We start from the raw sequence: 113310 nt of genomic DNA, 5'->3' as shown, positions 1-113310 counted from the left end.
ATCCGCCACTGTGCGGTGCGGGGACGGTGGTACCCGGTTGTTCTGACGCGCGAACCCCGGTGGCTGGTTCGCACAAATCACAGATTTCCTCGCAAAATGTGCGGCCGAGGGGGTGGCCGTTCGCGGCCGCGGGCGCCGGATCGGCGCAGAGTACGGGCGATCCGGTCACAGCTGCGGCTCCGTGGACTCCTCGGCGCTCTCCGTTCCCTGCCCCAGCCCGTTAGAGCAGGGGTTGGAGGTCGCGTCGCGGCCCTTGATGGGCTCGGACCCGGCGTCCGCGGGGCCGGGGGACGCGCTTTCCCCGGTGCCGGGCCGCGCCGACGCGGTGCCCGCGTCCTGCGGGGCCTGGGAGCCGCCCGATCCGTTGGCGTCCTCGGCGCCGGCGTCCTCCGCGCTCTGCTCGCCGGTGACGAGCCGGCGGTCCTCCACCGGGCGGTCGTGCCGGATGGCGGAGAACAGCCGCGCGGCGGCGTCCTCGTCCCAGACCACGCGGTTGGGATCGTAGGGGGCGCGCGACCACGGCACCGTGTAGAAGGCGATGTCGGACAGGCTGGTCCCGGCGAGCGTGGAGGCGATGGAGACCATCGTCGGCAGCGTGAAGTCGTCGTCGGTGCCGGTGTGCTCCGACAGCGCCTGGAGCATGCCGGTGGCCTGGCTCGGCTGGGTGAGCAGGTGGGTGCCGTCGACCTCGTCCGCCAGGGCGCCGAGGAACATCTGCTGGCGGTCGATGCGCCCGATGTCGCCCCCGTTGCCGATCTCGTAGCGGGCGCGGACGAAGGACAGCGCCTCCTCGCCGTCCAGCAGCTGCTGCCCGGCGTCCAGGTCGAGCTGGGCGCGCTTGTCGTGCATCGGCCGGGGGATGCACATGTGCACGCCGCCGATCGAGTCGATCATCTCGCGGAACCCGACGAAGGTGACGTGCGCGAAGTGGTCGATGCGGATGCCGCTGAGGGACTCGATCGTCTTGACGACGCACGGCGGACCGCCGTGGAAGAGCGCCGCGTTGATCATGCCGTGGTAGCCGGGGGTGCCGTCGGTCTCGCCGTAGGCGTCGCACTCGGGAAGCCGGACCAGGGAGTCGCGCGGGAAGTTGACCACGGTGACCCGGCCGTCGGCGGAGATGTGGGCGAGCATCAGCGCGTCGGAGCGCTCGCCGACGAAGTCCCGCCCGCCGTAGGCGGCGTTGCCGCCCTCGCGGCCGTCGGAGCCGATGAACAGGATGTTCAGGTCGTCGCCGATCTTCTCCGGGCGGTCCTCCTCGTCCAGCGCCGTGTCGAGGTCGTGGCGGACGATGTTGCCCTGCAGCGACCGGAAGTACCCGTAGGCGGTGCCGGCGCCGCCCACCAGCACGATCACGACGGCCGCCGCTATCAGGGCAGCGACGCGCGAGGGCTTGCGGCGCCGCGGGGCGGGGGAGACGGGGGCGCTCTCAGCGGGCGCGGCGGCGGCCCCGGGTCCTTGCGCGCCGTCCGCGGTGCCGCCGGGGGTGGGCGCGCCGCCGGGTTCCGCGGCCGCATGGTCTCCTTCTTCCCCGGCGGCCTCCGTCGCCGCGGGGGGTTCGCCGGCCTCACCGGCGGCACCCGTGCCGAGCGGCTCTCCGGCCGTCCCGGCCTCCGCGGAGCTTTCGGGCCCCGCGTTCTCGCCGGACTCCTCGGAGGGGCGGTGCCGCTCCGCGTCACCGGGTGCGCCGGGCGCCGGGGAGGGGCCCTCGTCTTCGGGATCGCGCGGGCCGGAGCCCTCGGTGCGTTCGGATCCGGCGCCGGAATCGGCGTCAGGGGCGTCGTCGGGCATGCGAATCTCTTCGTGGGCAGGGGGTGGTGGTGCGCCGGGGGACCGGGCACGCAGTTTCGGACCCGCTGGGCCGGAGACCGACGAGGGCGGTAAGAGAGGGGGGTCCGGCCGCGGTGCACAGGACGGCCGCAGCAGTGTAAGGAGATCCTACGAGATGCCTTGCGCGCCCGCGTCGGCGGATTGCGGGTGTTCGTCACCTATGCCGGGATCGCGGCGATAATTTCCGCCACACCTATTACCGCGAGAGTCGAGTCCGAATCCCGGCCGGGAGGCGCGCGGCGGCACACGGGTCTCCGCTCGGTCGGCCCTTCTCCGGCTCGGCCGCACCGGCCCCGACCGCCCGCGGCGGTCGGGACGCTCGGACGGCGCGCATGCGGACGTGCGCGCGTGGACGGCAGCGGCGACCGGGGCCGAGGAGCGCGCCCCCGGCTCGTCTCGCCCCCTGCGTCCGCGGGAGCCCCGGTGTCCCCGGAGCCCCGCGGGCGCCGAAGGTCAGCTGCCCTTGCGGGTGCGCATGCTCGAAACGGCGCCCACGCCGACGACCGCCAGGACCAGCTGGGTGATCAGCTCCCACCAGTCGATGCCGGGGGTGTCCGCGTATCCGGCGAAGGCGGCGATGGCCGTGCCGATCAGGGCGGCCACGATGCCGACCACGACCGTCAGCCACACCTGGATGTTCTGCTTGCCGGGCAGGATGATCCGCGCGAGTACGCCGATGATCAGTCCGATGATGATCGCGGTGAAGATGCCGGTGATCTCCATGACGGTCCCCCCTTGCGGATTCGGTAGTCCGTCACTGTGGTTCTTTCCCGAACGGGCGATCGGATGCGTATCGAACGCGGTCGCGAGTCCGGCGGCGGGGTTCCGGGCGCGGCGGTCGGCGGAGGGGGCACCGCGGTCGGTGCCGGGAAAGCCCGGCGACCTGCTTCGCTTCCCACACCCCGGGTCCGCAGCGGACTTCGGCAGGCCGGGCGTCAGATCCCGTCTGTCCAGCGCAACCGCCGTTTGAAGGCCAGGGCGTCTCACTAAGAGTCGAAGCCGTTCTCTTCCGTCTCGGTAGCCGGGCAAATTTTGGCCGAATCCGGCCAAGATCGTCCCTTGTGTCCGCGATAGTGAGTCTTCTGGCAGTCATTTCGTATTTGTGAAACCCGACGTCAGGCGAGCCGCAGGGGGTGACTGGTCTGTCCGCCCGTCCGCCGCGGCGGCTCGGCGGGTCCGGTCTGCCGTTGCGTATCGGGTCTGTCGCGCGCCGTTAACTTCACTTATCGTTTCGTCTCATTCACCGAACGTCGGTGGATGCGGCGGGACGGGCTCACGAGGTCCAGCCCGCCGGGGATTCGCGTCCGGTCCCGAGCCGGGCGCAGTTGCCCTTTTCTCATCCCCGCTCAAGGAGTAAGGCACGTGCGAAAATCCCCCCACTTCATGGCACTCGGCGGCATCGCCCTGTCCGCAGGGCTGATCGCAGCGGCCACGACCGGCGCGGCGGCGGAACCCGCTCCGACGGTGGCGCCTGAACAGCTCCAAGCGATGCAGCGCGACCTCGGGCTCACCGCCTCGGAGGCCGAGCAGCTCGTCAAGGACGAAGGTCGCGCCCGTTCCCTGGAGAACGAGCTTCGCGACGACCTCGGCGCCAAGTTCGGCGGTGCCGTCTTCGACAGCGACACCGGCGAGCTGACCGTCTCGGTCACCGACTCCGACGCGGTCGAGACCGTCGAGGACGCCGGAGCCGAGGCCGAGGTCGTCACCTACGGCCAGGACACCCTCGACGAGATCGTCGGCGACCTCAACTCCAGCGCCAAGGAGGCCGGGTCGGGTGTGACCGGCTGGTACTCCGACGTCGAGGCCGACACCGTGGTCATGACCGTCGAGAAGGGCGCGGCCGCGGCCGGCAAGGAGTTCCTCGCCGACGCCGGCGTCGACAAGGGCGCCGTCAAGGTCAAGCAGAGCGCCGAGAACCCGAAGACCTACGCCGACATCGTCGGCGGGAACGCCTTCTACATCAACGGCACCTCCCGCTGCTCCATCGGCTTCGCCGTCACCACCGGGTTCGTGACCGCCGGCCACTGCGGCAGTCCGGGCGACTCGGTCTCCGGCGCCGGCGGCGGCAGCGGCAGCTTCTCCGGCTCCGTGTTCCCCGGCAGAGACATGGGCTACGTCACCACCAGCGGGTGGAACCCCACCTCGCAGGTGAACAACTACTCCGGCGGCACCGTGAGCGTCAACGGCTCCAGCCGGGCCCCGGTGGGCTCGTCCATCTGCCGTTCCGGCTCCACCACCGGCTGGCACTGCGGCACCATCCAGGCCCGCAACCAGACGGTCCGCTACCCCCAGGGCGTGGTCTACGGGCTGACGCGCACGAACGTCTGCGCCGAGCCCGGCGACTCCGGCGGCTCGTGGGTCAGCGGCGACCAGGCGCAGGGCGTCACCTCCGGCGGCTCGGGCAACTGCTCGTCCGGCGGCACCACCTACTACCAGGAGGTCAACCCGATCCTGGACCGGTGGGGTCTGACGCTGGCCTGACCCGGCCGCGGAGCCGCTCCCGCTGAGGGAGCCTCCCTGCCCCCGACGGAACGAAGGAGGGCGGCCCCGGTGCACCTGCCTGCGCCGGGGCCGCCCCTTCGTGTGCCGCGGGGACGCCGAGGCATCAGGCCTCGTCGTTCCAGAAGGCGCTGTGCGCGTCGTCGCCGGCGTCGGCGCCCTTGCCCGTCTTGGACCGGCGCGCCTGCTTGGCGGGCTCCTCCTCGGCGGACTGCTTGCGCCGGATGCGGCCGCGCGGCGCCGGGGCCTCACCTTCGGAGGCCGCCGGCGAGGCGTCCTTGGCGGCCGGGGCGGACCCCTTGGCGGTGGACGGCGAGCCCTTGCCCGAGCCGCCGCCGGAGGAGGCGGCCGAGCCGGAGGGACCCGGGCCCGCGGTCTTGTCCGCCGTCTTGACGGCGGCCGCGACGCTGCGCGGGGCGCCGCCGGCGTGGATGCTCAGCGCCTCGTCCTCGACGTCGAGCATCTTCTGCACGTTCTGCGGCACGGCGGGCAGCCGTTCGTTGCGGAAGTGCGCACCCAGCACCTCAAGAGCGTGGTCGCACAGCAGAGGGCGCATGACCGCCGGCTTGGCGCCGCTGAGCTCCTGGAGCTCGGGGAGCCACAGCTCGCGCAGCAGCCGGATGATCGCCCGCATCCGTTCGCGCGTGCGGCGGTCGGAGATCGCCACCGACATCATCTCCGCTTCTGCCAGAGCCGGTGTCGGTTCGGCGCCGTCGGACTCGGCGGCGCCTTGGCGCTCGGCGATGAACAGGCCGGTCAGCTGGCGCGTCGACTCGCGGGCGGCGACGCGGTTCTCGCCCTTGCGGACCTGCCGGCCCTGTGCCCAGGTCACAACGACGCTGGTCACGAGGCTTATGGCCGCGCCCGTAAGGACGAGCAGCATGTCGTACACGGAAGACCTCCGAGGGGGAATGCGGGGCGGGCCGTTCTCCACGGCCTCGCGTGATCCGTGAGGATTCGCGAACGCAGCACGGATTGTCAAGTTCGCGCGAAGGCGTGAAGGGGCCGCCTGGGCACGGACGCGGAGGTCGGCGCGGTCGTGCTTCGATACGGAATCGCCTCCCCGACCGGCCTTGACACATCGACGGCCGCGAATATGAACTTGCAGCGGCGTGCCTCCGGATTACGCCCGCGAGCGGCCGGAGGGGACGACGGGCCGGGGCGGCCGCCGATGAGGGGAGGGCGTGCCGCACTCCGGTCGCGTGGCCGGTCCCGGGCCTCCGCGGTCCGGGACCGGTTCTCGGCCGCCGCGCACCCCGGCCGCGCTCCGGCGCCCGCGCGTGGGCGGCGGCGCTGCGGCGCCGGACTACCGCAGCTCGCGCTTGAGGATCTTGCCGGTGGCGCTCATCGGCAGCGACGCGCGGAACTCCACCGAGCGCGGGTACTTGAACGCGGCCAGCCGGTCGCGGCACCACGCGACCAGCTCCTCCTCGGTCGGTTCGGTGCCGGCCTCAGGCACGACGAACGCCTTGACCTCCTCGCCGCGGGTGTCGTGGGGCACGCCCACCACGGCGGCGAGCGAGACCGACTCGTGGGCGATCAGCACCTCCTCCACCTCCCGCGGATAGACGTTGAAGCCACCGCGGATGATCATGTCCTTGGCGCGGTCGACGATGAAGTAGTAGCCGTCCTCGTCGCGCCGTGCGATGTCGCCGGTACGGAACCACCCGTCGCGCATCACCTCGGCGGTGGCCTCCGGGCGCTTGTAGTAGCCCTTCATGACGTTGTGGCCGCGGATGGCGATCTCCCCGGGGCCCTCGCCCTCGACGGTCTTCCCGTCACCGTCGACCAGCTTCATCTGCACACCCCACACCGGGAACCCGATCGAGCCGGGCTTGGTGGGCCCGGACAGCTGGTTGAAGCTGGCGGTCGGCGCGGTCTCGGAGAGCCCGTACCCCTCAAGGATCTGCACTCCGAAGACCTCGCGGAACTCCTTGAGCACCTCCAGCGGCAGTGCCGCTCCTCCCGAGACCGCCGACTCCAGGGCCGGAACCTCCAGGCCGCCCGCGCGTACCGCCGACAGCAGCGCCCAGTACATGGTGGGTACGCCCGCGAACAGGGTGACCCGCTCCTCGCGCATCAGCGACAGCGCCTCGACCGGCTCGAACCGGGACATCAGCACGAGCTTCGCGCCGCGGCGCAGCCCGGCGTTCATGATCGAGGACTGTCCGAAGGAGTGGAACAGCGGCAGCACCGTGAGCGTGGAGTCCTCGCCCGGCCGGCTGGGCACCAGCTCCTCGTTGACCACCGCGTTCATCAGCATGTTCTGGTGGCTGAGCTCGGCGCCCTTGGGGCGGCCGGTGGTACCGCTGGTGTAGAGGATGACGGCGGTGTCGTCGGCGGCGGTCTGCACCGACTCGAAGCGGTCGGAGGTCCCCTGCAGCGCGGCCCACAGCGTCTCCGCGCCCTCGATCGAGGACTCGGTGGCCAGCGGCGCGGTCGGCAGGACGATGAAGTGCTCGGTGCCGGGGACGGCGTCGAAGGCCTCCTTGCCGCGCCGGCCCAGGGGGAGGTCGGGCGTTCCCTCGAAGCAGAAGAGCGCCTTGGCGTCGGAGTCCTCCAGGTAGTAGGAGATCTCGCCCGACTGGGAGAGCACGTTGAGCGGGACCACGACCGCTCCCGCCTTCAGGGCGCCGAAGTAGACCAGCGGGAAGTAGGGGAGGTTGGGGCACGCCAGCGCCACCTTGTCCCCGGGGCCGATCCCGCGCGCGACCAGCAGGTCGGCCACCTGGTTGGCGAGGCCCTCGACCATGGAATAGGGCATGCGCACGTCCCCGTAGACCAGGGCCGTGCGATCGGGGTGCTTCTGTGCGCTGTCCTCCAGCACGATCGCCAGGTTGAGCATGGGGGTCCTCCTTGCGAGCGGGGCACCGGTGTGTCCTGTGCCATAGTCGCAGAGAAGGATACCGACCGGTAGGTATGAATGGGAGGCGGTCGAACCCCTGAACCCCTGCCGGGACGCCGCCGGCCGCGCCACCGCCCCGACCGGGCGGGGAGGCCGGGCGCCTCAGCCGGCCGCCACGAGAGCCCGGTGAGCTCCGGGCTGCGCTGCCACAGCTCGGCGCGCGCCGCCGGATCGCAGGCCAGAACGTGCGCGCACGCGGGCCTTGTCCGGTCGAAGAAGCCGCCCGTCGTCCCAGCGAGATCCGGCGACGCGGCGAGCCGGTAGGCGGACTCCACGCCTGCTTCGGGGCTGTCGGAGTGCCGCCCGATCTCGGAGAGCACCATCGTGGCCGACAGTGGCCGGGTGCAGGCTGTTCACCTCGCCGGCGGGCAGGTGCTCGGCCAGCGCGAAGTCGGACATGGTCTGGGCGAGCTTGCTTCGCCCGTAGGCCCGCCTGACGTCGTAGCCGTGTTCCAGCATTAGGTCGTTGAAGTCGAGCGGGTGCATGCCGCGGCCCGCGTGCGCGCCGACGCCGGCGGCGGCGAGACCGCGCCGACCGGCTTCGCCGGTCCGGCGGCCATGGTCGACCCGCATCGCGAGGAGGCCGTCGGAGCGGTGCGGAGCCATGCGCCGCACCTGCGCGAAGCCGACGGCGGCGACCGGCCGCGGCCCGCAGCCGGTCGCGCCGTATCGTTCCGCGGCTCGGCGGAATCCGCTTGACCTCGACTGTGCTTGAGGTAGCAGAGTACGGAGTACGTCGGAGGCGCAAGGGGGAAAGAAGGTGCGGCCGATCGGCGGCGCGCGCCGCGGGCCGCGTGATCCGCAGCGACCGGCCCTTCGCGTCCTCCGAGCCCTTCGAGCCCGTCAAAGGAGCAGGCCATGGCGACCACGTCGGCGTCCCTCTTCGACTCCGCCTACGAGAGCGACACCGCACCCTGGGTGATCGGCGAGCCGCAGCCGGAGGTGTTGGCGCTGGAGCGGGACGGCCGGATCCGCGGCGCCGTGCTCGACCCCGGCTGCGGTACCGGCGAGCACACAATCCACCTCGCGCGCCTGGGCTACGACGTGCGGGGGATCGACTTCTCGCCCCGCGCCGTCGAGAAGGCCCGCGCCAACGCCGCCGAGCAGGGGGTCGACGCGGAGTTCGCGGTCGCCGACGCCTTCGCTCTCGGTGAGGCGGAGCAGCGCTACGACACCATCCTCGACAGCGCCCTGTTCCACGTCTTCGACGGGGAGCACCGCACCGCCTACGTCGCGTCCCTGCACGCCGCCTGCCGCCCCGGCGGCGTGGTGCACATCCTCGCCCTCTCCGACGCCGAGCCGGGATTCGGGCCGCGGATCGGCGAGAGCGCGATCCGCGACGCCTTCGGCGACGGCTGGGAGCTGGAGGAGCTGCGGCCCGCGCGCTACCGCTGCGTCGTCGTCGGCGACGACGCAGCCGCTCACCTGGACGTCGAACCCGACACCAAGGTCGACCAGGCCGCCTGGCTCGCCCGCGTCCGCCGCCTCTGACGGCCGGGGCGGTGTTCGACGGGGCCGTCCCGCCGGACTCGCGGTGCACGGCCGGGCGGCCTGGCGGCGTTCAGACCTGCGCGCCGGTCGGTGCGCGCCCGTGCCGGGGGTCGTCTCCCACCGCCGGCTTCGGGCCGGGCCGTTCCGCGGCCGGGCGGCGCCTCCGCGGCCGCTTCAGCGGCAGCAGGGTCAGCGCCCCCGGCAGGCTCGCGACCAGGGCCAGCACCCCGTAGACCACCGCCGCGCGCAGGCCGAGTTCAGCGCCGAGCCCGACGGCGGCGAAGCCCAGCGCGGCAGCGGACTCCCGCGGTCCCCAGCCGCCCACCCCGATCGGCAGGCTCATCGCCAGCAGGGCCAGCAGCAGGGGCGGGAGCAGATCGGCGACCGGCGCGTCCGCGCCCGCGACCCGCGCGGCGACGACGAACAGGCACAGGTGCCCGGCCAGCGCGGCCGCCGACAGCCCCGCGATCGCCGGCCAGCGCTCGCGGGCGAGCAACGCCGAGCGCGCCTCGATCGTCCACGCCCGCGCGCGGCGCAGCAGGTGCCGCCCGCGTGCGGACCGCAGCAGCCAGACCGCCGCCGCGCCGCCCGCCGCCAGGACGAGGGCGGCGGCCGCGACCGCCGCCGAAGCCGAGGGCAGTGTCCGGGCGGCGGCGGTGAGCAGGTCCGGCCGCACAACCAGCACGGCCGCCGCGACCGATATCAGCACCGCCTGCCCGGCGGTGCGCTCCAGCACCACCGCACTCACCGCACGGCCGGCGCCGCCCGCGCGCTCGGCGGCCGAGGTGCGGCCGTGCTCGTAGGCGCGGTGCACGTCGCCGAGGACGCCCGCCGGCAGCACCGCGTTGAGCAGGAGTGCGCGGTAGTAGTCGGCGACGGCGCGTGCCGGACCGAGCCGCAGCCCCATTCCGCGCGCCACGACCATCCAGCGCCCGGCCGTGGCGAGCGTCGTGACCGCCCCGATCCCCAGCGCGGCGGCCAGGGCGGGCCCGCCGATCATCCCGACCGCGCGCACGAACGGCTCGGCGCCCAGGGTCCGTGCCACCAGCGCGAGCACGGCGGCGCCCAGCAGCACCCGCAGCCAGGGCCCGATCGCGCGCATCGCCATCCCCCCGGTCGCGTACCCGGTCCGCTGCGCGGTCCCGCACCCGCGGCCGCCGCAAGCGGATCCACTCCCCGTCCTACCCGCTCCGCGCACCCGCCGCCCCCGGAACCGCCGGTAAGCGCGACCGCACAGCGGCCGGAGGTGGCCACCGGTCCGGACCCGCAGGCACGCCGCCCGGCGCCGGCCCGGTCGCATGGGCGCGGTCGGCGTTCCACGGCACCCCTCGGCGTCGCGCACGTGCGAGGCGTGGTCGGGCGGGCGCCCGGCCGCTGAAGCCGAGACGGGTCCCGCGGCGTCCGGATCTGCGTGCGCCGCCCGGCGTGGCGGGCACGGCGGCCGCGGGGCGGCCCGCGGATGCGCTCGTCGTCGCGGAGGCCGTCTCAGGGTGCCGAACCCGGCAGCGCCAGGAGGTCGCGGTGGCCGACCAGGGCGCGCAGGCGGCCGGAGGCGCACTGTCCGAGGCGCTCGTCGAGGTAGCCGGCCGCCGCGGACGCCAGGTCCGGGCGCTGTTCCACAGCGGCGGCGACGCGGCCGCGCAGCCATTCGGCCGCCAGAGCGGCGTCGTCGGCGCCCAGCCGCCACGGGCTGGGCCGCTCGCGCACGTGGGCGCCGAGGCCGCCGAACGCGGCCGCCGCCGCGGCGGGAGCGTCCGGGCCGAGCAGCCGGCGGCCGGCCACGGAGCGGCGCTGGTGGGCGTTGAAGGCGTCGGCGATCGGCCGGTCGAGCGGGTGCGCGGGGTCCAGCTCCACCCGGCCGTCGACGGAGAGCGTCAGCAGCGCGGGGCGGTCGGCCGCCGTGCAGGCGCGCGCCAGCCGCGCGCACTCCTCGGCCGTCAGCAGGTCGAGCAGCGCCGAAGCGGTGACCAGCCCCGCACCGGAGAGCTCCGCGTCCTCCAGCCGGGTCAGGTCGACCGGCCGGGTCTCCGCGGTGACGGGGCGGCCGTCGGCCGATCGCGCGGGCAGACCCTCGCGGGCGCGGGCGAGCAGCTCGGGGTCGCGGTCGTAGAGGACCCAGTGCTGCGGGCCCGCCAGGAGCGGCGCCAGCCAGCGCCCCATCGACCCGGTCCCGCAGCCGAGGTCGGCCACGACCAGCGCGCTGTCGCCGGTCGGGACCGGAAGGGCGGCGCGCAGCGGTCCGAGGAGGCCGGTGGACCGGGCGGCCGCGTCGGCATTCTCCCGCAGGCCCAGCCAGTCGGGCGTGAACCCGCCGTCTCCCGGCGCGGCCCTCACCGCGGCCCCCCTTCGACCCGGTGCAGGACGGCCTCCATGCGCGCGGCGGCCGCTGTCCACGGTTCAAGCGCCGAGCGGCGGCGCTGCGCAGCGCCGCGCAGCCGCTCGCGCAGGGACGCCGATCCCAGCCAGTCCCGCAGCGCGCCCGCCAGCGCGGGCGCGTCGCCGGCGGGGACCACCACGCCGGGCGCGGTACCGTCCGGCAGGATGCCGAGCGTGTGCGCAAGCGCGCCCCCGTCGGTGGTCAGCACCGGGACGCCGCGTGCCAGGGCCTCGGTGACGGCCATTCCGTAGGTCTCCCAGCGCGACGGCAGCACCGCCAGGTCGGCGGCGGCGTAGGCCCGCTCCAGGTCCGCGCCGCCGAGCGGCCCGGACAGGCGCACCCGGTCGGCGATGCCGCGGCGGCCGAGCGAGCGGCGCAGTTCGGCGGCGTACTCGGGGGCGCGGTCGGCGGGGCCGGCCCACTCGCAGGTCCAGTCCAGATCCGCGACGGCGGCCAGCGCCTCGGTCAGCACCTCGTGGCCCTTGCGCGGTGTCAGCGAGGCGACGCAGAGCAGCCGTGTGGCACCGTCCGTGCCGTGCGCGAGGGGAGCCGGATCGGTCCCCGGCTCCACCGCGTGGGTGCGAGCGCTGTCGAGACCGTGGTGGTCGGCCAGCCACCGGGCCGCCCACGCGCTGGTGGCGACGACCGCGGCGCAGGCCTTCAGGGTCGCGTGCTCCCGGGCGTCGAGGTCCGCGGCGAGCCGGGAGGAGAGCCCGGTTTCGGCCGCCAGGGGCAGGTGGACGAGGGCGGTGAGGCGCAGGCGGCGGGCGTGTTCGGCGACGGTCTCGGGGACCCCGCAGCACACCAGGCCGTCGGCGAGTACGAGGGAGCCGTCGGGCAGCGCGGCCAGGGCGTCGGCCAGCCGCGCGCGGGCGGCGGCGTCGGGCCGCGGCCAGGTGCCCGGTACGGCGGTCTCGACCACCGGCCTGCCCGCGTCCCCGAGTGCGCGGCACAGGCGGCGGTCGTAGACGTTTCCTCCGCTGGGGGAGGCGGTGTCGTCGATGCCGCCGGGTAGGACGGCGTGCACCGCGGCGGGGCTCCGGGCGCCCGGGCCGCCGGGCGCGGCACCGTTCACAGCGGGCGCTCGTAGGAGGCCCGGGCGACGTGCGACTCGTGCAGTGTCACCGCGATCCGCTCCAGGTCGCGGGCGCCCTCGCCGAGGCGCCCGTCCGCGACGCGCTCGGCGAGCCGGTCGGCGACCACCTTGGCGAGGTACTCGGTGGTGGTGTTGACCCCGGCGAAGACGGGCTCGTCGTCGAGGTTGCGGTAGCTCAGCTCCCCGAGCACCGCCCCCAGCTCCTGCGAGGCCAGGCCGATGTCGACCACGACGTTGTCGGCGTCCAGCTCGGTCCGGAAGAAGGAGGCGTCGGCGGTGAACGTGGCGCCGTGCAGCGCCTGCGCGGGCCCGAACACCTCGCCGCGGAAACTGTGGGCGACCATGAAGTGGTCGCGGACGGTGACACTGAACACGGCTGCTCTCATCCCCGCACACACCCCCCGGTATGCGCCCGGAGGCGCGTCCCCCCGACGCGTCGCCCGCGGTGCCCCCGCCACTCGACAGCGGAAGCGCGTGTCCACCCCCGGCACCACCGGGAGACCTCATTGCAGGCCCCGCGCGAACCCCCGGTTGCCGGGGGCCTTGCGCACTCTGCAGCGCGCAAGGCCCTCTTACCTACGCGCTACTCGCTGATGACGACGGTGCGATCGAACGCGACGAACTCGGCGAAGTCCCTGCCGACCCGCTCGACGGCCTCCGCGTTGGGCGCGATGTACGCCCAAGCGACGTCCTTCGGGCCGCCGACAAGGGAGTAGTACTCGGCCTGCCCCTTCCAGGGACAGGTTGACACGGTCGGGCTCGAATCCAGCATCGACCAATTGATGGAGCTCGGAGGGAAATACCGGTTCCCCTCGATCATGACGAGATCCTCGGCTTCCGCAGTCGCGATGACACTGTCCTTGAGCGTGGCTTTCATGTCGTCCTCTCGCTCAGCTTCGATGGATGACTCTTAGGGCTGGAAGACGCGTTTCTTCGCTACCCGTTCGTGCTCCGTCCACATTTCGTGGGGGTGTCCCAACTGCGGCGCGCTCACCTCATCCAGCCATTCAAGCTGATGCGTTGAGATGTCCAGACCGCTGGCCGCGAGGTTTGACGTGAGCTGGTCTACGCTCCTCGGTCCAACGATGGGGACCACCCCCTTCGACATTGACCACTTGATAGCCACCCGCTCTGGAGTCGTATCGAGTTCCCGGGCCACGGTCTCGACGGCATCCAGAATTTTGGCCTTGGCGGGGTCGTCCTCCTTGTGAAGGAACTGGCTGATTGAGCTCTGTGCGCGACCTGTTGCGCCCCGCCGGTACTTGCCCGTCAGAAGACCACCGCCGAGAGGCGAGAACCCGAGGACGCCAAGGCCGAAGGCCTCTGCCATCGGCACCAACTCCCGGTCGGCGCTACGCTCGACGAGGCTGTACTCGGCCTGAATCGCCAGGAGAGGGGACCAACCCTGCTGCTGCGCCAGGGTAACCCCCGTTGCCACACGCCATGCGGGGAAGCTGGAGAGGCCGGCATACAGAATCTTGCCGGCGCGCGTCAGATCATCGAAGGATCGCAATATCTCTTCAATGGGTGTGGATGCGTCGGCCACATGGGCCCAGAGCACGTCGACCCGGTCGGTGCCCAGTCGACGCAAGCTCTGCTCGAGAGACTGGACCATCGCCTTTCGGCTGTTCCCGGTTGATTGGAGGCCGCTGCTTGCCGAAGACCCCATGGTGTACTTTGTCGCCAGAACAATATCCTCGCGATCCGAGGTGATAATATCTGCGAGGTACTCCTCAGCCTCCCCCGACTGATAGTTTGAAGCGGTGTCAATGAAATTGCCTCCCGCTTCTCTATAGGTGTCGTACATCGCCTGAGCCTCGGGTAAATGCGCTCCATGCCCCCAGCCCGTGCCGAAATTACCTGTCCCCAGCGACAGCTCCGATACTCGCAGCCCCGATCCTCCGAGAAATCGGTATCGCATACGTCTCTTTACTCCTCGCGTCGATCCGGCATGAGTGGGCTCCTCCCACCCGGCAGCTTGCGCTGTCAGACATCCATCGTTTCCGTAGCTGGGCGTATAGTCCATAACATGGAGTCCAGTAATGTTTACCGATCGTCCAGCGCTGAGGTCACCCTCGATGCACATGACCCCATCCGGGACGCCCTAGCGCTGGCCCGCCCCAAGACCGTCGCTCCCGTCCCGCTCCGCGCGGCGGCGCCGTGGGGGGCTCGGTTCTCCCCCTTCCCGCACATCAAGCTCGGCGTGATAGTGGAAGGCGAATGCTGGCTGTGCATCGACGGACTGGACCCTCTTTTCCTGGGCACAGGCGACTTCTATCTTCTCGGCAACCCGCCCCCTTATGGGCTCGGGAGCTCGATTGAGGCGGCCCGGGCCCGCGACTCGAACGGGCCGCCCCGCACGGAGGTCTCCGCGAGTGGACCAACGATTTCTCAAGGCTCCGCAACGTACACGTGCAGCGTCGACTTCGAGTTTCAGGATGCCGATGCATCGACCCTCTTCTTATCGCTCCCTCCGGCCATGCTTGTTAAAGCAGGAGATACCGACGGAAGGTCGCTCTGGAATATTGCGACCCTCCTCGTCCACGAGATTGAATCTCAAAAGGCGGGCCGGTCTCTGGTTCTTGAGCATCTGGCCCAGATTCTTCTGGTGTATATGCTGAGGTCGCACGCCGGTTCGTCCCATGAGCCCCTGGGATGGCTCGCGTCGGTCGCCGATGACGGGATCGGGGCGGCGTTGCGAGCCATACATGCCGAACCGCGCCATCGCTGGACGCTCGAAGAGCTCGCTGAAACCGCGATGATGTCGAGGTCGGCATTCGCTGCGAACTTCAGAAACAGGGTAGGAAGGCCTCCTTTGGACTACCTCATCGAGTGGCGAATGCAGCTGGCGCGTGCCGCGCTGCGCACGGAGGACTCCCTCACAGCCATAGCAGGGGCCATCGGATACAAATCCGAAAGTGCTTTCAGTACCGCTTTTCGGCGCGTTGTCGGGATGTCACCACGAGAGTTTCGCGTCTCACTGCATGCGCAGCCGAGGGACCGCAGGGCGGGCAATTCCGTGCCGGTGGGGACGCCCGATGCTTACGTTCTGCCCAGCGACGACGGCTGAGCCTGGACCGAGAATCTATTTCAGCCGTCGGCCGCGGGGTAGGCGATGCGGTGGCACAGGGGCGGCAGGGCGCCGTCGGCCAGGCGGGCGAGCACGTCCGGCAGGTCGGTGAAGGCGCTCTCGCCCGTGATCAGCGCGTCGAACGCGGCGTCGGCGAGCAGGCGCAGCGCCAGGTCCATGCGCTCGGCGTAGCCGCGTCCGCCGCGTGCGGCGGCGGGCGAGACGGTGCCGACCTGGCTGGAGCGGATGGTCAGCCGACGGGAGTGGAAGTGCTCGCCGAGCGGCAGGGCGACCCGGCGGTCGCCGTACCAGCTGAGGTCGACCACGGTGCCCTCCGGTGCCAGCAGCTCCAGCGAGCGGGACAGCCCTTCCTCGGTCGCGCTGGCGTGCACGACCACGTCGCAGCCCTCGGCCGCCTCCCCCGGAGCGGCGAAGCCGACGCCGAGCGCGTCCGCGGTGCTCGCCCGGGCGGAGTCGGTGTCCACGAGCTGGACCCGCGCGCCGGGCAGGCCCGCCAGCACTCCGGCTGCCGCGCAGCCGACCATCCCGCCGCCCACCACCGCGATCCTGTCGCCGACCAGCGGCGCGGCGTCCCAGACCGCGTTTACGGCGGTCTCCACCGTGCCCGCCAGCACCGCCCGGTGCGGCGGGACGCCGTCGGGCAGCGGGGTGACCGCATCGGCGGGAACGACGTAGCGCGTCTGGTGGGGGTAGAGGCAGAAGACGGCGTGCCCCAGCAGCTCTGGAGGTCCGGCCTCGACGCGGCCGACGTTGAGGTACCCGTATTTCACCGGGCCGGGGAAGCCGCCGTCCTGGAAGGGCGCCCGCATCGCCGCGTACTGGCTCTCGGGCACGCCGCCGCGGAAGACCAGCGCCTCGGTGCCCCGGCTGACGGCCGAGTAGAGCGTGCGCACCTCGACGTCGCCGGGTCCGCGCTCGGGGAGTCCGGCCCGCCGGATCTCCCCGGAGCCGGGTCGGCTGATCCAGAACGCGGATGCGGAGCGCGTCACGGTTCCTCCCGGCGGGTGTCGGGCGATGCTGGGTACGATACCCGGTACGTGAGGGCGCGACCCGGCGACGAGGCGCGGGTGCCCGGCGGGGAGGCTGCGTCGATGCGGGCTGCGGGGCCAGAGCCGAGGGCCGGACGGCGACGGCACGCCGGGTGCGGCCGCGCGGCCGTGCGGGAGGCCAAGAGCCCGACCGGCCGCGCACGCGCCGAAGGCGCGCCCCTGCCGCTGCCGGGGGCCCAGACCGTCGCGGCGCTGGCGGCGTTCGTGCTGCTGGCGGGACTCTCCGCGGCACCAGGGCTGGGTGCGGCGGGCTGGACGGCGGGGTCGCTGTGCGTCGTGGGCACGTGGACCGCCTACACGGCCGCCCAGCGGCGCCGGCATGCCGGACCCGCCGGCCCCGCGGACGCGGTGACCCTTGCGCGGGCCGGCCTGATCGCGGGAGTGGCCGCGCTCGTCGGCGACGGGCTGTTCGGCGGCGATGCGCCGAGCGGCCTGCTGGCCGGCCTTGCAGCGGTGGCGCTGGCGCTGGACGCGGTGGACGGCGCGGTGGCCCGGCGTACGCGGACGGCGTCGCCGCTGGGCGCGCGGTTCGACATGGAGGCCGACGCACTGCTGCTGCTGGTGCTCAGCGTGCATGTGGCAGTGTCGGTGCTGGGCTGGTGGGTGCTGGCGATCGGCGCGATGCGCTACGCGTTCGCCGCGGCGGGCCGCCTGGTTCCGCGCCTGCGGGCGCCCCTCCCGCCGTCCGACGCCCGGCGGGCGGTCGCCGCTCTCCAGGGGATCGCGCTGGTGGTGGCGGCGTTCGAGGTGCTGCCGGTGCCGGCGGCGACAGCCGTGACCGGAGGCGCGCTGGTGCTGCTGGTGTGGTCCTTCGGCCGCGACACCCTCCGCCTGCTGCGCACCGGCCGCGCGGAACCGAAGGAGGCGGCGGGAGGACGCGCTCCGCGAGAGGGCGCTTCCGGCGCTGCCGACGGGTGAGCGCCTGTGGAGGCCGCGGGCACGGCGGGTACCGCCCGGCGGCCGCTGCGGTTGCCGGCGGTGCGGTGACGCGGTTCTCGGAGAGCGGTGTATCAGGCGACGGCGGTCGCTCGCCCGGCGCGCGGTCCTCGGCGCGCCTGCCGGTGTGCGGTCTGCCGCGACGGCGCGGGGGCTCCGGCCCCTTCGAACGGTGCCCCGGGCCCAGGCCGGCTCAGGACTCCCGCCTGCCGGAGGGCTCCCCGCCGTCCGATCCCGCTCCGCCGTCCGAGACCTCCCGGGAGGGCCGGTTTTCCTCCCGGCCCTGCCCCCTCTTCGGGGACCCGGGCGCCTCCCGGTCCTCCCCGTCGCTTCTGTCGGCCTCCAGCTCCGAACGCGCCTCGGTGCCGTCGTCCGCGCCGGGGTCGGCGCGGACCGGGGTCTCCACCCCGGTGCCGGTGACCTTCCGCGCGCGGGCGCGGGCCTGCCTGCGGCTCGGCTGCTCCTTGTCCTCGCGCAGCACCGGCGCGTACTCGCGGTCATGGGTCTCTGCGGGCTCGTGGCCGAGCGGCTCCGACACCGTCGCCTCCTTTCTCGGCACGGCCGTGGACGGACCACGGCGCTGCCGCGACCGCTACCCGCGATCGGGAGCGCAATGCCGCCGCGATCACCGGCCGCAGGGGACCCCCTCGGCGCCGGGAACCCTCTCGGCTCCCGGGACCGCGTCGGGCTCGCGCATTCGCCCTCCGGCCGGCGCTCGGTCTTCCTGCGCGCGGTCCGGCCCGTGCGGCCGCCGGCCTCGCGGGGGCCCCAGCGCGGCGCCTGCAGCGGCCACCAGCGCAGCGGACGCGAACGCGGCGCCGGGGCCGAAGGCGTCGCTGACGGCGCCGACCGCGGGCGCCGCCGCGGCCTGGCCGGCCGCGATCGCCAGGAACGCGGCGCCGACGCCGCACGCCGGCGCGTCGGCGTAGACCTGCGTTCCCCAGAGCAGCAGGACAGCGGTCAGCGCGATGTAGACGGCGCCGAAGAGGCCGCCCGCGATGTGGATTCCCGGCGTGCCGCCCGCTGCCAGAACGAGCCCCGCTGTCGCGGCGGCCAGCGCGAGCATTCCGCCGAACCACGCGCGGCGCAGTCCGGCGCGGGCGGCGACGTCCCCGGTCAGTGCTCCGAGCAGGCCGGCCGCGCCCAGAACGATCCACATGCCTGTGGAGGCGGGCTCGCTCGCCCCCTGCGCGACGGCGACGTCGCGGCCGAAGGTCCACACGGCTGAGCTGGCCGCGCCCATGACCCCCGCTGCGGCGAGCATCCGCAGCGCACCGGCCGGAAGCCCGCGCGCTGAGGACGTGCGCGCCGGCAGGTCCCGGCGCTCGGGCGCGGAGCCCGCTCCGGCCCCTGCCCGGGCCCCCGCCCCGGCGCCCACTCCGTGGCCGCCCGCTCGGGCACCGGCCGCGCGTCGCCGGCGGTGGGACGGGACCACCGCCGCCGTCCACAGCGTCGCCGCGGTCGCGGCGCAGGCGAACGCCGCCCAGGACAGCCGCCACTCCTCGGCGAACAGCAGGGCGACGGGCCCCGAGACCATGACGCCAAGCCCGGTTCCGGCGTTCACGACGCTCTGCACCCGGTCGGCGCGCCGGGGCTCCACCCACCGCGCCACCGCGCCGGCCAGCGGCGGGGACACGGCGCCGCTGCTGACCCCCGTCAGCACCACGCCGGCGGCGAGCACCGCGGCGCCGGGCGCGGCCGCGATCAGCCCGGTGCCGGACGCCGCCGCGGCCCCCGCTGCCACGGCCACGGCGCGCGGCCCCCACCGAGGGGTCGCGGCCGAGGCCGCGACGACGGCCGCGCAGTAGCCCGCGTAGCTCGCCGAGGCGATGGCGCCGGCCGCCGCGGCGCTGAGGCCGAACTCGGCGCCGAGCACCGGCACGAACAGCCCGTATGCGAAGCGCGCGAGCCCGTAGCAGGCCGCGATGAGCGTGATCCCCGCCGCCGCGAGCCGCACCGCGGGCACGGTCCCGGCTCCGGCTGCCGGCGCCGGTGCGGTGGAGCCGCCGCCGTCTGTGCGTCGCCCCGTCATGCTTCACCCCTCCGTGGAATAAACCGATCGGTATACCTCTCAGGATGGTCGGTCTCCCGGCATAGGTCAACCCACCGGTAGGTATAGTCAGGAGTATGGCGACAGCAGCGGACACGACACCGGCCGGACGGCGCATCCTCGACGCAGCGGGCAGCCTGTTCTACCGCGACGGCATCAACGCGGTCGGGGTGGCGCTGGTGGCCGACACCGCCGGCGTGACGAAGAAGACCCTCTACGACCGCTTCGGCTCGAAGGACGAGCTGGTGGTGCGCTACCTGCGCCGGCGCCACGAGGACTGGTGGGCCCACCTGGAGGAGCGCCTGGCCGCCGCCCCGCCGCCGCGGACGCCGGCGCTGATGGACGCCTACCTCTCGCACCCCCGGCTGGAGGTCGAGCGCGGCTGCGCCTTCATCAACGCCGCCGCCGAGCTGCCCCCCGGCCACGCGGGCTGGGACGTCATCCGGGAGCACAAGCGCGCCGTGCGCACCCGCCTCGCCGACCTGATCGCCGAGGACGCCCCGGGCGCCGACGCCGAGGACCTGGCCGAGCACGTGTTCCTGCTGCTGGAAGGCGCCATCGCGCACTGCGGCATCGACGGCGGCGAGGCCAGGATGCGCACGGCCCGCGACCTCGCCACCCGACTCCTCCGCCAGTCGGCCGGCGGAGCGGCCGGGTAGGCCGCCACTGCGGGCCGGGGGACGGGCCGGACCGGCGCCGCCGCACGGACAACCCGCCGCCGTCTGCGCGCGTCCCTCCGGATACCGGCGGAGACGCGTCTTCGCCCCATTGTTGGAGGTGCCGTGCGCGTCGCCGTCCTCGCGGCCGGACTCCTGCTCGCGGCCGGATGCTCGCAGGGAGCGGCGACCGGCGTTCCGCGGGCCGAGACCTCCCCCCTGCCCGGCAGTGGGGCGACGCCCTCCGCTCCCGGGCCTACGGGTGCGACCGGGTCGCCGCCTTCCGCACTGCACGCCGAGGCCACGGTGTCCGAGCCGCGCTCCGCACTCCCTCCCGAGCCCGCGCCCACGGGCGGAACGGGCGGTGTGCCCTCGGTCGAGGAGCAGATCGAGCAGTGCACCCGCCAGACGGGCCTGCCCCGCGCCTGCGAGGACAAGATCCGCTACGGCATACCGTGACGGGATCGCGCAGGTCGGCCGCGCGGCCCCGGCAGGCCGCAGCCCTGGGCGCGCGGCCGCCGCCGGAGCGGTTATCGGCTTGGCGGCCCTTCGGCGCGGGGCGACCGGTTATCGTCGTTCCACGGCGGAACGTGTCGGGGCGGCCGACCGCACCGAGTACGGGTCATGGCGCGATCCTCGAAGGAGTGACCAGTGACGCACCTGGCAGTGGGCGAGCACGCCGCCCGCGTCATGCAGCGCGAAGCCGACCGGCGCGGGATCGCGCTGGAGCCGGAGCCGGACGGCGCTCTGCCCGAGGAGATGCCCGCTGAACTGGCCCCATGGGCGTGCAAGGTCGCCGGAAAGGGCTGGTGCGTCTTTGCCGCGCTCGACCCCGGCAGTGAGATCACCACCCCGGCCGAGCGCGACTTCCTGCCAATCGCCCGGGTGCTCGCCAACTCCTGGCAGATCATGGACGGCACCGGCTCCGTGCGGGTCACCACGATCCCCGGGTGAGCCCCTCGCGCCGGACGCGGCGGCGCTCGGGTTCCAGGCCGCGTCGATTGGGTGTACGGGTGTCCGCAGGGTCATGAGCGGGTAAAAACACCAGGTGATCATCATCGGTCCGGCCTCGGCGGTCCTCCTGTTGATCGTCCTCGGCTGGCTCATGCGCGAAACCGGCTGCCTGGAGTTCCTCGGCTGCTACGCCTTCGTCCTCCTGCTCATCGGAGCGGCCTACCTCGGCGAACACCTCGGCTGGTGGGGTCCCGTCTTCTGACCCGAGTCCCGCGCGGGCGTGCGCGACCGGCCGCCCCTGCACGGGGAGCGGAGCCAGGCGGATTCCCGCGGACCGCCCTCGAAAACGCAGTCCGCAACACGGCGAAGCGGCGGCGCCGCAACCGCGGTTATCGCACCCCCGTGTTCGGACGGGCCGAGAAGCCGCTCGGTGCGTCCGGCCGCATGCGGACCCGCGTCCGTGTATGCGCGGGGGATGTGCTTGAGTGGACGCCGCTTTCGCAACCGTGGATGGAGCAGCCCCGGATGAGCGACACCACCCGCAAGCCGGCCCCGATCGGGGAGTACATCGGCACCCGCTACTGGCATGTGGCCGCGGTCGCCGTGCTGGCGTGGGGGGTGGCCGCCTTCCTCCTCCTCGGTCCGGTGCCTGCGTTCGGGGAAGGCTACGGTGAGTGCGGCTTCCTCTGGGAGAGCGGGATCGACTACCCCCTCGAGCATTGCATCGGGGCGGGAGCCGATCAGACGGTGTACGCGGGCATCGCGATGCTCGTCGCCGGGCCGGCCACGGCCTTGTGGCTCTGGAGGGCGGTACTCCAGGAGATCAAGCGTCGCTTCCCGCGGGACTGAACCGCGGTTGATGGGGCTCCCGTCCCCTCCGGCCCGTGGATACGGCGGGCTTGGGCGAGGGCGCTCGGCGCGGCCGCAGACACCACCGCGGCCGCACCGGAGGCGGCGGCGCGCATGGGCGCGGCGATCCTCGTATGCCCCATAGAGGACGGTGGATCGCCGACTGCAACGAGAACTGCAACCAGGGCACATAAGAGGGGTCCTGCCGCTGTGCGGCAGGACCCCTCTCGCCTGCGGAGGCTCGGGGATTTGAACCCCGGAAGGGCGTGAACCCTAACCGCATTAGCAGTGCGGCGCCATAGACCGGACTAGGCGAAGCCTCCTGGCCGGATCAACACTACCGAGCGCCCGGTGCTCGGCGCAAAACGAATGACCGGGGGCCGCCGCCGGGGCCGGGTCAGGTGGTCGCGCGGTCGATGGTGAGGTCGGCGTCCTGGCGGAGCTTGTTCACCGCGCGGGAGAGCGTGCTCTTGACGGTGCCGAGGGTGACGCCCAGCCGGTCGGCGATCTGGACCTCGGTCATGTCCTGGTAGTAGCGCAGCACGACCATGGTCCGCTGCCGGTCGGGGAGCCGGCTGATGGCGCGGTGGACGGAGTCGGCGAGGTCGGTCTTCCAGGTGGGGTCTTCGATGCGCTGGTCGGGGATGTCGCTGGTGGGATAGATCGACATGTGCTGCCGGCGCCATTCGGAGATCTGGGTGTTGACCATGGCGCGGCGGACGTAGCCGTCGCGGGCGTTGGGGCTGGCGATCCTGTCCCAGGCGAAGAAGGTCTTGATCAGGGCGGCCTGCAGCAGGTCCTCGGCCTCGGAGCTGTTGTTGGCCAGGGACCGCGCCATGCGCAGCAGTGCGGGCCCGCGGTCGCTGACGTAGGCGGAGAACTCTTCGTACCTCGACTTGTGCGCTGTTCCCGTCACGCGATCACCGCCCCGGAGTCGGTAGGGCGCGCACGCGGACCGCTGCCCGGAACGCATCCCCGGCTCACATCGTCACCGTGGTTTCACTGTGTCACGGCGGGAGTAATCGGCAGCTCTCATCGGCCTCATCTCTACACAAATGGGACGTTCGGTGCCTTGCTGTGTAGGGGATTCGAGTTGTCGCAGGCCATGGTCGCCCGGGCGGTTCGCACGGGGAGCTCCCGCTTCGCGTGGCCGCCGCGCCGCGTCACCCTGGGTCATCGGCGGGAGCGCGGTGGTCGGCCGCCGTTGCGGCCGCGCACCCGGTCGGGCTGCCCCGAGGCCGCCGTCCGCGGTCGGCGGCGCGCCGACCGCCCTTTCCGGTACCGCTGCGGCCGCGACATGCGGCGACCCCGGCGTGTGGCGCCGCGGCCGCGCCGCCCGCGGCGACAATGGGGCCAGGACACCGAAGGAGGCGGTATGCCGGTCGATGTGCGCGCCCGACGGCGCTACACAGCCGCTGTGCTGGGAGAACACGCGGCTCCGGAGCCGACCGGGGTGCCGGAGGCCGACCCCGTCGTCCGCGGCGTCGTCACCGATGTGTCCCGGCACGTGCTCGGCGTGGCGACGTCCCGGGGTGAGGAGCGGTTCCTCTTCGAGGCGGCGACGACGTTCTGGCGCGGCGGCGAGGTCGGCGTCTCGGACCTGCGTGTCGGCGACGACGTGCTCGTGCGGTGCCGCGCCGGCCGGTGGGTCGCCGAGCGGATCTGGGCGGGCATCGCGCGCGTCACCGGGGTGATCGCCGGACGCTCGGGCGAGGAGCTGGAGGTCGACACCGGCCACACGGGCGGACGCCGCGCGGTGGTCGTGCCCTACCGGGTGTCCGGCCGGATCGGCGTGCGCCATCCGGTGCCGGAACCCGGCTACCTGTTCGACGCGATCGGCGTGTGGGAGGACGGCGCCTTTCATGCGTCCGTGCCGGCGACCACCCAGCCGCCCTTCGCGGTGTGGGACGCGGCTCCGCCCAAGGCGCCGGCCGCCGTCGGGGGCCGGGTGCGGGGCACGGTCTCCTGGTACGACCCCGCCGTCGGCGATCCGGCGCAGGGCGACCTGCGCGGCGCCGCCTATCCGGCCCTCGACCGCGAGAGCGACTGCGGTCCCGAGTGCGACCGGGTGCGCGCCTGCCGTCCGCTGCCCCTGCTCTCGCTCGGCACGACCGTCGGCGTGCGCAACGAGTGCGCGGATCGCTCGGCGGTGCTGCCCCTGGTCGACTGCGCCGCCGTCTCGTCCCGCTTCTGCGACCGCTGCGCCGACTGCGGCGGCGGCGAGGAGGGGCGGATCGCACAGCTGACCCTGGCAAGCTTCCTGGCACTGGGCGGTCGGCCGGAGACCGGCTGCTTCGCCGCGACTCTGGCGGTGGGGTGACGAACGTGCTCGACGCGGTCCGCGAGACGCAGGTTCTCGTACTGGCGGCGATCCTGCTGGCGGGTGCGGCGGCCAAGCTGGCCGACCGCTCTCCGCGCGGCCAGGGCCCCGCGGTGCTGCTGCCCATCGCGTGGCGCAGGCCGGCGACCCTCGGCCACGGCGCGGCCGAGGCGGTGGTCGCCTCGGCGCTGATCGGTGTCGGCGGGGCGGCGGGTGATGCCGCGCGCGTGGCTGCCGCCGTGCTCTTCGCCGGCGGCGTGGTCGCGCTCGTGGTCCTGCGGCGCACCGCGCCCGAGGCCGGGTGCGGCTGCTTCGGCGGGCTCAGCACGACCCCGGTGGACTGGCGCAGCATCGCGCGCAGCGGCCTGCTGGCGGTGTCGGCCCTCGTAGCGGTCGGGGTCCCCGCCACCGCGGCCGGGGCGGCGATGCGGATGTCGGCCGGCCACGGCGCGGTGCTGGCGGTGGAGGCGCTGGTGATCGGCGCGCTCTCCCCCGAGCTGGTCGAGTCGGCCCGCCGTGCCCTGCGCCGGGAGCCGTGCGCGGTGCGCGAGGTCCCGCTGCGGCGGACCCTCGCCCGGCTGCGGGCAAGCGACGTGTGGCGCGTCAACACGGCGGCGGTGGAGGGTATGGAGCCGGTCGACGTGTGGCGGCAGGGCTGCTGGCGGTTCCTGCTGTTCCCGGGCCGGCGCAGCGGCCGGGCCGTCGACGTGGTGTTCGGGGTCCCGCTGGAAGGCCGTCGGCCCGCTGTGCGCGCGGTCATCGCCGACCGCGAGACCGGCACGGTCCTCTCGGCGCTGGGCGGCCCCGCGGACGGCGGGACCCGCACCGTAGGAAGGGCCCGCGGAGGGCGCGCCGCGCAGGAGGCGGAGGGGGCGACCGGGGAGCCGTCCGCGGCGACCGGCTCGGCGGCCGCGGAGGAGGGGGACGGCACCACGGCGGCCGACTCCCAGGTGCCCGGCTGAGTCGGCGGGTCCGGCGCCGCCGGCCGGGGTGGTCGGCCCGTGGGCAAGCGCGGCCGAGCGGTGGAGCCGGTGTCCTGCACGGGAGTCGGCGGCGCCCCCGCGGTTCCAGAGGGCGCAGGCGTGGTGGTCGCCCTCGTCCGCATCCAAGCCGGGGTAGACGCCCGTGTGCTCGGGGGTGTCCATCGTGGTGGGCCGCCCATCTAACGCTGTACCCGGCCGGGGCGGGCACCGGCTGCCGTCGTCCACAACACGAAATCCTGCGCGGGGGCGGATCGTGCTTCCATGAGCGGTCGGTCGGCGCCTTCGGCCCCGGTGGCACCACCCCCGGATCATGGGTGGCAGGGGGGCGGCCATGCGGGGGCCGATGGCCGAGTGTTCCCTCGCGGAACTGCTCTAGGAGGTGATGGAGGGCCGGGCCGCGACCGCGCGGCAAGTGCGCCGCGGCTCCTGCCCGCCTTGCGCGCGTGCATGCCGGAGCCGCCGCGCCCCGCGCCGGGCCTCACCGCCGGTGTGGGACCGGGATCTCCTTCAGGGGGTCGCCGCCGTCGGTGAACAGCCGGCCGCCGGGGGCGAGGGCGGCGGCGACGCGCCGCAGGGCGCGCCGACCGGCGGCGGGATGGCGGCCGTCGAACGCTCCGACGCGGATCGCGAAGGCGATGTCGAAGAGGGCCTCGCCGGGTTCCGGCGCGAAGTCCTCGGCAGCGACCTGGCGGAGGCTCATCCGGCCGGAGGCGATCTCGGCGGCGGAGCTCGCCTCGGCCTGCGCGACGGCCGCGGCCGAGCGGTCGATCGCGAGGATGTGGCCGGACTCCAGGCGGGCCGCGACCGCTCGGGCGGCGGCGCCCGGTCCGCACCCGATCTCCAGGATGCGCGACTCCGGTGTGAAGGGAAGCGCCTCCACGACCCGGGCGAGGCGCGGTGAGAGGCCGCCGGGCACGACTTCCTCCTCAGGTCGGCTCGCGCGCAGGGCGCGGGTAGAACGGGGCGCCGGCTGGTGGGTGCGGCGCCGGTCGATGCCTATGCGGGTGTCTAGCGGTTTCTAGGGCATGTGCTAGATCGCCCTAGAGACCTCTAGCGACGGCCGTGCCTCGGTCTCTCTCGTTCCGTCTAGCGGTCTCTAGCGGAAACACAAGAAACACCGATACCACCCGACACACTCCGCCCCCGGTACTCCCTCAGTCCGGCTGGCGGCGGAGGAAGCGGCCGAAGTGCGGGACGGTGAACGCGATGGTGCCGCGCTCGGCGCTGTAGATGAGGCCCTTCTTGATCAGGCTGTCGCGGGCCGGGGAGAGGCTGGAGGGCCGACGGCCCAGGGAGGTGGCGACCTCGGTGGTCTGCACCGGCTCGTCGCCCAGGGACGCCATCGCCCGCATGTAGTCGCGCTCGGCCGGGGTGGCGCGTTCGTAGCGGCTGCCGAAGAAGCCGACCGCAAGCTCCTCCTCGGCCTCGGGGGCCGCGATCTCGACGTCCTCGGCGGTGATCGGGGTGTCCAGCGCGTGGTCCCAGGTGACCTTGCCGTAGGCCTGCACGAAGTAGGGGTAGCCGTCGGAGACCTCGTAGAGCGCTGCGAGCGCTCCGGGGTCGAAGGAGACTTCCTCGGTGTCGGCCGGCGCGGTGAGCGCGTAGTCGGCCGCGTCGCGGCTGAGCCGGTCGATGCGGGTGTAGCGGAACAGGCGCTCGGAGTAGCTCTTGCTCGCCGACAGCACCGCGGGCAGGTGCGGCAGCCCCGCGCCCACCACGATCAGCGGCCCGCCGTTCTGCGAGAGCTCGTGGCAGGCGGTGCACAGGGCGGAGACGTCGTCGGGCGTGATGTCCTGCATCTCGTCGATGAACAGCGCGATGCCCACACCCAGGTCGGTGGCGACGGACGCCGCGTCGAGGAACAGCTCGACCAGGTCGATTTCGAGGTCGCCGGAGTCGGCCCGTCCGCGAACGGCCGGGACGTCGATGCCCGGCTGCCAGCGCGGACCGCCCTTGGCTGCCTTGGCGCCGGACTTGCCGGATGCGGCTTCGTCCTCCTTGGCCTGGGCGAACGCCTTCAGAACGCCCAGCACGTGCTCGATGCGGTCGGGCGCGCGGTGGCGCGGCGCGAGCTCGCGTAGAGCCATGTGCAGGGCGGCCGCCAGCGGGCGGCGGATCGACTGGTCGGGGCGGGCCTCGATCTTGCCGGTACCCCACAGGCGCTGGATGGCCATCGACCGGAAGGTGTTGAGCAGCACGGTCTTGCCGACGCCGCGGAGCCCGGTGAGCACCGTGCTGCGCTCGGGCCGCCCCCGGGCCACCCGTTCGAGCACGACCTCGAACTGGCGCAGCTCGCGCTCGCGCCCGGCGAGCTCGGGGGGACGCTGGCCGGCGCCCGGGGCGTAGGGATTGCGCACGGGGTCCATGCCATCGGACTCTATACGCGGCTCTAGCGCTGCCTCTAGAGAGCGGTAGAAAGCCGCAGACGACGGCGCGTCCCAGTCGACCCGGCGCAGTGCGCGGCGGTCGTCGAACGGGGAGTGGGGGGCGCGCCCGACCCCGGTGGGTCGGGACGCGGTCCGACCCCTGACGTGCGCTGCCGTGGTCATGCCCCCCACTCCAATCTCGAACAGGTGTTCGATCACTGGGAACTGTAGTGGATGAGGGGTCCGGTGCGCCACCCTCCCGGCGGCGGGTTGTGTACGGGTGTCCACGCGCCGTCGCGGGGACGCGGACGCCCGTGCGCCGATCCCCCCGCCGCCCGCATCCGCGCCCGTAGGCCCGGGCCCGTCCGCAGGCCGTCGCGCCCATCCGCCCCCGCGGTCCGCGCCCGCTCAGGCCAGCAGCCTGTCCTCGCGTTCCACCGCTTCGCGGGTGAAGGCGGCGACGGTGTCGCGGTAGTCGTCCTCGGAGTTCGGCCCCAGCGCGGTGGTGGTGCCCAGGTACCCGCCGTTGCGGTACACGAGGCTGTACAGCCACACCTTCTCGCCGCCGATCGCGGTCTCCACGGCGAACGCGCGCGACCCGTCGGCGATCTGCTCCATATCGACCTCCTTGAGCCGGTAGGAGGTCGTCGACCCGTCCTTCATGGTCGCCTCGTAGCTGTCGCAGCCCTCGGGCGGCGAGGCGGAGACGACCTCCTCGGCCGTCTCCTCCGGTACCGCGATCAGGGTGTGGGTGATGGTGTCGTCGCCCCGCGCGAAGGTGGCCAGCGACGTGGGCGCCTTGCGGACCTCGGGCAGGTCCGCCCACTGGTTGGCGGCGTCCATGCACTGCGGCTTGTCCAGCTCGGCGGTCTTGCGCAGCTTGTCGGTCTGCTTGGTGGTCGACAGCTCCGAGTAGGTGCCCGTCTCGCTTCGCTGGGGAACCACCTTTGCCTTTTCGAACTGCACCAACTGTGCCTTGTGCAGCCGCTGCGCCTCGCCGGCGCGGGCGTCGCCGCCCTCGCTGTCGTCCCCTTGGGCGCCGCCGCAGGCGGTCGCGGCGGCGAGAGCGAGCACGGCGAGTGCCGCAGTCGTCGCCCTTCGTGCTGGCAGGGGGTGCTCCATGGTGCTGTTTCCTCTTCTATGCGATATTGCCGCTGAGGTCCGCAGGCGCTTCTCTCCGGCGGTGATCGCCGAAAGTAGCCTGGGCATTGCACAGAGTATCGAGGAAGGATAACGGTGTCGGAGCCGAATTCGCCATATCTCCGGGACGCGCTCGAAACCATCCCCGCCTACAAGCCCGGGCGCAAGGTGGTCTCGCCGGGCGGCCGGTCGGTCAAGCTCTCCTCGAACGAAAGCCCCTACGGCCCGCTGCCCTCCGTGCGCGAGGCGGTGGCCGCCGCGGCGGCGGACCTCAACCGCTACCCCGACGCCGCGTCCGCCGAGCTCACCGCGGCGCTGGCCCGCCGGTTCGGCGTCAGCGAGGAGCGGATCGCCCTGGGCGCGGGCTCGGTCGGCCTGCTGCAGCAGATCCTGGCGGCCACGGCCGAACCCGGCACCGAGGTCGTCTACGCATGGCGCTCGTTCGAGGCCTACCCGCTCCTGGTCGAGCTGTCCGGCGCCGCGCCGGTGACCGTCCCGCTGCGCGGCGAGGCCCACGACCTGGACGCCATGGCCGATGCCGTCACCGCCCGCACCCGCGCCGTCTTCGTGTGCAACCCCAACAACCCCACCGGTACCGCCGTGCGCGAGTCCGAGCTGGCCGCGTTCCTCGACCGGGTGCCCGAGCACGTGCTGGTCGTGCTCGACGAGGCCTACCGCGAGTACGTGCGCGACCCGCAGGTGCCCGACGGCGCCGCGAGCTTCGGCGACCGCCCCAACGTCGCGGTCCTGCGCACGTTCTCCAAGGCCTACGGGCTCGCCGCGCTGCGGGTCGGCTTCCTGATCGGCCCGCCGCGCATCGCCACCGCCGTACGCAAGACCCTGGTCCCCTTCGCCGTCAACCACGTCGCCCAGGCCGCCGCCGTGGCGTCGCTGGCCGCCGAGGAGGAGCTGCTGGAGCGCGTGGCCGCCACGGTCAAGGAGCGCGAACGGGTGCGCGACGCGCTGCTGGCCGACGGCTGGGAGGTCCCCACGACCGAGGCCAACTTCGTCTGGCTGCGGCTGGGCGAGCACACCGGGGACTTCGCCGCCGCGGCCGAGGCCGAGGGTGTGGCGGTGCGCGCGTTCCCGGGCGAGGGCGCGCGCGTGAGCATCGGCACCGCGGAGGACAACGACGCCCTCCTCGCCGTCGCCCGCGAGTTCCCGCACCGCAACCGCGACTGACCGGCCGGCGGCCCGACGCACCCGCCGGGCCGTCCCGGCGGCTCGACGGCCCGATCGGCCGCGCGGTGGCAGGCCCCGCGAGCTCCAGCCTCGCCTCGCACGAACGCATGCACGCCCGTTCCCGCGCAACGCGATCGGGGGCCGGCCGCCGTGGACAGCGGCGGCCGGCCCCCGATCCCTTTGGAACGTGCCGGAAGCGGCTACTTGCCCGCCTTGTCCTTGTCCAGCTTCTCCAGGATCAGCCGGTAGAGCTGGCGCGGCCGCCCCGGCTGCAGCGTGCGGTTGGGCGGCAGCGGCCAGGCGAGCCCCTCCTCGACCAGGGTGCGCAGCAGCCGCCGGGCCGTGCGCGGGGTCACGCCCAGCATCCGCCCGGCGTTCTCGGCGTCGACCACGAGGGGGCCGTCCTCCTCGGCGATCTTCTCCGAGAGTCGCAGCAGGGTCTCGCGCCCCTTGGTCCGCAGCGGCTCGGCCGCCTGGCGCTGAGGCGCGCGCTGCGCGGGCACCAGCGACCGGCCTTCCCGGTCGACCGCGAAGCTCTGCCGGGTCGCCTGTGCCCGGCTCAGCGCGGCGCGGGCGTGGGTCTCGGCGTCCTGCGTGGTGCGGCCCATGCCGATGCCCACCTCGATCGCGATGCCCAGCTCGGCCTTGATCCGCTCCACGAACGGCGGCTGCCGGAACCCCTCGGTCGCGCTGACGAGCGAGCCGCGGGTGGCGGTCACCATGAACGTGTGGTCGTCGACCGGGTGCGCCGTGGCGTTGATCCGGTGCGCCTCCTGCAGCAGCAGGCGCTGCAGCGACAGCCGGAGCTCGTCGCGCCAGTAGCGGGGCGTCGAGCGGCGCGAGGAGTCGCGCAGCGTGGGTACGTCGACGATGACGACGCCGAGCTGCGCCTCCTCCAGGCGGTGGTGGGCGCCCAGCAGCCCGGCGGTCTGCAGCGCGCTGCGCACCCCCGCGTTGGTGGGCCGCAGGCGCATCACCGGGACGCCCATCGACTCCAGCCGCTCGGCGACGCCGCGCACGCAGGTGATGGCCATGCGGGTGGACTTGCGCCGCCACAGGCCCTCGTGGAACGAGGTCAGCTGGGCCGTGCTGGTGAGCTCCTCGTGCACGTGGATGCCGTCGACGGGCAGGTCGACCTCGGAGTAGGCCTCGACGACGTCGGTGCGGCTGAGGACGTCGAGGCTGGCCCGGGTGGGATCGAGCCGTTCGTCCAGGGTGGCCCGCAGCAGGGCCTCGTGCAGGCTGGCTCCGCCCAGAGGCACGTAGGTGGCGGGCATGGTAAGCACGCCCGCTTTCCGCGCGAACTCGTAGGGGACGGGGCTGGCGAACAGATACGCGTCGATCGCCGACCCCAGGCGCAGCACCTTGTCGGTCGCCTCTTGCTCATCTCGATACGCGGCGGCGATGAGTCTGGCGTTGAGCGGTCCCGTGGACCCCGGTCCCATGAGCATCACCCGCTCGACCACTTCATGGGGACCGATGACACCAATCGTCAGATCGCCAGTTCGCTGCGCACTCACCTCGGGCTGCTCCCCGCTACCATTCCACGCTCTTCACTATGTGCGCCCACTGGTTTTCCCGAACCTGTTCCCTGTCACGGCATGGTTGCCGAGATCGTACCCATTGTGCGGGGCCAATGAAGATCGTTTCACACAGAACGCCGAAAGCCCGGGTGGGAGCCGGACACCCCCACCCCGGCCTTATCTGCGAATTCAGTGACTATTCGGTGCCTTCACGCACAACGTCGGCACCCAATGCGACCAGCCGCTTTTCGAACTGAGCGTGACCGCGGTCGACCAGATAACCGGGCGCGACCACGGTCTCGCCCTCGGCGACCAGCCCCGCGAGCACCAGAGCGGCGCCCGTGCGCAGGTCGTGGGCGACCACCGGGGTACCGCGGAGCGCGGTGTGGCCGTGGACGATGGCGCGGGTGCCGTCGACCTCTATCTTCGCACCCATCTTGGTGAGCTCGTCGGCCAGCGCGAACCGGCCGTCGTAGATCGCCTCGTGCAGGTAGCTCTCGCCCTCGGCCATGGTGGCCAGCGCCATCAGCGGCGACTGCAGGTCGGTGGCGAAGCCGGGGTAGGGCGAGGTGACGGCGTTGATGGGCCGCAGCGGGGCGCCGGCGTCGCGGCGCACGTGCAGCACGGCGCCCTGCTGGGCGAACTCCACGCCCATCTGCTCCAGCTTCCAGCGGGCGACGCCCAGGTGCTCCAGGTGGGCTCCGACGAGGCTGACCTCGCCGCCGGTGGCCGCGGCCATCATCGCGAAGACGCCGGCGTCGATGCGGTCGGACATTATGGTGTGCTCGACCGCGGCGAGCTCCTCGACGCCCTCGACGGTGATGAAGCCGGTGCCGCCACCGCTGATCTTGGCGCCCATGCGGGTCAGGAACTCGATGACGTCGATCACCTCGGGTTCGAGGGCCGCGTGCTCGATGACCGTGGTTCCCGGGGCCAGCACAGCCGCCATGATGAGGTTCTCGGTGCCGGTGTGGGAGGGCGTGTCCAGGTAGAGGTGGCCGCCCCGCATGTTGCCGGCCTCGATGTTGATGTGGTTGCGGTCGTCGTCCTCGGTGACCTCGGCGCCGAGGCGGGCGAAGCCCCGGTAGTGGAAGTCGAGTTTGCGGCTGCCGAGGTTGCATCCCCCGACACCCTCGATCCGGGCGCGGCCCATACGGTGCATCAGCGCCGGTACGAACAGCACGGACCCGCGGAACCGGGACGCGATGTCGGCGGGCAGAACGGCGCGCTCGGGGTCGTTGAGCTGGGAGGCGTCGATCACCACCGTGCGCTCGGCCTCGTGGAACTCCACCTTGGCCCCGATGTGCTCGGCGAGCTCCAGCGCGCGGTGGACGTCCTCGATGAGGGGGACGTTGCGCAGCACCGTGCGCCCCTTGGCCGCGAGCAGGGCGGCGCCGATCATCGGCAGCACGGCGTTCTTCGCGCCCTGGATGAAAGCCGTCCCGTTCAAGGGACGGCCGCCGCGGACGCGGTAACGAACCTCCTGGCCCATGCTCATGTGCTCCTTCGTGAGGCTGTTTAGGTGTAGGGGTCGTTCTCGTCGGACATCGGTGCGTTCTCAGACGCGGATGCCAGGTGGAGCGTTCCGACGAGGCGGGCTCAACCTGGTAGCCATCGGCGAGTGTCCGGGCTCGGGTTCAGGGCGCTGACTGGCACTACGAGTCGTGTGCCCGCTGAGGCGGTCCTCATGCCGACTGCGGCAGGCAAGGCGTACTTCGGGCGTAATACCAGGTGGCGCGCCGGTTCCGGAGATGGCGGGTTGTTGGGGCGCCCTTTGCGGGGTGCTGGGCTTCCCGGCGTCCGGGCAAAGGGCGGCTTCCACTGTATGTCCTGCGCGTTCCCTTCGCAGACATCGTGCTTCGGATCACCCGCGCGCCGTCCGCGCAGGAGCGGCGCCGCGGCCGCCGCCGCGCCCGTGACCGGCCCCGACGCGCGCAGGGGCCGGCCGGAGCGGTGCGGTCCGCGCGCCGTGGTGTGCGCAGGCCCGCACGCGAGTACCGGGCGTGTCGCGGCCGGGCCGGCCGCACGGGCCGGTCAAGACGGCTCCAAGGTTCGCTATCCGGGTCCCGGCGGTTGCACAGCGCTGCGCCGGCGGCGGCCCGGACGGGAGGGGGCGCCCAGCGGTGCACGCGCCCGCGCACGGGCCCTGAGCGCCCGCGTGCGGGCGCGCTTACACCCGGCCGGGTAGCCCGGCCGCAGGACCTGCGCGCCCTAGCTGAGCTTCGCCAGGCGGTCGAAGAGCCCGTCCAGCCGCCGCACGAAGCGCTCGGGGCGGCAGACCTCGTCCAGCCGCTTTTCGTCCAGTGCGACGCCGCGCTCGGCGGCCTCCGCGCGCAGCGTCTCGCGGAAGGGCGTGCCCGAGTCCCAGGTGCCCATCGCGGCGGCCTGCACCAGGGCGTAGACGTCCTCGCGCGAGGCCCCGGTCTCGATCAGCTCCGAGACGACGGTGGAGGAGTAGATCAGCCCGCCGGTGGAGTCGAGGTTGGCGCGCATCCGGTCGGTGTCGACGACCAGCCCGCTCACCAGCCGCGTGGTCACGTGCAGCAGGTAGTCGGCGGCGATCGCGGCGTCGGGCAGCGAGATGCGCTCGGTGGAGGAGTGCGAGATGTCCCGCTCGTGCCACAGCGGGATGCCCTCCATCACCGGCACGATCTGGGCGCGCACGTTGCGCGCCATGCCGCAGATCCGCTCGGAAAGGATCGGGTTCTTCTTGTGGGGCATCGCGCTGGAGCCCTTCTGGCCCTTGCCGAAGGGCTCCCACAGCTCCCGCACCTCGGTGCGCTGGCCGTGGCGGACCTCCAGGGCGACCGCCTCGCACACGGTGGCCATGATGGCCAGGCACGAGACCCATTCGGAGATGCCGTCGCGCAGCACCACCTGGGTGGACACGTCGGCCGGGCGCAGGCCCATGCGCTCGGCGACGTAGGACTCGATGCGCGGATCGATGTTGGAGTAGGTGCCCACCGGGCCGGAGATGGCCATCACGCCGACCGCCTCGCGGGCGCGGCGCAGCCGGTCGCGCGAGCGCGCCAGCCCGAACGCGAAGTCGGCGACGCGGTGGCCCCACACGTCGGGTTCGCCGTGGATGCCGTGCGTGCGGCCCACGCGCAGGGTGCCGCGGTGCTCCAGGCCGTGGTCGCGCAGCGCGGCGACCAGGGTGTCGGCCTTGGCCAGCAGGATGTCGGTGGCCTCGACCAGCTGGGCGGCCAGCGCGGTGTCCAGCAGGTCCGAGGAGGTCATACCGAAGTGCACCCAGGCGGCGGCCTCGCGCGGCTCGGTGTTGTCGGCCCAGGCGGTGAGGAAGGCGATCACGTCGTGCTGGGTGACCGCCTCGATCTCGGCGACCCGCTCGGGGGTGGGCGGCGGTGCGGCGCGCACCGGCTCCACCGCGTCGGCGGGCACGGTCCCGTCGTGCGCGTGGGCCTCCAGCACCAGGGTCTCGACCTGGCACCAGAGCTCGTACTTGTGGGCGTCGGAGAAGACCCGCCCCATCTCCGGAAGGGTATAGCGCTCGATCACCCGCCCATTTTCGCAGGTGCTCCCGGTGGTGGGGCCGTCGGCTCAGGCGGTGCCGGCCGCCGCCCGCTCGGCGATGTCGGTGCGGTAGAAGCTGCCGCGCAGGTCGATGAGCTCGGCGGCCTGGTAGGCGCGCTCGCGGGCGCGGGCGAGGGTGTCGCCCGTGCCGACGACGTCGAGCACCCGGCCGCCCGCCGAGGTGAGATCGCGCACCCCGCTCCAGGCGGTGCCGGCGTGCAGCACGTAGGCGCCGTCGAGCGCCGAGGCGGCGTCGATACCGGTGACCGGGTCGCCCTTGGCCGGCTCGGCGGGGTAGTTCTCGGCGGCGATCACGACGGTCACCGCCGCTCCGCCGCGCCACTCCAGCTTGGTGCTGGAGCTGAGGCCGCCGATGTCGGCTGCCTGCAGCAGCCCGCCGATGGGCGTGGCCAGGCGGTCCAGCAGCACCTGGCACTCGGGGTCGCCGAAGCGGGCGTTGAACTCCACGACCCGCGGCCCCTGCGAGGTCAGCGCCAGGCCAACGTAGAGCAGTCCCTGGTAGCGGATGCCGCGCCGCGCCATCTCGGTGAGGGTGGGACCGACCACGGTCTCCATGACCTCGTCGACCATGCCCTCGGGCGCCCAGGCGACCGGGGCGTAGGCGCCCATGCCGCCGGTGTTGGGCCCGCGGTCGCCGTCGTAGGCGCGCTTGAAGTCCTGGGCCGGCAGCATCGGCAGCGCGTGGATGCCGTCGCTGATCACGAACAGCGACACCTCGGGGCCGTCCAGGTACTCCTCGACGACGGCGCGGCCGCACTCGCGCGCGTGGCGCTCGGCCTCGGCCCGGTCCTCGGTCACCACGACGCCCTTGCCGGCGGCCAGCCCGTCGTCCTTGACCACGTAGGGCGGCCCGAACGCGTCGAGCGCTTCGGCGGCCTGGCTGGGCGATCGGCACAGGCGGGAGCGTGCGGTGGGCACCCCGGCGGCCTCCATGACCTCCTTGGCGAAGCCCTTGGAGCCTTCCAGGCGGGCCGCCTGCTGGTCGGGGCCGAACACCGGGATACCGCGCTCGCGCAGCGCGTCGGCCACCCCCGCCACCAGCGGCGCCTCGGGTCCGATCACCACCAGCTCGGCGCCGATCCGGGAGGCCAGCTCGGTCACCGCGAGTCCGTCGACGGGGTTGATCACATGGTTGTCGGCGTGTTCGGAGGTTCCGGGGTTGCCGGGAGCACAGTGCAGATCGGTCACCCCGGGGTCGAGTGACAGGGCGCGGACCAGGGCATGCTCGCGGCCACCGCCGCCGAGGACCAGGGCTTTCACTTCACGGACCCTTTGTTTGTCGTGGGGAGAGCAGGGGACAGGTCGCGGGGTCAGACCAGGGAGCGCAGCTCGAGGGTCTGGTCGCGCCCCGGACCGACCCCGATCGCGGAAACCGGGGCTCCGGCCATCTCCTCAAGGGTACGCACGTAGGCCTGCGCGGTCTTGGGAAGCTCCTCGAAGCTCCGCGCGTGGGAGATGTCCTCGTTCCAGCCGTCAAGGTACTCGTAGACCGGGACCGCGTGGTGGAAATCCGTCTGTGTCATCGGGATCTCGTCGTGGCGGGTGCCGTTGGCCTCATACCCCACGCACACCGGGATGCGCTCCAGTCCCGACAGCACGTCGAGCTTGGTCAGGAAGAAGTCGGTGATGCCGTTGATGCGGGTGGCGTAGCGGGCGATGGGCGCGTCGAACCAGCCGCAGCGCCGGTTGCGCCCGGTGGTCACGCCGTACTCGCCGCCCTTCTGGCGCAGCCAGTCGCCCCATTCGTCGTGCAGCTCGGTGGGGAAGGGGCCGGAGCCCACGCGGGTGGTGTAGGCCTTGACGATGCCCACGACCTTGGTGATGCGCGTGGGACCCAGGCCCGCCCCGGAGCACGCCCCGCCGGCGGTCGGCGAGGAGGACGTCACGAACGGGTAGGTGCCGTGGTCGATGTCCAGCAGCGTGCCCTGGGAGCCCTCAAGGTAGACGGTCTTGCCGGCGTCCAGCGCCCGGTTGAGCTCCAGGGAGGTGTCGGCGACGAAGGGGCGCAGCTCGTCGGCGTAGCCCATGTACTCGTCGAAGACCTGGTCCAGCTCCACGCCGCGCCTGTTGAAAACCTTGGTGAGCACCTGGTTCTTGTCGTTCAGCGCGAGTTCGAGCTTCTGGCGCAGGATCTTGGGGTCGAACATGTCCTGCACGCGGATGCCGGTGCGCGAGATCTTGTCGGCGTAGGTGGGGCCGATGCCGCGGCCGGTGGTTCCGATGCGGCCCTTGCCCAGGAATCGCTCGGTGACCTTGTCCAGCGCCCGGTGGTAAGGCATGATCATGTGCGCGTTGGCCGAGACGAGCAGGCGCTCGGTGCTGACACCGCGTTCGCGCAGGCCGCGCAGCTCTTCGAAGAGCACCGCCGGGTCGATCACGACGCCGTTGGCGATGACCGGAACCACGTCGGGGGAGAGGATGCCCGAGGGGAGCAGGTGCAGGGCGTACTTCTGGTCGCCGATCACCACCGTGTGCCCCGCGTTGTTGCCTCCCTGGTAGCGCACCACGTAGTCGACCCGGTTGCCGACCAGGTCGGTGGCCTTACCCTTGCCCTCGTCTCCCCACTGGGCTCCAACGAGCGTGATCGCCGGCATCCGGGTCTACCTCTTCATTCGTTCGACCGAGCGTGGATGGTCGCGTGCACCGCACATGAGCAAGCCCCTGGCGCAAGCAAGCGACAGGGGCCCTTGCGCATTGAGCGTACACGACCCGTGCTGAGGCGTTAAGGGACGATCCCCCCGTACGGGGGCGGTGAGCAGTGGGGCGTCGGCGCGCCGCCGGCCGGGGCGCCGGAGGGGCGTCGGCCACCACCGGTGGCCCCGGCCCGGCGCGCTAGGCGTTCAGCGCCTCGGCGGCGGTCGCGCTGCTCTCGCGCAGGAAGGTCGAGCAGCGCCGGGCCTCCTCGGTCTCGCCGATGGCCTCGGCCGCGGAGGCGAGCATGTGCAGGGCGCGCAGGAAGCCGCGGTTGGGCTCGTGCTCCCACGGGATGGGGCCGTGGCCCTTCCACCCGGCTCCGCGCAGCTGGTCGAGCCCGCGGTGGTAGCCGGTGCGCGCGTAGGCGTAGGCGGCGACGTCCTCGCCGGCCTCGAAGGCGCGTTCGGCCAGGGCGGCCCACGCCGCCGAGTAGGCGGGGAAGCGGGCGGCGACCTCGGCCGGGTCGGTGCCCGCGGCCAGCGCCTCGGCGGCTTCGGGGGTCTCGTTCAGGTGAGTGGCGGGCGGCTCGCCGAGCAGGTTCTGTTGCAGGTCCATGCCTCCATCCTGCCAGCGCCGCCCCGCCTGATGGCGTGCCCGGCCGCCCGCGTCCGCCCATGGAAGTGTGGCGACCGGGCACGCGCTGGCCCCCGGTTCGTGGGGAACCAGGGACCGGCCTGTGGCGGGCGCTACTTCATCTTGTTGCCCGCGGACTTCAGCTGCCGGCAGCCCTCGACCACGCGCGCGGCCATGCCGGCCTCGGCCGCCTTGCCGTAGGCGCGCGGGTCGTAGGACTTCTTGTTGCCCACGTCGCCGTCGACCTTCAGCACGCCGTCGTAGTTCTTGAGCATGTGGTCCGCGATGGGCCGGGTGAAGGCGTACTGGGTGTCGGTGTCGAGGTTCATCTTCACGACGCCGTAGTCGATGGCCGCGTGGATCTCGTCAAGGGTAGACCCGGAACCGCCGTGGAAGACGAAGTCGAAGGGCTTGGTCTTGCCGTACTTCTCGGACACGGCCTCCTGGGCCTCCTTGAGGACCTCGGGGCGCAGCTTGACGTGCCCGGGCTTGTAGACGCCGTGCACGTTGCCGAAGGTGAGGGCGGTCATGTAGTAGCCCTTGTCGCCGGTGCCCAGCACCTCGGCGGTGCGCAGCGCGTCGCCGGGGGTGGTGTAGAGCTTCTCGTTGATCTCGCCGACGACGCCGTCCTCTTCGCCGCCGACCACGCCGACCTCGATCTCCAGGATGGTCCGCGCGGCGTTGGACGCGGCCAGCAGTTCCTGGGCGATCTCCAGGTTCTCCTCCAGCTCCACGGCCGAGCCGTCCCACATGTGCGACTGGAACAGCGGCTGCTGCCCCTTGGCCACGCGCTCGGAGGACTCGCGCAGCAGCGGCCGGACGAAGCCGTCGAGCTTGTCCTTGGGGCAGTGGTCGGTGTGCAGGGCGATGTTGACGGAGTACTTCTCGGCGACGATGCGGGCGTACTCGGCGAAGGCGATCGACCCCGTGACCATGTCCTTGACGGTCGCGCCGGACAGGAACTCCGCGCCGCCGGTGGACACCTGGATGATGCCGTCGCTCTCGGCCTCCGCGAAGCCGCGCAGCGCGGCGTGGAGGGTCTGGCTGGAGGTCACGTTGATGGCCGGGTAGGCGAAGCCCTGCGACTTCGCGCGGCCCAGCATCTCCGTGTAGACCTCTGGGGTAGCGATAGGCATGGTGTTGACTCCCTGGTTGGCCTGGAGTGTCTTACGAGCGGCCCCGGCTGTCTCCGCGGAACCGCCTCTTGTGCGGAAATACCCAGTGGGTTGCCGGAGCAAGTATCGCGAAGTCGGCGTCGGAACGAAAGGTCTAGACCAAACCGGCGGCCGTGCACCGCCGCGCGGGCGCCCCGGTTCCGGCGGCCGCGCCCGCACGTGCGCCGATCGTCGAGACCGGTCACCCTACGTGTTTTCGACGGCTTGAACGGAGCGCAGGGGCGCGATTCGGACATATATCTGGCGTCCTACCGTCGAATGTCCGCGGTGATACACGCTACATTCAGCAGCGTGGGACGACATCGCAACGATCCGCGAGGCATCGCCCAGATGGTGGCCATCGGCGGAGTGATCGTGCTGTTCATCACTCTCGTGATCCTCGGCGGATTCTTCCTGTACAAGTCGCTGCCCTCCGGGAGCGACGCCGCCGCCGTACCCGAAGGCGCGGCGGGCACCACCGCCGACGCCCAGGCCGAGGAGATGCAGACCGGCACCCTGTACATCAGGGCGGTCGGCGAGTCCAGCGAAGTGGTGGTGACCGTACCCGGCGGCGACGTCCTCGCCGACACCACCCTGCGGACCGATGAGTACCTGAGCTTCACCGAGGAGCGCACCCTCAGCGTGACCATCGGTCGGCCGAGCGAGGTCGAGGTCTACGTCCACGGCGAGCGCCGGGACGTCGCCGGCGAGGACCCCGGCTACAGCTTCGCCGTCCAGCCCTGAGCACTCACCCGGCACAGACCGCGGGCCGGGCGCTCCGCCTGTGCCGCCCGCGCGCTCAGACGTCCAGCTCCTCCGGCCGGAACACCGTCCGGTAGTCGAGCCCCTCCGCTTCCACGCGCGCCCGTGCACCCCGGTCGACGATGACCGCGACTCCCACGACCTCGGCCCCCGCCTCGCGCAGCGCCGCGACCGCCGTGAGCACCGAACCGCCCGTCGTGGAGGTGTCCTCCACCGCCAGCACCCGGCGACCGGCCACATCCGGCCCCTCGATCCTGCGCTGCAGCCCGTGCGCCTTGCCCTCCTTGCGCACCACGAAGGAGTCCAGCCGCCGCCCCTGCGCGGCCGCGGCGTGCAGCATCGCGGTCCCGACCGGGTCGGCGCCCAGGGTCAGACCTCCCACCGCGTCGTAGCCCAGGTCGGCGGTGGCCTCCAGCAGCGTCCGGCCCACCAGCGGCGCACTCTCGCCGTCGAGGGTCACCCTCCGCAGGTCCACGTAGTAGTCGGCCTCCTGGCCGGAGGAGAGCGTGACCCGGCCGTGCACGACGGCTTTATCGTTGATGTGTCGAAGGAGTTCGTCGCGGTCGCTCATGATCACCGAGCCTAGGGTGCGCCGGCCACCGCTCGGAGCGCACGGGCCCGCCCGCGCCCGCGGCGGCCAGCAGCCGAGCAGCGGATCGGAGCCGAGCGATGGCTGAAGAGCGCGAGCACGCGGACGCGCACGTGCGCGTCGAGACCACCAGCGACACCCGCGAATCCGCCGACGACCTCGCGCGCTCGGTGGTCGACCGGCGCCTGGTCGCCTGCGCCCAGGTCGAGGAGCCCATCACCAGCTACTACCGGTGGGAGGGCGAGATCTGCGCGGACCGGGAGTGGCGCGTGGTGATGAAGACCGCGCGGGACCGCCTGCCCGACCTCGTCGAGCACCTGCGGTCGGTGCACCGCTACGACGTCCCCGAGATCATCGCCGTACCCGTCGAGGGCGGCAACCCCGGCTATCTCGCCTGGCTCGTCGAGGAGACCCGGCCCTGAACACCGACAGCCCCGGCCTCATCCTGCTGCACAGCCCACTGGAGGACCCCGCGCGGCTGCGGGGCGCGCGCGACGCCCTGCGCGACCGCGGCGCGCACGCTGACCTGGCCGAGATCACCGACGACGACGGGCCGCCCTACGCCGCCCGCTACATCGCCCGCGCCGCGCTGGAGATCCGCAGGCTCGCTCCGCCCTCGCCGGTCGTGCTGGCGGCCCGCGGTGCGGCCGGGCCGCTGCTGCCGCAGATCGGCGCCGCCCAGCGCGCGGCCCACCGCCCGGTGGCCGCGTACCTGATCGCCGACTCGCTGCTGCCCCAGCACGGCTCGCACTCCCGCGCCGAGCTGCGTGCCGCCCAGCTCGGCGACGGAGTCCCCGATCCCGGTGCGGCGGGCGCCGAGCGCGAGCGGCCGGCGGAGTTCTACACCGAGGCGCTGCCCATGGCCGCGGACTGGCCCGACGCGCCCTGCGGCTACCTGCTCACCGGCGGCGGACCGGCCGCCTGCGCGCGGCTCGCAGGGCTGCGCGGCTGGCCGGTTCTGGACCGCGGCGATGCCGGCGCCCCCGAGGGGGACGCCGGCGACGAGGCGCTGGCCGCAGGCCTGCTGGAGCTGCTGAGCATGCTCTGAGTCCGCTGCGGGGGATCGCCGGGGACCGGCGGGCGCGAGCGCGAACGGGCGGAGTGCGCGGGCTCCGCGGGGACGGCCCACGACCGGAACCGCCGGGAGTGCCGCCGCCCGGATGCGCCCGCGTAACCCGCCGCATCCGGGGGCGCCGAGGGCACGCCGCGCCGTTTCCGACGCGCCGCCGTCGCGGCATTCGGGTGCCCGGAACCGGGCGGGGCCCGGACCGGCGTCGACCCGGGTGCCGCGGCGGCGCCCCCCTCCGTGCGCCGCCGCGGCTCGGCTCCGCCGAAGCGGATGCGGAGGCGCGCCCGCCTCCCCATGCGGACGCGCCTCCTGGGGCGCCGATGCGCCCCCAGCCGCCGGCCGGCGTGTGCGGCCGCCCTCTCCTCGGGGCCAGAAGACCGCCGCCATGCCGGTGGCTGAGCCGGAGCCGTGAGCTCCGGCACACGCCGGCCGGTGGCGCCCGCCCCTCAACGGGCGCGTTCTCGGCCGGCGGGCCGCCGGCCGCGGGCCCCGCCCCCCTCTGGCGAAGCCGCGCGCTCCGGCGGCGTCGGGAATCGTCTGATCTGTCGGTGGCCGGTGGCCGGTGGCCGGTGGCCGGTTGTTGGCGGTCAGTCGGTGTCGTCGGTCGTCCGTCTCCCCAGGTCCTGCACCATCGCCAGGGCCGATGCGCAGGTCGGAGGCAGCGCCAGGCTCCACACGCGGGCGCCGTGCTCGTCCCGCGCAACCGCGTGCAGCCGCGGCAGCCGCTCCCGCAGCTCCGCGTCCGCGGGAGCGAGCGCCGCTATCCTGCTGCGGCCGACCAGGGCCAGCGACTCGCCCCGGGCGAAGAACCGGCCCAGCTCGTGGCCGAGCACGATCAGCCGCGCCGTGCGCCGCCAGGGGTCCAGCCCTTCGGGCAGCGCCACGGCGACCAGCCGGTGCGCCGCCGGTCCGCCCGCCGCGGGATGCGGCGCGCCCCGGTACAGCTCGCTGATCCTGGTGCGCAGGTAGGCGGCGTTGGCCAGCCCGGTCAGCGGGTCGCGGCAGTCCTCGCGGGAGCGGCCGCCGTCCTCCCACCCCGCCGCCAGGGCGGTGACCATGTCGAACGGAGGCTGGGCGTCGCCCAGTGCGTCGAAGAGGGCCGCGAGGTCGTCGAGCGCACCGCTGATGGTCGTGCCCGCGCGCGCCCGGGCCTGTCCGAGCCGCCCGCAGGCCTCGGCCAGCCCCTTCCCCTCGACGACCGCGGTGCAGACGGCGTCGACGGCCGGTGTCCACCAGTCCTCGTGCGGCTCGGCCCGCCGCTCGCGGCTGCGCCTACCCCACACCTCGCGCAGCCGCCGGCCCGTCGTCAGGCCGTCGCACAACTCGAAGCCGCCGGTGTCGCATCCCCACATCGGTGCTCTGCTCCCGTCGTCCGGTGCACGGCGCCTCAGCGCCTTCACGCTTAATCACGGACTTGGGTGGCGGTCATGACGCGAGTGCGGGAACATTTTTTGCGGAAGGGCTCCTGCGCCCGCGCCATCCCCTCGGATCGCCCCCTCCAGCAGGAGCCCGCACGACCTGTCAGCCCCGCCGAACACGGCCGAACCGGGGCGGGAACCACACACTGCGGACCGCAGAGCGGAAGGGCGGCGCATGACCGAACCCCACGTCGAGGACACGGAGTTGCTCGTCGGTGACGGTGAGCTGCTGACGCGGGTTCGCGAAGGCGACAACGAGGCCTTCGAGGAGCTCTACACCCGCCACGTCGGCGCAGCCCGCGGCCTCGCCCGCCAGCTGGTGCGCAGCGAGAGCGAGGTCGACGACGCCGTCGCCGAGACCTTCGCGCGCGTACTCGCGCTGCTGGGGCGCGGCGGAGGGCCGGCCGACGGCTTCCGCCCGTACCTGCTTACCGCCGTGCGCCACGTCGTCTACGACCGGTTCCGCGGCGAGAAGAAGCAGGTCGTCACCGACGACATGGACGTCTTCGACTCCGGCGAGCCGTTCGTCGACCCGGCGCTGGCCGGACTGGAGCGCTCGCTGATCGCCCGCGCCTACCTGTCGCTGCCCGAGCGCTGGCAGGCGGTGCTCTGGTACACCGAGATCGAGGGGGTCAAACCGGCGGAGGCCGCCACCAGCCTCGGTATGAACCCCAACAGCGTCGCGGCGCTGGCCTACCGGGCGCGCGAAGGGCTGCGCCAGGCGTACCTGCAGATGCACCTCGCCGGGGGCGCCGCCGAGGCCTGCCGTCCGGCGGTCAGCAGACTCGGCGCCTACGTGCGGGGCGGGCTCGCCAAGCGCGACACCGCCGACGTCGACCGGCACCTCGACGGCTGCGGAACCTGCCGCGAGGTCTACGCCGAGCTGATGGACGTCAACGTCGGCCTGCGGGGGATCGTGCTGCCGCTGGTGGCCGGCCCGGCCGCGGCGGGCTACCTCGCCGCGGCGGGCGGAATCCCGGCCGGAGTCGCCGGATGGTGGCAGCGGATGCCCAAGCGGGTGCAGCAGGCCACGGCCGGCGGCGGAGCCGTCACGGCGGCGGTGGCCGCCGTCGCCTTCGCGCTGGTGAGCGCCGAGGAGCCGATGGACCCGCCGGAGGCCCCGCCCGCCGTTGCCGCGCCGCCCGCGCCGGAGGAGCAGCCTCCCGCGCCCGAGCCGCCGGCTCCGCCGCCCGCCGGCGATCCGCCCGACAGCGCCGAGCAGCCGGACCCGCCGGACCCGCCGGACCCGGCCGACGACCCGCCGCAGCGGGAGGTCAACGCGAGCGCGCCGCCGCCTGAGGAGAAGTCCGAGGCGCCGCCGGAGGGGCCCGGGCCGCCGGAGGCGCCGGAGGCCCCGGCTCCGCCGCCGGACGTCCCGGACGCCCCCGAAGCTCCGAACCCGCCGAACCCGCCGAACCCGCCGGGCCCGCCGGAGGCGCCCGAGCCGCCGCACTTCGACCCGCCCGGTCTCGGGAACCCGCCCGCGGAGCCTCCGCCGTTCGACCCGCCCCAGTTCGATCCGCCGGGCGCGGGGCAGCCGCCCGCCGCCCCGCCTCCCGGGGCAGGGCGGCCCGCGCCGCCCGGAGGCGCCCCCGGCGGCGGACCGCCGGCGCACCCGCCCGGCCTGGGCAAGGGCGGCCCGCCCGGCGGCTTCCGTCCAGGTCAGAGCAGTCAGAGCGCCGGTTTCTCCGCCGCGGCGGGCACTGCCTCGCCGGCCGGTCCGCTGCAGGGGCCGGCGCGCGCCGGAGCGGACCGGCCGTACGCCGTGCACAGCCCGTCCGCCGCTCGGGCGGTCCGGCCCGCCCGCACGGTCGCGGGTCACGCCGCACCGCCTGCCTGGGGCGACATGGGGCCGGGGAGCGGCGGCCGGTGGCGAGGCGGCATACAAAGCCGCGCAGACTTGGCTAGGCTGTGGCCCGGCCTGTCCAACGGCTCAGCGCCGGACGCCGACAGGACCGGGAGCGTGGTAATCGCCCCGGCAGACCAACCAACGGGAAGGGGCGGTGTCGCGTGGATCGCTGCGCGCTATTCGTAGACGCCGGCTACCTCCTCGCCGACGGTGCGATGGCAGTGCACGGAACCCGCAACCGCGATTCCGTGTCATGGGACTACGCGGGACTCGTGCAACTCCTCAACGAAGTGGCACGCGACCGCACGCAGCTCCCGCTGTTGCGCTGCTACTGGTACGAGGCGACCGCCGACGGCCGCCGCACCCAGGAGCAGGACGGAATCGCGGACATCCCCGGCATCAAGTTCAGAGCCGCGCGCATCCGTCCCGGCAGACGGGAGGGCGTCGAGAGCTACGTCCAGCGGGACCTGACCACGCTCGCACGCACGGGGGTGCTGTGCGAGGCGGTCCTCGTCAGCGGTGACGAGGACATGGCCCAGGTGGTCTCGGACGTCCAGGACCTCGGCGTCCGCGTCACCGCCGTGCACATCTCGGTCGAGGGCAACTGGACGATCTCGCGGTCCCTGCGCCGCGAGTGCGACGACCTGATCGAGATCGGCGCGGGCCACCTGCGCCCGCACGTCACATTGCTGGCGGGCGCGGGAGAGGACGACGCGGCCGAGACCACGGCGCCGCTGAGTAACGGGCGCTCGCACAGTCCGCCGGAGATGCCGCGGCGCCCGGTGGCCGCCAAACCGCAGCCGGGCCGGGTCGAGCCCGCCGCGGCGCCGTCGGGCGGCTACGAGCCCGCCTTCGCCGGTACCGGCGGGCAGCCGGCCATGACCGGCAGCGCCATGGACCAGCTGCGTGCGATGCAGCAGAGCATCGCCCAGCAGCGCGGCGGCGACCACCTCGCGCCGCAGGGCGCCGGCGGCGTCGATCCGCAGCGCTCACCCTCGGGCCCGATCGACGCCAACGGCTTCCCGTCGGGCGGGCAGACGCCTCCGCACATGGGCGGGACCGGCGCGCACAGCAGTATGGCGGGCGGCCAGCAGCCGGGGGGCGACCCGGGCTACGGGATGCCCGCCAACACCGGTCCGCACCCGGGCATGCACGGCGCACAGACCCCCTACGGACCGCCGCAGGCGCGCCAGGCGCCTCCGCAGCACCAGCCGGGGCCGCCGACCGGGGGCCACCCCCCGCAGCAGCCCCACCCGACCGGGGGGCACCCCGTCCCGGGCCATCCCACGGGCGGCCACCCCTCGATGAGCGGCCACGGGTACGACCGGGAGAACCCGCCCGCCCGGAACACGCCACCGCCCGCACCGGATCCCCGGTACGGGCCGAACACCGGCGAGAACCCGGGGTTCGGAGGTAACACCGGGCCAAACCCTACTTTTGGGGCCAGTACGGAAGTTGACTCCCGGTTCGGGAGCCCCGGCGGAACCCGGTCAGGTTCCGCCGCGGGTACTGGCCCCCAGCCCGACCACCGCCTCCAGCACGGCCCGTACACCGACCCCACGCCCAGCGTGGGGCCGCCTCCGCCCGGAGGGTCGTCGCACTCGATGGACGACGCTGTGAACGTCGCGCGCCGGGAAGGGCACGACTTCGCGGAGTCGATCGCCCGCGACGCCCCCGCGCTGTGGATGGAGGCGGTCCTGGTGCGCCGCCCGCGGATGCCCTCCGACCTGGAGGCGCGCCTGCTGCAGGGATCGGCGCTGCCGATCGACTTCCTGCTGCGCGACGAGGTCCGCGAGGCCCTGCGGCAGGGGTTCTGGGGTGCGCTGGAACGCGCGGCCCGGGGGTGAGCGGCGGGCGCGCCCACCGTGCAGCGATGATGTTGGGGAGCGAGGGAGGGTGGCAGTGACCCGTGTGACGACGGCCGATCTCGACCGGCTGGAATTCCGTGCCGTCCAGTCCGGCGACCATGTCGACGTCGCACTGGAGCTCCTCGGCCTGGCCAACAGCGTCGACTCCGACAGCGAGATCTCGCGCGCCGAGGTCTTCGTGCGCGCCGGCGAGCAGTGGGAGATGGCCCAGGAGTTCGAACGGGCCTCGGCCGCCTACCAGCGCGCCATCGACGACGGCGGGACGACGATCGTCGACGCCCGCGCGCTGCAGGCCGGCGCCCTGCTGGAGCTGGACATGATCGACGCCGCCTACTCCCAACTGGAGCGGCTGCGCACCGAGGGGCCGCGCAACCTGCCCACGTTCATCCACATCGCCGAGACCCTCCAGGCCCACGGCGACCTCGGCGGCGCCCAGACCTGGGCGACCCTGGGCATCGAGCGCTTCCGCCACCAGGACGTGTCGTCCTACATCCACGACCTGCTGCTGGAGCTGCTGCGCGCCAGGTTCCGCATCCGGATGGACCTGGGACTCGGCGAGGACGCCTTCGACCGCCTGCTCGACGACTGGAACCAGCACGACCACCCCGACGGCCGCTGAGCGACCGTCGGGCGACCGGGCGGCCACGCGGCTGCAGCCGGCACACCATCGCCGATCTTGTAGCCATCGAGAACGGAAGTCGCTTTCCTTCGCGCTGGCTACAAGATCAACGGGGTGCGGTCGCTGTCGGTCGGCGGTCACCCGGTGCCCAGGAGTCCGTGAGGCCGGGCCGCCGACGCCGGCCCGGGCCGGCGTCGGCCGGGGCCGCGGGCGGTCGACGCCGGGCTCGACCTGGCCGCACTCCGTGCCGTCGGTCACCGCGGTCGCGATCTCCCCGCGCAGCCGGGCCGAGGCGGCCGCAGCGATCTCGGCCAGGCCTGGATTCTCCAGTGAGCGCCCGCCGAAGGCCTGCATCACGCGGTACTCCGAGCGCCGCTCGTCGTCGAGGGGAAGCGGTACGCGGAGGGCGGAGTGGGGCACGACCGCGATGGTGCCGCGCGCCGACTCGCCCTCGGCGCAGGCGGGCCCACTCGGCGGCGAAGCGCCGTCGCGGCGGCCGCCGGGGCCCTCGGCGGAGTCGTGGCGGCCTGGTCGGGGGCCGTGCCCCTACCGCGTTCCGCGACGGGCGTGGCCGACCTGCGCCGTGTCGGGCTGTGGCAGCCCGACGCGGCCGGTCCGCTGGGTGCGGTCGCCGCGGCGGTCCTCGGGGTGGCGCTCCTGCGCGCTGCGGCGGCCGCGCGCGTGCTGCGGCTGTGCGCTCGGAGCGCCCGCGTCAGGCCGCTCCGGCGAGTTCGCGGCCGCGGCTGTAGGCGTCGAGCAGGCTCGTGCCGCGGTACTCCGCTCGGGCGATCCCGGCCAGGTGGTGGTCGGCGTTGACCGCGACGCTGTGGGCGACATGGCCGAAGAGCGGGGCGTCGGACATCGAGTCGCCGTAGGCCACGCAGTTGTGGAGGGGGAGCCCGGCCGAGGTCCGGGCCTCCTCGACGATGCGGACCTTGTCCTGCGGCACGAGGACCGCGTCGGGGTCGAGCGGGCGGGTGAACGGCAGGGGCGGGAAGCGGGACGCCGCGACCTCGTCGAACCCGAAGCCGAGCAGCCGCCGGGCGAAGAAGTCAGGGGACAGCGTGATCACGATCGAGTGCTCGCCGCGCTCCCGGATGTCGGCGCACACCTCGGCGATCCCGTCGAGGAAGGGCGCGCCGGAGAACGCCTCCTCGACGTGGTCCTCGGTGAGCTCCGACCACAGGGCGTGCAGGGTCGCCGAGAAGGCCGTGGTGTCGATCTCCCCGGCGCTGAACGCGCGCTCCAGGTCGAGCAGCTCCGCCTCGGTGCCGCAGATGCGCGCGACCTGTACCGCTGCGCTGGTGCCGCGGATGAGGGTCCCGTCCATGTCGAAGACGTGCAGGAGGCTCATGCCCCCCGTCCTACCATCCGGCCCCCGGCGGCGGCCCGTCGTTTTCCCGGCCCCGTTCCCGCGCCCCCGGCGGCGCGCGGCCCGGCCGGTCCCGGGTCCGCGCCGGCCTCCGCGGCCCCGCCCGTTGCGGGGGCTGGGCCCGCCCTCTGGCGCCCGCACCGGGCGGCCGGTGGCGTTGCCGGTCACAGACGTATGCGGGGGTCAACGGCCGGTGCCGAACGGTCGGCGCCCGCCGTGTCCGATCCGACGAGGTCTCGGACGATCCATGTGCGATCAGACAATCGCGGCCCGGCGCCTTGCGGCAATCGGACAAGTGTGCCGTGCGCAGGACTCGGCGCGGTATCGAAGGCGTCCTCACTTCCATATCGGTCATTGCCCGCAACCGCGATCGACCGGGAGTATCCATGCATTGCCCGACGACCGGCCAGCACAGAAGGGAGCGCCGATGGATACGTCGATGCTGGCGTCGATCGCCACGTTCGCCGCGTATTTCGTCGTCATGATCGCGATCGGGATCGGGGTGTACAACCGCACGAGGTCGCAGTCGGACTTCGTGCTCGGCGGCCGGAAGCTCAACAGCTGGGTCGCCGCCCTGAGCGCCAACGCGAGCGACTTCAGCGCCTGGCTGCTGCTCGGCCTGCCCGGCGCCATCTACCTCTCGGGCCTGGGTGAGGCCTGGATCGCGGTCGGACTGGGTATCGGTTTCGCCGCCAGCTGGTGGCTGATCGCCGGGCGCCTGCGCGTCTACACCGAGCGCGTCACCGACGCCCGCAGCGGCGGCGACTCCGACTCGCTGACGCTGTCCTCCTACCTCGAGAACCGCTTCGCCGACCGCAGCGGCGTGCTGCGCCTGGTGTCGGCGGTGCTGATCCTGGTGTTCTACCTCTTCTACGTGGCTTCCGGGCTCGTGGCGATGGGCGGCCTGTTCAACCAGGTCTTCGGGATGCCCAGCGCCCTCGCGATCGTCGTCGGCGTGTCCATCGTGGTCCTCTACACCTTCCTCGGCGGCTTCCTCGCCGTGAGCCTCACCGACGTGGTCCAGGCCGCGATGATGTGGATCGCGCTGCTCATCGTCCCGATCGTGGGCATCGTCGCGATCACCTCCGACCCGGCCCGTGAGGCCGGGAGCATCGCCGACGTCCTCGGCGGCGTCGAGGGGAGCATGGGCGACGCGCTGGCGCCGATCGTCATCATCTCGGGCCTGGCCTGGGGCATCGGCTACCTCGGCCAGCCGCACATCCTCGCCCGGTTCATGGGCATCCGCGCGGCCACGGACGTCCGCAAGGCCGGCGCCATCAGCGTCACCTGGGCCTTCAGCGCGATGTTCATGGCGCTGGTCCTCGGCTTCACCGGCGCCGTGTACTTCCAGACCCCGCTGAACGACCCGGAGCAGGTCTTCGCCCAGCTCATCCAGGCCCTGCTCAGCCCGTGGGTGGCCGGTCTGCTGCTTGCGGCGATCCTGGCCGCGGTGATGAGCACCGCCGACTCCCAGCTGCTGGTCGGCGCCTCGGCCGTCACCGAGGACGGCTTCCGGCTGTTCCTGCGGGGCCGCGTCTCGACGATGGCGCTGGTGTGGACGAGCCGCTGCGCGGTCATCGCGATCGCGGTCGTGGCCGCCGCCATCGCCCTGTCGGGCAACAACACCATCATGGGCCTGGTCAGCTACGCCTGGGCCGGGTTCGGCGCCGGGTTCGGCCCCGTCATCCTGCTGTCCCTGTACTGGCGCAACATGAACCGCGCCGCCGCGCTGGCCGGCATGATCGGCGGCGGCGTGACCGCCATCCTGTGGGACGTGCTCGACAACGACGGCGTCCACCTGGGCCCCCTCTCGATCGACGCCTTCGGCACCGGTCTGTACGCGATGGTTCCGGCGGTGGTCGTCAGCCTGATCGGCATCTTCGTCTTCCAGTACGTCGGCCGTGCCACGCCCGAGATGGAGGCCGACTTCGACCGGGTCGAGATCGAGTTCTCCTCCCCCGGCACCGCGTCCGCCCAGCGCTAGTCCGCGCACGGAGCGACCGCTGACGGCGGCCGCACACGCCCCTCCCGGCGTGTGCGGCCGCCGTCGTTCTGCCGTGGGCGGGCGGAAGCGGCGCGGCGCTGGTCCCGGCCGTGTCGGCTCCGCCATGACAGCCGGGCTCTGGCGTGTAACCGGGCGTACCGGTAAAACGGTTGTATGTCCTCCACAACCGCAGATCCGGTCGCCTGGTCGCGGGTCGACGTCTCGGCCGGACTCGGGGTCGGCGCGGTACTCGCCGAACCGGGCGGGTACCGGCTGGAGGCGGGCGAGACGGTCGCCGACGGCGGCGACCGCTTCTCCACCCGCGTCACCGTGCACGCCGACCTCGCCTGGTCGAGCCGCAGCGCGCGGGTGGAGGTCCTCTCCTCCGGCGGAGCGAGCGCCGTCGAGCTGGCGCGGCAGGCCGGCGGCTGGTCGGTGGACGGGGTGCGCGTGCCCGAGCTCGACGGCTGCGCGGACATCGACGTCGCCGCCACCCCGCTGACCAACACCCTGCCGATCCGGCGGCTGGGGCTGCGCCCGGGCGAGTACCGCGACATCTCGGCGGTGTGGGTCGACGTGCCGAGCCTGCGGGTGCGACGGCTCGGCCAGCGCTACACCCGGCTGTACCCCAGCGAGGGCCGCGACCGCTACGAGTACCGCGACACCGCCTTCGGGGCCTTCGTGCTCTCGGTGGACCGCGACGGCGTCGTGGTCGACTACGAGGGCCTCGCGGTGCGCGTGCACTAAGAGCGCGCGGCCGCGGCGGGGCGGCGCCGAGCGCCCTACTCCAGGCCCGCGATGGGCCGCCGGGGCTTCACCGGGCGGGAGAGGAGTTCCGTCAGGTAGTCGAAGAACTCTTGGGCGTCGACGTCCTCCACGACCGTGGCGTTGGGCTCCAGGCCGTGCACGCCCCACGACATGGCCGAGTATCCGCGGGTGATCTCGCCGCTCGTCTCCACATCGACGTTGTAGCGGGCGCTGGCCCGCACCAGTTCGGGGTGCAGCAGCAGCGCCGCGGTCAGCGAGTCCGGGTGGGTCGTGCCGTCGATGCCCACGCTGCGGTCGAACTCCAGGGTCGGCCCGCAGATGCGGGTGAAGAACCGCGCCAGCGGTGTGCCCAGCTCGGCGATCCGGGCGAGCTGGGCCGGGCCGAACACCGCCCGCTCCAGGGTGAGGGGGTGCCAGGGCACCACGACCGTCTCGAAGCCCGCCGCGAGCACCGCCTTCGCGGCCTCCGGGTCGACGTAGAAGTTGAACTCGGCCGCCGGGGTGATGTTGCCGCGCCCGTTGTTGGAGCCGCCCATGATGTAGAGGGTCTGCACGTTCGCGGCGAACGAGGGGTCCTTGAGAGCGGCGGAGGCGATGTTGGTCAGCGGGCCGATCGCCGCGACCGAGAGCTCGCCGGGGTTCTCGGCGGCCAGCCGCACCAGCGCGTCCACGGCGTGCTCGTCCGCGACCGACAGGTCGGAGACGTCGGTCGAAAGGCCGCCGGCCCCGTCGCCGTGCACGTTCTCTGCGCTGACCCAGGGGCGCATCAGCGGTCGCCGGCAGCCCGCGTGCACCGGCACCTCGCCCAGCCGGCCCGCGGCGTTGAGGGTGAGGAAGGCGTTGCGGATCTGGCGCTCGAACCCGACGTTGCCCGCGACCGTCGTGACGGCCCGCAGGTCGGCCTCGTCGTCCAGCAGCCCGACCAGCAGGGCGACGCAGTCGTCCTGGGCGGTGTCGGTGTCGATGACGAGCGGAACTGGCATCGCTGCTCCCGTGGCCGGTCGGGGTCCGGTCTGCGCCTAAAGGCTAGCGCCGCGGTCGGCGCGCTTCGCGTCGAGAAAACTTTCAGAGGACTCACGATTTCGGTCGATGTCCGACATCTGGCAAGTTTTACCGGACACTCTGGGGTTTGGGAGCGCTCCCGACTAGACTTGCAGCAGGCCGGGAGGTCATCGGGGTGGAAATCCCGTGAAGATCGTTTAACCGGCGCAATTGTGTATACAATCTGCTGAGAAGGTTGTCGAAGTGCCGCTGGTGCGGCAGAATTCGGCGATGGATGGTGGTTCCTCTGGGGCTGGTGCGACCAGGTCGCCGCCCAAGGCCGGTGCGAGCGCGGACCGTTCCCGGCCTATCGGTGCGACGGTCCGGCGGCCCGATCGGGGCGGTTGGTCCCCCCTGGCCCGAGGAACGGCAAGCACCCTAAGGCGGTGGCCCGATATGGCCCAGGTCGACGGAGTGGACGACGACGTCGGAATCTACACGCTGCAGGCGTTCCGCACATTCCCCGGGACGCCTGACAAATGCCGTGAAGCCCGGCTCTGGGCGCGCACGCGGATGCGCCCCTTTCCGGACGTCGCCGACGCGGTCGAGCTCGTCGTCAGCGAGTTCTTCGGCAACGCCATCCGCCACAGCGCCTCCGGCGAGCCGGGCGGCGCCGTGTTCATCAGCCTCGTCGGCCTGGTCTCGGGCGCGCTGCACCTGGAGGTGCACGACGAGGGCCCGCGGAGCGACCTTCCCCGCACCGCCGCCCGCGTGGTCTCGCCGGACCTCGAACGGCCCGACGGCCGCGGCCTCTTCCTGGCGGCCGCGCTGACCAAGGAGTGGGGCCGACTGCCCGTCCAGGGCGGTCCCGGCTACGCCGAGCGCGGCTACACCAGCATTTTCGACGCCGTCGGCGAGCACGACGGCTCCGAGCACACCGGCCCCATGATCACCTGGGCCGACTTCACCACCGCGGTGCGCACGGTCGGTGCCGCGGCCACCGCGCGGAACATGGCGAGCTGACTCCGCCCGCGCCCGTTCGGCGCAGGCGGGTGCGGTCGCCGGCTACGGTGCGATCTCCGGGCTCCTGGGCTGGCGGCAGTCGGTGGTCAGCGCGCGCACCAGTGCGACCATCATCAAAAAGCCGATCACGAAGAACGGCAGCCCCACCACGATGATCACCTCGGTCAGGGCGTCCAGGCCGCTCTGCCCGGTCGCCGCCAGCAGCGTCGCCGCCACGACGCCCTCGGTCACCGCCCAGAACACCCGCTGGCGCACGGGCCCCGCGGTCTCGCTGCCCGAGCAGAGCATGTCGACCACCAGCGACGCCGAGTCCGACGACGTGGTGAAAAAGATCGCCACGATCACCACCGCGAAGCCCGACACCAGGGTGGTCAGCGGGTAGTTCTCCAGGAACGCGAACAGCGCGCCCGGGATGTCCTGCTGGTCGACCACCGCGTGGACCAGTCCGCCCGGGCCGTTCATCTGGATGTTGAAGGCCGACAGCCCGAAGACGCTGAACCAGATGATGGTGAAGGCGGTGGGCAGCCCCAGCACGCCGAAGATGAACTGGCGGATCGTGCGCCCCTTGGAGATGCGCGCGATGAAGATGCCCACGAACGGCGACCAGGTGATGGTCCACGCCCAGTAGAAGACGGTCCAGTCGCCCTGCCATCCGCTGTGGCTGAACGTGTCGTTCCAGAAGGAGAGCGGGATCAGCCAGCTGGCGTAGATGCCGACGCTCTCGATGACGCCGCGCACCAGGTACAGCGGCGCGCCGGTGACGATGATGAACAGCAGCAGCCCGACCGCCATGACGATGTTGATGTTGGACAGCCGCCGCACGCCCTTGTCCAGCCCGAGCGACACCGAGGTGACGGCGATGAGGGTGATCACCGCGATGATGACGACCTGGGAGGTCTTGCTCTCCGGTACGCCGAACAGTGCGGACAGGCCGCTGTTGATCTGCAGAGTGCCCAGCCCCAGCGAGACGGCGACGCCGAACAGCGTGCCCATGACGGCGGTGATGTCGATGACGCGTCCGATGGGGCCGTTGATCCGGTCGCCCAGGAAGGGGTGGAAGATCGAGCTCACCCGCACCGGCAGTCCGCGCTTGTAGATGAAGTAGGCGAACGCCAGCGCCGGCAGGCAGAAGATGGTCCAGGTGTGCAGGCCGAAGTGGTAGAGCGTGTAGGCCATGGCCTGCTCGGCGGCCGCAACGGACTGGGGCCTGACGTCGCCCTGCGGGGGCTCGGCGAAGTGGCTGATCGGCTCGGCGACGCCCCAGAACATCAGGATGGTGCCGATGCCCGCGGCGAACAGCATGGCGAACCACGTCAGCGTGCCGTACTCCGGGCGCTGATCCTTGCCGCCCAGCCGCACGCGGCCGTATCGGGTGAGCGCGAGCCCGACCAGGAAGATCAGAAACGTCGTGACGCCGAGAATGTAGAACCAGCCGAGTTTGGTGAGGATCCACGCCGACGCGGAGCCGAACAGCGCGTCGATGGCGTCGGTGAACGCGATCGATGCGACGACGAACACCACGGTCAATCCAGCCGAAACGGAAAAGATGACCGGGTTCGTCTGGAGCCCGAGCCTGCGGCTGAGTTTCTGCACCATCGGTTTTCCTTTCAACGGACCGCCGGTGAGGACCGCCTCTCCCACGCCGCGCGACCTGGAGTGATGCGGAACCGGGGGTACAGGCGCCGATCCGCAGGGGCGGCCGCCGCGTGCGTCCGATTGAGATCATGGCATATGGGGGACAGCGCGGGTCGGGCCTGTCCACAGCCCGCGCGTCGGAACCGATCCGCGATATATGGAGAAATTCGGTTAAGCTACGCGAATCGGTAATCGCGCGGCCGGACCCGCCGGTTTGCGCATTCGGACCCCCGCCCTGAGAGGGCCGGGCGCGGGGGCGTTCCTTTCGGTGGGCGCAGATGCCCGCGCACAGCCGCTGACAACTCCGCCACCGGGGAGCCGCTATCCCGGTCGCGGATCCGGCACCTCGGCCGGGCGACCGCCGTCCGCGGGACGGCGCACCGGTCGCGCAGAAGCCGGGGCTGCGGTGCGACGGAACTCGCTCGGGTTGGCGCCCCGGACCCGCTTGAACGCCGCGCTGAACCCGAACGGGTCGGAGTAGCCCACGGTGCGGGCGATCGCCGCGACGGTCGCGGCCTCGCGCTCGACCAGCAGGTCCGCCGCCAGCGCCATGCGCCAGCGGGTGAGGTAGGTCAGCGGAGGTTCGCCGACCAGGTCGGCGAACCGCTTGGCCAGGGTCGACCGCGACACCCCGGTGCACTCGGCGAGCGCGGCGACCGTCCACGGTGCCGCCGGCTCGGCGTGCAGGAGGCGCAGCGCCTCGCCGACCACCGGGTCCCGCTGGGCGGCCCACCAGGCCGGGGGCTCGCCGCCGGGCCGGTCGAACCACTCGCGCAGCGTGCAGACCAGCATCCAGTCCAGCAACCGGTCGAGCACCACCTGCTGGCCCGGCGTGTCGACGGCGACCTCGGCGGCGAGGTGGTCCAGCACGGCGTCGCCCGTGCCGTCGGCGTCGGCCCGCAGCACGACGGGCAGGGCGTCGAGCAGTCGGCGGCTGATCTCGCCGTGCACCGGATAGGCGCCGACGATCAGGGTCGTGGGACCGCGGCCGTCACCGTCGCCGCCGCGGTCGTTCCAGCCGAGCCGGTGCCGGGTCCCGCCCTGCTCGGGCGTCGCGCAGTGCTCGCCGCACGCGACCGGCTCGGCCCGGGTGCCGACCTCGTCGACGAAGGTGAACGTCGCGGGACCGCGCACGACGACCGTCTCGCGGGCGCGAAGCGGCTCGGGCGGGCGGTCCTCCGGCACGATCCAGCCCGCTCCGGTGAGGACGGTGCACAGGGTCAGCGGCGCGCCGTCCACGAAGTGCAGCGCCCAGGGCGGGGACAGGGCCGAACTGCCGAACAACGAGCCGTGGGCCCGCACCCCGCGGATCAGGTCGCTGAACACGTCCACCTCAGCCAGGTTAGACGAATACGCAGGCGGTTCGGCTTCTGGCCCATGGTTCCGCCGGCGCCGGGGGTGTTGAATCGGCGTCATGGGCAACGGCACCACCGCGCCCCGGGCGTTCGCGCCGCAGCGGCCGAGCCGCTCGGCCGTCGTCCTCGACGCCCCGCCCGAGCGGGCGGGCGCTGTCGGCCGACGACCCCGCATCCGTTCGCACCCGCCTATCGGAAGGGCTTTGATGAGTACCGACGCCGGTTCGCTGACCCCGGAGGACCTCGACCTCCTCCGGCGCCCCCTGCACGGGTTCCTGACCGTGGCAGGGGGGCCGGTCCCGCCGCAGCCCCGGCCGGTGTGGTTCGAGGCCACCGCCGAGGGTGCGATCCAGCTGTTCACGGAGACGGAATCGCTCAAGGTGCGGCGCCTGCGCCGCGACCCCCGCGCCTCAATCGTCGTCGCCGCGCCCGTAGGGGAACGCGAGCGGTGGGTTTCGGTCGCCGGCCGCACCGCGGTCGAGCCCGACGGAGCGCACGACCTGTGCAGGCGCCTGGCCGCTCGCTACTGGGACCTCGACGACCCCGCACGCGCCGGCGACCTCGCCGACGTGCTGGCCGCGGACCTGCTCCGCCTCGTCATCCACCCGGAGACCGTGCGTCGCTACACCATGTGAGCCCGCATGTGAGCCCGCATGTGGGCCCGCATGCGGGCCCCGCATGTGACCGCCCCATGCGCCCCCGACGGCGACCGGCGGTCGGTTCACCTGCGCCCCGCCCCGGCGCGGACACGGGCCCGCGCCGGGGGTGGGGACGGGTTCTCAGGGATCGGTGGGCGGATCGGCCGTGGCGTGGTCGGTGTCGTCGGCGTCGCCGCCGTCCCCGCTCTCCTCCGTGTCGTCCTCGGGTTCGGGGTGGGGTTCGGGGCTGTGGTCGCCGGTGGGCTCGGGGGTCCAGGTGGACGGAGGATCGGTCTCGTGCTCCGGATAGCCGGTCGCGGGCGGCCCGGTGGGCTGCTCGGTGCCGTTCGAGCCCCCGGAGGGCTCTCCCTGCGGTGCGTCGGGGGAGGACGACTCGGAGGCCGTGGCCTCCGGCAGCTCCTGGCGGGCGGGGTCGGCGGTCCCGGGCCCCAGGCCGGGCAGCAGGTCCCAGGCCAGCCAGCCGGCGAGGCCGAGTGCGAGCAGCAGCAGGGCGGCGGCCGCGCCCCACTCGGCGCGCCTGCGTCCGCGGCCGCGCCCGTGCCCGGCCGCCTCGCGCGGACCGTCGCCGGGAGGCCCTGCCGGCGGTCCGGACCCTCCGCCCGCGGGCTCGCGGTAGCCCCCTCCGCCTCCGCCCGTGGAATCGCGGTAGGCGGAGTCCGCGCCCTCGGGCGTAGGGAAACCGCCGTCGGCCGCTCCGGAAGCGGGACCGGCCGGTTCCCGGAGAGCGGGGTCGGCGGCCGTGATTTCGCGCTCGGAGTCCGCCGCACCGGCGCCGCTCCGCTGCCCGCCGGGACCCGCAATCTCTGCCGCGCCGCCGGCCGCCGCGGGATCGCCGTCGTGCGCCCCGGAGGCGCCGGCGGCCGCAGCCGCGGCCGCACCACCCGGCAGGGCGAACGTCGCGGTGTCGGCGACGCGGGGGCGCTCCTCGGTGGCCGCGCTGTAGCCGTCGTGCAGGACGGCGGTCACCGCGGCGCTGTCGAGCGCGGCCGGGTCGCGGCCGATCAGCGTGCTCAGCGCCTGTACGGCGGTCGGGCGCCGGCCGGGGTCCTTGTCCAGGCACGCCGCGAGCAGCGGCCGCAGCCGTTCGGCCACGCCGTCGAGCCGGGGCGGCTCGTGCAGCACGTTGTGGATGATGTCGTGGACGGTGCCGTCGCTCCCGAACGGGGTGGCGCCCGTCGCCGCGTAGACCATGACTCCCGCCCACGCGAACACGTCGGTCGCGGGCTCGAGGGCCCTGCCGCGGATCTGCTCGGGGGCCATGTAGGCGGGCGTACCCGAGATCGAGCCCGTCTGGGTGAGGGTGGCGTCGGTGGAGCGCGCGATGCCGAAGTCGATGACCCGGGGACCGTCCGGACCGAGCAGCACGTTGGCGGGCTTGAGGTCGCGGTGCACCACTCCGGCCTCGTGGATGGCCACGAGCGCGGTGGCCGAGGCGATGGCGAGGCGGTCCAGCGCGCTGCCGCGGTGCGGGCCGTCGCGCCGCACCGCCTGGCGCAGCGTGGGTCCGTCGACGTACTCGCTCGCGACATAGGGCGGATCGGATTCGAGGTCGAACGACAGCACCGCGGCGGTGCAGAACGCCGCAACGCGGCGGGTGGCCTCGACCTCCTTGGCCAGGCCTGCGCGCACGCGGTGGTCGGCGGCGGCCCATTCGCCGCTGAGGACCTTGACGGCGGCGCGCTCGCCGTCGGGTCCGGTGCCGAGGTAGACGACGCCCTGTCCGCCGCGGCCGACCTGGGCGATCAGAGTGTAGGGGCCGATGCGTTCGGGGTCTTCGGGACGCAGTGGACTGGTCAAGCGCGGACTCCCCTCCACGCGGCGCGGCCGTGCCGCGCTTTCACAGGAACCGCGCCGGGAACGGGTGCGCCGGGCCCGCGGCCCCGGTGTCAGAGAACCACAACCCGGCCTGACCCGCCCGCCACACAACACTTGCCTGTGCCGAGCGGTGCAGACTCTCCGCGGCCGCCGGAGCACGGGAAGGCGCCGGCGCGGGCGGCGGGTGCCGCGGCCGGACCGGTGTCCTGCCCTGCACGGTTTCCTGGTAGGACGCCGCCCGCGCGGTGCCGGTTCACCCCGTTTTGCCGCGCGGTCTTGGGGCCGCCCGCGTCCCGGACTTCCAGGGCCGACTGGGAGCGCTCTCCTGGCGTTTTCGCCGGTCAGGCGCAAATCGGTGGCGACTACCCTCTCCCGCACGGAGCCCGGGCGATGCGACCATGGGGCCATGCGAGCGCTGGGTGAGCCCGTCGACGTCGACGAGTCGGCGTGGCCCGCGTTGGAGGAGGAGTTCGCGCGCAGCTCCGTCCCCGTTCGCGTGCTGCCCGCCGAGGCTCCTCGCCGCGGGCGCTCGGCCCTGCTGCAGATGCGGGTCACGGTCCGGTCGGCGCTGGGCGCCATCGTGGTCCACTCGGGCGGTCTGCTGCTCGACTGCGGGTGGCTGCGGGTCTTCGGCGGAACGGGGACCGGCCACCCCGGGGCGCTGCCCAGCCTGGCGCGGATCAACGGGTTCCCCGTACCACCCGACCCCGACTGGCGGCCCGAGGGCGGTCTGGTGGTCGCGCACGACGTGCTCGGCGGCGTGTTCGCCGTCAACGGCCCCGACGCCGACGAGGCCGGCCGGCCCGGCGATCCCGGCGAGATCGCCTACTTCGCGCCCGACACCCTGGAATGGGAGCCGCTGGAGCTGGGGCACGGGGCGTGGCTGTCGTGGGTGCTCTCGGGCGGCCTGGAGCACTTCTGCCGCGAGCTGCGCTGGCCCGGCTGGCGCGAGGACGTCGACGGCCTGGCCCCGTCCCACGGCATCCGGGTGGAGCCGTGCCTGTGGTCGGGCGGAGCGCGCGGCGGCATCCACCGCGCCGAGCGCCGCCCCGTTCCGATGTCGGAGCTGATCGGCCTGTACCGCGAGCAGACCGCCCGGCTGGGCCTGGCGGCTCCCGGGTTCCTCGGCCACACCGCCCACTCCCGGACCGCCGAGGCACCCGACCGGTAGCCCCGGCGGGAGTCCGCGGGGTCGCCGACATCCGTGTTGTCCGCCGCCGCCCGGGCGCGGTAGGAACGGCGGCATGACGACCCTCGGCGCGGTGCTCCGCCCCCAACTGCCCCCCGAACGCCTCCGCTCCGTGGTCCGCACGGCCGAAGAGTCGGGCCTGGACGAACTCTGGCTGTGGGAGGACTGCTTCCTGGAGAGCGGGATCGCCACCGCGGCCGCGGCCCTGGCCTGGACCGAACGGTTGCGGATCGGCGTCGGCCTGCTCCCCGTCCCGCTGCGCAACGTCGCGTTGACCGCCATGGAGGCGGCCACCCTCCACCGCCTCTTTCCGGACCGGCTCACCCTGGCCGTGGGCCACGGCATACAGGACTGGATGGCGCAGGCGGGCGCGAAGGCGGCGTCGCCGCTGACCCTGCTGGACGAGTACACCGCGGCGCTGCGGGCGCTGCTGCGGGGCGAGCGCGTCACGACCGAGGGCCGCTACGTCCGCCTCGACGGCGTCGCCCTGGACTGGCCGCCCGCGACCGCGCCCCCGCTGCTCGCCGGTGCGCTCGGGCCCCGCACGCTCCGGCTGACGGGGCGCGTGGCCGACGGGACCGTCCTCGACGCGCACGTGGGGACCGAGGGCGTGCGGGAGGCCCTGCGGATCGTCGGTGAGGGCCGTGCCGAGGCGGGCCGGACCGGCGACCACGCTGTCGTGTCCTATGTCCTCACGGCCACGGGGCCGGGCGCACCTGAGCGGCTGGCCGCCGAGCTGGAGCACGAGGGGATCTCCGCGGTCCCCGACGTCGCGGTGGCCGGGGACGCGCAGGCCGTCGCGGACGCGGTCCGGCGCCGCGCGGAGGCCGGTGCCGGCACCGTGGTCCTCCAGCCCACCGCCGATGAGCCGGACCCCGAGGGCTTCGTGCGGTTCGCCGCCGAGGAGGTCCGTCCCCTGGTCGGCTGATCCGCCGACCGGAGGTCCGCGGCGGGCGCCCGGGCGGTATGGGATGCGCCCGCCGCAGTGACGGCCGCCGCCCCGCCCGTCTTCGCCCCGCCGGCCCGCCGCCTCGGACCCCGGCCGGGGTGCGGTGGCCGCCATCCGGCCCCGCCTGCGACCGTGGAGCGCCGCCCTGTCTCCGCAGTCGATCCGTCACGCTTGGTGGCTCGCTCGTCTCACGGGCCCGGTACCCGCGTTACGCAGCGCAATCGTGTGTCGCGGCCGGTGCGCCCGCGACCCCTCCGTCCGCCGGTCCGGCCGTCGTGCCTGCTCAGCCCGCCGACGCCGCCGAGAAGCCCGGCAAAGCCGTCAATCCGCATTCCGAATCCGGATGATCGCGGCAGACCATCCGGAAGCTGTGGCGGCGAGGGGAGGAGTTCGATACTTTCGGTTCTTCACCTAAAAAATACGAACGGTGATCATCGATGCGGATCGAATCGGCATTGGGTGCCTCATTCCAAGGGCGAGTGCCGCACTCTCCGGATGCCTGCAGTGCGGCCGCATAAGGGCCTGAAGCCCTGAACTGGGCATACCACCGCAAAGTGGGTGCTCTCCGGCCTCTTCCATAGAGACGCCTACACTCCCGGAAAGCCGCTCTGAACACCGGAGACGTCCCAGATCGGGACGGGTTTTGACGATTCGGTAACGGCGTCTGTAGGGTTCACCACCGAGTTCTCCCACGCATCTCCTTCCCCTCCCCACTCCCATTGAGGTGCCTATCGTGACGAACGATTCCGCCACTATCTACGAGCGCATTGGCGGCCACGAGGCGATTGCCGCCGTGGTCGACGACCTCTACGTGCGCATTCTCGACGACCCGCAACTCGCGGGATTCTTCACGGGAACCAACCTGGCCAAGCTCAAGGGCCGCCAGGTGGAGTTCTTCTGTGCCGCCCTGGGCGGCCCGGACGTCTATGACGGCGGCCCCATGGACGAGGTCCACCGCGGCCGCGGCATCGAGCAGTCCCACTTCGACCAGGTGGCCGCCCACCTCATCGAGTCGCTCAAGGCCGCCGGCGTGCCCGGCGCGACCGTCGACGAGATCGTGGGCGTCGTCGCTCCGCTCTCCGACGACATCGTCGGGGGCTCGGGCGAGAAGGCCTCCGCTGCGGCCGACTGAGCCGCACGGCACGACCCTCCCGGGTGGTCGGCCGCCGGCCCTGACGGGCCCGGTGCCGCCCCCGCGGAGGACCCAAGCGCACCACGGCCGGGCACCGGAGCCGCACCCGCGGATCCGCGCCGCCGCGGCCCGCGGTGCCGGCCGGCGCCCTGCGCCGACCGCTTCTGCCATATGCCCCCGGTTGTGCCGGACGCGCCTCCGAACGGACGCGGCGGTCCCCGGGTGCACTCCGTAAGGATCTGATACGTGGATGTCACGCGGCTGAAGGACAGTTGGAAGAAGGTCGCGGCCTACGGCGACGAAGTGCCGCTCTTCTTCTACTCCACTCTGTTCCTCACCCACCCCGAGACCCGGCGGCTGTTCCCCGTGAGCATGTCGGCCCAGCGCGACCGGCTGGTGGGGGCGCTCGGGCGCATCGTCTCCGAGGTCGACCGGCTCGACGAGCTGGTGCCCTTCCTCCAGCAGCTGGGGCGCGACCACCGCAAGTTCGCCGTCGTCGCCGAGCACTACCCGGCCGTGGGCCAGGCGCTGCTGCACACCCTGTCGCACTTCCTGGGCCAGGAGTGGAAACCCGAGCTGGCCGAGGACTGGAGCGAGGCCTACGGCCTGGTCGCCAAGGTGATGACCGAGGCCGCCGACGAGGCCTCCAGCAGCACACCGCCCTGGTGGGACGCGCGCATCGTCAGGCACGAGCGCCGCACCGCCGACGTCGCGGTCCTGTCCGTCCAGCCCGAGTACGAGCTCGACTTCACCCCCGGCCAGAGCCTGGCCGTGGAGTCGCGCCTGCGGCCCAACGTGTGGCGGTACTTCACCCCCGCCAACGCGCCGCGCCGCAACGGCACCATCGACTTCCACGTCCGGCTGGTGGGCGGCGGGCCGGTCAGCACCGCGCTGGTCCAGGGCGTGCAGGTGGGCGACACCCTGCGGCTGGGGCCTCCGGTGGGCGACCGGCTGAAGCTCTCCGGTGCCCGCGACGTGCTCATGGTGGCCGGCGGGACCGGCCTGGCGCCGTTCAAGGCCATGCTCGAACAGATGCGCGCCGAGGCGGGCGGCGGCGGGCCCGAACGCCGGGCCCATCTGTTCGTCGGCGCGCCCTACGCCCGCGACCACTACGATTACCCTGCGCTCCACGAGATGACCGGGCAGTGCCCGTGGCTGCGCGTCGTGCCGTGCGTGTCGCGCGAGCCGGCGCGTCCGGGCGCCGAAGCGGGAGACGCGGTCGACGTGGCGCTGCGCTACGGGCCCTGGTCACAGGAGGACGTCTACGTCTGCGGCTCGCCCGACATGGTCACCGGCACCGTCCAACGCCTCGCCGGGGCGGGAGTGGCCACGGAGCGCGTCCGCTACGAGGACTTCGACAGCACCAGCACGAGCGGAGGAAATCCGTGACCGCACGCGAGGACACGGGTCCGATGAACCGGTCCCACCAACGGCTGAGTCCAGAGCGCGTCCGTGCCGAGGAGTTCTCCCGTACCCCGCTGGGACGGCGCGGGTACAACGAGGAGGAGGTCCGGCGGTTCATCGGCCGTGTCGCCGAGGACATCGCCGCCAGCGACGCCGAGAAGGCCAGCCTGCGCGCCGAGATCGACCGGCTGCGCAGGCGCTACCGCGAGCAGAACAACTCCGCCGCCGCCACCGAAGGGCCGCCCGCCGACGCGGTCAACCTCCTCTCGGCGGCCCAGCAGCAGGCCGACGCCTACGTCGCCCAGGCCCAGGAGTACTGCCGCCAGCTCACCGACCAGGCACGCCAGCAGGCCGACGACATCCTGGTGGAGGCCCGCGACCAGGCGGGCGTCGCCGCCGAGGAGGCGGCGCGCGGCTACCGCGCCAGCGCGGGCTCCTCCTACGACGCCGACCTGGAGGAGATGGAGCGCCGCGTCGCCTGGATCCAGACGTTCTGCCGTGCGGTGCAGATACAGATGCAGGCGGCCAGCGACGCCTTCTCCAAGGAGATCGCGCGGCTGAGCGAGTTCACCTCGGAGAGCGCCGTGCGCACCGGCGCACCGGTCGACGCCGAGGGGGCGCACCGCTCGCGGCACGCCCAGCGGGACCCGGAAACCCACAGCGGGATCGGCCCCGATCCCGAGGACATCTACCGGCAGCGCACCCCTGCGCAGACCGACCCCGGCCGGAACCCCATCGACGGCATGCCCACCGCCTGGCCGCAGCGCGGCTGACCGGCGCGGCTGACCGGCGGCGCCGGTCGGCCGCCCCGCGCTGCGCGGCGTCGCGCCGCCGCGTACGCGAGAAGCCGTGCCCCCCGGGGTGGCACCGACCCGGGGGGCACGGCCTGCTGTGCGAACAGCGAGTGTCTCTAGTCGGACATCATCCTCTCGTTACACGGCGGGGTGGGCGTTGGCCAGCAGTTCCTGGAACTGGGCCGAGAACCAGTGCCCGGCAAGGGGGGCGTCCGGCAGTGCGCCGGAGGGGTTGTTGCCGTTGCGAACGTTGCCCTCGTAGGTGGGGTCGCACATGCGGTCGAAGCCCTTGCCCTCGTCGTTGTCGATCTCCTCGCTGGAGCCGTCGGACTCGCCGGGCGGCTTGATCCAGGTGTAGGCGTCGATGCCGGAGGCGGGGGCCGCCTGCGGGCGCTCGCCCAGGCCCGCGCCGGACTGGTTGCACCAGTTGCCGACGTGGATGCGCCGGTCGATCCGGCTCTCCTCGACGAAGGTGTTCAGGTCGTTCGACGAGCTCGGGCCGTCGGGGCGCTCGGAGCCGCCCCAGCCGTTGCGGGAGGTGTCGATGATCGCGCCGATGTCGGAGTCGAAGCCCTGCGACACCGCCTCGGAGCGCAGCGCCTGCGCGAACGACTGCGAGTCGATGTACTGGTTCCAGTCGACCCAGTCGGACTGGCGCACCTGCTGGCCGTTGACCGTGTCGCCGACGTCGAAGTGCGGCTCGATCAGGGCCGAGTAGTTGGCGGTGTTCACGGCGAAGCCGTGCACGTCGTCGATCGTGGCGCCGGCGGTGGTGGCGGCCTCGCGGAACACCTCGACGGAGGGGCCGAGGTTGGTGTCCCAGCCGATCCAGCCGTGGTGCCCGGCGTCGACGTAGTTGTACACGTTGGAGATGTCGCCCAGCTCGCTCAGCGCGTAGCCGACGCCCTCGACGTAGTTGCCGTTCTCCAGCATCGTGTCGCAGTTCTCGGTCGCGGTGTCGCGGCTGCCCACGTTGGTGACGAGGTTCGGCAGCGAGTCCGGCTCGATGATCGTCGCAATGCGCAGGTCCGAGTACTTCTCGTCATCCATGATGTCGGCGATGACGTCGATGTACTCGGTCTTGTAGCGGCCGATCTCCTCCTGCCCGAGCTCGCCGTTGGAGGCGAGCGCCGCACAGTCGCGGCCGGGCAGGTTGTAGATGACGACCTGGATGGTCATCGGCCGGCCGCCGGCCTGCGCGACCGCCTCGTCGAGGTGGTCCCGCAGTCCCATGCTGCCGGTCGTCGGGCTGTCGTTGCCCTCGATCGCGCCGATGCGGTCCATCCAGACGGCCGTGGACTCGTCGGCGATCGCGCCGCCGCCCGGCTCGCCGGCCGCCTTCTCCGACCACACGGGGTTCACGTAGAGGTCCGCGCCCTCGAACGGGTTGTCGACCCGCTCACCGGGCTCGGGCTCGGGGTCGGGAGTCTCGGACGGGTCCGGGTCGGGCGTCTCCGTCGGGTCCGGATCGGGCTCGCCGGTACTCCCGTCGCAGGCCACCCCGTTGAGCGTGAACTCCGACGGCACATCGCCGGCGCCGCTGCCGTTGAAGCCGAACTGGACGCTGCCGTCGGTGTCCAGCGTCCCGTTCCACGAGGTGTTGGACACCGTCACGTGCTGCCCCGACTGGTTGAAGTCGCCGCTCCAGCCGTTGGTGACCTGCTGGTCGCCGGGAAAGTCCCACTCCAGCTGCCAGCCGTCGAGGGAGTCGCCGAGGTTGGTGACCGACACGCTGGCCGAGAACCCGCTGCTCCACTCGTTGGTGACCGAGTACTCCACCTCGCAGCCCTCGGCCGCGTAGGCGGGGAGCGCCACGCCGAGCGCGGCGGCACTCATCGCGAGTGCCGACACGCCCGCCACGGTTTTGCCCGACCGCCATCGGGCGCGCCCGCTCTGGGGCTGTCCTGTCATTGGTCCTCCTTGTTGTTGACCCGCCGACCGGACCGCTCCGATCGCCGAGCCGTCTGGGGATGGGGAGGGTTGTGCTCCGGGGCCCCGAGGGGCCCGGTCGTGCGGCCGCCGGATCCTTGGCCTCCGGCGGCCCGTCCGGACCGGCGTTCAATGCTCCGCCGCCGTTTCGACCCGGAACACGAGGTCCCGCCGGTCCGGAGGCCTGGTGGGTGGGCGCCCGGGTGCCGCGGCCGCGGAGACCGCCGCGGCACCCGGGCGCCGGCATCAGCCGAACAGGTTGTCGTGGGCGGCGAAGGCGGTCGCGATCTCCGCCTGGGCCCAGAACCGGTGGTAGGTGAAGGTGGGCGCCTCCCCGTCCGGGTTGTCCAGGTAGGTCTGGACCTTGTCCCACTGGGGGTCGTCCCGGTAGAAGGAGCGGATGGAGGTGAAGGTCGCGCCCGGCTCGACCGGGTCGCCGTTGGCCATGGTCCCGGAGAAGCCCTCGGGGACGTAGACCTCGTCGTCGAACCGCTCGTAGTCGCCGCGGCTCTCCTCGACGGCGATGCCGATGTCGTCCTGGTTGGCGATCAGGGCGTCGAGCAGGCCCTCACCCGTGGTGCGGGCGTCGGTGTCCCCCGACCCCGCCGCGTAGTAGAGCAGCGTCTTGGCCAGCGCGGCCGCCACACCGACGTCCTGGCCGTGCGAGGTGACCTCGACGTGCAGGTCCGGGTTGCCCGTGGAGGACCCGTCCCAGGTGTCGGGCTGGCCGGACCAGCTCATGTCGGCCGGGACGGCGAAGTCCCCGCCGCCGTTGAGCCGGGTGTTCTCGATGGCCCAGGGCACCCAGTCGGCCAGGATCTCGCCGGCGCGCTCGTTGCCGGTCTCGTAGTAGAGCTGGGCGACGCGCTCCATGCCCCACACCTGGAAGCCGAACCAGTTGTTGGACGGCGGGTCGTGCCAGACCGGCTGCCAGTCGTAGTACATGCCGTAGAACTGCGACTGCTGCACATCGGCCGGCGGCTCCGCGTAGCTGCCCGCCCAGCTGTTGGTCGCACCGCCGGCGATACCGCCTTCGGAGGACTGCAGCCACTCCATGAACTCCAGTTGGCGCTCCATGCTGGTGGCCCAGTCCTCGGACGCGGTCGGCGACTCCGGCTGCATCTCCGCGGTCTGCGACAGCGCGTAGGCCGCCATCGGGTTCTGGTAGCCCTGGTGGGCGGAGCTGCCGCCGATGCGCCAGGCCCACGGGTACTCCGCGGACTCCATCGCGCCGCCCCACGCGTAGTACCAGGACATCAGGTAGTGGGAGCTGTTCTTGCCCTGCCCGGCCGCGCACTCCTGGGCGCCGACGCAGTCGCCGACCTCCTTGAAGTACTTGTCGAACATGGCGTAGCGCAGGTAGTCGCCCATCTTGGTCGCGTCGGCGACCACGTCGTCGACGGCACCGGCGTTGCCCTGCTCCTCGGCCCACTTGTCGGCCCAGTAGGCCACCTGCACCGCGCGTGCGTCGGCGTCGGGCGCGTTGGTGTAGCGCCACTGCTCGGAGTAGGTGTCGTCGTCGGTGAACAGGTCGAGGAACCCGTTCTCGCCGCCGTGCTCGAACGTCTCGCACGAGGGGTGCGGGACGGTCTCCCACACCGACTCCTGCGACCCGCGCTGGAAGGTGTTGATGTAGGCGGGCGCGTTGTCGGTGCCGTCGCCGCAGAAGCCGTAGCCGTAGGTGTTGTCGACGTCGAGCAGCCAGTGCATGCCGTAGACCTCGTCGGTCCCGTACGTGCTGCTCAGCTCCTGGGCGAGCGGGTCCTCGCCGACCGGCACGCTGTCGTCCAGCGCCGAGGGGTAGCCCTGCGGCGAGTCGTGCTCGGGGATGTAGGTCGCCGGGGACGACGGGTCGTAGGAGCCGTTGGTGGGCTGGTCCTGTGTGCCCGGGATGATGTACTCCTCCAGCGACGTCCAGGCGTCGTTGAAGGGCTGCCAGTCACCGGTGACGCGGCCGTACTCGGCCTCCAGCCAGAGGTAGTAGCTGAACGCCTCGGAGGTGGTGTTGTGCCCGTGGTCGGGCGCCTCCACGATCAGGGTCTCCACCGAGTGGTAGGGCACCAGGCCGCCGTCGAACTCGCGGAAGTACCCGCTGGCGGGGTCCTTGATCTTCTCGTACTGCTCCAGGAACGCCGCCTCGTAGTCCGAGGTGGTGGCGTCGATCTCGGTGGCCTCGACGGTCGCCGAGCCGTAGCCCTGCCCGGATGCGGTGAACGTCGCCGACGCCAGCTCGCCGCCGTTGTCGGCCGAGGAGACGGTGACCTCCTGCTCGGTGTCCCAGTCGTCGGCGGTGAACGTCATCTCGCCGCCGCCGGAGACGCTGAGGTCGGAGCTGCCGTCCGTGCGCGCGACGCTGACGTCCACGGCGGAGTCGGGCGCGTTGGACAGGGAGACGTCGAAGGTCGCCTCGCCGCCCTGGCGCACGCTCACGTCGGCGGGGGTGGCCACGATCGCCGGCTCGTCGATCACCTCGACGGCGACCGGGCTGGAGGTCGTCTCGGCCCCCGCGTCGTCGACCGCGGTGGCGGTCACCGAGTAGGGGCCGGTCGCGGCGTCGGACCAGGTCGCCTCGTAGGGCGCGGAGTCGTCGGTGGCGATCTCGGTGCCGTCGGCCTCGAAGACCACGTGGTCGATCGAACCGTCGCTGTCGGAGGCGTCGGCCGCCAGCGGGATGTCCTCGCCGGCCAGGAACGAGGCGCCGTCCTGCGGCGAGGTCAGTCCGACCTCGGGCGGAGTGTTCTCCCCGCCGCCGCCACCGCCGCACGTGGTGCCGTTGAGCGTGAACTCCTCGGGCACGCCGTTGTCTCCGCCGCCGGCCGAGCCCTGGAAGCCGACGGTCGCGGACTCGCCGCTGTCCAGGTCGGGGTTCCACGCGGGCGGAGTGACGGTGACCTGGTCGCCGTCCTGGCTGAACTCGCCGCTCCAGCCGTTGGTGACCTGCTGGCCGTCGGGGAACGTCCAGCCGAGCGACCAGCCCTCGACCGGGTCGCCCTCGTTGTTGACGGTGACGCTGGCGGTGAAGCCGCTGCCCCAGTCGTTGGTGATCTCGTAGTCGACGGAGCACTCCGTCGCCGCGAACGCGGAGGTGGCCGGTGCCAGGGCCGCTACCAGCCCTGCCGCCGCTCCGCCCGCTATCAGCCGCGCTAACGGCCATCGCGTCAAGAGCCGGGAACCCATGGTGATGAGGTACCTCCAGTTTCCGTGCGTGTCCCGGCCGATGGGGCGGGGACGGGGGGATGCCGCCGCGAGCGGGCGGGTGAACCTGGCGGTGGGTACGGTACTTAGGCGGATACGCTGCGTAGCCGCGCGGGTCGGCCGCTGTGGGCGCGGCCGGGGCGAGTGTGCTGGGAGGGGTGGAGGTGCGCCGGATGCGGTCGCCGCACCCGGCGGTGGGGGATGTGGGGGATGCGGGCGGGGACGGGGGATCGAGCCGGGGCTCGGGCGCGGAAGGGGAAGCGGGGGATGGGGTGGGGGATGGGAAGCGGGGGATCGGGGTCAGAACGCCGCGAGTCGGATGGGAGCGCTCCCATTCCTCCTGGTCACGGCGATCTTCTCATCTCGGTGATGCGCGTCTCCGGTTGTCATGATGTCGGTCACTTCTGGGAGCGCTCCCAATTACGGTAACCAGATCTAACTCGCGTGTAAACCGGTTGTTTCGCATTTCCCGCTCGGCCTGCCCGGGATCGCCGTACGGACGGTGATCCCCGCAGGCAGCGCCTGCGCGCGCGGACCTGGACCAGTCGCGCGAATGCGTCGTCGACATCCGCCGCCGGCCGGTCCGGGGCCTCCCCGGCGGCGGCCTGCCCCGCATAGAAGCAGGGTCCGCGGTGAGCCGGGCCACCGCAAGTTCCGCGGCCCGGCGCGGCAGGGCCGGCGCCGCGGGCACTGAGTCGCCGAGGGGTGCGGGGGACGCGATGTGCCGAGCGAGTGCGGTGTGGGGAGCCCGCTCGCCGCCGAAGAAGCGGAAGAACGCCGCCCGGCCCGCCTCGGCCCGCTCGGCGATGTCCGCGCGCCGGGACCTCAGAAGTCCAGCGACGTCTCGTGCGGTGTCGTCCGGGCGGTCCCCGCGCCGTGGGTGCGCTTGCGCATGCGCCGCACGTGCACCAGGCGCGCCAGGCGGATCAGCGGGCGCACGAGGAGTTCGACGCTGCCCGCGACGAAGCACCAGGTGCCCGCCACCTGCCACGCGGGAAAGAAGAACATGACGCTGCCGGCGGTGAACCACACCGCGATGAGGATGTCGTTGACGATGCTCGCCGCCTCGTAGCGGTGCCGGACCACCAGCTCCTCGGCGCCGACCCGCAGCACCAGGTCGGATCCGGTCCTGCCCTCCGACTCGGAGTCGGCCATGGCCACGCCCCCTTCGTCGCATCCCCCGTCGCGGGACCCCTGCCCCGCTCCGGCCGCTGTAATGCGCCCCAGCGGGGCAGGCGGGCCGGTCGGGGGCGGGACACGGCAGAGGGCGCGGCCGCCGGGCCCTCAGAACGTCGCGTGGCGCGGCCAGTGGTCGAGCAGGGAGGTGTCGCCGAGGACCTCGATCCGCTCGTCCGTCCAGGGGATGCGGCCGAGGAACGCGAGCAGCAGGTCGGCCGCCGGGCCGCGCAGGGCCGTGTCCGCCTTCTGATGGCCGTGGTGCCAGGTCACACCGTCCGGTTCGCGGTGGATCATCCATTCCCCCGCCTGACCGAGGCCGCGCGGGTCAGTGGCGTGCAGGTGGAGCTTCTGTCCCTGGCCGCGCAGCGCTTCGGCGGCCTCCGGGCGGGCCTCGGCCGCGCCCGGCCCCGTCACCAGGTCGAGCCACTCCGAGATTCCGTCGGCCGCAACGTCGGGGGCCACCTCGTAGGGCTCGCCGACGGTCATGGCGACGTCGGCGCGGTGGACGGAGGTCTCGTGCACCATACGGCGCAGCCAGAACCCGGCCTGTCGGCGGCGCCCGCTGAAGTTCCAGACCGGCACATCCGCCCCGGCGTCCTCCACCGCGTCCTACAGCTCTCCGCCGCCGGCCCAAAGCCACTCCGCCAGCGCTCCGGCCTCGTCTGGAGCCGGAAAGTCGCTGGGCGAGGCCAGCTCTGCGGGATGGGATACGCGGCGCCGCACCGTGTCGGCGCTGAACCGGTGAGCCCGCCCGATGTGGCGCAGCAGCTCACGCAAATCCCAGTCGGGGCATGTCGGCACCGCGCGCCAGGGCGACGACCCCCTCGGTCTGGTCGGCGAGGGCTTCCGCGAGGCGTTCTGTAGTCAGCACGCCCGCGAAGCTACCCGGTCCGGGCGCCGCGGAGTGCGCCCACGGGTCGGCCGCGCGGTCCCGGCGCCGACCGGATGCGGCCGCCGAGCGGGACTGTCAGGCGTAGCCCCAGGTGGCCGCGTACTTGGCCAGCTCCGGCGAGAGCTCGTCGGAGGTCTCCTCCTCGCGGGCGGCCTGGATGCGCCCGGAGCGGATGTTGGCGCTGCGGTCGCCCAGGTTCGCGCCGAGGCTGCCGTGGTCGTGCTCGCCGTAGTCGAGCATGTCCGGTTCCCACTCCACGTCCAGGTAGGCGCACAGCTTGCGCAGCGTCTCCTCGGGCTCGGAGGTGAGGTCCTCGTAGCGGATCGAGTGGCCGTCGAGGGTCGTGCGCGCCTTCTCCAGCGGCTCCAGGTACTTCAGCACGTTGGCTTCGAGCTTGTCGCGGGTGGCGGTGTTGTTCTTCCGGCGGGCCAGCGACCCGACGATGCCCTCGGGGTGGCGCATCAGGAAGATGAACTTGGCGTGCGGCCAGGCGTAGCTGAGCCGTTCCCACGCCCACACGTTTCCGGGCGTCTTGTCGACGATGACGTCCTTGCCGCTGCGCTCCAGCTCCAAGTGCAGGATGCGGTCCCACAGCACGTGCTCCAGCTCGTGCCGGTCCAGGTCCAGCTCCAGCATCGACTTGGCGGAGAACTCCTCGGCCAGCTGCACCTCGACGGTGCGCAGGTGCAGCTCGTGGGGTGCGCGGATGCGGGAGTGGCTGTTCAGGATCATCCGCAGCAGCGTGGATCCGGAGCGGACGGGGCTGATCACGAACACCGGCGAGCCCACCTGGCGGGAGGCGATCGGCACGCCGTAGTCGTAGGAGAGCGTCTTCTTGGGCGGACGCTTCGCCTTCACGCCCGGGTCCGCGGCGGCCGGAGCCTTGGCAGCCGGAGCTTCGGCGGCCGGAGTCTTGGCGGCGGGTGTCTGATCGCCGTCGGGCGCGGCCGGGCCGCGTGCCGTCAGCGACTTCGGCGGGCGCAGCGCCTCGCCGAGCAGGCGCGCCCTGCGCTTGAGACCGGAGCGCACATCGCCCATCAGCCGCCGTCCTTCCTGTTCGCGGAAACTCGCCTCAACCGACCCGGCCGGAGGCGTAGCGGCAGACGGCGACGCAGGGGGCGCGGGAGGGCTCGATGACGCACGACGCTATGCGTCAATAGTGAGTGAAGTGTAAAAATAGTATAAAGGGAAAATAACGGACGTAAGCCTGTGTGCGCAACGCGGGTAGGGCGGAAACGCGGAACCCGTGAGGATGCGGCGCATTCCGGTACTTCGGCGCCCACAGAGAGCACCAATGGGATGTGCTGGGGCGCCCCGCGGGCGAGTCGTCGGGCGCGCGGCGTACCGCGCGTGCCGCCGGAGCGGCCCGAACCCTTTGCCGGGATCTGTCCGGAATCTGTACCGCAGGTGGGCCAGCGTACCCTCCATGCGCCCCTGGCGCGCGGGTCAGGAGATGAGAGACACCGGGCTCAGGTCTGCCCGCCCGCGCCTTCGCGGTCGCGGCGGCCGTTGCGGTGCAGCCTGCGCAGGCGCACCGCGGCGACCGCCACGAGGCCGGCCCCCAGCACCCCCGCGAGCGCGCCGACCACGGTCAGACCCGTCTCGGCGCGTGCGAGGGCCGTGGCCAGCGCCACCGCCGCGAACGCGCCCATCGCCAGCCCGGCGATGATCTGGATCCGTGCCTCGGTGTCGGTGTCCGCGCCTGTGCCGCTCGCGCCCATGCGCCTCTCCCTTCGCCCGCCTCCGCCGGTCCGGCCGCCCGCCGACGCCCGGGATGACGTGCGTCGAACCCGGTCACCCCTGGGAGTACCGGCTCAGCCTCCGGCTGAAACACCCCAACGCCCTCTATGGTCGTGACGGCCGCCCGCGGCGGTCGTCACGGTCGCGTCCGTGACCGCCGCCAGAGAGATGCTGGAGTCCGAGGCAGCGAGCGCCGGCCGCGGCTCCCGCCTCTTCGACGGGGTGCGGGGGCGGGGAGGCCACTGACCGCCTGGCCGAGGAGAGCAGTCCCGACAACCCGGAGCGGCATGAGTTCCGGCGCCCGCGCGAGCTGAGCGCCGCCGTGTACCGCGACCGGTACGTGCGACCGCACGAGTTCGGCGGCGGTGACGGCGCGCACGGCGCGGACGGGCAAGGCGCACGCGCCCAGCGGCGCGGGTGGCACCGGCGTGGGCTGCGCGCTGCTCGTGCTGGCCTCCGTGGGCTCCGTCGGCGCAGCCGCGGCCCTGGGGTGGTTCGCCGCCACCGTGCTCGGCTGACAGCGGCCCGCAGGGGCCGGGAGGGCGTGGTGGGCGGGCGCTCGGCTACAGCTCGGCGGCGCGGGCGGCCGTGAGGTAGGCGCCCCCACTCGGCGACGGGGAGGGAGAGGTGCCCTGCCTACGGGTGCTTCGAGTCGCGCACGGCCGCACCTGCGGGGAGGTCGGCCACGTCGAGGCGGCCCTCACTGACGCCGTTGTAGCTGGACGTGCGGAAGGCGGAACGGATGGCGGCAACGCCGCCGCAGTTCGGCTCCTGGCCAGCTGCAGCCGCTCTTCTCGAAAGCACGTCGCGCACGGATCACTCTCCCGGGGAGGCAGCCACGTCCGCGATGAACTCGGCGGTCCGCTTGGTGCTGAGTGCGAAGCCCTGAAGGTCTCCGAATGTCACGCTATACCGTTCGGTCTCTCCGTGTTGATCCAGGAATACCGAACATGCCGACGTGCCGATCCACGCAATGGGGGAGTCCAGCGGTCCGGGGAAAGTCCACGATCCTAAACGGGATGCGAGGCCGGCGTGTGAGCCGATGCCGAACGGTACGACCTGAACGTCGCCGTCGGCTCACCTTCTGTGCGAAACGCCCTCTTCCCGCCGGTCCACGCTTTCCGCGACACCTGTGCGACCGGCCAAGGTCCGACTGCCCGGCCTGCCCGGCGGCGGCTACACCCTCCGCGTGGAGCGGACCGCAGACGCCCATGACCCTGACCTGCCGGGACGGCGGCGAACCCGAGGCCGGGATGCGGGACGGCCGAAACCGTACGCACCTGATCCCCGGCTCCGAGCGGTCTGGAGGCCGACGCCCAGGCGGGCCGCGGTCCGGCTCTGGTCGATGCCCTGGCCACCGAGCGGGACGGCAACGGTCGCCCGAGCCCACCGCCGTCAGGTTCCACGTGGCCTACGGCCTCTCGGGAAGCCGTTGGTTCGGCGCCTGAGCCCCCCGGCCCCAGGCGCCGAACCCGGCCCCCCACGTGACCCGAGACGGTGCTCCCCCACGCTGTCTCGGGCCGCGGCTCCAATCCCTGCAAAACCCTGAAGGAAGGGAACCTGGACTCAAGATTACCGCTACTCCGCACCCCGCTGGACCCTTTTCCCCGGCTTCCCCGGGGGAAAATTCGAGCCCATCCGAAGGCGCGCTGAACTGCGCCGCCGGGGGCGCTGGGAACGACGTCCACGTGCGCCCGCATACGCACCATTCCGCCGTTTCTGTTCCGGTAATAGGCAGGAGCGGGATCGCCGATGGGAGCGGCCCTTGCCCGGACGGCGCGCACCCGCCATGCCGCGCCCGCCGGGCTGCGCGGGGCAGGAGCGCCGGAGCGGCCGACCGCCGAGTTCGCCGCCGAACACCGCACGGCCGCGGCGATCCAGGAGCGCCAAACGCCGCCCGGCCGTCTGGTTCGGCGAGGCGGCCCAGGCCTCCTGGGCCGCCACGGACCCGGGGCTCGTCGACGCGCCCGACACCGACGCCCTCCTCCCCGCCCTGTGGGCCGGCACCGCCGCGCCGGGCCGTCCGGCCTCTGCGGGCACGGCGGGCGCCGACGGCTCCGCCCTGGGCGTCCCGAGCCGGGGGCGCAAATCGCGTACCCGTACGTATGCAGGCGCGTCGACCGACACGGCCCCCTCCGGCCCGCCCTCCGCGGCGCGGCGAAGTGAGTCGCTCCTGCGCAGCCGCGGCTCCGCTCCCTACGGCTCCGGGGGCGGCCGCCGAGCCCGCGCCGACCCCTCCGCCCCGCCTCCCCCGGCAGTAGGGACCATCGCTCTTTCCGGGTCCGCCGGAGCTTTTTCAGGGCCTGCGCGGGCCGGGCGGCGGGTCCGCATGCCGGTCGGCCGCCCCGGCGGAGGCGCTTCGCGCCGCCGCTTCCTGGCGACCGCCGAGCGGACACCGCGCGCAACGCCCAAAACGATCCGGAAACCGAGCGAGCGACCGAACAGGAAGGGTGCCGACCGAGTTCCGGCTACCGGTTATACAATGCCGAGTTCAATCGCCGTGAAAAATGCGGAGGGTCGTCGCCGCACGAGAAATAGCCGTCCTCGTTCGGTCGCAAACGGGCTCGAAGGGTTTCGAGGGCGGGATTTCGCACGCCATCGAACTGAAAGAGTCGCCGATTGCAGCGGCACGGTCGTTCTCCGTCGAAATCCACAAGTCCACCGAGTTCGGTTCCCATCGCGGCGAGACGAAGCCGACGCACGGAATCGGGGCGGAGGGCGACGGAGACCCGCCCCCGAGCGCATCCCCGCGTCGTCGAAGGCGGTCGTCGCCGCGGAGTCGCGGGGCCGCATGACCCGGAGCGAGGGATACGCCGTCTACAGCGGCGATCCCGGCGACGACCCGACTCGCCGGAGCGGCCCCGACGCCGGGCCGAACGCGTTCCACGTCGACGCCCCCGGACGATTCGACGAGAATTTCGCCGGCATCCACGGAGACGACGCCAAGGTGAAGCCGACGTCTGAGCCCGAGCTGAAGTAACCCGCGGCGACCGGCGCTCGCGGGCCTCCTGGGAGAGCTTCCCCAGAGGGCCGCGAGTTCCGCCGCGCGGTTTCCGTACCCCGTCCGCGGACGGGATCCTCATACGTCCGATGATCGCGGCGTCGGTAAACCGGCGGCCTTGCCGCGAGGACAGCGGAACATATCGCGCGGGGCGGGAAGTACTCCCGCCGACGCACAGCGAACGGCGGCGCTCCTGACGGAATTACGGCATCCTGAATTCCCCGGAGCCGAGTACCGGTCGGTCCGCACCACTACCGCTGTATGCGGAGGCCTCGTGCACGTCGATCCCCCCGATACACCGCGACCCGCCTCACCACCAGCGCCGACGCCGCCGGTCCCCAACCCGCCCCCGCCTCCGCCGCCTCCCCCCGGCCAGGGGGCCGCCCAGCGACCGCTGTGGCGCAGAAGGCCCCTCCTGTTCGGCTGCGGGGGGATCGTGTTCCCGCTGCTGTGGATGTGGCCGCTCATGGTGGCGGGGAAGAAGGCGGCGGACCGGATCTTCAAACCGCGCAACCCCTCCATCGCGCGTGCCGACGACCCGCTGGACCTGCTGCAGACCATCCGCGCCGTCGCGGGGTTCGTGGTCGTGGTGGGCGTGGCCGTCTACTTCGAGGACACCGAGTCGGTGGAACGCGCGGCGTCGGGCCGGAGCCTGCTGGAGTCGATCGCGGCCGCCTTGGCGGCGCTGCTGGTCGCCTTCGCCTACTTCCTGGTCCGGGCCCGCGGGCAGCAGGTGCGCGCCGAGCTGCTGCGGCGGTTCCTGCGCTACTCCGTGGTGTCCGTCGCGCTGTTCGCCGGCGCGTACCTGCTGTTCTTCGCGGTGTCCGCGTCGGGCATGCGCCTGGTCGACGAACTGGGCCGGGACCGGTGGTATGTCGGAGTGATCGCCTTCGCCGCGCTCTTCATCGGAGGCGGCTTCGTCATGGGGTTCGTCTTCTGGTCGCTGTTCATGGTCGCCAAGCACGCGTTCAACGCCGGCGACGTGCACCCCATGCTTCCGTGCTTCTGCGCCCCCATCGCGTCGACGGGCCTGGCCGTCGTCGGCCTGGCCCGGCTGGCGGGCCCCACACCCTTGTGGCTCAGCCTCGCCCTCTCGGCGGGCGGCATCCTCACCGTGACCGCCCTGGGCGTCGCCGAATGGCACCGGCTCAGCAAGGGGCACGGTTTCACCCTCGACACCGTTCCCGCCCCCGCCGCGCGGCCCGATCCCTAGCCCGGCGCGTGCGTGCAGCCCTTGCGGGCGCGGGTGGCTCGGCGGAGAGCGGGGACCCACCGGCGGGAGCCGCCCCCCGTGTGCCCGGCCCGCGGCCGGCCTCCCGGCTCACTCCTCCATGGCGCGCAGGAGGCGGGCCGTCGCGGGGTCCGCGGGATAGAACGTCTCGATCGCTATCTCGTCCAGCGTCACGTCGCGCGGCGAGCCGAACACGGTGGTGGTGTAGAGCAGCGCGAGGTCGCCGTACTCCGTCGCCATGCGCAAGGGCACCGCGAGGTCGTCGGACGCGTCGGAGGCGGGGCCGTCCTCGGCCGGGTCCCCACCGGGGCCGGGGTATCCCTCCAGTTCGGCGAGCAGCTCGGCCAGGCCGGGCGCGGCGGTGCGGTCGAGCTGCCGGCGGACGCGCCGCAGCACGTGCCGGCGCCACCGGCCCAGGTTGCGGATGCGCGGCGCCAGGCCGTCGGGGTGCAGCGTCACGCGCAGCACGTTGATCGCGGGCTTGGTCAGCTCGGGCGGCACGCCGTGCAGGAACGCCGACATCGCGCGGTTCGCCGCGAGCAGTTCCCAGCACACGTTCACCGCGAGCGCCGGGTTCGGCTCCTGGCCGGTGAGGACCGATCGCACCGCGTCGCCGGCGGCACCCAGATCCGTGAAGGGGCGCTCGGGGTGCGCGGGGGCGAACCCGGCCGCCAGGTACAACGCGTTGCGCTCGCGCAGGGGGACGTCCAGCTCCTCGCACAGCCGCTCGATCATTCCCCGGCTCGGGCTGGCCCGGCCGGTCTCGATGTAGCTCAGGTGCCGGGTGGAGACGTCCGCGGCGAGCGACACGTCCAACTGCGAGCGCCGCCGGTGCTCGCGCCAGCGTCGCATCAGCGCTCCTACCGGCTCGGTGGTGACCGTCATGCGGCAACGTTCCCGCACCCGCGGCGGAGCGGCAATGACCTCCCGGGTTATCGACGGGCCGCACCGGTGCCGCCAGTCTCGGAGTACACGGCCGGTGCCGCACCGGCGCCGGCCGCGGCATCCGGAAGGGAGAACACGCCATGACCACCGAAACCGGTACGACCGGCGACGACGGCACCGAGAGCCGCAACGGCGGGGGCACCGCATCGGCCATCGGCCGCTACCTGGAGTTCTGGAACGGCCCGGCCGCTGAGCAGCGCAGACTCGCGCCGGGAGTCTTCACCGAGGACGTCGACTACCGCTCGCCCGTGGCGATGATGTCGGGAACCGAGCCGCTCGTCGCGTTCCGCACGCAGTTCATCGAGCACGCGGGCGACGCCTCGTTCGTCGCCCGGCGGGAACCGGAGCAGCACCACGACCGGATCCGGCTGCTGTGGGAGATCCGGCTCGCCGACGGCACGTCGTTCGCGACCGGCACCGACGTGCTGACGCTCGCCGCGGACGGGCGCATCGCCTCGGTCAGCGCTTTCCTGGACCGCGCGCCCGAGGGCTTCGAGCACGAGGACCACGCGTGACCGCAGGCGGACACATGTCCGAGAAGGCCGCCGACGTCCACCGGTACGAGGCTTCGGCGGGCGGTTCGGCGGCGGAAGAGCGGGAGCGGGGGAGAAAGGGAGCGCAGGCATGCTGTTCATCGAGGTTTTCGCACCTCAGGGTGCTTTGGGTGCCGAGGGGCGCGAGCTGCTGGCCACGAGGCTGGTGGAGCTGGACGACGGGGTGGACCGGGGTGAGTACCACCCGGAGTCCGTCGAGGAGAACTCGCGCGCGTACACGCAGGTCGTCGTGCACGAGCCGCTGACGTGGTTCGCCGGGGAGCACAAGGTCGGCGCCGACTGGCCGCAGCGCTACGCGGTGCGGGTGCGGCTCCCGTCCCCCTGGGTCAAGGAGGCCGCCGGGGAGTTCGTCGAGCGCTACAACCGCATCGTCGCCAACACCGTGCGGGATGTCCGGGGACCCGGCGCCGAGCCGCAGGTGTGGGTCGAGGTGCACGGCGTCCGCGAAGGGACGCTGGGCCTGGACGGGCAGGCGATGGGTTCCGAGGCGATCACGCGGCTGTTCACGGGCTCGTGGCGGGAGTCCGTTGAGGGCCGGGGACCCGTTCCGGGGCCGGAGCCCGGGACGGTGCACTGCCCGGTGTGCAGCATGGTCGTCAAGCTCGACGGCTCCGCGATCACCCTGGACCACGAGGGCGACGTGTACGGCTACTGCAGCAAGCACTGCCGCAAGGCCCACGCCGAGGAACTGGGAGTCCCGGTTCCGGCGTGAGGGGAGGGGCGCGGAGCCGACCGTCGCGGGGCGCCGCGGACAGCGGAGACGGCGCGCACGGCGGGCGGCCGCGCCCTGCCGGCGGGGATGAGGGCTGCCCGCTGCTGGTGGTGTGCGGGGAGCGGCGGACCTGAGTATCCGGGTATGCGGGTACGGGTATCGGGGGTCGACGTGCAGGTGGGTGCGGGGATGGCGGGGACGGGGGCTCGAACCTCTACGAACCTTGACATGCAAGCGTTCACTTGCCTAATGTGTTCGAGGGTGGGAGACATATTCAAGGCCCTGGCCGACCCCACGCGGCGGACCATCCTCGACGAGCTGACCGAACGCAACGGCCAGACCCTCTTCGAGATCTGCGCCCGGCTGTCCACCAAGCACGGGATCGGTTCGTCGCGGCAGGCGACCTCGCAGCATCTCGACGTTCTCGAGGAGGCGGGCCTGGTCGCGACCAGGCGCGAGGGCCGATACAAGTTCCACTACATCGACACCGGACCGCTTGAACCGATCGTCGAGCGGTGGCTCAAGAAGACCGGCGAGGACGTGGCCGGCGGCCGCCCTGACACCGGCGCGGATACAGAGGGGACAGAGGGACCGACATGAGGATCAACCTGACGAGCGTGTTCGTCGACGACCAGGAGAAGGCGCTGCGGTTCTACACCGACGTGCTGGGCTTCGTGAAGAAGCACGACGTCCCCCTGGGCGAGGACCGGTGGCTGACCGTGGTCTCTCCGGAGGACCCCGACGGCACCGAACTGCTGCTCGAACCGAGCGGCCACCCGGCGGTAAAGCCGTTCAAGGAGGCGCTGGTCGCCGACGGAATCCCGTTCACCTCGTTCGCCGTCGACGACGTCAAGGCCGAGCATGAGCGGCTGCGCGGGCTCGGCGTGCGCTTCACCCAGGAGCCCGTCGACATGGGTCCGGTCACCGCGGCGGTGCTCGACGACACCTGCGGCAACCTCATCCAGATCGCTCACCAGGCGGTATAGCGGGGCAATGGGGCTGCAGCGCGACAGCGGGACACGCGGCGGAGCGGTGCCGGGGGGCCGGAGGCAGAGCCGGCGCTGATGGAGGGCGGGCAGCGCCGTCCGTGTCCCGCGCCGGGTCAGGCCGTGCCGTAGCTCGTGTCCGCAGCGTCCTCCGCGAGGAGGGCGGCCAGCCGCTTGAGTACCTGTAGCTGTGCCGGGTTGTACAACTGCACCATCGCCTCGGCCATCGTGTGTTCAGCGTGCTTCGCACCCCGCGGCGCATCCGCCGCCGGGTCCTTCGACCACGGATGCTTCTCGCGCGCTCTGCGGACCGCCGGCAGCATGCGTGCCGCGAGACGGTCGATTGCGGCATCGTCCGCGTCCGGAGGGAGTGCCTCGAACTCCTCATCGGTGTGGTCCGGTTCGCTGAGCAGTTCCCGGAACTCTTCTGTTGACTCCTCGCTGAGTACGGTCGAGTAGATCAGCAGCAAGGATCGCTGTCTGTCGGAGAGGCCGCGAGAGACCGGAGCGAACGCAGGCGGGACGTAGGCCGGCGCGCGGTGGCGCAGGATGACGGCCAGTTCCGCCCGCACGCGGTTGAGCCGGGCGACCGTCGCCTCCAGTTCCGCATCCAGCGCGCGGATCGCCTCGTCCGGGTCCTCGTCCGCTCGTCCCATCGCCGCCACCTCTGACAGCGGGACTCCCAGATCGCTCAACCGCTTGATCTGCAGCAGGCGGATCAAGTGGGGGACCTTGTACTGCTTGTATCCGTTCGCTGTTCGCTCCGGAACGTCCAGCAACCCGATCCTGTGGTAGTACCGAACGGCCTTCACCGTCGTGTCGGCGAGTTCGGCAAGCTGCTGGGTGCTCCATGCCATGCGACGCCTCCCCTCGCTCCGTTATTGCGCGCGGTTTTGCCCCCCACGCTCATATGCAGTCCACACCCTGCCCCAAGGGCACGGTCAAGGCGGCATCCCCGATGCCTCGCGGTTGCCGGGGCGACCGCCGTTGCGGTCGGTCACCGGCAGATGGAGCCGGCCCTCGTCGGCCCTCGCCGCCCCGTGTCCGGGCCGCGCTTGACCCTGCCCCGAGGACATGGTCTGGAGTGGTGGTCGGCCGCCTGCGAGACGCGTCTCGACGTCCCTGCCGCGGGCTGCACCACTGTGCATCGTGTGAGCGGACAGCACGTCGGCGCGCATCCGCGGCGAGGCGGCCATCCCGGTAGCGGAATGCCGAGTACAGCGCCAAGCGGCTCCTCAGCCGACTCGACCACGGAGCAGGACACATGCGATACCTCCGCACGTCTTTCCAGATCATCCGCGCGAACCTGCGCACCTACGCGGTGCTGAACGCGTTCATGTACGGCCTGTTCCTCATCGGTATGGGGGCCGCGCTGATCTTCCCGGACCTGAACGCCGCGCAAGTCGCCTCCCAGCAGGAGGACGGGACAGCGGACCTGGTGGCGGCGCTGCTCGGCAACGTCTGGCTGTTCAGTCTGACCATCTTCGCGGTCAACGTGCTGACCGTCGCCGTGGCCACCATCCTGCTGCCCTCGATGATCGTGCCCTTCGCCGGCATCGTCGCTTTCACGTACCGAGCGTTCAACTTCGGCGTGACCCTCGCTCCGGTCGACGAGACGACGGCGAGACTTCTGGTCCCGCACTCTCTGACGATCCTCATCGAGTTGCAGGCATACGTCCTCGTGACGCTCGCCGCCTACCTGCTCGGGAGGGCCTGGCTGCGCCCGAACACGGTCGACGCTCGGAACCGCCGTCAGGGATACGTCCGCGGGCTGCGGCAGGTCGGCTGGGTGAGCCTTCCCGCGCTGGTTCTGTTCGTCGTCGGGGCGGTCTATGAGGCCGTCGAGCTCATCTACATCGTTCCGCCTCTCGTTACAGGCTGATTCCAAGGTGTCGGCATCCACAACCGGCGACCGCTCGGCCGAACCCGCCGTCTTCCCCTCCGGCGGTCCGACCGGTCAGCTTCCGGTGCCAGGCAGGGCAGGCTGGGGCAGGACAGAGCGGCAGCGCGTCCTGCAATGTCGGGTGGGACATCCCCGGCACCGGGGGCCCACCGCTAATCTCCGGCCGCCACGGCCACCGCGGCCACCGCTTCGACTTCCACCAACTGGTCCGGGTATCCCAGGACGGCCACACCCAGGAGCGTGCTCGGAGCGTCGTGGTCGCCCATGTGCTCGCGGACGACCCGCCACGCACTGACCAGGTCTGTCCGGTCTGCGGATGCTACGTACACGGTCGTCTTGACGACGTCGTCCAGAGTGGCTCCGGCGCTGCTCAGGGCCTGACGCAGGTTGCTCATGACCTGGCGGGCCTGGGCGGCGACGTCGCCGCCCGCGACCGTCCGCCCGTCGGCGTCCAGCGGGCAGGCACCCGCCGTCCAGACCGCGCGCACCGGCCCTTCGCCTCCCTCGGCCAGGTCGGCGTAGGCGGCGTAGGCGTAGTCCACCGCCGCCGCGAGTTCGCTGTCGCGGACCAGCCGAACGCCGGCGCATGGCCGCGTGCGGGCCGCTCCGCCGGAATCTCCGCCGGGACGTCCCCGCTCACCGCGAACGTGCTCATCGGAAGGTGCCGCGGACTGGTCCGCGGAGTGTTCGGCGGACTGCTCCTTGGACTGCTTCACGGACTGTTCCGCGGACTGCTCTGCGGACCGCTTCACGGACTGCTCCAGGGATTCGGCCACGAACCATCCCTTTCCCTCCGTGTACGCTTCGCGGTCGTCGCTGTGCCGCCGGGCCAGGCGGCGTTTCAGATCCGCGTAGCGCCGCGCGAGCCCGTCGTCACCGCGCAGCGCGTCGCGGAACGCGATCTGCTCGGCCCATCGCGGGTGCCCCGCTCGAATCAGATGCAAGTGGGCCTCGCGCCGCTCTCCGGCGGCGTCGGGCTTGACGAAGAAGCGCCGCCAAGGCCGTCCGTCCAGTTCCGGAGGAACAGCGCACCAGCCGTCGGCGGCCAGTCGCTCCGCGGCCCGGTCGGCCGCGGTGTCCGGGTCGCCGACGGAGGCGGCCAGGTCGACGATCGGCTTGGCCGCGAGCCCGGGCACAGCCGTGGACCCGACGTGCTCGACCCCCTCGACCAGCCACGGAGCCAGAATCTCGGCAAGGCGCGCGCGCTCTGCGCCGGCCCGGACAGGCCACCGGGGGTCGTAGGAGACGACTTCGGCCGACTCGTGGGCCCAGGTCGGCTGATCGTCGCTCACCCGGACACCCTAGCGCCGGACCGCCGCGCCCACGCGGGGTCCGAGGGCGGTGCGAGCGGGCCGCGTGCGCTCGGCGGGGAGCTTCGTGCGGCGGGCCGCGGCCGACTGCCGCAGTGTCCCGGGGCGGAGCGCACGGCGCACGTGGTGCTCGGCGGACCGTCGACCGGGGCCCGTACCCCGGCGGACCCGGCGCCCGGCATCCCGGCGCCCGGCATCCCGGGGCGTCAGATCCGTACGGTGACCGAGATCCGCGGGATCCAGTCCGACGGTGTCGGAGCCGCCCAGACGAAGCGGCACCGAGCGCACGCCTTCTCTCGACGGGCCGCAGGGCGCTACGCGTCCCCGCCGTTCCTCACCGCCGGGGCCGACCGCGCCTCGCGGCGGGCGAAGGCGGGCGCGCGCTCGGGGCGTACACCCACCCCGACCAGGTGCGCCGGTATCGCCGAAAGGCGCGGCATCGCCCGTACCGCGGACAGCAGCAGCTTCGGCGGAGCAGGGCGCCGACCCGCCAGGATCGGTCCCAGCAGGCGCCTGTGCAGAATCCGCTGCAGGGTCTGGGTCACCACGGTGGGCAGGCGGCGCCGGCGGCGCACCGCGTCCAGGGTCCGGTCGGTGACGCGACCGGCGCCGAGCGGCCCGGCGAGCAGGGTCGCGGCGGCCACGGCGTCCTGGACGGCGAGGTTGATGCCCACCCCGCCCAGCGGCGACATGGCGTGCGCGGCGTCGCCGATGCACAGCAGTCCGCCGGTGTGCCAGCGGCGCAGCCGGTCCAACCGCACGTCCAGGTGTTTGACGTCGTCCATGGACTCCAGTTCACCGACGGTGTCGGCCAGTTCGGGCATCAGCCCGACGACGTCGCGGCGCAGCGCCTCGATGCCGCGGGCGCGCAGGTCGGCGTCGGTGCCCTTGGGTCCCAGGTAGGCCATCTGCAGGTAGCCCTTGCGGGGGATCGGGACGAGGAGCGCTTGTCGGCCGATGCGCGGGGTCAGGAACGGGGGCACCTCGCCGCGGGCCGGCACCCGGAACCACCAGGCGTCGAACGCGACGGGGTACTCGCGCACGGTCAGACCGGGGTGGCCGCGCGCCATCGACCAGCGGCCGTCGCAGGCCACGGTCAGGTCGGCGTGCAGCTCGCCGGGGCCGCCGGGCCCCTCGTAGCCGACGCCGGCGATACGGCCGCCCTCCTGCAGCAGGCCGGTGGCCTCGGTGCTCATGCGCAGCGTGAAGGAGGGCTCCTCCGCTCCCGCCTCGGCGAGCAGGTTGAGCAGGTCCCACTGCGGGACCATCGCGATGTAGGGATGGTTCAGCCGCAGTCGGCGGAAGTCGCCCAGGACCAGCTTCCGTCCGTCGGGGCCGTCGAAGGACAACTGCTCGACCTTGCTGTGCGGCAGGGCGGCGAAGCGCTCGCCCAGGCCCAGGTCGTCGAGCAGGCGGATCGTCGTGGGGTGGACCGTATCGCCGCGGAAGTCGCGCAGGAAGTCGGCGTGCTTCTCCAGCACCGTGACCTGCACTCCGGCGCGGGACAGCAGCAGGCCGAGCATCATCCCGGCCGGTCCGCCGCCGATGATCGCGCAGGTGGTCGTCTCGCTCATCTGTGAACTCCCTCGTTCTCGATGCGAGCGGCGCGCGGGGCCGTCCGGCCCTCGGCTCGGCTGGACCGCCCCGGCCCCCCGGCCCGCAGTCGGCCGGGTGCGCCTCCGATCGACATCGGTCGATCTCTACAAACGTAGAATTCTACGGGCGTAGATGTCAACGCCTGTGGAGTTTTTACGTGGAGGAGCGTGCTCTCGGCGGCCGGCGTGCCTGGACAGGGCTAGAATTCCCCATGTAGGGAAATCAGAGGAGGCGCCGTGACCACAGGGGACGCTGAGGGGGCCGACAGGCGGCCGGGCGGGCGCAGGCCCGGGAGGAGCGGAACCAAGGAGGCGATCCTGGCCGCGGCCCGCGAGCAGTTCGCCGACAAGGGCTACACCGGCGCGACCTTCCGCGGTATCGCCGCTCAAGCCGGCGTCGACCCGGCCCTGGTGCGGCACTTCTACGGCACCAAGGACCAGTTGTTCGCCGCGACGCTGGCGCTTCCCGGCGAGGCGCTGGGCCGCCTCCAGCAGGCCTTCGAGGGCGGCACCGAAGAGCTGGGCGAGCGGTTCGCCCGCGCGTACCTGGGCCTGTGGGAGGACCCGGAGACCCTTCCGGCGCTGAAGGCGATCGTGCGCACCGCCCTGACCACCGACCAGACCGCCGACCTGATGCGCGACTTCCTGCAGGAGCGCATCCTGGGAGAGCTCGCTTCGCGGCTGGGCGACGACCAACCGCGCCTGCGGGCCGTGCTGGCGGCCACGCACCTTGTCGGCGCGGCGGTGGCCCGCCACGTGATAGGCGTCGAGCCGCTGGCCTCGCTCGACTTCGAGAACCTGGTGTCCCTGCTGGCCCCGAACCTGCAGAGCTATCTGACCGGTGACCTGCCCGAACACGCCCGCCTTTCGTGACCGGCCGGCGCGGTGGCGCACGCGCCCACCGCCGCCGACTCCCGGCGGATGACCGCGCCGCCGGCCGGAGCGCCCGGTTGCGCCCTGCCATACTCGTTCCATGTCCGGTCAGAGCGTCCCGCCCCGCCACCGCGCCGCCGCCGGCCTGCTGCGGCTGGCCCGGGCGGGGCACGCACAATGGCTCTTCGGCAACCTCTACGAGGCTGTCGTGAAGGTCCCAGACCTGCTCGCGGAGCGCGCCGGGGAACCCGCCGAGGGAGCGGGATGCGGGGGCGGCGGCGCGCTGACGCCGCTCGGTCCGGGCAGCCCCGTGCGCTACTACGCGGCCGCCATGCCGGCCACGACCCCCGCTGTCCTCGTCGCGGCGGCCATGGGCTGGGACAAGCCGGAGAGCCGGCCGTGGCTCGCCGCGGCCGCCGCGTGCTCGCTCTCCGGCAGCGCGGCGAGCGTCTACCTCGTCCGGGCGGTCAACCTGAGGCTGTTCTTCGGCGACCGGGCGCTCAGTACGGCTGAGCGGGAGAGGCTGCTGCGGACCTGGTACCGGGTGAACGCCTTCCGGATGGCCGCGGCCGGTGCGGCGCTGGCGGCCGCGGGCAGGGGAGGCACCCGGCTGCTCCGCCGCTGACCGGCGGGCGCGCCACGGGCCGGGATACCGCAGGATCGCCGGGACACGGCTGTGGGCGGTGGTGACGCCCAGGTGCAGCGTGTCGCCGATGGGGGCGGCGTGCTCCTCGACGCCGCCTCCGCGAGCCGTGCAGCCGCCGGGCGACGGCGGCGTTCGTGTGGCCTGGGCCGCAGCGCCCGGGTGCGGAAACCCGCAGCACCGCACGGAGGCCGCGGCCCGCCCGCGCCGGCGGGCGCGGACGGACCGCGGTCGGCGGGCGGTCTTCCCGCCGACCGGTCAGGGCCGGGGCGGAACCGCCGCGTCCTGCCGTTCCCCGGCGTCCTCGCGCTGCGCGTCGGGGCCGGGCGGGCGGGAGCCCTTCGTTCGGGCGCGCCATCCCAGCAGTACGTCCACGGCCAGGAACAGCAGCAGCGACGCGCCCAGCAGCGGCACCGCGAAGCCGATCAGCGCCAGCAGGAGGACGACCGCGAGCTTGTAGCCCAACGGAAGAGCGCGGAAGGACCCGCGCGGGAAGGGGCGCCCGACGCCCAGCGCGCCCGACCGGGTCGGCCGCCGCTGCCACCACATGCGGTAGCCCATGACGATCACGGTGATCAGGCCGCCGGCCAGCGCGGTGAGCAGGAGCTGGTTGGCCGGGCCGAAGAGCGTGCCCATGTGGGCGTCGATCCCCCACGTGGTGAGCTTGGCCATGAGGGGGTAGTCGGCGAACCGGACGACGTCGGTCACCTCCGCGGTCTCCGCGGAAACCGCCGCCGAGTCCCCCTGAGTGGGCCAGCCGCTGCCGATCTGGTTCACCACGTACGTGGATTCGCCGTCTTCCGGCAGGGCCACCTCGACGGGGCCGTCCAGGCCGGCCTCGCGCGCGCTGGCCAGGACGGCGTCGACCCCGGCGTCGGCACCCGCGTTCGCGCCCGCGTCGCTGGAGGCGGCCGGGGCCGCGGTCGAGACGGCGGGCGTGGTCCAGGCGAGCCGCTCCCGCAGGTCGCCGATGTTGGCGCCGGCGTACTGGGACCAGGTCATGCCGGTAGCGGACAGGAACAGCAGGCCGACCAGCAGCCACAGGCCGGTGGCGCCGTGGATCGACATGGACCGCGCGCGGCCCCGCGAGGTCCCCGCGCCGGGCACCAGCACGCCGCGCACGCCGCCGCCCGCGCGCCACCTGCGCGAGACCCACAGCACGACGCCGCCCAGCGCGACCAGCCACATCCAGCTCGCTGCCAGCTCGCTGTAGTGGCGCCCGAAGTCGCCCATGTGCAGGCTGCGGTGCAGCACGTCGGTCCAGGTGCGCACGGGGAGGGCGCCGCTGGTGCCGTAGGTCTCCATTACGCCGAGGACCTCGCCGCCGTGGGGGTCGACGAACACGGTCATCCGGTGGCTGTCCTCCAACTCGGGTGCGTTGAACAGCACCCGGGTGGAGTCCTCGTCCGTGGTGGCCGGGCGGACCGCGTCGAGCTCCGCGTCGGATACCTCCTCCTCGGCGATCTCCACCTGCTCGCTGAGCGCGAGGGAGTCGCCCGAGGGCGCCACTCGAAGCTGCTCGGCGTAGACCGCCTGCTCGATCTGGGGTGTCCAGACGTACAGCAGTCCGGATACGGCGGCGACCAGGATGAAGGGGGCGACGAACACCCCGGCGTAGAAGTGCAGGCGCAGCACCAGCGGGCGCAGTGCCGCCCATGCCCTGCGATGGTCGGATCCCGAGGGGGGCACGTCCTTAGCGGGCGTGTCGGTCGTCCGTCCCATGTGGGCGGTTCTCCTCTCGTCGTCGGCGCGGTCGCTTCGGCGGCGCTCGGCGCTCCGAGCGCGCGGTCCGCGCCGATGGTGGGGGTTTCTTTCCATAAGGGTCGTTCGTAAAGGCCGATGAGTTCCCGCCGGATCGTCCTTCTGCGCGCGGCCTGCGGACGCGCGCTTACGCCGCGACCGGCGGGAGGGCCGAGCCGCGTCGGAGGGGAGAGGGAGGGGGGAAGGGGGAAGGGGAGGGGATGGCGAAGGTGGAAGGCATAGAGGGGGATGTGCGGACTGTCGCATCCGGCGGGGGCCATGAAACCACTTATGGTGACATTTCAGCTACCCCGGGAACATGATCCCCGAACACCCTTATACGGGACGGATAGGCGGATTTCGCCGCCGTCAGCGCGAAACAGGACCGCAATCGCCGGCCCGGATCGAGACACCGGGCAAGACCCGGAATTTGGATCACCTGAAACACGCGCAACAGCCCACCCGTAATCCCCATCCGCCTCACCCGCCCCCTGCCGTCGCTCCGACGATTGGCGGGGCGGGGCGGGCGTTGTCGAGGTGGGGGGTGGGGGTTCGTCCGGGGCGGGCTCGGGGGCGCGCTCACTGATGGCAGTCCGCGCGGTGGGCACCGGGGCGGGATCGGCGGTCGCGGCCGAGGGGGTCTGGGCCGCGCCGGACCGAGCATGCCCAGCGCCGCGCGCGCAGGGCGGGCCGTCTCCGGCCGGCCCGTACCCTGCGGACCGGCCTGCGCCTCACCCGCCCCTGTGCTGACGATCCGGCGAGGGGGAGGCGGGCGGGGGTGCCGAGGTGGGGGGCCCGCGAACCGGCGAGAGCGGGAGCGGTGGCTCGGGTGCGGCGCACGGCCAGCTGCATGTCGGCGGCGGGTGGGGGGTTCGTTCGGGAAGGGCTCGGGGGCGCGCTCACTGATGGCAGTCCGCGCGCTGGGGTACCGGGGTGGGATCGGCGGTCGCGGCCGCCGGGGTCTGTGCCGCGCCGGACCGAGCGTGCCCAGCGCCGCGCGCGCAGGAGGGCGGGCCGTCTCCGGCCGGCCCGTACCCTGCGGACCGGCCTGCGCCTCACCCGCCCCTGTGCCGCAGGGCACCGCCGCCGCCGTACCCTGCGGCGGCCGGCGTGAGGGCGGGCGCGGGCTATGTGCCGCGCCGGGCAGCGATGCCCGCGAGGACCAGGTCCAGCACCTGGTCGAAGTAGGAGTTCCCCACGGCGAGGGCGTCCGACGCCGTGACCGCCGCGGAGAGGGCGGCGTCCGGCGTGCCCGGGGGCGAGGACGTCGTGCGCAGCGCCACGGCCGTCGTGGCCGCGCCGATGATCTGGTTGGAGATCGCCCGGATCGCGACGGCCTGCTCCTCGTCGCTCCCGCCGCACGCCTGAAGCGCTCCGATGATCCGCCGCGACAGCGCGACCGCGTTCGGTCCGATCAGCGGCCGCGAGCCGGCGAACCCCGCGGCCCAGGTGTGCGCGGTCAGCGCCGCGTAGAACCCGTGGGCGGTCTCCTTGACCGCGGTGTCCCAGGGCGTCTCCGGCCCCGGCAGGGCCGCGGCGGCCCCGGCCAGGACCTCGTCCACCGCCAGGTCCACGAGGTCCTCCCGGCGTTCGACGTACCAGTACAGGCTCGTGGCGTGCACCCCGAGCTCCGCGGCGACCTTGCGCATCGTCAGCGCGGTGGCGCCGTCGCGGTCGAGCAGCGCGACCGTCGCGGCGACGATGCGCTCCCGGCTGAGCGCGGGCTGGGACCGCCGGCCGCGCTGCGGCCGGTGGAAGACGCTGTCGAACTGCCGGTCGGATCGTGGTTCAGCCATGCCCAACAGCATAAGACGGATCATACGTTGTATGCCTCTATCAAACAGTGTATGTTTCCCGGCATGGCACCTCACCCCACCTCCGCACGGCCGGATTCCGCCGCTTCCGCGACCCCCGAGGACCCGGCGCGCACAGCGGTCATGGCCCCCCGCGGACTCACGGCCTACTTCGTGATCGCCTTCGCCTTCTCCTGGATCGCCTGGTGGGCGGGAGCGCGCTTGATCGGCGGCGGCAATCCCCTGCCGGCCGTGCTCGTCGGCGGCTTCGGACCGGCCGTGGCGGCGGTGGCCGTCACCTGGGCCACGCTGGGCCGCTCCGGCGTCGGTGCCCTGTTCCGGCGGTACTCGATCGGGCGGCGGGGCCTGCTCACGCCCTACCTGGTCGCCGCGTCGGCCGTCGCGGCCGTCGCGGCCTCCGCCGCGGTCCCGATCTACCTGGAAGGAACGGCGGTCGACGGGGCGCAGCTGCGCGCGGCACTGGCCCTGGCCCCGGCCAACTTCCTGCTCATCGCGCTGGCCGGCGGCGGCAACGAGGAGCTGGGCTGGCGGGGCTTCGCCCAGCCCCGGCTCCAGGGCGCCCTGTCGCCGCTGGCGGCGAACGCGGTGCTCGGCGGGGTCTGGGCGGTGTGGCACGCCCCTCTGTTCGGCATGGAGGGCACGGTCCAGTCAACGATGTACTTCCCCGCCTACGCCCTGCTCTGCGTCGGCTTGACGGTCGTCCTCGGCTGCGTCTTCAACTCCGCCCGCGGCGGCCTGCTCGCCACGGTGTTCGCCCACACCGCGGTCAACGTCGTCTCGGGCCTCAAGGGCGCGGCGGTCGGGGACGCCGCCGGGGCGGGCGAGGTCGCGCTCGTCGGCCTCGCCGCGGTGGTCCTCGCGCTCGCCACCCGCGGCAACCTGGCCCTGCGCCGACCGCGCGGTGCCGAGGACCGGTCCGCGGACTGATCCGCGCCCGCCCGGCCCGGAACGACGAGCGCGCCCGCCCGGTCGCCGCCCGCGACCGACGGCGCTCGCTGCGTCCCCACGCCCCCGCGCGTTCCCGGCGCGGGCGGACCGGACCGATGAGCGGCGCCGCGTCGTGTCGCCCAAGCGCAGCGAGGTCCCGTGGCGATACTCGGACCCATGCTCGGCGGAATCCTCGAACGCGTCCTCGTCGCATCGCAGCTGCGCACATCGGACGACCTGGTGCAGGCCCTCGACCTGTCCGCGGGCGACAGCCGGGCCAAGAGCTCGGCATTCTGGACGATGCTCACCCTTTCGGCGATCATCGCGGCCGGTGGCGTGCTGACCGATTCCACGGCCACGGTGATCGGCGCGATGATCATCGCGCCCCTCTCCACGCCGATCATGGGAATCGCCTTGGGGATCGTGCGCCAGAGCCGGACCGGAGCGGTCAGGACGGTCTGCCTCGGATGCCTCCTCGTGATCGGCGTCGGAGTGGTCTTCGCCGCCGTGATCCCCGGCTCCTACGACCTCCTGGAGAACAGCCAGATCGCGGGGCGCACCTCGCCCGGGCTGATGGACCTCGTCTCCGCCCTGGCGACCGGTGCGGCCGGCGCGGTGGCCCTGTCCCGCAGCGACGTCGCCGCCGTGCTGCCCGGGGTGGCCATCGCGATCTCGCTGGTGCCTCCTCTGGTGGTGGCGGGCGTGTGCCTGGGTCAGGGCGCGGCGCTGCTGGCGGCGGGGGCGGGTGTGCTGTTCCTGTCCAACCTGCTCGCGCTGGTCTTCGCGGGCATGCTGATCTTCGCGGCCTCGGGCTACGGAACTCCCAGGGAGACGCGGGACGAGCGCTCCGCGCGCAGGACGCGCCTCGTACTGGGCCTGCTGTTCGCGGTCGTGTTCGTGCCCTTGGCCGGCCACACCGCGGCCACCGCCCTGGTCGCCGTGTGGACGGAACGGGCCGAGGCGGCGGCCGGCCGGTGGCTCGCGCAGCGGCCGGCCGCCTCGGTGACACGTGTGTACACGGCGTCGACGACGATGCACATCGAGGTCCGCGTCCAGGGCTCTCCGCCCCCGGTCGACCCGCTCCTGGCGGACCTGCGGGCACAGCTCCCCGACCGGTTGGGCCTGGTGGTGGAGACGACCTACGGCGAGCGCCTCGACGCCGGGACGGTCGGGGGCTGACGGCCGGGCGAGCGCCGGTCACCGCGGTCACCGGCCGCCGAAGCCGGATCCGAAGACGCGTTCGCGATCGGTGCGGTCCCCCGACACCCGCGCGCAGGCTCCGCGAGGAGAGCCGGGGACCGCTGCGGCCCCCGCCTCGATGTGTACGCCGTGACGGGGGTCAAAGGCGGCGGATGAGCTCCAGAAGCGCTCTGGCCAGGATCTCCGCGAACCGCCAGGTCCCCGGACGCCTCCACCAGCGGTGACGCTCCATGTCAGAGGTCATGATTGTCTCCACTCCGATCTCGCTGCGGCCAGGACGAGGGGGTAGGGCCGTTTCGCCCCCGCGCCGCCGGCCTTGGGGTATGCGATTCGACAGCCGGGGTGCCGAGGGGTGCGACGGCCGCTGGACGGGGGTGTCCCGCCGGTTCGTCGGAGCGCGTTCGTCCCTACGTCGCACGGCCGGCCTTCGGGGGTGGGAAACGCCGAGCTGTGCCTGCGCAAGTTCGCGGAGACGACCCATCAAAACCATTGGCTGTTATAAAAACGTTATCTTATATAACAGGTGGGCTGTCAAATGCGACAGAATGTCGCAGAAAGGACGATAGGTGCGAGTCGCCTCTTACTGCTCCGTGGACACCATCCGCGACCGCCGGCTCAGAAAGCCTTCCGACCAAGGTCGGCGGCCGTTTCGCTGTCGGGCCACGGCGCGCACAGGTCGCCGGGGACGGCGCACGGGTACCGGCCGCCCGGCATCCGCCGGGCCGTCGGCGCCTCCCGCAGCAGGGCCTTACGCAGGACGACATGTCCTACTACGGTGATTCGGTTTGCTGGTGACAGGGACCGATGAGGGTGGAGCGACGTGGGCTGGAGCGATTTCAACGTGTGGGGGAGGCGTGCCGTGGCGGCCGCGACCGCGGGGGCGCTGCTCGCGGGCGGATACGGCGGCTACGTCTGGGTCAAGGAGCGATCGCCCGGTGACCGGCTGGCCGAGGCGTGCGGCGGGATGCTGCCGGTGGACGAGGTGCTCGCGCTGACGGGCGCGACCGCCAGCGGGTTCGGCGGTCGCGACCTGGAACTCACCAGCGACACCTACGACGTGTCGGAGAGCGTCCGGGAGCCGGGTGCCATTCCGACGACCTGCCGGGCCAACACGCTCAACGTGCGGATCGAGACGGCGGGCGGCAGCCGCTCGGCGTTCGACACCTACACCTTTCACCGGAACGACGCACCCCTGCCGATCCCGCTGCCCGCCGGATGGTCCGGCTTCCTGGTCCCCGAGGACGAGGAGGAGATCGGCGTCTCGGTCCTGCTCGACTGCCCGGAGTGGGACCGCCGGGAGGGAGCCGGAATCCTGGTGAACGTCGAGCGCTACGACACCGACAGCAGCGACGCCTCCGTCCGGGCGCAGGTCGCCCGCGTCGCCACCGGCGCCGCCGAGCGGGCGGCACAGCGCACCGGTTGCGGCGGCGAGCCGGGAGGCAGGATCACCGAGGTCGACTCCACGGCCGGCACCCCCTCCCCTGCGGACACCGAGCGCGCCGACGGGACCTGCCAGGGCATGACCTCGCACCCGAGGATGCAGGAGACGGCGGCGCGGACGGCGCCGGTCGAGTCCTGCCTGCTCACGGACGCGCTGCTGCTGCGGTCGTACTACGGACCGTTCGTGCGCGGCGAAGGCGAGGGGAGGTTCGGGGCGTGGGAGCGGGCCTCCGGCGTCACCGGTTTCACGGCCTGGGGCTCCGCGGAGTGCCGAGGCGCCCTGGGTACCGCGGTGTACGCGCTCCGGCCCGTCAAGGACAGTGACCGCAGCTTCGACTCCGCGCCTCCCACCCGCAGCGAGTACGCGGACCTGCGGCGCTTCGCCGAAGCCTCCGCCGAGCGGCACCACTGCTCATCGCTGACCCTGCCCGCCGGTCCCCGCGGCTGAGGCGCCGGACCGGCTACCGCCGCCCCGCCCCGCCGTGCGCGAGCGGGGGCGGTGCGCGGCCGGTTCCGGTTCATGTGGCCTCCTGATCGGGTGCCTCGGCGAGCGACAGGCTGTCGCCGTCCGGGTCCAGCACGGCGACGTGGCGCACGCCTGTCCGCGAGAAGGCCCTCGGTGCCCGACCGCTCCCCGCCGGCCTTCCCGTGTCGTTCGGCCGCGCGCCGCTCCGGGCGCTATGCGGGCTGCTCAGCGGGCGCGAGGGCGGCGAGGTGCTCCCGGTTCGCCTGGATCACCTCGTCGAGTGAGTCGCGGGTGCGCACCAGGTCGGCGATATGGGCGTCAAGGCGCTCGCGCTCCTCGACGAGGCGCTTCCACGCCTCGTCGGCGGTCTCGCGGCTCGGCATGTCGACGCAGGGAAGCAGTTCGGCGATGGTCCGGCTGGAGAGGCCGGCGGTGAACAGCCGCCGAACCAGCAGGACGCGGTCCACGGCGGACTCGGCATACAGCCGCTGGCCGCTGGAGCTGCGACCACTGCTGAGCAGCGCCTGCTCCTCGTAGTACCGCAGCGAGCGGACGCTGGCACCCGTCCGCCTCGCCAGTTCGCCGATTCTCATCGCCGCCTCCGTTCCCGCCCGCCCGACTCCGTGGTCCACACAGCGGGCTCACCCGTGCCTCTGACGTCCATGTCAGAATCTACGTGAAAGGCTCCCGCCGACCCTGCCGGTCGGCCCGACCCGTTCACGCCCGGCCTCCACCCCCGCGACCTACTTCGGTCATACTCGGTGCCATGAGCGAGCGGCTTCACCGGTGCGTGGACGAGCTGTACGAGGTGTTCGGCCGGTACCCGCTCGCGCCGGAAATCGACGGCTGCCCGCACTGCGTGCTCCCGGAGGCCGAGGCCGCCCTGCGGAGCGCACCGCTACGACGCCTGAGCGCGCGTGCGCTGTGGCCGTTCGCCGCCAAGGTGCTGACCACCTGGGGCGGGGTGAACGACCTCCGACACTTCCTACCGCGCGTACTCGAACTGGTCGCGGACGGCGTCTGGGACCTGGAGATCGCGGTTCCGAAGCTGCGCGCTGCGCAGTGGACGACCTGGCCCGCCGAGGAGCAGCGCTGTGTCGGTGATTTCTGCCAGGCTCTGTGGCACCACACCCTGACTCACACTCCCGGCGAGCGCAGCGTCGCCGATCTCCTCCCGTCCCTGCAGGAGCTGTTCGCCGATCCGCGCCCATTCCTGTCGGCCTGGTGGGAGAACCCGGCGGAGCCCGCCTTGCACCAGCTCGCGGAACTGATCCGATCGGTCGCGGCGAGCGCCCCGGCGTGCCGGGACGAGCAGCTCGTCTCCTGGATCTGCCACCCGCGCACCCGGGAGTCGGTCGAAGCCGGCGTGCTGCGCGCCGCGTCCCCGGTGGTGGCGCGTTCGCTTTCGGACGTCTACGAGGAGATGGAACTGCTGGACCGTACGCGAGACGGCTGACCGCGCATCGGGGCGCCGGCGTGCCGCCGAGCGCACCGGCGCCGCGGCCGTCGGATGAGAGGCCCGCAGAACGCCCGGCGCCAGGGCGTGAGCAAGGGCCCCTTCCTGCCCCCTCCCTGCCTGCTAGCACGGTCATCTTCCGCACAGGCGCACCGTGTCCGGCGAAGCGGGCGGCACGCGGTCCCGCCCGCAGGACCGGCGGCCGGTCGCCTCAGCCCGGCTTGATGTTGTGGTTGCGGTGGAAGATGTTGTCCGGGTCGTAGCGTCGCTTGACCTCCGCCAGGCGGCGATAGTTGTCGGCGCCGAGCCCCGCGACGATCCGTTCGCTTCCCTCGTTGCCGATGAAGTTCAGGTACACGGCCCCGATCGACCACGGAAGCATGTCCGAGCGGAGGTCGCGCGCCCATTGCCTGCCGCGCTCGTCGTCGGCCGGGTCCTCCCACAGCCCGAACGGATGCACGCACCAGGGCGCCCTGCGCCACGGAACCGGGTAGTCGGTGTCCGGCCTGGAGACCTGGCCCCCTTGCGGGAACAGGACGTGCTGCGACGCCGAGGGCACGATCATCCGGGCGGCGCCGGCGCAGAAGAGGTCGACGGCCTCGTCCGGCACCGTGCCGAGGTACTCCGCCGACCAGTAGTTGCGCAGGCCCGGCGGGTCGTCGAGCATGCACTGCAGCTCTGCGTAGGGCATTTGGGCGATCATCTCGCCCTCGTGGCCGAGTTCCAGCATCGGCCGGACGGCTTCGCGGCCCTCCCGCTCCTCGCCCGCGTAGGTGACCAGAACGCCGCACGCCAGTTCGCCCACCAGGTGCTCGGGCACGAAGTCCTCCGGAGGGCCGGTGAGGTACAGGACGCCCCCGCCTACCTCGTCCGGTGCCTGCTCCATGAAGTCCCGGTACGCGCGGACCACCTCCGGCCCGGCGTCGCTGCCCCACAACAGCAGGGCCGCGGTCACCGAGGGAAGCGGGTGCAGCCGCAGGGTGAGCGAGGTGACCACCCCGAAGTTGCCGCCGCCTCCGTGCAGCGCCCAGAACAGCTCGGGGTTCTCCTCCGCCGACGCCCGCACCTGCGCACCGTCGGCCGTGACCACGTCGGCGCCGAGGAGGTTGTCGCAGGCGAGCCCGAACTTGCGGTCCAGCCACCCCGTTCCGCCGCCCAGCACGAACCCGCCGACACCCGTCGTGGAGACCCGGCCGCCGGTGGTCGCCAGGCCGAAGGGCTCTGTCGCGCGGTCGAGATGGCTCATCGTGGCGCCGCCCCCCACGTCCGCGGTCATCGCGTCGGGGTCGACACGCACCGCGTTCATCCGGCGCAGATCGACGACCAGGCCCCCGTTGGTCAGCGCCATACCGGCGACGCTGTGGCCCCCGCCGCGTATCGAGACCTCCAGTCCGCGCTCCCGCGCGAACCCGACCGCGCGGGCGACGTCCTCGACCGTGCGGCACTGGGCGATGACGGTGGGCCGGTCCTCGACCATCGCGTTGAACACGGCGCGCGACTCCTCGTAGGACGGGTCCGCGGTCTCCATCACCTCACCCGCGAACCCCTCCCGGAGGCGGTCCACCTCCGAGCGCGACACCGACGTGCTGTGTAACCGGGCCATGGCGGCCTCCCTTCGCCGGCCGGGCCCGACCGGGGGCCGCGCGGTCCTCGGCCGCGGCGGGGCCTCCCCCATGCGCCCCCGCCGCCAGGTGTGTCGGCCCGGCGCTTGAAGCGTAGAACCCCTGGTCGCCGACTTAAACCGGGTTGCGCATTTCGTGCGAAGACTTGACTGGCCGTGCTGCGGCGACCGCCGAAGGAGGGGCGGCGGCCGTCGCCGCCGCGACCGAGCACCCTCCGCCGACCCGGGCGGCCACCGCGAAGGGACCGTGTTCCGCCTTCGGTTCTGCTCCGGTTCATCCCCCTTGAGGTAGCAGGGATCATTCCCAGGGCGCGGAGGAGAGCGATCGGCGTCCTGCGCGGAATCGGTGGTCACCGGTGCAGTCCTGCGGACTCGTCTCGCGGCGTGTCGCGGGGCGAATCGCGAACCGCGAAACCGGGCTGGTGGGATGATGGGGATTCTGTTACCTTCCGCTTGTTCTTTTGCTGAACAATCGGATGTATGGAGCGAAGTTGCGTTTCCAGCAGATCGCCCCTCGCGTTGCCGCGTCGGCGCTCATCATCGCCCCCGCTATCGCCCTGGGAGCTCCGGCGCAGGCCGAGCGGACGACCGGCTGCCTCGGCGCGGACGGCGCCACCGTCGAGGAGGCGCGACTCGCCCGGGACGTCCCCCAAGAGATCCTGCGCAGGTCCGGGTTCGCCCGCGACGTGGACCGCTTCGCCGAGAAGCTCTGCGCGGCCCCCGACGCGCACCACGCGCGCAAGGTCGTCGAGCGCCACGGGGATGCGCTCTGGCGGAAGGCGGTGGAGCGGGTCCAGGAGACCGGACACGTCACGAAGGACTTGAGCGCCGGGGACGACCGTCCGCTCTACTGGGCGCGCCTGGGCATGACCTCGGCCCTCAACCGCTGGGAACCGGACTTCGACCTCGGCGACGCCGACCGGGCCGAGCTCGTGGCCGAGCTGGAGCGCCGCTCCCGGGGCCACGACGACACGGACCCGCCCACGGGCCGCGGGCGGTCCCAGACGCCCCGCATCGTCGTGACCGGGTTCGACCCGTTCCAGCTCGACAACGACATCCGCCAGGCCAACCCCTCCGGCGCCGCGGCCCTCGCCCTGGACGGGACGGTGGTCGGAACCGGCGACGGCGCCGCGGTAGTCGAGGCCATGCTCTTCCCGGTGCGCTGGCGCGACTTCGCCGACGGCATGGTCGAGCAGGCACTCCTGCCGCACTACACCGGCGACCGGCCGGCGGAGGCGGTCATCACCGTCAGCCAGGGCCGGGAGGGCCGGTTCGACCTGGAGGCCCACAACGGCGCCTGGCGCGGCGGCTCCGCCGACAACGAGCGGGTCGGCGAGGAGGGGATGATCCCCATCCCCGACGGCGTCCCCACCGTCAGGCCGCAGCCGCAGTGGTCGGACTCCTCCCTCGACCGCCCCGCGATCGTCGAGGAGACCACCGGGGAGCCGTTTCCCGTGTACGACAACACCCGGGTGACCGAGATCCCCGCGGGCGAGACCGAACCCGTGGCGCGTCCCGACGGCCCCACCCCCGGATCCCGGGCGCGGGCCGGCGGCGGAGGCAGCTACCTCTCCAACGAGATCGCCTACCGCAACACCCTGCTGCGCGACGCCACCGGCCTGGACATCCCGGCCGGCCACGTTCACACCCCGGTCCTGCACTTCGGCCCCGGCGACCGCGTGACCGACCCCGAGTTCGAGGAGAACCGCGCGACCATCGTCGGCCAGGTCGAGGACATCGTCGCGGCCGCCGCCCGGTCGTGACGCAGCGGGCGGTCGTCGTGTTCTCCCGGGCTCCGGGGCCGCCCAGCGCCCCGCTGTCCCGCTGGGCGGCGGGTCCCGGGGCGGCCGTCACGTCCGCGCGGGCGCCGCGCTCTCCAGGTCGTCGACGCTGCCGGACATGATCGTGCGGATGTGCTCGGTGGTGTGCTGGAGCGGCCAGTCCCACCAGGCCAGAGCCAGGAGGCGGTCGATGTCGGCGTCGCTGTAGCGGCGGCGGACGAGCCTGGCCGGGTTGCCGCCGACGATGCCGTAGTCGGGGACGTCGTCGACGACGACGGAGCCGGAGGCGACGATCGCTCCATGACCGATGCGGACGCCGGGCATCACCATGGCCCGGTAGCCGATCCAGACGTCGTTGCCGACCACGGTGTCGCCCCGCCCGGGCAGGCCGGTGATGAGGTCGACGTGCTCGGCCCAGGAACCGCCCATGATCGGGAACGGGAACGCCGAGGGCCCGTCCATGCGGTGGTTGGCGCCGTTCATGATGAACCGCACGCCCGCGCCCAGTGCGCAGAACCTCCCGATGACCAGCTTCTCCGGCCCGTAGTGGTACAGAACGTTGCGGGTCTCGAAGGCGGTCGGATCGTCCGGATCGTCGTAGTAGGAGAACTCTCCGACCTCGATCAGCGGTGACTCCACGAGCGGCTTGAGCAGCACCACCCGCGGCTGCCCGGGCATCGGGTGCACCGCGGTCGGGTCGGCGGGAACAGGGGGCATCGCGGATCGCTTCCTTTTTGCGCGGGCGTGTTCGCGGGCGTGTTCGCGGGCGTGGCGGCGAACGGCGACCTGGGCAGGCAACTAGTGCGACAGATGATACTTTAATATCCTTCCCTGGCGCAGTCCCGCTGGACAACCGCACCACCGGCGACGATCCCCGCACCACGTCCGGAGGGAGCCCGGCCCGTGCCACCGCCCCGGCGCCGCCCCGGCGGCCGTACCGCCCGTATCCGCACCCAGGTGCTCGACGCGGTCCGCGCCGAGCTCGGCGAGCACGGTTACGACGGGCTCACCATGGAGGCCGTCGCCGCCCGCGCCGGCGTGCACCGCGCGACGGTGTACCGGCGCTGGGAGGACGTCGGCGGTCTGCTCGCCGACGTTCTGGAAGCGGCGGGCGACGACGCCTGGCGGCCCCCGGACACCGGTTCCCTGAGAGCAGACCTGGCGGCGCTGAACCAGGAGATCCAGGACTCGCTGACCGCACACCCGCCGATCGTGGCGGCCCTGATCGCCGCCTCGTTCCGCTCCGAGAAGGCCGAGCGCGCCCAGCGGCGGCTCTGGGAGGACCGCTACGCCCACTGCGAGAGCATCGTCGACCGGGCTGTCCGGCGCGGCGAACTCCCGCCGCGCACCGACGCCCGGCGGCTGCTCATCACCGCGACCGCGCCCCTGTACCACCAGCTTGTGCTTCTGCGCACGCCGACCGATCCGGCCCTGCCCGACCAGGCGGCCGACACCGCCGCCCTCGCCGCATCGGTCGGCGCCTTCGCCGAGCCCCCGCCGGCCGACGACACCTGAGGGCCCGGTCCGTCCGCCGCCGGGCCCCGGTGATGAGCGCGGGCGACCGGCCCTCGGCGGCCCCCTGCACACCCGGTGAGAGCGCACGCGGCCCGCTGGCCGGTTGAGCCTTGAGCCGCCGTCATCCCTGCGCCGCGGAGTCCAGGAACCAGTTGTAACGCAGGCGCAGTGCGCGCTCCACGCTGGCCGCCGCGGCGCCGAGCGTGAGCGTGACGTTGAGCCACGCCGGCAGGCTGACGGGCGAGGTGAAGGTCCCGAAGCGCTGGGTGACCGGGGGCAGGTGGAAGACCACCTCGGCGAGCTGCGGGACGAGGAGAACCAGCGGGATGGCGAGCAGGACCAGCGAGCAGACCCCGATCCAGCGGCTCAGCACGGGGCGCTCGCGCTCCAGGCGCGCGCGGCGCCCCTCGCCGGAGCGCTGGTCCGGAACGAGCTGGTGCTCGGCCCCCGCGGCGGTGATGTAGTGGCAGCGCTTGAGGCCGAAGGCCGTCGGCGCCACTTCGATCGTGCCGCCCTGCACGGGGAAGGCGGCGGGGAGCCTGGACTCGGCGTGATGCCTGCCGTCGAGATACAGATGGGCCTTGCCCTTGCCGTCCTCGGTGAACAGCCGCTGCACGTGATTGACGTCGACGGCATAGACCACCCGGCCTCCGTCGCCGCTTCGCAGCGGAAGGTAGAACAACGCACGGGACATCGGCTGCCACCAGCGGAACGGCTTCAGGGGGCGTCCGTTCCCCGGCTTGACCCGCTGCGCGGCCCGTCGCCGCCGCCACTCCTTGAACATGTCGGGCTCCATATCGTCACGTGAATCGCTTCGCCGGCATCGGGGCCGACCTGGCGGTTGGGTCCTTCTGCGGTCACGTGCTCTGCGCGAGGCCTGTTCGCGCGCACGGCAGGGGCGACCGGTTGTGGGCCCGGTGGGACACACGGCTGCCGGGCCCGGACGGGTCTTCGGCGGTTGTCGGCTCGTAGGCCGCACCGCCGGCCGCTCCGCACGGGCCGGTGCCGTCCAGCGCGACCCCCGCCGCGGAACCCGGGTACCGGGCGCCCTTCGACCGGGCCCCGCGGGCGTCCCCGGACGCGGGGGCGTCTTCGCTCAGATCCAGCCGTGCCCGGCGGCGATGCGCGCGGCCTCGTGCCGGTTGGCGGCGTCGAGCTTGGCGATGGCGGCCGCGAGGTGGTTGCGCACCGTCCCCCGGGAAAGCGAGACGCGCCGGGCGATCTCTTCGACCGGCGCGCCGTCGCGCGCCAGGGCGAGGACGTCGGACTCGCGCGGGCTGAGCGGGGAGTCGCCCGCGCTGATCGCCTCCGCCGCGAGCGCGGGGTCGACGTAGCGGCCGCCGCCCGCGACGCTGCGCACGACCTCGGCGAACGTGCGGGAGGAGACGGTCTTGGGCAGGAAGCCGCGCACGCCCGCGGCCAGTGCCGACTTCAGGTAACCGGGTCGGCCGTGCGAGGTCACGATGACGCAGCGGCAGTCCGGCAGCTCTGCCGCGAGCCGGCGGGCCACCTCGATGCCGTCGGGCCCGGGCAGCTGCAGGTCGAGCAGGGCGACGTCGGGGCGGGTGTGCAGGGCGGCCGCCAGCGCCTCGTCGCCGGAGGCCGCCCGGCCGACGACCTCGAAGCCGTCTTCGAGGTCGAGCAGTCCGGCGATGGCGTCGCGGATGAGGTGTTCGTCGTCGGCGACGAGGATGCGGGTCATACGAGGTCTTCCTTCGGAAGCGGGATCGCGGCCTCAAGCAGGAACCAGGTGCCGTCGCGGCGCGCGGTGAGGCGCCCGCCGAGTGCGCCGAGCCGCTCGGACATCGAGTGCAGTCCCGTCCCGGCGTCGGCGGCGCGCCCGTCCGCGGCGGCCCGCGCGGGCCCGGCGCCGTCGTTCGCGATCGTCAGGAGCACCGCACCGTCCTCGTTCGCGGTCACGAGCGTGACCTGTGTGGCCGCGGCGTGGCGCAGCAGGTTCGTGACGCCCTCGCGGACGACCCACCCGAGGGCCTCGGCGCACTGCTCGGGCACGGTGCCGCCGGTCACCGTGCAGCGGATGCCGGCGGACTCCAGCAGCGACCGCGCACCCGAGACCTCGTCGTCCCAGGTGGTGCGGAGCTCGCCACGCACGACGCGGCGGACCTCGGTGCCCGCCTCCTCGGCGAGCCGCCGGACCTCGGTGATCTCCTCGCCGGCCCGCTCGGCGCGTCCGCGGTCGACGAGTTCGGAGGCCAGCGAGCTTTTGACCGCGATCGTCGCCAGGGTCCGGCCGAACACGTCGTGCAGGTCGCGCGCGATGCGCAGGCGTTCGTTCGCGAGGGCGAGCGCGGCGCGGGTCTCGTGCGCCTCCTGCAGCTCCAGCAGCACCCGGAGCATCCACGCGCTCGACCAGCAGATCCACAGGACACCGCTGATCACGGCCGCCCCGACCAGCAGGAGCGCGATGTTCGCGACTCCCACGAGCGGGACGGCGAGGACGACGGCCGCCGCGTTGACCAGCAGCGTCCGGCGTGCGTCGAGGACGGGTACCAGGCTCGCGGCGGCCGCCCCGATCGCGGCCGCGACCGTCAGGCCCATCGCGGGAAGGGGGAGCACGAAGGTCACGGCGACGAAGGCCGCGAGGACCAGCGCCCATGCGATGACCCCGCCGACGGGGAGCCGCCGTGCGCGCCCGACGACGGTGTCGATGCTCCAGCGGGTCACGAGCACGTTGCCGGCGACCAGGGCGAGGGACAGCGCGACTGCCGTGACCCACACGCTTCGGGGCGCCCCGGTGAGCCGGTCGGCCGCGAGCGCGCTCCGCAGGAGGGTGCCGGCCGGGATCGAGACGGCGACGTAGCTCGACCAGCGCACGTAGGTCTCGAACCTGCGTGCGCCGACCAGAGGCCAATCGCTCATGCCCCTCATTGTGCCGTCGGGGCCGGGGCGGGCCGTGGTGCCGCGGGGGTCAGGGCCGGTCCCGCCGTGCGCGTGCGCAACCACACCGCCGCCGCGATCGCGGCAACGGTGACGCTGGGTACAAGCAGGGCGGCCGACCCGGCGCCCGCCGACCGGTCGGCGATGGAGGTGCCGATGTCGACGTGCAGGGCGGTGACGAGGAGGAAGGTGAGCGTGTTGAGCAGCGCGTGGATGACGACCGCGGTCTCGATGCCGCCGCTGCGCCAGGTGATGACGGCCAGGCTGACGGCGAGCGTGAAGTACCAGAGGTTGATCCACGGATCGCCCGCGCCGTGGATGGCCGTGAAAACCAGGCTTGAGACGAGGACGGCGACGACCAGGGCCGTGCGCGGTCCGCGGTTCCAGCTCCCGGCGACCCGCAGGACGAGTCCGCGCAGGCCGTACTCCTCGCCGGCCGCCTGCAGGGGCGTCAGCAGGAGGGTGGTGGCGAAGACCCCGACCAGGTCGGCCACGGACCAGTAAGTCTGCTCGGAGGGCGTCGCGACGTTCAGGGTGATCGTGGCGATCAGCCAGACGGGGCCGATGGTCAGCAGCGCCCGGCCGAACACGTCGAACCGGAAGCGCGATAGCACGGAGTGCAGCGAGGCGCCCTTCCCCCCGTAGAGCCACCGCTGGATGAGCATGCTCCAGGGGATGAGCAGCGCGAGGGAGAACATGGTCGCGCCGTGGTAGATCGGCGTGTAGTCGGTGCCGCCCAGGGCGGGATTAATCCTGCCCATCCGCGCGTCGACGACGCCGGCGGCCTGGGAGGCGGCGTAGCTGAATACGGCCATCCCGGCGACCAGGAGCACGATCGCGAGGATGCCGCGCCCGATGCGGCGCCTGTCGCCGGCGAGCACACGGTGGTACTCCACGCCCGGCGGGACCGGGCGCCGACCGCGGCCGCGCGGGTTCGGATCGGCCGGACCGGTCGGATCGGTCGCACCGGCAGGATCGGCCGGCGCGGGCGGAGGCGTCCGCTCCGCTCCCGTACCCGGGGCCGCGCGGAACGTATCGGCCGCGCCGTCCGACCGTGCGGGCGGAGGTTGGGGCGGAGGTTGGGGCGGAGGTTGGGGCGGAGGCGAGGGCCGGCGGCCGTCGTTGTGGTCCATGCTCCCGAACCTAGGGCGGAGCGGCGTCGTGACAGCGTGTCACGGATCACGGGTTCTTTCCGTGCGGTGCACGGGTCGGCCATGACAGATGTCATGCCCCACCGAGCTCGCGGCCCGCCCGCCGTCGCCGTCGTCCATGCCCGCGGCACCGTTCGCAACGACGCGGTGCCGTTCGCAACGACGCGGTGCCGGGTCCTGCGTCTCCCTCAGGGTCACCCGGCCCCGGCGGCCGCTCCGCCCTGTTCGCCTGCTTTCACACGGGGGTCAGCGCCTCGATCGACTCCCGTCGGGCGCCCGGAACGCCCCCCGGATGCGACTCTGACATCGCCTGCCCCCACGAGGGCGTTCGGCCGGCCGCGCCCGCTGCCCCCGTGTCGGCGCGGCTGTCGCGGGCGGGGGGACGGGTTCGCGTCGCCTCACTCCCGCGGGGTCCCCCCGGTCGTGATCTCGTCCGGCAGGTCGTCGAACCAGGCCAGGACCGCGCGTTCGTAGTGGATCCCGAAGTTGAGCGTCGCGACGGCGTAGGGGTCGCCGGTGCCCTGGACGTGGTCCTCGTATTCGGCGAGGCGCTCCTCGTGCAGCGCACGGTGGTGCTCGACCGCCGCAACCAGGTGCTCGCGGGCGACGTGGCGGCCGAGGGTCAGCATGAGTAGGAGGGGGAAGCGCACCGCTTCCTCGGCGGGAACGACCGCGCTCCAGGCCGCGAAGGCCTGGCGGCCCGCGTCGGTGATGGCGTAGGGGCGGCGGTCGCGCTTGCCCCGCTCCAGCTCCTCGACGAGCCCGGACGCCGCCATCGCCGACAGCTCCCGGTAGACCTGGCTGCGCGTGATGGACCAGAAGTCGCCCATGAGCTGCTGGGCCGCGGCCACCAGGTCCCAACCGGTCATCGGGCGCTCATGCAGGAACCCGAGCAATGAGGCGGCCGTGTTGTTCAGCCCGTGCTGGGCGTCCTGGCTCGCACGGCGTCCGTTCATTCCCACCCCCTTGACAGTCCACTGTGTCAGGTCCAATCTGAAGCAGCAACATTCCACTGTGGACTGTCCGCGGGGATGTTCATGCCACTCGTCATCGGCCTCACGGGGGCTCCATGCACACGTTCCTGCTCGCCTTGCACATCTCCGCCGGAATCATCGGCCTGGCCGCGTCCTTGACCGCGCTACTCGTCCGCAAGCGCCGCGGTGCGCACACGATCGCCGGTCGGGTCTTCGGTGCGACCGTCGTCGTGGTGGCCCTGTCCACCTACGCGCTCCTGCCTTCCGCGCCCGAGCAGTGGTGGCTCGGCATCATCGCCACGGCGACGCTGGCCGCTGCGGCGATCGGGGTGTACCTGGCCTGGCGCAAGCCGGTGCCGCAGTGGTACCGGATCCACCTCGTGCTGATGATGTCGACCGTGATCGCCTATGTGACGCCGGTGGCGGTGCAGTTCTCCGACGGGCACGCGCTCGCATGGCTGCTGCCCACCCTCGTCGGCTCCCCGCTGATCGCCTACCGCGCTCTCGTCGCCGCCCGGGTGCTCCCGCCCTCCTACCTCGTGCTGATGCCCTGGCGCAGAAGGGCTTCGCGCGCGGTACCGCCTCCGAACGCCGAGGCCCGGACCGAACGTGCTCGCACCGCTGAGCGGTGAGCGTGCCGGCCGCGGTCAGGGCGTCGACCTTCGCCGAGTAGCACGCCGCCGCCGGTCGTCCGAGCCGCCGGCCGCCAGTCGTTGACGCATGCCGATATGGGAATATGATGGCGGTCATGGCACGAGCAGCGACGACGTCGGACGTCTTCAACGCGATCGCCGAGCCGCAGCGCCGGGAGATCCTGGTGCTGCTGCGGGCGGGTGAGCGGCCGGTGACCGAGCTGGCGCAGGAACTGGGGATGGACCAGCCGCGCGCGTCCAAGCACCTGCGGGTGCTCCGGGAGGTCGGGCTGGTGCGGGACCGCAGGGCGGGCAAGCAACGCCTGTACGGCCTCGACGCCCGCGGGCTGCGGCCGGTCCACGAGTGGACCGGCGGGTTCGAGCGGTTCTGGAACGAGAGCTTCGACCGGCTGGACGCATACGTGCAGGACCTGAAGCAGGCGAGGCAGGAGGAGTAGCTGATGAGCGCGACGGGAAGGGGAGCGTCGGCGCGGTCCGCGTCGGCCGACCGCGAGATCGTCATCGCCCGGGTCATCGACGCCCCACGGGAGTTGGTGTTCGAGGCGTTCACCGAGGTCCGGCACCTGTCGCGGTGGTGGGGACCGGAGGGGTTCTCCACCACCACGCAGTCGTTCGAGTTCCGCGTCGGCGGGGAGTGGGAGTTCGTGATGCACGGACCGGACGGGACGGACTACACCGAGTTCATCTCCTGGACCGAGATCGCCCCGCCGGAGCGGATCGCGCTGCTCCACGGTGAGTCCCGCGATGATCCGAACGCCTTCGAGTCGCTCCTGACGTTCGACGCCGAGGGTTCGGCGACCCGGATCGAGATGCGCACGGTGTTCCCCACCAAGGAACTGCGCGACGAGGCGGTCGAGAAGTACCACGCCATCGAGGGCGGCCGGCAGACCCTGGGCAATCTGGCCGCCTACGTCACCGAGGTCGCTCAGAAGGGAGCGGAGGGCTGATGGCCGGGAAGGTGTTCTTCAGCGTGTCGATGTCCGTGGACGGTTTCATCGCGCCCGAGTCCCTTGACGACCTGATGGGGCCGCAGTGGATGGAATTGCAGCAGTGGGTCTTCCCGCAGCGGTTCTTCCGGGAGAACCTGAAGCTCGGCGAGGGCGGCGAGGAGGGGCGCGACAACGACATCGTGCGGGAGACGTTCGAGCGCACCGGCGCGAGCGTCATGGGCAAGCGCATGTTCGACGCCGGCGAGCGGGCGTGGCCGGAGGACGCGCCGTTCCACACGCCGGTCTTCGTCGTGACGCACGAGAAGCGTGCCCCCTGGGAGCGGCCGGGCGGCACCACCTTCCACTTCGTCAACGACGGCATCCGGCCCGCGCTCGATCAGGCCCGCGAGGCCGCCGGCGACCGCGACGTCCGCATCGCGGGCGGCGGCGCGACGATCCTGGAGTACCTGAACGCGGGCCTGGTCGACGAGTTCTCGATCGCGCTGGCGCCCGTGCTGTTCGGCTCCGGAATACGCCTGTTCGAGGGCGTGGACGCGGACCGCCTGGCCCTGGAGCCCGTCCGCACCGAGCCCTCGCCGAGGGTGACCCACCTGACCTACGCCATCCGGAAGCGGTAACCCACAGCGGCCGCGAAAGGACTTGCACCCTCGAAGCACCTGCCGTGCGGATGGCCGACGGCGGAGTTCATCGCAGGGGTGGATCGACGATGAAGCGGGCCGGCTCCTTCAGTACGTGTCGGGCGCCGTCGACGTCGGCCAGCCGAGCGGCCAGCGTGCGGGCGGCGAGGTGGTCGGGCAGTGCCGCGTTGAACTTCAGTCCCTCGAGTGCCTCGCGGTCGACCTCGGGCAGCGCGATGCGGTCGGTGGCCGCCTCGCGCAGCGCTTTCCACCGGGCCGAGTCGAGGTCCTCGGCCAGCCGCAGCCAGCGGTCGTTGGGGCGCTGCACCGGGTCGACCCCGGTGTTCAGCGTCGCACGCAGTGTCAGATTGGTCTTCGTACCCGCCCAGGTCCACCAGCGCAGGTCGCCGTCACCGCTGCGGGTGACCACCGTGCCATCCGGGTGGACGCGTTCCTCGTGGCGTTCCCGGGCCTCGGCGAGTGCCGCAACCGCGCGCCGGGTCAGCCGTACACGCGGGTCGGTGCCCAGCAGCACGTCGCGCTGGGCCCGCGCCATGTCGAAGGAAAGCCCGGTGTGGCCGCTCGACTCCCAGCGGGCCGCCCCGCCGCCGTTCTCGGCGGGCTCGACGAAGCACCGGCTGCGCCGCCAGTCCACCCACGCCACCGTCCAACTGCGGCCTGCCAGGAGCAGCCGCCGCGGGCCCGTGCCGTGCTCCCGTGCGGCCAGCAGCGCCGGATTGGTGCGGCCGATCTCGGTGCGCCCGTGCAGCACAACGAACTCCGGCGGCGCGGTGAAGACGCTGGTCAGCTCCATGAAGTGGCGGTGCCCGAACTTCCGTTCGGCCTCCGGGCCGATCATCAGCATGCCACCGTCGCGTTCCACGAAGCCTTCGGCGAGCAGGTGCGCAGCGATCGGCTCGCCGTGGCCGAAGGGGTCCAGCCCCGGCCACCACTCCGGCCAGAGCCGCTCGCCCACCTCGAACTCCTGCAGGCACAGGGCGAGCAGTTGCTGGGCGACGATGTGTCGAGGTTCGGGGGTCGGGGTCACCGCCTCCACCCAGTGGCGTCCCCACAGGTGCAGCAGCCCGGCGGCCTTCAGCAGGCCCGTGTCGTTCAGCGCCAGGAACAGGCAGTTGCGGTTGGTGCCGCCGCGCCGCCCTGTGCGCCCGATGCGCTGCAGGAACGAAGCCACGCTGCCGGGGGCGTCGATCTGGATGACGCGGTCCAGGTCGCCGACGTCGATGCCCAGCTCCAGCGTGCTCGTCGCGACGATGACGCAGTCGCGCGCCTGTGTGAACGCGTCCTCGGCGCGGCGGCGCTCGTCGGCCGACAGCGAGGCGTGGGAGAGGAACGTGGTGACACCGCGTGCCCGCAGGCCCGCCCCGAGGCGCTCAACGACCTGGCGCGAGTCGCAGAAGACGAGCCGCTTCTCGCCCGCGTGCAGCGCGGCGATCACCTTCGCCGCGTTGTCGAGTGAACCAACATAGTCGAGTTCGACGTCGCCGGGGGGCGGTTCGGCGGCGGCGGGCTTCGCGGGCTGTGCTTCTGGTGCCACCACCCTTGCCGGCGCTTCGCCCGCGCTGCTGCCCTGCAGCCAGGTGAGGAGCTCCGCAGGGTTACCCACGGTCGCCGACAGCCCGACCCGCTGGATCGCCCCGCCGCGGATGCGCGTCAGGCGCTCGAGTACGGCCAGCAGATGCCAACCCCGGTCGTCCCCGGCGAACGCGTGCACCTCGTCCACCACGACGGCGCGCACCCGCCCGAACATCTCGTAGTGGTCCACCTTGGTGCTCACCAGCATCGCTTCCAGCGACTCCGGCGTGGTCAGCAGGACGTCCGGGCGCTCGCGCAGCAGCCGCTGCCGGGCCGAGGCCGTGACGTCGCCGTGCCAGAGCCCGACCGACCGCCCCATCCATCCCGCATAGGCCTGCAGCCGCGGCAGCAGGTTGTTCAGCAGCGCCTTGATGGGGCACACGTAGACGAGCGACACCCCCGGCCCCCACCCCCCGGCCATCGCCGAGAGCAGGGGGAACACTGCGGCCTCGGTCTTGCCGCCCGCGGTGGGCGCCAGCAGGACCGCGTCCTCGCCGTCGGCCAGCGGAGCGAGCGCTTCGCGCTGCAGGGGACGCAGACCGGGCCAACCCAGCGTGTTGACGATGTGGTGGGCCAGCGTGGGGTGCAGCAGGTCCAGCTCGTGGCTCGATGCGCTCACAGGTCCAGATCCACGTCGTCGGCCGAGTCGGCCGTCCGGGCGCGGGCATTGCGCTCGACCTCGCTGAGGTCGCGCGAGTCGACCGCCAACCGGTAGTGCCGCCGCGGGTCGAAGTCCTCGACCTGGTCGACGCGGTCGCAGACGTCCACGAGCTTCCGCAGGAACATCCGTGGAGCGACGCCGACCCGGCCGCCCAGCTCGCCCGCGACCGCCTCGCCCAACTCCACCAGGTAGCTGTCGTCCACCCGGGAGCGCACCCGCTGCGGCTCGGCGGCCCGGTCGGCGTGCAGTTCCCGGACCGCGGCACCGAGCCGGTGCAGCTTGTCCTGGTCGAAGCCGGTGAGCCGGATCTGGTCGGCGCGCAGGTTGTCGTGCGCGGGGTCGGCGAGGAACTCGGTGGCCAGCCGCTGCGCCAGTGGCGCCAGCCGCTGTACACCCTGCGGACCGTCGAAGAAGGCGGGCGTGCCGGTAATGACCAGGTAGAGGCCGGGGAACCGGCCGCCGTCGATCTCATCCAGCAGTTGCCGCAGGGCGTTGAGCGACTTCTCGCGCGTGTCGGTACGCGCCCGCTGCAGCGTCTCCAGCTCGTCCAGCACCACCAGCAGCCCCGGGTGACCGCACCCCTGCAGCAGCGTAAGCAGCCCCTGGAGCGCGGCGAGCGCGCCGAAGTGGTCGAGGTCGCCCTTGATGCCCGCGTAGCGCTTCGCGGCGGCTGAGACGTTGGGCTGTCCGCCGAGCCAGGCGATCAGCGCCTCGGCGGTCGCGGACTCGCCCGCGACCTGGGCGCGCTGGTAGCCGCGCAGCGCCGCGGCGAACCCCGGGTTGCTCCGCGCGACCTCGGCAAGCCGCCGCTCCAGCAGGTCGCCGACGGCCTCGGCCAGCGCCTGCTCGTCGGGGCCGTCGGAGCCTTCGGGGACGGTGCCGGAGTCGAGCACCTCCTCCTCCAGCGTGTACACCCAATTGTCCACGATCTCGCGCAGCGCGCTGGGCGGCTGGGTGGCGGTGGCCAGCCGCTCGGTGAGTCGCCGGTAGACCGTCTCCAGCTTGTGCAGCGGCGTCTCGGTTTCGGAGATCTGGATCTCGGTCACCGCGAAGTTGGCCCGCTTGGCGCGTTCGGCCAGCCAGCGGGTGAAGAACGTCTTGCCGGAGCCGTACTCGCCGCGGACCGCCTTGAAGGAACCGCCGCCGGCGGCGGCGCCGCCCAGCCCGCGCTGGACCTCGCTCTCGAAGCGCTCCATGCCCACCGCGAACAGGTCCAGCCCTGCACGGGGAACGGTGCCCCGACGCAGAGCATCGATCACCTCGTCCCGGCGGATCGCGCTGACCTGGGACATCTCACCCGCCTTCGGACAGGAACTGCCGCTTGAGGAGCTCCACGTTCAACTCCACGGCACGTTCGGACTCGGGCAGCTCCAGCACCGCGAAGCCCTCGATGTTGAGCACCTTCTTGACCATCTTCAAAAAGCGCACGGCGCGGTAGGCGGTCGCGGACTCCCCGGCGGCCTCGGCGACGTGGCCGACGTTCAGCCGGGGCCGGGCACCCCCGCTGGCCGCCAGCGTGTCGATGACCGTGGCGATCTTCGCCGCCTCGGGCGCCCGGTGCACGTGGGAGCGGCTGAACTCGAAGATGTCGGTCTCGGTGACCCGTGCGCCCAGCGACCTGCTGTCCGCCGTGTCACCGAACAGCACCGTGTCCTGGGCGGGCGTACGGCTCTTCTTGCGCCCGCCCCGCTTGGGCGCGGCCGCGGGTTCGGCCGCGGAGTCGGCGGCCGGTGCCGCGGCAGGCGGTACGGCGGCGCGCTGCTGCGCCGACCCGTCCAGCGGTCGGCTCCACCAGGCCGGCTCGAGCTGGGCGGCGCGCAGCGTCGACCACCCCTTGGGCAGCGGCGCGCCGAGCGGCAGCAGCGCCAGCACCGGGATGACGACCTCGGCCGCGGAGATGCCGCCGTGGTAGCCCTCCTTGCGGTCGGTGTAGCGGATCCGCTCGTCCCAGGGCACCACGATGGTTCCGCCGCCCGCCAGCACCCGGTCCCCGGAGACCTCGACCTCGCCGTCCTCAGGGGTGCCGGTGCGGTAGCGGGCCGACTCGCCGTCGCGGGTGCGCTGGTTCTCCCCGCGGTCCCACACGTGCCCGTGGTCGGAGGTCAGCAGCACCGGACAGCCGGTGCGGGCCGCCGCGTCCAGCAGCATCAGCAGCTTGCCGAGCCGTTCCAGGTGCCAATCGGGGTCCGGGTCGCCGCGGTCCTTGGCCAGGGCGTCGTCCACCACGTTGATGACGGCCGCCACCGCGGTGTCGGGCTCCGCGATCGCCTCCACGACCTCCTGCGGGAGGCTCTGGCCGATCGCGGTGTCCAGGTCGCGCTGGTAGAACAGGGCGGCGCCGCGGCCGCCGAACCCGGGCTGCCCCCACAGGCGGGCGAAACCGGAGCGCTCCTTGCTCTGCCCGCCGGTCTCCAGTGCGCCCGACAGCAGCGAGGTCCGCGAGCACGTGGTGACCGACGGCAGGGTCGACAGCGCACCTTCCCTGCGGGCGTTGTCCTCCGAACCGCGGCCGATCTCGGTGAACCGTCCTAGTGCGGCGATCTGCTCGCCGAGCTGCACCGCGACTTCGGCGCTCATCCCGTCGAGGACGACGATCAGCGGCGCCTGGTGCTCGGCCAGCGGCCGGGCGACGGCGTGCAGCAGGTTCTCGGCGCGCAA

Annotated in this window: 102 protein-coding genes, 1 tRNA gene and 3 pseudogenes (1 of these 106 cut by a window edge); 47 read left to right on the top strand and 59 right to left on the bottom strand. The window is 72.9% G+C overall.

Annotation, left to right across the window (positions count from 1 at the left end):
* Positions 1-165 precede the first annotated feature (165 nt).
* On the bottom strand, positions 166-1791 hold the full coding sequence (locus ABD284_RS05370; RefSeq protein WP_344141280.1) for an LCP family protein: 1626 nt from the start codon (positions 1789-1791) through the stop codon (positions 166-168).
* A gap of 492 nt (positions 1792-2283) precedes the next feature.
* Positions 2284-2553 carry a GlsB/YeaQ/YmgE family stress response membrane protein gene (locus ABD284_RS05365; RefSeq protein WP_344141278.1) on the bottom strand — a complete coding sequence of 90 codons (270 nt, stop codon included), beginning with the start codon at positions 2551-2553 and terminating at the stop codon, positions 2284-2286.
* A 639-nt stretch (positions 2554-3192) separates the two neighbouring features.
* Between ABD284_RS05365 and ABD284_RS05360 the strand changes: the two genes are divergently transcribed.
* The gene (locus tag ABD284_RS05360; RefSeq protein ID WP_344141276.1) at positions 3193-4311 is read left to right on the top strand and encodes a S1 family peptidase; all 1119 of its coding nucleotides are present in this window, start codon (positions 3193-3195) and stop codon (positions 4309-4311) included.
* Between the two features lie 124 nt (positions 4312-4435).
* Here the strand turns inward: ABD284_RS05360 and ABD284_RS05355 are convergent, their stop codons facing one another.
* Both ABD284_RS05355 and ABD284_RS05350 read right to left on the bottom strand, forming a co-directional pair.
* Positions 4436-5212 (bottom strand): hypothetical protein, encoded by a 777-nt coding sequence (locus tag ABD284_RS05355; protein WP_344141275.1) that lies wholly within the window; start codon positions 5210-5212, stop codon positions 4436-4438.
* Positions 5213-5635: 423 nt separating this feature from the next.
* Positions 5636-7174: a long-chain-fatty-acid--CoA ligase gene (locus ABD284_RS05350; RefSeq protein WP_344141274.1), complete on the bottom strand. Its 1539-nt coding sequence runs from the start codon at positions 7172-7174 to the stop codon at positions 5636-5638.
* A gap of 918 nt (positions 7175-8092) precedes the next feature.
* Here ABD284_RS05350 and ABD284_RS05345 point away from each other — a divergent pair.
* On the top strand, positions 8093-8725 hold the full coding sequence (locus tag ABD284_RS05345; RefSeq protein ID WP_344141273.1) for a class I SAM-dependent methyltransferase: 633 nt from the start codon (positions 8093-8095) through the stop codon (positions 8723-8725).
* 70 nt (positions 8726-8795) lie between these two features.
* Here ABD284_RS05345 and ABD284_RS05340 read toward each other — a convergent pair whose 3' ends face one another.
* The 6 genes from ABD284_RS05340 to ABD284_RS05315 all read right to left on the bottom strand — a co-directional run bounded on the left by ABD284_RS05340 (position 8796) and on the right by ABD284_RS05315 (position 14119).
* The gene (locus ABD284_RS05340; RefSeq protein WP_344141272.1) at positions 8796-9827 is read right to left on the bottom strand and encodes a lysylphosphatidylglycerol synthase transmembrane domain-containing protein; all 1032 of its coding nucleotides are present in this window, start codon (positions 9825-9827) and stop codon (positions 8796-8798) included.
* 383 nt (positions 9828-10210) lie between these two features.
* A complete protein-coding gene (locus tag ABD284_RS05335; protein WP_344141271.1) occupies positions 10211-11059 on the bottom strand; it encodes a class I SAM-dependent methyltransferase in 849 nt (282 codons plus the stop codon).
* Positions 11056-12177 carry a glycosyltransferase family 4 protein gene (locus tag ABD284_RS05330; RefSeq protein WP_344141270.1) on the bottom strand — a complete coding sequence of 374 codons (1122 nt, stop codon included), beginning with the start codon at positions 12175-12177 and terminating at the stop codon, positions 11056-11058. The genes ABD284_RS05335 and ABD284_RS05330 overlap by 4 nt, the downstream gene beginning before the upstream one ends.
* Positions 12174-12572, bottom strand: coding sequence for a 6-pyruvoyl trahydropterin synthase family protein (locus ABD284_RS05325; RefSeq protein ID WP_344141269.1), 399 nt, complete (start codon positions 12570-12572; stop codon positions 12174-12176). Before ABD284_RS05325 ends, ABD284_RS05330 begins: the two co-directional genes overlap by 4 nt.
* A 209-nt stretch (positions 12573-12781) precedes the next feature.
* Positions 12782-13075, bottom strand: a complete 294-nt coding sequence (locus tag ABD284_RS05320) for a DUF427 domain-containing protein (protein ID WP_344141268.1) — start codon at positions 13073-13075, stop codon at positions 12782-12784.
* A 33-nt stretch (positions 13076-13108) separates the two neighbouring features.
* On the bottom strand, positions 13109-14119 hold the full coding sequence (locus ABD284_RS05315) for an aldo/keto reductase (RefSeq protein ID WP_344141267.1): 1011 nt from the start codon (positions 14117-14119) through the stop codon (positions 13109-13111).
* A gap of 108 nt (positions 14120-14227) precedes the next feature.
* On the opposite strand from ABD284_RS05315, the gene ABD284_RS05310 reads away from it, so the two are divergent.
* Entirely contained in the window at positions 14228-15268 is a 1041-nt protein-coding gene (locus ABD284_RS05310) for an AraC family transcriptional regulator (protein ID WP_344141266.1), read from the top strand.
* Between the two features lie 20 nt (positions 15269-15288).
* Here ABD284_RS05310 and ABD284_RS05305 read toward each other — a convergent pair whose 3' ends face one another.
* Positions 15289-16278, bottom strand: a complete 990-nt coding sequence (locus ABD284_RS05305; protein WP_344141265.1) for a zinc-dependent alcohol dehydrogenase — start codon at positions 16276-16278, stop codon at positions 15289-15291.
* Between the two features lie 168 nt (positions 16279-16446).
* Here ABD284_RS05305 and ABD284_RS05300 point away from each other — a divergent pair, with 168 nt between their 5' ends.
* Positions 16447-17256 carry a CDP-alcohol phosphatidyltransferase family protein gene (locus ABD284_RS05300; RefSeq protein WP_344141264.1) on the top strand — a complete coding sequence of 270 codons (810 nt, stop codon included), beginning with the start codon at positions 16447-16449 and terminating at the stop codon, positions 17254-17256.
* A 211-nt stretch (positions 17257-17467) separates the two neighbouring features.
* On the opposite strand, the gene ABD284_RS05295 is transcribed toward ABD284_RS05300, so the two are convergent.
* Together ABD284_RS05295 and ABD284_RS05290 are read right to left on the bottom strand one after the other, a co-directional pair.
* Positions 17468-17812: a hypothetical protein gene (locus ABD284_RS05295; RefSeq protein WP_344141263.1), complete on the bottom strand. Its 345-nt coding sequence runs from the start codon at positions 17810-17812 to the stop codon at positions 17468-17470.
* A gap of 87 nt (positions 17813-17899) precedes the next feature.
* Positions 17900-19306: an MFS transporter gene (locus ABD284_RS05290; RefSeq protein WP_344141261.1), complete on the bottom strand. Its 1407-nt coding sequence runs from the start codon at positions 19304-19306 to the stop codon at positions 17900-17902.
* Positions 19307-19401: 95 nt separating this feature from the next.
* Here ABD284_RS05290 and ABD284_RS05285 point away from each other — a divergent pair, with 95 nt between their 5' ends.
* From ABD284_RS05285 to ABD284_RS05265, 5 genes are all read left to right on the top strand, one after another.
* Positions 19402-19983, top strand: a complete 582-nt coding sequence (locus tag ABD284_RS05285; protein ID WP_344141259.1) for a TetR/AcrR family transcriptional regulator — start codon at positions 19402-19404, stop codon at positions 19981-19983.
* A gap of 123 nt (positions 19984-20106) precedes the next feature.
* Positions 20107-20439, top strand: a complete 333-nt coding sequence (locus ABD284_RS05280) for a hypothetical protein (RefSeq protein ID WP_344141258.1) — start codon at positions 20107-20109, stop codon at positions 20437-20439.
* 192 nt (positions 20440-20631) lie between these two features.
* A complete protein-coding gene (locus tag ABD284_RS05275; RefSeq protein WP_344141257.1) occupies positions 20632-20934 on the top strand; it encodes a hypothetical protein in 303 nt (100 codons plus the stop codon).
* A 94-nt stretch (positions 20935-21028) separates the two neighbouring features.
* Positions 21029-21196 (top strand): hypothetical protein, encoded by a 168-nt coding sequence (locus ABD284_RS05270; protein WP_344141256.1) that lies wholly within the window; start codon positions 21029-21031, stop codon positions 21194-21196.
* Positions 21197-21459: 263 nt separating this feature from the next.
* The gene (locus ABD284_RS05265; RefSeq protein ID WP_344141254.1) at positions 21460-21783 is read left to right on the top strand and encodes a hypothetical protein; all 324 of its coding nucleotides are present in this window, start codon (positions 21460-21462) and stop codon (positions 21781-21783) included.
* Positions 21784-22017: 234 nt separating this feature from the next.
* Here ABD284_RS05265 and ABD284_RS05260 read toward each other — a convergent pair.
* Together ABD284_RS05260 and ABD284_RS05255 are read right to left on the bottom strand one after the other, a co-directional pair.
* Positions 22018-22106: transfer RNA gene (locus ABD284_RS05260), tRNA-Ser, on the bottom strand.
* Between the two features lie 74 nt (positions 22107-22180).
* Positions 22181-22699 carry a SigE family RNA polymerase sigma factor gene (locus tag ABD284_RS05255; protein WP_344141252.1) on the bottom strand — a complete coding sequence of 173 codons (519 nt, stop codon included), beginning with the start codon at positions 22697-22699 and terminating at the stop codon, positions 22181-22183.
* 459 nt (positions 22700-23158) lie between these two features.
* On the opposite strand from ABD284_RS05255, the gene ABD284_RS05250 reads away from it, so the two are divergent.
* The gene (locus ABD284_RS05250) at positions 23159-24103 is read left to right on the top strand and encodes a hypothetical protein (RefSeq protein ID WP_344141250.1); all 945 of its coding nucleotides are present in this window, start codon (positions 23159-23161) and stop codon (positions 24101-24103) included.
* Entirely contained in the window at positions 24100-25065 is a 966-nt protein-coding gene (locus ABD284_RS05245; protein WP_344141249.1) for a MauE/DoxX family redox-associated membrane protein, read from the top strand. Before ABD284_RS05250 ends, ABD284_RS05245 begins: the two co-directional genes overlap by 4 nt.
* A 499-nt stretch (positions 25066-25564) precedes the next feature.
* On the opposite strand, the gene ABD284_RS05240 is transcribed toward ABD284_RS05245, so the two are convergent.
* The 3 genes from ABD284_RS05240 to ABD284_RS05230 form a co-directional block, all read right to left on the bottom strand.
* Entirely contained in the window at positions 25565-26002 is a 438-nt protein-coding gene (locus tag ABD284_RS05240) for a methyltransferase domain-containing protein (protein ID WP_344141248.1), read from the bottom strand.
* 238 nt (positions 26003-26240) lie between these two features.
* On the bottom strand, positions 26241-27452 hold the full coding sequence (locus ABD284_RS05235; protein ID WP_344141247.1) for an AAA family ATPase: 1212 nt from the start codon (positions 27450-27452) through the stop codon (positions 26241-26243).
* A gap of 408 nt (positions 27453-27860) precedes the next feature.
* Positions 27861-28574 carry a hypothetical protein gene (locus tag ABD284_RS05230; protein WP_344141246.1) on the bottom strand — a complete coding sequence of 238 codons (714 nt, stop codon included), beginning with the start codon at positions 28572-28574 and terminating at the stop codon, positions 27861-27863.
* A gap of 114 nt (positions 28575-28688) precedes the next feature.
* Here ABD284_RS05230 and hisC point away from each other — a divergent pair, with 114 nt between their 5' ends.
* Complete coding sequence (gene hisC / locus ABD284_RS05225; RefSeq protein WP_344141245.1) at positions 28689-29774, top strand: histidinol-phosphate transaminase; 1086 nt, start codon at positions 28689-28691, stop codon at positions 29772-29774.
* Positions 29775-29974: 200 nt separating this feature from the next.
* Here hisC and ABD284_RS05220 read toward each other — a convergent pair whose 3' ends face one another.
* The 7 genes from ABD284_RS05220 to fbaA form a co-directional block, all read right to left on the bottom strand.
* A complete protein-coding gene (locus ABD284_RS05220; protein WP_386699745.1) occupies positions 29975-31240 on the bottom strand; it encodes a transcriptional regulator in 1266 nt (421 codons plus the stop codon).
* A gap of 253 nt (positions 31241-31493) precedes the next feature.
* Positions 31494-32795: a UDP-N-acetylglucosamine 1-carboxyvinyltransferase gene (gene murA, locus ABD284_RS05215; protein ID WP_344141243.1), complete on the bottom strand. Its 1302-nt coding sequence runs from the start codon at positions 32793-32795 to the stop codon at positions 31494-31496.
* 713 nt (positions 32796-33508) lie between these two features.
* Positions 33509-34816 carry an adenylosuccinate lyase gene (purB, locus tag ABD284_RS05210; protein WP_344141242.1) on the bottom strand — a complete coding sequence of 436 codons (1308 nt, stop codon included), beginning with the start codon at positions 34814-34816 and terminating at the stop codon, positions 33509-33511.
* 42 nt (positions 34817-34858) lie between these two features.
* On the bottom strand, positions 34859-36112 hold the full coding sequence (gene purD / locus ABD284_RS05205) for a phosphoribosylamine--glycine ligase (RefSeq protein ID WP_344141241.1): 1254 nt from the start codon (positions 36110-36112) through the stop codon (positions 34859-34861).
* A gap of 50 nt (positions 36113-36162) precedes the next feature.
* Positions 36163-37446, bottom strand: coding sequence for an adenylosuccinate synthase (locus tag ABD284_RS05200; RefSeq protein ID WP_344141240.1), 1284 nt, complete (start codon positions 37444-37446; stop codon positions 36163-36165).
* Between the two features lie 238 nt (positions 37447-37684).
* Positions 37685-38101 carry a DUF3151 domain-containing protein gene (locus ABD284_RS05195; protein ID WP_344141239.1) on the bottom strand — a complete coding sequence of 139 codons (417 nt, stop codon included), beginning with the start codon at positions 38099-38101 and terminating at the stop codon, positions 37685-37687.
* A gap of 131 nt (positions 38102-38232) precedes the next feature.
* Positions 38233-39255: a class II fructose-bisphosphate aldolase gene (gene fbaA, locus ABD284_RS05190; RefSeq protein WP_344141238.1), complete on the bottom strand. Its 1023-nt coding sequence runs from the start codon at positions 39253-39255 to the stop codon at positions 38233-38235.
* A gap of 330 nt (positions 39256-39585) precedes the next feature.
* Between fbaA and ABD284_RS05185 the strand changes: the two genes are divergently transcribed.
* The gene (locus ABD284_RS05185; protein ID WP_344141237.1) at positions 39586-40017 is read left to right on the top strand and encodes a RodZ domain-containing protein; all 432 of its coding nucleotides are present in this window, start codon (positions 39586-39588) and stop codon (positions 40015-40017) included.
* Positions 40018-40072: 55 nt separating this feature from the next.
* On the opposite strand, the gene pyrE is transcribed toward ABD284_RS05185, so the two are convergent.
* A complete protein-coding gene (gene pyrE, locus ABD284_RS05180) occupies positions 40073-40606 on the bottom strand; it encodes an orotate phosphoribosyltransferase (RefSeq protein WP_344141236.1) in 534 nt (177 codons plus the stop codon).
* Between the two features lie 98 nt (positions 40607-40704).
* On the opposite strand from pyrE, the gene cutA reads away from it, so the two are divergent.
* Entirely contained in the window at positions 40705-41046 is a 342-nt protein-coding gene (cutA, locus tag ABD284_RS05175; RefSeq protein ID WP_344141235.1) for a divalent-cation tolerance protein CutA, read from the top strand.
* Positions 41047-41249: 203 nt separating this feature from the next.
* Positions 41250-41672, top strand: a complete 423-nt coding sequence (locus ABD284_RS05170) for a hypothetical protein (protein ID WP_344141234.1) — start codon at positions 41250-41252, stop codon at positions 41670-41672.
* 608 nt (positions 41673-42280) lie between these two features.
* Here ABD284_RS05170 and ABD284_RS05165 read toward each other — a convergent pair.
* A complete protein-coding gene (locus ABD284_RS05165; RefSeq protein WP_344141233.1) occupies positions 42281-43045 on the bottom strand; it encodes a hypothetical protein in 765 nt (254 codons plus the stop codon).
* 241 nt (positions 43046-43286) lie between these two features.
* Here ABD284_RS05165 and ABD284_RS05160 point away from each other — a divergent pair, with 241 nt between their 5' ends.
* Genes ABD284_RS05160 through ABD284_RS05150 form a run of 3 tightly spaced genes read left to right on the top strand, consistent with a single transcriptional unit; the run spans position 43287 to position 47447 of the window.
* The gene (locus tag ABD284_RS05160; RefSeq protein WP_344141232.1) at positions 43287-45146 is read left to right on the top strand and encodes a sigma-70 family RNA polymerase sigma factor; all 1860 of its coding nucleotides are present in this window, start codon (positions 43287-43289) and stop codon (positions 45144-45146) included.
* Positions 45122-46807, top strand: a complete 1686-nt coding sequence (locus tag ABD284_RS05155) for an NYN domain-containing protein (RefSeq protein ID WP_344141231.1) — start codon at positions 45122-45124, stop codon at positions 46805-46807. The genes ABD284_RS05160 and ABD284_RS05155 overlap by 25 nt, the downstream gene beginning before the upstream one ends.
* A 55-nt stretch (positions 46808-46862) precedes the next feature.
* Positions 46863-47447: a tetratricopeptide repeat protein gene (locus ABD284_RS05150; RefSeq protein WP_344141230.1), complete on the top strand. Its 585-nt coding sequence runs from the start codon at positions 46863-46865 to the stop codon at positions 47445-47447.
* 225 nt (positions 47448-47672) lie between these two features.
* Here the strand turns inward: ABD284_RS05150 and ABD284_RS25740 are convergent.
* Together ABD284_RS25740 and ABD284_RS05145 are read right to left on the bottom strand one after the other, a co-directional pair.
* Positions 47673-47867 (bottom strand): annotated as a pseudogene (locus ABD284_RS25740) (TetR family transcriptional regulator C-terminal domain-containing protein); the annotation flags it as partial.
* Between the two features lie 292 nt (positions 47868-48159).
* Positions 48160-48801 carry an HAD family hydrolase gene (locus ABD284_RS05145; RefSeq protein ID WP_344141229.1) on the bottom strand — a complete coding sequence of 214 codons (642 nt, stop codon included), beginning with the start codon at positions 48799-48801 and terminating at the stop codon, positions 48160-48162.
* A 445-nt stretch (positions 48802-49246) separates the two neighbouring features.
* Between ABD284_RS05145 and putP the strand changes: the two genes are divergently transcribed.
* On the top strand, positions 49247-50803 hold the full coding sequence (gene putP, locus ABD284_RS05140) for a sodium/proline symporter PutP (protein ID WP_344141227.1): 1557 nt from the start codon (positions 49247-49249) through the stop codon (positions 50801-50803).
* 174 nt (positions 50804-50977) lie between these two features.
* Positions 50978-51550: a putative glycolipid-binding domain-containing protein gene (locus ABD284_RS05135; RefSeq protein WP_344141226.1), complete on the top strand. Its 573-nt coding sequence runs from the start codon at positions 50978-50980 to the stop codon at positions 51548-51550.
* Between the two features lie 35 nt (positions 51551-51585).
* Here ABD284_RS05135 and ABD284_RS05130 read toward each other — a convergent pair whose 3' ends face one another.
* Positions 51586-52554: a nucleoside hydrolase gene (locus ABD284_RS05130; RefSeq protein ID WP_344141225.1), complete on the bottom strand. Its 969-nt coding sequence runs from the start codon at positions 52552-52554 to the stop codon at positions 51586-51588.
* A gap of 454 nt (positions 52555-53008) precedes the next feature.
* Here ABD284_RS05130 and ABD284_RS05125 point away from each other — a divergent pair, with 454 nt between their 5' ends.
* Complete coding sequence (locus tag ABD284_RS05125; RefSeq protein ID WP_344141224.1) at positions 53009-53575, top strand: ATP-binding protein; 567 nt, start codon at positions 53009-53011, stop codon at positions 53573-53575.
* A 42-nt stretch (positions 53576-53617) separates the two neighbouring features.
* On the opposite strand, the gene ABD284_RS05120 is transcribed toward ABD284_RS05125, so the two are convergent.
* Together ABD284_RS05120 and ABD284_RS05115 are read right to left on the bottom strand one after the other, a co-directional pair.
* Entirely contained in the window at positions 53618-55171 is a 1554-nt protein-coding gene (locus tag ABD284_RS05120; protein ID WP_344141223.1) for a BCCT family transporter, read from the bottom strand.
* Positions 55172-55531: 360 nt separating this feature from the next.
* A complete protein-coding gene (locus ABD284_RS05115) occupies positions 55532-56542 on the bottom strand; it encodes an AraC family transcriptional regulator (protein ID WP_344141221.1) in 1011 nt (336 codons plus the stop codon).
* A gap of 229 nt (positions 56543-56771) precedes the next feature.
* Here ABD284_RS05115 and ABD284_RS05110 point away from each other — a divergent pair, with 229 nt between their 5' ends.
* Positions 56772-57200: a pyridoxamine 5'-phosphate oxidase family protein gene (locus ABD284_RS05110; RefSeq protein WP_344141220.1), complete on the top strand. Its 429-nt coding sequence runs from the start codon at positions 56772-56774 to the stop codon at positions 57198-57200.
* Between the two features lie 144 nt (positions 57201-57344).
* Here ABD284_RS05110 and ABD284_RS05105 read toward each other — a convergent pair whose 3' ends face one another.
* Positions 57345-59021: a serine/threonine-protein kinase gene (locus ABD284_RS05105; protein WP_344141218.1), complete on the bottom strand. Its 1677-nt coding sequence runs from the start codon at positions 59019-59021 to the stop codon at positions 57345-57347.
* Positions 59022-59445: 424 nt separating this feature from the next.
* Between ABD284_RS05105 and ABD284_RS05100 the strand changes: the two genes are divergently transcribed.
* The 5 genes from ABD284_RS05100 to ABD284_RS05080 all read left to right on the top strand — a co-directional run bounded on the left by ABD284_RS05100 (position 59446) and on the right by ABD284_RS05080 (position 64486).
* Positions 59446-60210 (top strand): DUF2625 family protein, encoded by a 765-nt coding sequence (locus ABD284_RS05100; protein ID WP_344141216.1) that lies wholly within the window; start codon positions 59446-59448, stop codon positions 60208-60210.
* Between the two features lie 73 nt (positions 60211-60283).
* Positions 60284-61156 (top strand): LLM class flavin-dependent oxidoreductase, encoded by an 873-nt coding sequence (locus ABD284_RS05095; protein ID WP_344141214.1) that lies wholly within the window; start codon positions 60284-60286, stop codon positions 61154-61156.
* A gap of 754 nt (positions 61157-61910) precedes the next feature.
* Positions 61911-62309, top strand: a complete 399-nt coding sequence (locus tag ABD284_RS05090; protein ID WP_344141213.1) for a group I truncated hemoglobin — start codon at positions 61911-61913, stop codon at positions 62307-62309.
* Between the two features lie 246 nt (positions 62310-62555).
* Positions 62556-63698: a globin domain-containing protein gene (locus tag ABD284_RS05085; protein WP_344141212.1), complete on the top strand. Its 1143-nt coding sequence runs from the start codon at positions 62556-62558 to the stop codon at positions 63696-63698.
* The gene (locus tag ABD284_RS05080; protein ID WP_344141211.1) at positions 63695-64486 is read left to right on the top strand and encodes a DivIVA domain-containing protein; all 792 of its coding nucleotides are present in this window, start codon (positions 63695-63697) and stop codon (positions 64484-64486) included. Before ABD284_RS05085 ends, ABD284_RS05080 begins: the two co-directional genes overlap by 4 nt.
* Before the next feature lie 159 nt (positions 64487-64645).
* Here ABD284_RS05080 and ABD284_RS05075 read toward each other — a convergent pair whose 3' ends face one another.
* From ABD284_RS05075 to ABD284_RS05045, 7 genes and pseudogenes are all read right to left on the bottom strand, one after another.
* A complete protein-coding gene (locus tag ABD284_RS05075) occupies positions 64646-66418 on the bottom strand; it encodes a glycoside hydrolase family 6 protein (RefSeq protein WP_344141210.1) in 1773 nt (590 codons plus the stop codon).
* Positions 66419-66682: 264 nt separating this feature from the next.
* Positions 66683-69613, bottom strand: coding sequence for a glycoside hydrolase family 48 protein (locus ABD284_RS05070; protein WP_386699732.1), 2931 nt, complete (start codon positions 69611-69613; stop codon positions 66683-66685).
* A gap of 843 nt (positions 69614-70456) precedes the next feature.
* On the bottom strand, positions 70457-70786 hold the full coding sequence (locus tag ABD284_RS05065; protein WP_344141208.1) for a YrhK family protein: 330 nt from the start codon (positions 70784-70786) through the stop codon (positions 70457-70459).
* A 129-nt stretch (positions 70787-70915) separates the two neighbouring features.
* Positions 70916-71296 carry a hypothetical protein gene (locus ABD284_RS05060; RefSeq protein WP_344141487.1) on the bottom strand — a complete coding sequence of 127 codons (381 nt, stop codon included), beginning with the start codon at positions 71294-71296 and terminating at the stop codon, positions 70916-70918.
* Positions 71297-71356: 60 nt separating this feature from the next.
* Positions 71357-71611, bottom strand: a pseudogene (locus ABD284_RS05055) (maleylpyruvate isomerase N-terminal domain-containing protein); the annotation flags it as partial.
* Between the two features lie 166 nt (positions 71612-71777).
* Positions 71778-72740, bottom strand: coding sequence for a sulfotransferase family protein (locus tag ABD284_RS05050; protein WP_344141207.1), 963 nt, complete (start codon positions 72738-72740; stop codon positions 71778-71780).
* A 431-nt stretch (positions 72741-73171) separates the two neighbouring features.
* Positions 73172-73423 carry a hypothetical protein gene (locus ABD284_RS05045; protein WP_344141206.1) on the bottom strand — a complete coding sequence of 84 codons (252 nt, stop codon included), beginning with the start codon at positions 73421-73423 and terminating at the stop codon, positions 73172-73174.
* Between the two features lie 384 nt (positions 73424-73807).
* Here ABD284_RS05045 and ABD284_RS05040 point away from each other — a divergent pair, with 384 nt between their 5' ends.
* On the top strand, positions 73808-73960 hold the full coding sequence (locus ABD284_RS05040) for a hypothetical protein (protein WP_344141205.1): 153 nt from the start codon (positions 73808-73810) through the stop codon (positions 73958-73960).
* A 298-nt stretch (positions 73961-74258) separates the two neighbouring features.
* Here ABD284_RS05040 and ABD284_RS25735 read toward each other — a convergent pair whose 3' ends face one another.
* The gene (locus tag ABD284_RS25735; RefSeq protein WP_386699747.1) at positions 74259-74486 is read right to left on the bottom strand and encodes a Scr1 family TA system antitoxin-like transcriptional regulator; all 228 of its coding nucleotides are present in this window, start codon (positions 74484-74486) and stop codon (positions 74259-74261) included.
* A gap of 1747 nt (positions 74487-76233) precedes the next feature.
* On the opposite strand from ABD284_RS25735, the gene ABD284_RS05035 reads away from it, so the two are divergent.
* Together ABD284_RS05035 and ABD284_RS05030 are read left to right on the top strand one after the other, a co-directional pair.
* Entirely contained in the window at positions 76234-76422 is a 189-nt protein-coding gene (locus ABD284_RS05035) for a hypothetical protein (RefSeq protein ID WP_344141204.1), read from the top strand.
* A gap of 457 nt (positions 76423-76879) precedes the next feature.
* Positions 76880-77656, top strand: coding sequence for a hypothetical protein (locus ABD284_RS05030; RefSeq protein WP_344141203.1), 777 nt, complete (start codon positions 76880-76882; stop codon positions 77654-77656).
* A gap of 108 nt (positions 77657-77764) precedes the next feature.
* On the opposite strand, the gene ABD284_RS05025 is transcribed toward ABD284_RS05030, so the two are convergent.
* Entirely contained in the window at positions 77765-78559 is a 795-nt protein-coding gene (locus ABD284_RS05025; RefSeq protein WP_344141202.1) for a helix-turn-helix domain-containing protein, read from the bottom strand.
* Between the two features lie 140 nt (positions 78560-78699).
* On the opposite strand from ABD284_RS05025, the gene ABD284_RS05020 reads away from it, so the two are divergent.
* From ABD284_RS05020 to ABD284_RS05005, 4 genes are all read left to right on the top strand, one after another.
* Positions 78700-79134, top strand: a complete 435-nt coding sequence (locus tag ABD284_RS05020; RefSeq protein WP_344141201.1) for a nuclear transport factor 2 family protein — start codon at positions 78700-78702, stop codon at positions 79132-79134.
* Between the two features lie 109 nt (positions 79135-79243).
* The gene (locus tag ABD284_RS05015) at positions 79244-79885 is read left to right on the top strand and encodes a hypothetical protein (RefSeq protein WP_344141200.1); all 642 of its coding nucleotides are present in this window, start codon (positions 79244-79246) and stop codon (positions 79883-79885) included.
* Between the two features lie 261 nt (positions 79886-80146).
* Entirely contained in the window at positions 80147-80485 is a 339-nt protein-coding gene (locus ABD284_RS05010; RefSeq protein WP_344141198.1) for an ArsR/SmtB family transcription factor, read from the top strand.
* Positions 80482-80871, top strand: a complete 390-nt coding sequence (locus ABD284_RS05005) for a VOC family protein (protein WP_344141197.1) — start codon at positions 80482-80484, stop codon at positions 80869-80871. Before ABD284_RS05010 ends, ABD284_RS05005 begins: the two co-directional genes overlap by 4 nt.
* A gap of 116 nt (positions 80872-80987) precedes the next feature.
* Here the strand turns inward: ABD284_RS05005 and ABD284_RS05000 are convergent, their stop codons facing one another.
* Positions 80988-81728 carry a helix-turn-helix domain-containing protein gene (locus ABD284_RS05000; RefSeq protein ID WP_344141196.1) on the bottom strand — a complete coding sequence of 247 codons (741 nt, stop codon included), beginning with the start codon at positions 81726-81728 and terminating at the stop codon, positions 80988-80990.
* A gap of 407 nt (positions 81729-82135) precedes the next feature.
* Here ABD284_RS05000 and ABD284_RS04995 point away from each other — a divergent pair, with 407 nt between their 5' ends.
* Positions 82136-82753: a stage II sporulation protein M gene (locus tag ABD284_RS04995; protein ID WP_344141195.1), complete on the top strand. Its 618-nt coding sequence runs from the start codon at positions 82136-82138 to the stop codon at positions 82751-82753.
* A 173-nt stretch (positions 82754-82926) separates the two neighbouring features.
* Here the strand turns inward: ABD284_RS04995 and ABD284_RS04990 are convergent, their stop codons facing one another.
* From ABD284_RS04990 to ABD284_RS04980, 3 genes and pseudogenes are all read right to left on the bottom strand, one after another.
* On the bottom strand, positions 82927-83346 hold the full coding sequence (locus ABD284_RS04990; RefSeq protein WP_344141486.1) for a RidA family protein: 420 nt from the start codon (positions 83344-83346) through the stop codon (positions 82927-82929).
* Positions 83347-83544: 198 nt separating this feature from the next.
* A pseudogene (locus ABD284_RS04985) lies at positions 83545-84066 on the bottom strand (GrpB family protein); the annotation flags it as partial.
* 332 nt (positions 84067-84398) lie between these two features.
* Positions 84399-85658, bottom strand: a complete 1260-nt coding sequence (locus ABD284_RS04980; protein ID WP_344141194.1) for an FAD-dependent oxidoreductase — start codon at positions 85656-85658, stop codon at positions 84399-84401.
* 258 nt (positions 85659-85916) lie between these two features.
* On the opposite strand from ABD284_RS04980, the gene ABD284_RS04975 reads away from it, so the two are divergent.
* Both ABD284_RS04975 and ABD284_RS04970 read left to right on the top strand, forming a co-directional pair.
* Positions 85917-86552: a TetR/AcrR family transcriptional regulator gene (locus ABD284_RS04975; protein WP_344141192.1), complete on the top strand. Its 636-nt coding sequence runs from the start codon at positions 85917-85919 to the stop codon at positions 86550-86552.
* Between the two features lie 100 nt (positions 86553-86652).
* Positions 86653-87177 carry a hypothetical protein gene (locus ABD284_RS04970; RefSeq protein ID WP_344141191.1) on the top strand — a complete coding sequence of 175 codons (525 nt, stop codon included), beginning with the start codon at positions 86653-86655 and terminating at the stop codon, positions 87175-87177.
* A 276-nt stretch (positions 87178-87453) separates the two neighbouring features.
* Here the strand turns inward: ABD284_RS04970 and ABD284_RS04965 are convergent, their stop codons facing one another.
* Both ABD284_RS04965 and ABD284_RS04960 read right to left on the bottom strand, forming a co-directional pair.
* Positions 87454-88917, bottom strand: a complete 1464-nt coding sequence (locus tag ABD284_RS04965) for a PepSY-associated TM helix domain-containing protein (protein ID WP_344141189.1) — start codon at positions 88915-88917, stop codon at positions 87454-87456.
* A gap of 1145 nt (positions 88918-90062) precedes the next feature.
* The gene (locus tag ABD284_RS04960) at positions 90063-90743 is read right to left on the bottom strand and encodes a TetR/AcrR family transcriptional regulator (protein WP_386699733.1); all 681 of its coding nucleotides are present in this window, start codon (positions 90741-90743) and stop codon (positions 90063-90065) included.
* A 39-nt stretch (positions 90744-90782) separates the two neighbouring features.
* On the opposite strand from ABD284_RS04960, the gene ABD284_RS04955 reads away from it, so the two are divergent.
* The 3 genes from ABD284_RS04955 to ABD284_RS04945 all read left to right on the top strand — a co-directional run bounded on the left by ABD284_RS04955 (position 90783) and on the right by ABD284_RS04945 (position 94764).
* A complete protein-coding gene (locus ABD284_RS04955) occupies positions 90783-91676 on the top strand; it encodes a CPBP family intramembrane glutamic endopeptidase (RefSeq protein WP_386699734.1) in 894 nt (297 codons plus the stop codon).
* A 177-nt stretch (positions 91677-91853) separates the two neighbouring features.
* Entirely contained in the window at positions 91854-92855 is a 1002-nt protein-coding gene (locus ABD284_RS04950; RefSeq protein WP_344141185.1) for a DUF389 domain-containing protein, read from the top strand.
* 841 nt (positions 92856-93696) lie between these two features.
* Complete coding sequence (locus tag ABD284_RS04945; protein ID WP_344141184.1) at positions 93697-94764, top strand: hypothetical protein; 1068 nt, start codon at positions 93697-93699, stop codon at positions 94762-94764.
* A 230-nt stretch (positions 94765-94994) separates the two neighbouring features.
* Here the strand turns inward: ABD284_RS04945 and ABD284_RS04940 are convergent, their stop codons facing one another.
* Positions 94995-95375 (bottom strand): MerR family transcriptional regulator, encoded by a 381-nt coding sequence (locus ABD284_RS04940; RefSeq protein ID WP_344141183.1) that lies wholly within the window; start codon positions 95373-95375, stop codon positions 94995-94997.
* 173 nt (positions 95376-95548) lie between these two features.
* Between ABD284_RS04940 and ABD284_RS04935 the strand changes: the two genes are divergently transcribed.
* Positions 95549-96238 carry a hypothetical protein gene (locus tag ABD284_RS04935; protein WP_344141182.1) on the top strand — a complete coding sequence of 230 codons (690 nt, stop codon included), beginning with the start codon at positions 95549-95551 and terminating at the stop codon, positions 96236-96238.
* Positions 96239-96449: 211 nt separating this feature from the next.
* On the opposite strand, the gene ABD284_RS04930 is transcribed toward ABD284_RS04935, so the two are convergent.
* Positions 96450-97841 (bottom strand): FAD-binding oxidoreductase, encoded by a 1392-nt coding sequence (locus tag ABD284_RS04930; protein ID WP_344141180.1) that lies wholly within the window; start codon positions 97839-97841, stop codon positions 96450-96452.
* 494 nt (positions 97842-98335) lie between these two features.
* On the opposite strand from ABD284_RS04930, the gene ABD284_RS04925 reads away from it, so the two are divergent.
* A complete protein-coding gene (locus tag ABD284_RS04925) occupies positions 98336-99622 on the top strand; it encodes a pyroglutamyl peptidase (RefSeq protein ID WP_386699735.1) in 1287 nt (428 codons plus the stop codon).
* An 87-nt stretch (positions 99623-99709) separates the two neighbouring features.
* Here ABD284_RS04925 and ABD284_RS04920 read toward each other — a convergent pair whose 3' ends face one another.
* Positions 99710-100357 carry a CatB-related O-acetyltransferase gene (locus ABD284_RS04920; RefSeq protein ID WP_344141178.1) on the bottom strand — a complete coding sequence of 216 codons (648 nt, stop codon included), beginning with the start codon at positions 100355-100357 and terminating at the stop codon, positions 99710-99712.
* A gap of 186 nt (positions 100358-100543) precedes the next feature.
* Here ABD284_RS04920 and ABD284_RS04915 point away from each other — a divergent pair, with 186 nt between their 5' ends.
* Positions 100544-101155, top strand: coding sequence for a TetR/AcrR family transcriptional regulator (locus tag ABD284_RS04915; RefSeq protein ID WP_344141177.1), 612 nt, complete (start codon positions 100544-100546; stop codon positions 101153-101155).
* A gap of 121 nt (positions 101156-101276) precedes the next feature.
* Here ABD284_RS04915 and ABD284_RS04910 read toward each other — a convergent pair whose 3' ends face one another.
* From ABD284_RS04910 to ABD284_RS04890, 5 genes are all read right to left on the bottom strand, one after another.
* Positions 101277-101939 (bottom strand): hypothetical protein, encoded by a 663-nt coding sequence (locus ABD284_RS04910; protein ID WP_344141176.1) that lies wholly within the window; start codon positions 101937-101939, stop codon positions 101277-101279.
* Positions 101940-102251: 312 nt separating this feature from the next.
* Positions 102252-102857, bottom strand: coding sequence for a response regulator transcription factor (locus ABD284_RS04905; protein ID WP_344141175.1), 606 nt, complete (start codon positions 102855-102857; stop codon positions 102252-102254).
* On the bottom strand, positions 102854-104035 hold the full coding sequence (locus ABD284_RS04900; RefSeq protein ID WP_344141173.1) for a sensor histidine kinase: 1182 nt from the start codon (positions 104033-104035) through the stop codon (positions 102854-102856). Before ABD284_RS04900 ends, ABD284_RS04905 begins: the two co-directional genes overlap by 4 nt.
* 5 nt (positions 104036-104040) lie before the next feature.
* Positions 104041-104949: a CPBP family glutamic-type intramembrane protease gene (locus ABD284_RS04895; protein WP_344141172.1), complete on the bottom strand. Its 909-nt coding sequence runs from the start codon at positions 104947-104949 to the stop codon at positions 104041-104043.
* 653 nt (positions 104950-105602) lie between these two features.
* Complete coding sequence (locus tag ABD284_RS04890) at positions 105603-106160, bottom strand: PadR family transcriptional regulator (protein ID WP_344141171.1); 558 nt, start codon at positions 106158-106160, stop codon at positions 105603-105605.
* Positions 106161-106273: 113 nt separating this feature from the next.
* On the opposite strand from ABD284_RS04890, the gene ABD284_RS04885 reads away from it, so the two are divergent.
* The 4 genes from ABD284_RS04885 (at position 106274) to ABD284_RS04870 (ending at position 108398) form a co-directional block, all read left to right on the top strand.
* Positions 106274-106810, top strand: a complete 537-nt coding sequence (locus ABD284_RS04885) for a hypothetical protein (protein ID WP_344141170.1) — start codon at positions 106274-106276, stop codon at positions 106808-106810.
* A 116-nt stretch (positions 106811-106926) separates the two neighbouring features.
* Complete coding sequence (locus ABD284_RS04880; protein ID WP_344141169.1) at positions 106927-107268, top strand: ArsR/SmtB family transcription factor; 342 nt, start codon at positions 106927-106929, stop codon at positions 107266-107268.
* Positions 107269-107271: 3 nt separating this feature from the next.
* The gene (locus ABD284_RS04875; RefSeq protein ID WP_344141168.1) at positions 107272-107778 is read left to right on the top strand and encodes an SRPBCC family protein; all 507 of its coding nucleotides are present in this window, start codon (positions 107272-107274) and stop codon (positions 107776-107778) included.
* On the top strand, positions 107778-108398 hold the full coding sequence (locus tag ABD284_RS04870; RefSeq protein ID WP_344141167.1) for a dihydrofolate reductase family protein: 621 nt from the start codon (positions 107778-107780) through the stop codon (positions 108396-108398). Before ABD284_RS04875 ends, ABD284_RS04870 begins: the two co-directional genes overlap by 1 nt.
* Positions 108399-108465: 67 nt before the next feature.
* Here the strand turns inward: ABD284_RS04870 and ABD284_RS04865 are convergent, their stop codons facing one another.
* The 3 genes in view from ABD284_RS04865 to pglZ are tightly spaced (at most 1 nt apart) and all read right to left on the bottom strand, a layout consistent with a single transcriptional unit that may run on beyond the window.
* Complete coding sequence (locus ABD284_RS04865) at positions 108466-110610, bottom strand: DEAD/DEAH box helicase (protein ID WP_344141166.1); 2145 nt, start codon at positions 110608-110610, stop codon at positions 108466-108468.
* Positions 110607-111944: a BREX system ATP-binding protein BrxD gene (gene brxD, locus ABD284_RS04860; protein WP_344141165.1), complete on the bottom strand. Its 1338-nt coding sequence runs from the start codon at positions 111942-111944 to the stop codon at positions 110607-110609. Before brxD ends, ABD284_RS04865 begins: the two co-directional genes overlap by 4 nt.
* Position 111945: 1 nt before the next feature.
* On the bottom strand, positions 111946-113310 hold the 3' end of the coding sequence (gene pglZ / locus ABD284_RS04855) for a BREX-2 system phosphatase PglZ (RefSeq protein WP_344141164.1). It continues 1458 nt past the right edge of the window; 1365 of the gene's 2823 nt are visible here — the last part of the coding sequence; its start codon lies beyond the right edge, outside the window; the stop codon is at positions 111946-111948.

The sequence above is a fragment of the Streptomonospora arabica genome (genome assembly GCF_039531585.1).
GTDB classification, from domain to species: Bacteria; Actinomycetota; Actinomycetes; order Streptosporangiales; family Streptosporangiaceae; genus Streptomonospora; species Streptomonospora halophila.
The sequence above is the reverse complement of the archived record's forward strand: the minus strand, read 5'-3'. Positions and strand labels throughout refer to the sequence as shown.

Excerpts from the sequence above, each read along its gene's own strand:
- ABD284_RS05075 (WP_344141210.1), bottom strand. The coding sequence starts at position 66,418 with ATGACAGGACAGCCCCAGAGCGGGCGCGCCCGATGGCGGTCGGGCAAA.
- fbaA (WP_344141238.1), bottom strand. The coding sequence starts at position 39,255 with ATGCCTATCGCTACCCCAGAGGTCTACACGGAGATGCTGGGCCGCGCG.
- ABD284_RS04965 (WP_344141189.1), bottom strand. The coding sequence starts at position 88,917 with ATGGGACGGACGACCGACACGCCCGCTAAGGACGTGCCCCCCTCGGGA.
- ABD284_RS05165 (WP_344141233.1), bottom strand. The coding sequence starts at position 43,045 with ATGTGGGGATGCGACACCGGCGGCTTCGAGTTGTGCGACGGCCTGACG.
- murA (WP_344141243.1), bottom strand. The coding sequence starts at position 32,795 with ATGAGCATGGGCCAGGAGGTTCGTTACCGCGTCCGCGGCGGCCGTCCC.
- cutA (WP_344141235.1), top strand. The coding sequence starts at position 40,705 with ATGGCTGAAGAGCGCGAGCACGCGGACGCGCACGTGCGCGTCGAGACC.
- ABD284_RS04910 (WP_344141176.1), bottom strand. The coding sequence starts at position 101,939 with ATGTTCAAGGAGTGGCGGCGGCGACGGGCCGCGCAGCGGGTCAAGCCG.
- ABD284_RS05035 (WP_344141204.1), top strand. The coding sequence starts at position 76,234 with ATGACCCGGAGCGAGGGATACGCCGTCTACAGCGGCGATCCCGGCGAC.
- ABD284_RS05340 (WP_344141272.1), bottom strand. The coding sequence starts at position 9,827 with ATGCGCGCGATCGGGCCCTGGCTGCGGGTGCTGCTGGGCGCCGCCGTG.
- ABD284_RS04920 (WP_344141178.1), bottom strand. The coding sequence starts at position 100,357 with ATGCCCCCTGTTCCCGCCGACCCGACCGCGGTGCACCCGATGCCCGGG.
- ABD284_RS04880 (WP_344141169.1), top strand. The coding sequence starts at position 106,927 with ATGGCACGAGCAGCGACGACGTCGGACGTCTTCAACGCGATCGCCGAG.
- ABD284_RS05070 (WP_386699732.1), bottom strand. The coding sequence starts at position 69,613 with ATGGGTTCCCGGCTCTTGACGCGATGGCCGTTAGCGCGGCTGATAGCG.
- ABD284_RS04905 (WP_344141175.1), bottom strand. The coding sequence starts at position 102,857 with ATGACCCGCATCCTCGTCGCCGACGACGAACACCTCATCCGCGACGCC.
- ABD284_RS05125 (WP_344141224.1), top strand. The coding sequence starts at position 53,009 with ATGGCCCAGGTCGACGGAGTGGACGACGACGTCGGAATCTACACGCTG.
- ABD284_RS04890 (WP_344141171.1), bottom strand. The coding sequence starts at position 106,160 with ATGAACGGACGCCGTGCGAGCCAGGACGCCCAGCACGGGCTGAACAAC.
- ABD284_RS05110 (WP_344141220.1), top strand. The coding sequence starts at position 56,772 with ATGAGTACCGACGCCGGTTCGCTGACCCCGGAGGACCTCGACCTCCTC.
- ABD284_RS04930 (WP_344141180.1), bottom strand. The coding sequence starts at position 97,841 with ATGGCCCGGTTACACAGCACGTCGGTGTCGCGCTCGGAGGTGGACCGC.
- ABD284_RS04950 (WP_344141185.1), top strand. The coding sequence starts at position 91,854 with ATGCTCGGCGGAATCCTCGAACGCGTCCTCGTCGCATCGCAGCTGCGC.
- ABD284_RS05060 (WP_344141487.1), bottom strand. The coding sequence starts at position 71,296 with ATGACCGTCGGCGAGCCCTACGAGGTGGCCCCCGACGTTGCGGCCGAC.
- ABD284_RS05315 (WP_344141267.1), bottom strand. The coding sequence starts at position 14,119 with ATGCGATACCGATTTCTCGGAGGATCGGGGCTGCGAGTATCGGAGCTG.
- ABD284_RS05045 (WP_344141206.1), bottom strand. The coding sequence starts at position 73,423 with ATGGGCGCGAGCGGCACAGGCGCGGACACCGACACCGAGGCACGGATC.
- ABD284_RS05265 (WP_344141254.1), top strand. The coding sequence starts at position 21,460 with ATGAGCGACACCACCCGCAAGCCGGCCCCGATCGGGGAGTACATCGGC.
- ABD284_RS05160 (WP_344141232.1), top strand. The coding sequence starts at position 43,287 with ATGACCGAACCCCACGTCGAGGACACGGAGTTGCTCGTCGGTGACGGT.
- ABD284_RS04970 (WP_344141191.1), top strand. The coding sequence starts at position 86,653 with ATGTCCGGTCAGAGCGTCCCGCCCCGCCACCGCGCCGCCGCCGGCCTG.
- ABD284_RS05005 (WP_344141197.1), top strand. The coding sequence starts at position 80,482 with ATGAGGATCAACCTGACGAGCGTGTTCGTCGACGACCAGGAGAAGGCG.
- ABD284_RS05345 (WP_344141273.1), top strand. The coding sequence starts at position 8,093 with ATGGCGACCACGTCGGCGTCCCTCTTCGACTCCGCCTACGAGAGCGAC.
- ABD284_RS05250 (WP_344141250.1), top strand. The coding sequence starts at position 23,159 with ATGCCGGTCGATGTGCGCGCCCGACGGCGCTACACAGCCGCTGTGCTG.
- ABD284_RS04960 (WP_386699733.1), bottom strand. The coding sequence starts at position 90,743 with ATGCTGTTGGGCATGGCTGAACCACGATCCGACCGGCAGTTCGACAGC.
- ABD284_RS05320 (WP_344141268.1), bottom strand. The coding sequence starts at position 13,075 with ATGAAAGCCACGCTCAAGGACAGTGTCATCGCGACTGCGGAAGCCGAG.
- ABD284_RS05130 (WP_344141225.1), bottom strand. The coding sequence starts at position 52,554 with ATGCCAGTTCCGCTCGTCATCGACACCGACACCGCCCAGGACGACTGC.
- ABD284_RS05310 (WP_344141266.1), top strand. The coding sequence starts at position 14,228 with ATGGAGTCCAGTAATGTTTACCGATCGTCCAGCGCTGAGGTCACCCTC.
- ABD284_RS04925 (WP_386699735.1), top strand. The coding sequence starts at position 98,336 with ATGTATGGAGCGAAGTTGCGTTTCCAGCAGATCGCCCCTCGCGTTGCC.
- putP (WP_344141227.1), top strand. The coding sequence starts at position 49,247 with ATGGATACGTCGATGCTGGCGTCGATCGCCACGTTCGCCGCGTATTTC.
- ABD284_RS05285 (WP_344141259.1), top strand. The coding sequence starts at position 19,402 with ATGGCGACAGCAGCGGACACGACACCGGCCGGACGGCGCATCCTCGAC.
- ABD284_RS04885 (WP_344141170.1), top strand. The coding sequence starts at position 106,274 with ATGCACACGTTCCTGCTCGCCTTGCACATCTCCGCCGGAATCATCGGC.
- ABD284_RS04935 (WP_344141182.1), top strand. The coding sequence starts at position 95,549 with ATGAGCGAGCGGCTTCACCGGTGCGTGGACGAGCTGTACGAGGTGTTC.
- ABD284_RS05020 (WP_344141201.1), top strand. The coding sequence starts at position 78,700 with ATGACCACCGAAACCGGTACGACCGGCGACGACGGCACCGAGAGCCGC.
- ABD284_RS05135 (WP_344141226.1), top strand. The coding sequence starts at position 50,978 with ATGTCCTCCACAACCGCAGATCCGGTCGCCTGGTCGCGGGTCGACGTC.
- ABD284_RS04955 (WP_386699734.1), top strand. The coding sequence starts at position 90,783 with ATGTTTCCCGGCATGGCACCTCACCCCACCTCCGCACGGCCGGATTCC.
- ABD284_RS05095 (WP_344141214.1), top strand. The coding sequence starts at position 60,284 with ATGACGACCCTCGGCGCGGTGCTCCGCCCCCAACTGCCCCCCGAACGC.
- ABD284_RS05365 (WP_344141278.1), bottom strand. The coding sequence starts at position 2,553 with ATGGAGATCACCGGCATCTTCACCGCGATCATCATCGGACTGATCATC.
- ABD284_RS04995 (WP_344141195.1), top strand. The coding sequence starts at position 82,136 with ATGCGATACCTCCGCACGTCTTTCCAGATCATCCGCGCGAACCTGCGC.
- ABD284_RS04940 (WP_344141183.1), bottom strand. The coding sequence starts at position 95,375 with ATGAGAATCGGCGAACTGGCGAGGCGGACGGGTGCCAGCGTCCGCTCG.
- ABD284_RS05200 (WP_344141240.1), bottom strand. The coding sequence starts at position 37,446 with ATGCCGGCGATCACGCTCGTTGGAGCCCAGTGGGGAGACGAGGGCAAG.
- brxD (WP_344141165.1), bottom strand. The coding sequence starts at position 111,944 with ATGTCCCAGGTCAGCGCGATCCGCCGGGACGAGGTGATCGATGCTCTG.
- ABD284_RS04870 (WP_344141167.1), top strand. The coding sequence starts at position 107,778 with ATGGCCGGGAAGGTGTTCTTCAGCGTGTCGATGTCCGTGGACGGTTTC.
- ABD284_RS05145 (WP_344141229.1), bottom strand. The coding sequence starts at position 48,801 with ATGAGCCTCCTGCACGTCTTCGACATGGACGGGACCCTCATCCGCGGC.
- ABD284_RS05350 (WP_344141274.1), bottom strand. The coding sequence starts at position 7,174 with ATGCTCAACCTGGCGATCGTGCTGGAGGACAGCGCACAGAAGCACCCC.
- ABD284_RS04900 (WP_344141173.1), bottom strand. The coding sequence starts at position 104,035 with ATGAGCGATTGGCCTCTGGTCGGCGCACGCAGGTTCGAGACCTACGTG.
- ABD284_RS05015 (WP_344141200.1), top strand. The coding sequence starts at position 79,244 with ATGCTGTTCATCGAGGTTTTCGCACCTCAGGGTGCTTTGGGTGCCGAG.
- ABD284_RS05195 (WP_344141239.1), bottom strand. The coding sequence starts at position 38,101 with ATGGACCTGCAACAGAACCTGCTCGGCGAGCCGCCCGCCACTCACCTG.
- ABD284_RS05050 (WP_344141207.1), bottom strand. The coding sequence starts at position 72,740 with ATGGGCGATGTGCGCTCCGGTCTCAAGCGCAGGGCGCGCCTGCTCGGC.
- pyrE (WP_344141236.1), bottom strand. The coding sequence starts at position 40,606 with ATGAGCGACCGCGACGAACTCCTTCGACACATCAACGATAAAGCCGTC.
- ABD284_RS05120 (WP_344141223.1), bottom strand. The coding sequence starts at position 55,171 with ATGGTGCAGAAACTCAGCCGCAGGCTCGGGCTCCAGACGAACCCGGTC.
- ABD284_RS05235 (WP_344141247.1), bottom strand. The coding sequence starts at position 27,452 with ATGGACCCCGTGCGCAATCCCTACGCCCCGGGCGCCGGCCAGCGTCCC.
- ABD284_RS05100 (WP_344141216.1), top strand. The coding sequence starts at position 59,446 with ATGCGAGCGCTGGGTGAGCCCGTCGACGTCGACGAGTCGGCGTGGCCC.
- ABD284_RS05230 (WP_344141246.1), bottom strand. The coding sequence starts at position 28,574 with ATGGAGCACCCCCTGCCAGCACGAAGGGCGACGACTGCGGCACTCGCC.
- ABD284_RS04875 (WP_344141168.1), top strand. The coding sequence starts at position 107,272 with ATGAGCGCGACGGGAAGGGGAGCGTCGGCGCGGTCCGCGTCGGCCGAC.
- ABD284_RS05355 (WP_344141275.1), bottom strand. The coding sequence starts at position 5,212 with ATGCTGCTCGTCCTTACGGGCGCGGCCATAAGCCTCGTGACCAGCGTC.
- ABD284_RS05000 (WP_344141196.1), bottom strand. The coding sequence starts at position 81,728 with ATGGCATGGAGCACCCAGCAGCTTGCCGAACTCGCCGACACGACGGTG.
- ABD284_RS05290 (WP_344141261.1), bottom strand. The coding sequence starts at position 19,306 with ATGACGGGGCGACGCACAGACGGCGGCGGCTCCACCGCACCGGCGCCG.
- ABD284_RS05370 (WP_344141280.1), bottom strand. The coding sequence starts at position 1,791 with ATGCCCGACGACGCCCCTGACGCCGATTCCGGCGCCGGATCCGAACGC.
- ABD284_RS05065 (WP_344141208.1), bottom strand. The coding sequence starts at position 70,786 with ATGGCCGACTCCGAGTCGGAGGGCAGGACCGGATCCGACCTGGTGCTG.
- ABD284_RS04980 (WP_344141194.1), bottom strand. The coding sequence starts at position 85,658 with ATGAGCGAGACGACCACCTGCGCGATCATCGGCGGCGGACCGGCCGGG.
- ABD284_RS05025 (WP_344141202.1), bottom strand. The coding sequence starts at position 78,559 with ATGACGGTCACCACCGAGCCGGTAGGAGCGCTGATGCGACGCTGGCGC.